The sequence below is a fragment of the Mycobacterium riyadhense genome (assembly GCF_963853645.1).
GTDB lineage: Bacteria > Actinomycetota > Actinomycetes > Mycobacteriales > Mycobacteriaceae > Mycobacterium > Mycobacterium riyadhense.
Window position 1 is genome coordinate 3,844,632 of record NZ_OY970456.1, and the last position, 115,343, is coordinate 3,959,974.

Annotated in this window: 82 protein-coding genes, 1 tRNA gene and 4 pseudogenes (2 of these 87 cut by a window edge); 38 read left to right on the plus strand and 49 right to left on the minus strand. The window is 64.2% G+C overall.

The window, feature by feature from the left end; all coding sequences use genetic code 11:
• The 4 genes from AADZ78_RS17060 to AADZ78_RS17075 form a co-directional block, all read right to left on the minus strand.
• Nucleotides 1-576: the beginning of a type II toxin-antitoxin system HipA family toxin gene (locus tag AADZ78_RS17060; protein WP_085249994.1), read on the minus strand. It extends 657 nt beyond the left edge of the window; 576 of the gene's 1,233 nt are visible here — the first part of the coding sequence; the start codon lies at nucleotides 574-576; its stop codon lies beyond the left edge, outside the window.
• Entirely contained in the window at nucleotides 573-863 is a 291-nt protein-coding gene (locus AADZ78_RS17065) for a helix-turn-helix domain-containing protein (RefSeq protein WP_308204504.1), read from the minus strand. The genes AADZ78_RS17060 and AADZ78_RS17065 overlap by 4 nt, the downstream gene beginning before the upstream one ends.
• A gap of 75 nt (nucleotides 864-938) precedes the next feature.
• Nucleotides 939-1,643 (minus strand): DsbA family protein, encoded by a 705-nt coding sequence (locus AADZ78_RS17070; RefSeq protein ID WP_085249993.1) that lies wholly within the window; start codon nucleotides 1,641-1,643, stop codon nucleotides 939-941.
• Between the two features lie 102 nt (nucleotides 1,644-1,745).
• Nucleotides 1,746-2,168, minus strand: coding sequence for a protease inhibitor I42 family protein (locus tag AADZ78_RS17075; RefSeq protein ID WP_085249992.1), 423 nt, complete (start codon nucleotides 2,166-2,168; stop codon nucleotides 1,746-1,748).
• Nucleotides 2,169-2,246: 78 nt separating this feature from the next.
• Between AADZ78_RS17075 and AADZ78_RS17080 the strand changes: the two genes are divergently transcribed.
• Genes AADZ78_RS17080 through AADZ78_RS17090 form a run of 3 tightly spaced genes read left to right on the plus strand, consistent with a single transcriptional unit; the run spans nucleotide 2,247 to nucleotide 6,433 of the window.
• Nucleotides 2,247-3,683, plus strand: coding sequence for a MauE/DoxX family redox-associated membrane protein (locus AADZ78_RS17080; protein WP_139828631.1), 1,437 nt, complete (start codon nucleotides 2,247-2,249; stop codon nucleotides 3,681-3,683).
• Nucleotides 3,684-3,703: 20 nt separating this feature from the next.
• Nucleotides 3,704-4,795, plus strand: coding sequence for a DUF5685 family protein (locus tag AADZ78_RS17085; protein WP_085249990.1), 1,092 nt, complete (start codon nucleotides 3,704-3,706; stop codon nucleotides 4,793-4,795).
• Nucleotides 4,796-4,822: 27 nt separating this feature from the next.
• Nucleotides 4,823-6,433, plus strand: a complete 1,611-nt coding sequence (locus AADZ78_RS17090; protein ID WP_085249989.1) for a Na+/H+ antiporter — start codon at nucleotides 4,823-4,825, stop codon at nucleotides 6,431-6,433.
• Here the strand turns inward: AADZ78_RS17090 and AADZ78_RS17095 are convergent.
• Both AADZ78_RS17095 and AADZ78_RS17100 read right to left on the minus strand, forming a co-directional pair.
• Complete coding sequence (locus AADZ78_RS17095) at nucleotides 6,430-7,680, minus strand: cytochrome P450 (protein WP_085249988.1); 1,251 nt, start codon at nucleotides 7,678-7,680, stop codon at nucleotides 6,430-6,432. The genes AADZ78_RS17090 and AADZ78_RS17095 overlap by 4 nt on opposite strands.
• Nucleotides 7,677-8,213, minus strand: a complete 537-nt coding sequence (locus AADZ78_RS17100) for a TetR/AcrR family transcriptional regulator (protein ID WP_085249987.1) — start codon at nucleotides 8,211-8,213, stop codon at nucleotides 7,677-7,679. The genes AADZ78_RS17095 and AADZ78_RS17100 overlap by 4 nt, the downstream gene beginning before the upstream one ends.
• An 84-nt stretch (nucleotides 8,214-8,297) precedes the next feature.
• Between AADZ78_RS17100 and AADZ78_RS17105 the strand changes: the two genes are divergently transcribed.
• A complete protein-coding gene (locus tag AADZ78_RS17105; protein WP_085249986.1) occupies nucleotides 8,298-9,011 on the plus strand; it encodes a hypothetical protein in 714 nt (237 codons plus the stop codon).
• A gap of 55 nt (nucleotides 9,012-9,066) precedes the next feature.
• On the opposite strand, the gene AADZ78_RS17110 is transcribed toward AADZ78_RS17105, so the two are convergent.
• Nucleotides 9,067-9,624, minus strand: a complete 558-nt coding sequence (locus AADZ78_RS17110) for an MPT63 family protein (RefSeq protein ID WP_085250040.1) — start codon at nucleotides 9,622-9,624, stop codon at nucleotides 9,067-9,069.
• Between the two features lie 275 nt (nucleotides 9,625-9,899).
• Nucleotides 9,900-10,304: a hypothetical protein gene (locus AADZ78_RS17115; protein ID WP_239656709.1), complete on the minus strand. Its 405-nt coding sequence runs from the start codon at nucleotides 10,302-10,304 to the stop codon at nucleotides 9,900-9,902.
• A gap of 117 nt (nucleotides 10,305-10,421) precedes the next feature.
• Between AADZ78_RS17115 and AADZ78_RS17120 the strand changes: the two genes are divergently transcribed.
• Nucleotides 10,422-11,276, plus strand: a complete 855-nt coding sequence (locus tag AADZ78_RS17120; protein ID WP_085249984.1) for a sulfurtransferase — start codon at nucleotides 10,422-10,424, stop codon at nucleotides 11,274-11,276.
• Between the two features lie 7 nt (nucleotides 11,277-11,283).
• Here AADZ78_RS17120 and AADZ78_RS17125 read toward each other — a convergent pair whose 3' ends face one another.
• Nucleotides 11,284-12,288 (minus strand): hypothetical protein, encoded by a 1,005-nt coding sequence (locus tag AADZ78_RS17125; protein WP_239656708.1) that lies wholly within the window; start codon nucleotides 12,286-12,288, stop codon nucleotides 11,284-11,286.
• A 179-nt stretch (nucleotides 12,289-12,467) separates the two neighbouring features.
• Entirely contained in the window at nucleotides 12,468-13,049 is a 582-nt protein-coding gene (locus AADZ78_RS17130; RefSeq protein ID WP_085249983.1) for a hypothetical protein, read from the minus strand.
• Between the two features lie 352 nt (nucleotides 13,050-13,401).
• Here AADZ78_RS17130 and AADZ78_RS17135 point away from each other — a divergent pair, with 352 nt between their 5' ends.
• The 4 genes and pseudogenes from AADZ78_RS17135 to AADZ78_RS29150 form a co-directional block, all read left to right on the plus strand.
• Nucleotides 13,402-14,394 carry an alpha/beta fold hydrolase gene (locus tag AADZ78_RS17135; protein WP_085249982.1) on the plus strand — a complete coding sequence of 331 codons (993 nt, stop codon included), beginning with the start codon at nucleotides 13,402-13,404 and terminating at the stop codon, nucleotides 14,392-14,394.
• 17 nt (nucleotides 14,395-14,411) lie between these two features.
• A pseudogene (locus AADZ78_RS17140) lies at nucleotides 14,412-14,603 on the plus strand (exodeoxyribonuclease V subunit alpha); the annotation flags it as partial.
• Between the two features lie 10 nt (nucleotides 14,604-14,613).
• Nucleotides 14,614-15,174 carry a TetR/AcrR family transcriptional regulator gene (locus tag AADZ78_RS17145; protein ID WP_085249981.1) on the plus strand — a complete coding sequence of 187 codons (561 nt, stop codon included), beginning with the start codon at nucleotides 14,614-14,616 and terminating at the stop codon, nucleotides 15,172-15,174.
• 55 nt (nucleotides 15,175-15,229) lie between these two features.
• Nucleotides 15,230-15,685: pseudogene (locus AADZ78_RS29150) on the plus strand (integrase core domain-containing protein); the annotation flags it as partial.
• Nucleotides 15,686-15,741: 56 nt separating this feature from the next.
• On the opposite strand, the gene AADZ78_RS17155 reads toward AADZ78_RS29150, so the two are convergent.
• The gene (locus AADZ78_RS17155) at nucleotides 15,742-16,938 is read right to left on the minus strand and encodes a cytochrome P450 (RefSeq protein ID WP_085249980.1); all 1,197 of its coding nucleotides are present in this window, start codon (nucleotides 16,936-16,938) and stop codon (nucleotides 15,742-15,744) included.
• Complete coding sequence (locus tag AADZ78_RS17160; protein WP_085249979.1) at nucleotides 16,935-17,930, minus strand: LLM class flavin-dependent oxidoreductase; 996 nt, start codon at nucleotides 17,928-17,930, stop codon at nucleotides 16,935-16,937. Before AADZ78_RS17160 ends, AADZ78_RS17155 begins: the two co-directional genes overlap by 4 nt.
• Nucleotides 17,931-18,082: 152 nt before the next feature.
• On the opposite strand from AADZ78_RS17160, the gene AADZ78_RS17165 reads away from it, so the two are divergent.
• From AADZ78_RS17165 to AADZ78_RS17180, 4 genes and pseudogenes are all read left to right on the plus strand, one after another.
• Nucleotides 18,083-18,928 carry an SDR family oxidoreductase gene (locus tag AADZ78_RS17165; RefSeq protein ID WP_085249978.1) on the plus strand — a complete coding sequence of 282 codons (846 nt, stop codon included), beginning with the start codon at nucleotides 18,083-18,085 and terminating at the stop codon, nucleotides 18,926-18,928.
• Nucleotides 18,929-19,168: 240 nt separating this feature from the next.
• A pseudogene (locus AADZ78_RS17170) lies at nucleotides 19,169-19,762 on the plus strand (dihydrodipicolinate reductase); the annotation flags it as partial.
• Nucleotides 19,763-19,847: 85 nt separating this feature from the next.
• Nucleotides 19,848-21,047, plus strand: coding sequence for a MalY/PatB family protein (locus AADZ78_RS17175; RefSeq protein WP_085249977.1), 1,200 nt, complete (start codon nucleotides 19,848-19,850; stop codon nucleotides 21,045-21,047).
• A 71-nt stretch (nucleotides 21,048-21,118) separates the two neighbouring features.
• Entirely contained in the window at nucleotides 21,119-21,931 is an 813-nt protein-coding gene (locus tag AADZ78_RS17180) for a hypothetical protein (protein ID WP_085249976.1), read from the plus strand.
• Here the strand turns inward: AADZ78_RS17180 and AADZ78_RS17185 are convergent.
• Nucleotides 21,928-22,668 carry a 3'(2'),5'-bisphosphate nucleotidase CysQ gene (locus AADZ78_RS17185; RefSeq protein WP_085249975.1) on the minus strand — a complete coding sequence of 247 codons (741 nt, stop codon included), beginning with the start codon at nucleotides 22,666-22,668 and terminating at the stop codon, nucleotides 21,928-21,930. The genes AADZ78_RS17180 and AADZ78_RS17185 overlap by 4 nt on opposite strands.
• Before the next feature lie 212 nt (nucleotides 22,669-22,880).
• On the opposite strand from AADZ78_RS17185, the gene AADZ78_RS17190 reads away from it, so the two are divergent.
• On the plus strand, nucleotides 22,881-23,009 hold the full coding sequence (locus AADZ78_RS17190) for a hypothetical protein (RefSeq protein WP_264033535.1): 129 nt from the start codon (nucleotides 22,881-22,883) through the stop codon (nucleotides 23,007-23,009).
• A gap of 34 nt (nucleotides 23,010-23,043) precedes the next feature.
• A pseudogene (locus tag AADZ78_RS29155) lies at nucleotides 23,044-23,118 on the plus strand (hypothetical protein); the annotation flags it as partial.
• Nucleotides 23,119-23,133: 15 nt separating this feature from the next.
• On the opposite strand, the gene AADZ78_RS17195 reads toward AADZ78_RS29155, so the two are convergent.
• The 8 genes from AADZ78_RS17195 to AADZ78_RS17230 all read right to left on the minus strand — a co-directional run bounded on the left by AADZ78_RS17195 (nucleotide 23,134) and on the right by AADZ78_RS17230 (nucleotide 55,850).
• Nucleotides 23,134-23,265: a hypothetical protein gene (locus AADZ78_RS17195; protein WP_264033536.1), complete on the minus strand. Its 132-nt coding sequence runs from the start codon at nucleotides 23,263-23,265 to the stop codon at nucleotides 23,134-23,136.
• Between the two features lie 139 nt (nucleotides 23,266-23,404).
• On the minus strand, nucleotides 23,405-24,571 hold the full coding sequence (locus AADZ78_RS17200; RefSeq protein WP_085249974.1) for an acyl-CoA dehydrogenase family protein: 1,167 nt from the start codon (nucleotides 24,569-24,571) through the stop codon (nucleotides 23,405-23,407).
• A complete protein-coding gene (locus AADZ78_RS17205; RefSeq protein ID WP_264033537.1) occupies nucleotides 24,568-25,353 on the minus strand; it encodes an SDR family NAD(P)-dependent oxidoreductase in 786 nt (261 codons plus the stop codon). The genes AADZ78_RS17200 and AADZ78_RS17205 overlap by 4 nt, the downstream gene beginning before the upstream one ends.
• 118 nt (nucleotides 25,354-25,471) lie before the next feature.
• Nucleotides 25,472-25,636 carry a hypothetical protein gene (locus AADZ78_RS17210; protein WP_204080451.1) on the minus strand — a complete coding sequence of 55 codons (165 nt, stop codon included), beginning with the start codon at nucleotides 25,634-25,636 and terminating at the stop codon, nucleotides 25,472-25,474.
• A 180-nt stretch (nucleotides 25,637-25,816) separates the two neighbouring features.
• Entirely contained in the window at nucleotides 25,817-41,347 is a 15,531-nt protein-coding gene (locus AADZ78_RS17215) for a type I polyketide synthase (RefSeq protein ID WP_239656706.1), read from the minus strand.
• An 11-nt stretch (nucleotides 41,348-41,358) separates the two neighbouring features.
• Entirely contained in the window at nucleotides 41,359-52,068 is a 10,710-nt protein-coding gene (locus tag AADZ78_RS17220) for a type I polyketide synthase (protein WP_085249971.1), read from the minus strand.
• A gap of 578 nt (nucleotides 52,069-52,646) precedes the next feature.
• The gene (locus AADZ78_RS17225) at nucleotides 52,647-54,890 is read right to left on the minus strand and encodes an MMPL family transporter (protein ID WP_085249969.1); all 2,244 of its coding nucleotides are present in this window, start codon (nucleotides 54,888-54,890) and stop codon (nucleotides 52,647-52,649) included.
• A 207-nt stretch (nucleotides 54,891-55,097) separates the two neighbouring features.
• A complete protein-coding gene (locus AADZ78_RS17230) occupies nucleotides 55,098-55,850 on the minus strand; it encodes a hypothetical protein (protein ID WP_085249967.1) in 753 nt (250 codons plus the stop codon).
• Between the two features lie 103 nt (nucleotides 55,851-55,953).
• Here AADZ78_RS17230 and AADZ78_RS17235 point away from each other — a divergent pair, with 103 nt between their 5' ends.
• Complete coding sequence (locus AADZ78_RS17235) at nucleotides 55,954-57,393, plus strand: ISNCY family transposase (RefSeq protein WP_085251832.1); 1,440 nt, start codon at nucleotides 55,954-55,956, stop codon at nucleotides 57,391-57,393.
• A gap of 84 nt (nucleotides 57,394-57,477) precedes the next feature.
• Here AADZ78_RS17235 and AADZ78_RS17240 read toward each other — a convergent pair whose 3' ends face one another.
• On the minus strand, nucleotides 57,478-59,907 hold the full coding sequence (locus AADZ78_RS17240; protein ID WP_085253432.1) for an adenylate/guanylate cyclase domain-containing protein: 2,430 nt from the start codon (nucleotides 59,905-59,907) through the stop codon (nucleotides 57,478-57,480).
• 125 nt (nucleotides 59,908-60,032) lie between these two features.
• Between AADZ78_RS17240 and AADZ78_RS17245 the strand changes: the two genes are divergently transcribed.
• Nucleotides 60,033-60,482: a hypothetical protein gene (locus AADZ78_RS17245; RefSeq protein ID WP_139829096.1), complete on the plus strand. Its 450-nt coding sequence runs from the start codon at nucleotides 60,033-60,035 to the stop codon at nucleotides 60,480-60,482.
• A 50-nt stretch (nucleotides 60,483-60,532) separates the two neighbouring features.
• Here AADZ78_RS17245 and AADZ78_RS17250 read toward each other — a convergent pair whose 3' ends face one another.
• From AADZ78_RS17250 to AADZ78_RS17290, 9 genes are all read right to left on the minus strand, one after another.
• The gene (locus AADZ78_RS17250; protein ID WP_204081800.1) at nucleotides 60,533-61,309 is read right to left on the minus strand and encodes an SDR family oxidoreductase; all 777 of its coding nucleotides are present in this window, start codon (nucleotides 61,307-61,309) and stop codon (nucleotides 60,533-60,535) included.
• A 108-nt stretch (nucleotides 61,310-61,417) separates the two neighbouring features.
• On the minus strand, nucleotides 61,418-61,978 hold the full coding sequence (locus tag AADZ78_RS17255; RefSeq protein WP_085253435.1) for a hemerythrin domain-containing protein: 561 nt from the start codon (nucleotides 61,976-61,978) through the stop codon (nucleotides 61,418-61,420).
• Nucleotides 61,979-62,134: 156 nt separating this feature from the next.
• A complete protein-coding gene (locus tag AADZ78_RS17260) occupies nucleotides 62,135-62,614 on the minus strand; it encodes an STAS domain-containing protein (RefSeq protein ID WP_085253436.1) in 480 nt (159 codons plus the stop codon).
• 168 nt (nucleotides 62,615-62,782) lie between these two features.
• A complete protein-coding gene (htpG, locus tag AADZ78_RS17265) occupies nucleotides 62,783-64,717 on the minus strand; it encodes a molecular chaperone HtpG (protein ID WP_085253437.1) in 1,935 nt (644 codons plus the stop codon).
• Between the two features lie 83 nt (nucleotides 64,718-64,800).
• Nucleotides 64,801-65,718, minus strand: a complete 918-nt coding sequence (locus AADZ78_RS17270) for an amidohydrolase family protein (RefSeq protein WP_085253438.1) — start codon at nucleotides 65,716-65,718, stop codon at nucleotides 64,801-64,803.
• Between the two features lie 521 nt (nucleotides 65,719-66,239).
• On the minus strand, nucleotides 66,240-66,875 hold the full coding sequence (locus AADZ78_RS17275; protein WP_085253439.1) for a class I SAM-dependent methyltransferase: 636 nt from the start codon (nucleotides 66,873-66,875) through the stop codon (nucleotides 66,240-66,242).
• Entirely contained in the window at nucleotides 66,872-67,804 is a 933-nt protein-coding gene (locus AADZ78_RS17280; RefSeq protein ID WP_085253440.1) for an SAM-dependent methyltransferase, read from the minus strand. The genes AADZ78_RS17275 and AADZ78_RS17280 overlap by 4 nt, the downstream gene beginning before the upstream one ends.
• 115 nt (nucleotides 67,805-67,919) lie before the next feature.
• Complete coding sequence (locus AADZ78_RS17285; RefSeq protein ID WP_085253441.1) at nucleotides 67,920-68,192, minus strand: hypothetical protein; 273 nt, start codon at nucleotides 68,190-68,192, stop codon at nucleotides 67,920-67,922.
• Nucleotides 68,193-68,378: 186 nt separating this feature from the next.
• On the minus strand, nucleotides 68,379-69,002 hold the full coding sequence (locus tag AADZ78_RS17290; RefSeq protein WP_204079436.1) for a TetR/AcrR family transcriptional regulator: 624 nt from the start codon (nucleotides 69,000-69,002) through the stop codon (nucleotides 68,379-68,381).
• 88 nt (nucleotides 69,003-69,090) lie between these two features.
• Here AADZ78_RS17290 and AADZ78_RS17295 point away from each other — a divergent pair, with 88 nt between their 5' ends.
• Complete coding sequence (locus AADZ78_RS17295; RefSeq protein WP_085253443.1) at nucleotides 69,091-70,809, plus strand: CocE/NonD family hydrolase; 1,719 nt, start codon at nucleotides 69,091-69,093, stop codon at nucleotides 70,807-70,809.
• A 93-nt stretch (nucleotides 70,810-70,902) separates the two neighbouring features.
• On the opposite strand, the gene AADZ78_RS17300 is transcribed toward AADZ78_RS17295, so the two are convergent.
• Nucleotides 70,903-73,158: a protein kinase domain-containing protein gene (locus AADZ78_RS17300; RefSeq protein ID WP_085253444.1), complete on the minus strand. Its 2,256-nt coding sequence runs from the start codon at nucleotides 73,156-73,158 to the stop codon at nucleotides 70,903-70,905.
• Between the two features lie 427 nt (nucleotides 73,159-73,585).
• Between AADZ78_RS17300 and AADZ78_RS17305 the strand changes: the two genes are divergently transcribed.
• From AADZ78_RS17305 to AADZ78_RS17320, 4 genes are all read left to right on the plus strand, one after another.
• Entirely contained in the window at nucleotides 73,586-74,563 is a 978-nt protein-coding gene (locus AADZ78_RS17305) for a LysR family transcriptional regulator (protein WP_085253445.1), read from the plus strand.
• Between the two features lie 156 nt (nucleotides 74,564-74,719).
• Nucleotides 74,720-75,838: a BTAD domain-containing putative transcriptional regulator gene (locus AADZ78_RS17310; RefSeq protein WP_085253446.1), complete on the plus strand. Its 1,119-nt coding sequence runs from the start codon at nucleotides 74,720-74,722 to the stop codon at nucleotides 75,836-75,838.
• 117 nt (nucleotides 75,839-75,955) lie between these two features.
• Nucleotides 75,956-78,943 carry a protein kinase domain-containing protein gene (locus AADZ78_RS17315; RefSeq protein WP_264033203.1) on the plus strand — a complete coding sequence of 996 codons (2,988 nt, stop codon included), beginning with the start codon at nucleotides 75,956-75,958 and terminating at the stop codon, nucleotides 78,941-78,943.
• A 74-nt stretch (nucleotides 78,944-79,017) separates the two neighbouring features.
• Nucleotides 79,018-79,230, plus strand: a complete 213-nt coding sequence (locus tag AADZ78_RS17320) for a hypothetical protein (RefSeq protein ID WP_139829098.1) — start codon at nucleotides 79,018-79,020, stop codon at nucleotides 79,228-79,230.
• 613 nt (nucleotides 79,231-79,843) lie between these two features.
• Here the strand turns inward: AADZ78_RS17320 and AADZ78_RS17330 are convergent.
• Entirely contained in the window at nucleotides 79,844-80,722 is an 879-nt protein-coding gene (locus tag AADZ78_RS17330; protein ID WP_085253465.1) for a L,D-transpeptidase, read from the minus strand.
• Between the two features lie 248 nt (nucleotides 80,723-80,970).
• Nucleotides 80,971-81,534: a TetR/AcrR family transcriptional regulator gene (locus AADZ78_RS17335; protein ID WP_085253466.1), complete on the minus strand. Its 564-nt coding sequence runs from the start codon at nucleotides 81,532-81,534 to the stop codon at nucleotides 80,971-80,973.
• Between the two features lie 109 nt (nucleotides 81,535-81,643).
• Between AADZ78_RS17335 and AADZ78_RS17340 the strand changes: the two genes are divergently transcribed.
• Both AADZ78_RS17340 and AADZ78_RS17345 read left to right on the plus strand, forming a co-directional pair.
• On the plus strand, nucleotides 81,644-82,507 hold the full coding sequence (locus AADZ78_RS17340; protein WP_085253449.1) for an oxidoreductase: 864 nt from the start codon (nucleotides 81,644-81,646) through the stop codon (nucleotides 82,505-82,507).
• Nucleotides 82,508-82,523: 16 nt separating this feature from the next.
• Complete coding sequence (locus tag AADZ78_RS17345; protein ID WP_085253467.1) at nucleotides 82,524-82,949, plus strand: nitroreductase/quinone reductase family protein; 426 nt, start codon at nucleotides 82,524-82,526, stop codon at nucleotides 82,947-82,949.
• A gap of 6 nt (nucleotides 82,950-82,955) precedes the next feature.
• Here the strand turns inward: AADZ78_RS17345 and AADZ78_RS17350 are convergent, their stop codons facing one another.
• From AADZ78_RS17350 to AADZ78_RS17360, 3 genes are all read right to left on the minus strand, one after another.
• Nucleotides 82,956-84,101, minus strand: coding sequence for a zinc-binding dehydrogenase (locus AADZ78_RS17350; protein WP_085253450.1), 1,146 nt, complete (start codon nucleotides 84,099-84,101; stop codon nucleotides 82,956-82,958).
• Between the two features lie 78 nt (nucleotides 84,102-84,179).
• On the minus strand, nucleotides 84,180-84,662 hold the full coding sequence (locus AADZ78_RS17355; RefSeq protein ID WP_085253451.1) for a DUF1772 domain-containing protein: 483 nt from the start codon (nucleotides 84,660-84,662) through the stop codon (nucleotides 84,180-84,182).
• A gap of 190 nt (nucleotides 84,663-84,852) precedes the next feature.
• Nucleotides 84,853-86,640: a hypothetical protein gene (locus AADZ78_RS17360; RefSeq protein WP_085253452.1), complete on the minus strand. Its 1,788-nt coding sequence runs from the start codon at nucleotides 86,638-86,640 to the stop codon at nucleotides 84,853-84,855.
• 300 nt (nucleotides 86,641-86,940) lie between these two features.
• Here AADZ78_RS17360 and AADZ78_RS17365 point away from each other — a divergent pair, with 300 nt between their 5' ends.
• Nucleotides 86,941-88,014, plus strand: coding sequence for a DUF732 domain-containing protein (locus AADZ78_RS17365; RefSeq protein ID WP_085253453.1), 1,074 nt, complete (start codon nucleotides 86,941-86,943; stop codon nucleotides 88,012-88,014).
• 49 nt (nucleotides 88,015-88,063) lie between these two features.
• Here the strand turns inward: AADZ78_RS17365 and AADZ78_RS17370 are convergent, their stop codons facing one another.
• Both AADZ78_RS17370 and AADZ78_RS17375 read right to left on the minus strand, forming a co-directional pair.
• The gene (locus AADZ78_RS17370) at nucleotides 88,064-88,978 is read right to left on the minus strand and encodes a TPM domain-containing protein (protein ID WP_085253454.1); all 915 of its coding nucleotides are present in this window, start codon (nucleotides 88,976-88,978) and stop codon (nucleotides 88,064-88,066) included.
• A gap of 73 nt (nucleotides 88,979-89,051) precedes the next feature.
• Nucleotides 89,052-90,611 (minus strand): phospholipase C, encoded by a 1,560-nt coding sequence (locus AADZ78_RS17375; protein ID WP_204081375.1) that lies wholly within the window; start codon nucleotides 90,609-90,611, stop codon nucleotides 89,052-89,054.
• 906 nt (nucleotides 90,612-91,517) lie between these two features.
• Between AADZ78_RS17375 and AADZ78_RS17380 the strand changes: the two genes are divergently transcribed.
• Complete coding sequence (locus AADZ78_RS17380) at nucleotides 91,518-91,778, plus strand: excalibur calcium-binding domain-containing protein (protein ID WP_085253468.1); 261 nt, start codon at nucleotides 91,518-91,520, stop codon at nucleotides 91,776-91,778.
• Nucleotides 91,779-92,241: 463 nt separating this feature from the next.
• Nucleotides 92,242-94,227 carry a PE domain-containing protein gene (locus tag AADZ78_RS17385; protein WP_085253469.1) on the plus strand — a complete coding sequence of 662 codons (1,986 nt, stop codon included), beginning with the start codon at nucleotides 92,242-92,244 and terminating at the stop codon, nucleotides 94,225-94,227.
• Between the two features lie 77 nt (nucleotides 94,228-94,304).
• Here AADZ78_RS17385 and AADZ78_RS17390 read toward each other — a convergent pair.
• The 3 genes from AADZ78_RS17390 to AADZ78_RS17400 form a co-directional block, all read right to left on the minus strand.
• Nucleotides 94,305-94,378: transfer RNA gene (locus tag AADZ78_RS17390), tRNA-Ile, on the minus strand.
• A gap of 65 nt (nucleotides 94,379-94,443) precedes the next feature.
• Entirely contained in the window at nucleotides 94,444-94,956 is a 513-nt protein-coding gene (locus AADZ78_RS17395) for a nitroreductase family deazaflavin-dependent oxidoreductase (protein WP_239655106.1), read from the minus strand.
• 27 nt (nucleotides 94,957-94,983) lie between these two features.
• Nucleotides 94,984-95,487 carry a hypothetical protein gene (locus AADZ78_RS17400; RefSeq protein ID WP_239656705.1) on the minus strand — a complete coding sequence of 168 codons (504 nt, stop codon included), beginning with the start codon at nucleotides 95,485-95,487 and terminating at the stop codon, nucleotides 94,984-94,986.
• On the opposite strand from AADZ78_RS17400, the gene AADZ78_RS17405 reads away from it, so the two are divergent.
• Nucleotides 95,474-95,596 (plus strand): hypothetical protein, encoded by a 123-nt coding sequence (locus AADZ78_RS17405; protein ID WP_275579476.1) that lies wholly within the window; start codon nucleotides 95,474-95,476, stop codon nucleotides 95,594-95,596. The two genes, AADZ78_RS17400 and AADZ78_RS17405, sit on opposite strands and share 14 nt — an antisense overlap.
• Before the next feature lie 143 nt (nucleotides 95,597-95,739).
• Here AADZ78_RS17405 and AADZ78_RS17410 read toward each other — a convergent pair whose 3' ends face one another.
• Genes AADZ78_RS17410 through AADZ78_RS17420 form a run of 3 tightly spaced genes read right to left on the minus strand, consistent with a single transcriptional unit; the run spans nucleotide 95,740 to nucleotide 99,468 of the window.
• On the minus strand, nucleotides 95,740-96,573 hold the full coding sequence (locus AADZ78_RS17410) for a carboxymuconolactone decarboxylase family protein (RefSeq protein ID WP_085253456.1): 834 nt from the start codon (nucleotides 96,571-96,573) through the stop codon (nucleotides 95,740-95,742).
• Nucleotides 96,574-96,580: 7 nt separating this feature from the next.
• Nucleotides 96,581-97,954 carry a metallopeptidase TldD-related protein gene (locus tag AADZ78_RS17415; RefSeq protein WP_085253457.1) on the minus strand — a complete coding sequence of 458 codons (1,374 nt, stop codon included), beginning with the start codon at nucleotides 97,952-97,954 and terminating at the stop codon, nucleotides 96,581-96,583.
• A complete protein-coding gene (locus tag AADZ78_RS17420; protein ID WP_085253458.1) occupies nucleotides 97,951-99,468 on the minus strand; it encodes a TldD/PmbA family protein in 1,518 nt (505 codons plus the stop codon). The genes AADZ78_RS17415 and AADZ78_RS17420 overlap by 4 nt, the downstream gene beginning before the upstream one ends.
• An 81-nt stretch (nucleotides 99,469-99,549) precedes the next feature.
• Here AADZ78_RS17420 and AADZ78_RS17425 point away from each other — a divergent pair, with 81 nt between their 5' ends.
• The 4 genes from AADZ78_RS17425 (at nucleotide 99,550) to AADZ78_RS17440 (ending at nucleotide 103,814) form a co-directional block, all read left to right on the plus strand.
• On the plus strand, nucleotides 99,550-100,422 hold the full coding sequence (locus AADZ78_RS17425; protein WP_139829101.1) for a carbohydrate ABC transporter permease: 873 nt from the start codon (nucleotides 99,550-99,552) through the stop codon (nucleotides 100,420-100,422).
• Complete coding sequence (locus tag AADZ78_RS17430; protein WP_085253460.1) at nucleotides 100,409-101,221, plus strand: carbohydrate ABC transporter permease; 813 nt, start codon at nucleotides 100,409-100,411, stop codon at nucleotides 101,219-101,221. The genes AADZ78_RS17425 and AADZ78_RS17430 overlap by 14 nt, the downstream gene beginning before the upstream one ends.
• A gap of 88 nt (nucleotides 101,222-101,309) precedes the next feature.
• Entirely contained in the window at nucleotides 101,310-102,626 is a 1,317-nt protein-coding gene (locus AADZ78_RS17435; RefSeq protein ID WP_085253461.1) for an ABC transporter substrate-binding protein, read from the plus strand.
• Between the two features lie 498 nt (nucleotides 102,627-103,124).
• A complete protein-coding gene (locus AADZ78_RS17440; protein WP_085253462.1) occupies nucleotides 103,125-103,814 on the plus strand; it encodes a class I SAM-dependent methyltransferase in 690 nt (229 codons plus the stop codon).
• Nucleotides 103,815-103,882: 68 nt separating this feature from the next.
• On the opposite strand, the gene AADZ78_RS17445 is transcribed toward AADZ78_RS17440, so the two are convergent.
• Nucleotides 103,883-104,761, minus strand: a complete 879-nt coding sequence (locus AADZ78_RS17445) for a universal stress protein (RefSeq protein WP_085253463.1) — start codon at nucleotides 104,759-104,761, stop codon at nucleotides 103,883-103,885.
• Complete coding sequence (locus tag AADZ78_RS17450) at nucleotides 104,758-106,200, minus strand: amino acid permease (protein ID WP_139829100.1); 1,443 nt, start codon at nucleotides 106,198-106,200, stop codon at nucleotides 104,758-104,760. Before AADZ78_RS17450 ends, AADZ78_RS17445 begins: the two co-directional genes overlap by 4 nt.
• 611 nt (nucleotides 106,201-106,811) lie before the next feature.
• On the opposite strand from AADZ78_RS17450, the gene AADZ78_RS17455 reads away from it, so the two are divergent.
• Nucleotides 106,812-108,035 (plus strand): IS110 family transposase, encoded by a 1,224-nt coding sequence (locus AADZ78_RS17455; protein ID WP_204903370.1) that lies wholly within the window; start codon nucleotides 106,812-106,814, stop codon nucleotides 108,033-108,035.
• Between the two features lie 588 nt (nucleotides 108,036-108,623).
• Here the strand turns inward: AADZ78_RS17455 and ddaH are convergent.
• The gene (gene ddaH / locus AADZ78_RS17460; protein WP_085250469.1) at nucleotides 108,624-109,481 is read right to left on the minus strand and encodes a dimethylargininase; all 858 of its coding nucleotides are present in this window, start codon (nucleotides 109,479-109,481) and stop codon (nucleotides 108,624-108,626) included.
• Nucleotides 109,482-109,604: 123 nt separating this feature from the next.
• Between ddaH and AADZ78_RS17465 the strand changes: the two genes are divergently transcribed.
• Nucleotides 109,605-110,051 (plus strand): Lrp/AsnC family transcriptional regulator, encoded by a 447-nt coding sequence (locus AADZ78_RS17465; protein WP_085250468.1) that lies wholly within the window; start codon nucleotides 109,605-109,607, stop codon nucleotides 110,049-110,051.
• 1 nt (nucleotide 110,052) lies between these two features.
• On the opposite strand, the gene AADZ78_RS17470 is transcribed toward AADZ78_RS17465, so the two are convergent.
• Nucleotides 110,053-111,168 (minus strand): nucleotidyltransferase family protein, encoded by a 1,116-nt coding sequence (locus tag AADZ78_RS17470; protein WP_085250467.1) that lies wholly within the window; start codon nucleotides 111,166-111,168, stop codon nucleotides 110,053-110,055.
• A 319-nt stretch (nucleotides 111,169-111,487) separates the two neighbouring features.
• Here AADZ78_RS17470 and AADZ78_RS17475 point away from each other — a divergent pair, with 319 nt between their 5' ends.
• The 4 genes from AADZ78_RS17475 to AADZ78_RS17490 all read left to right on the plus strand — a co-directional run.
• Nucleotides 111,488-112,933, plus strand: a complete 1,446-nt coding sequence (locus AADZ78_RS17475) for a hypothetical protein (protein WP_169726293.1) — start codon at nucleotides 111,488-111,490, stop codon at nucleotides 112,931-112,933.
• 76 nt (nucleotides 112,934-113,009) lie between these two features.
• On the plus strand, nucleotides 113,010-113,960 hold the full coding sequence (locus AADZ78_RS17480) for a phosphotransferase (RefSeq protein ID WP_169726292.1): 951 nt from the start codon (nucleotides 113,010-113,012) through the stop codon (nucleotides 113,958-113,960).
• A gap of 16 nt (nucleotides 113,961-113,976) precedes the next feature.
• Nucleotides 113,977-114,246 (plus strand): hypothetical protein, encoded by a 270-nt coding sequence (locus AADZ78_RS17485; protein WP_085250464.1) that lies wholly within the window; start codon nucleotides 113,977-113,979, stop codon nucleotides 114,244-114,246.
• Between the two features lies 1 nt (nucleotide 114,247).
• Nucleotides 114,248-115,343, plus strand: the 5' portion of a protein-coding gene (locus tag AADZ78_RS17490; RefSeq protein ID WP_085250463.1) for a nucleoside-diphosphate kinase. The gene runs 251 nt beyond the window's last position; the window shows 1,096 of its 1,347 coding nt (coding positions 1-1,096); it begins with the start codon at nucleotides 114,248-114,250; the stop codon falls past the right edge of the window.

Below are 115,343 nucleotides of genomic sequence, written 5' to 3' on the forward strand. Positions count from 1 at the left end.
TGGGTACTGTACGGGGTTGAGCTTGAGGATCGCCGGCCCTGATCGAGTCTGCGTGGGCACCGACAACATTGCGGCGCTGACCTTGGGCTGCACTCCCGCCATACCCACAGGGTCGGCGTCGACCGAACCGGTCAACTTCGTGAAGACCTCCCGAAAATCGGTGTGCTGGTTGGGTTCGAACATTGGCAGCGGTTGAGCCGGCTCGACTCCGGCTGGAACGACGCGAACGTTGCCAACGGTGTCAGCACCGATCGCGAGCAACAGCGTGAGGTGGTCGTCGGCTGACGTCTTTGTCGATGACGTCACCACACCGAGCCGGACTCCCTCCGGAAGCAGCCCGGCGAAGAACGGCGGAACGGCGCCACCGGTGCTGACGACGGGGTATTCACGGGAGCGCAGCAGCGACCATGACACGGATCGCTCACGGATATGAGCCCCGCTCGAGCGTTGAGTGGCGACATAGTCGAAGCTGATCGTGTCTCCGCGTTGGCGAACTAGATGCGCCGCGAGATCGTCATCGATATAGACGTCAGCCTCGGCGATGTTCCGTAGGTCGCGACGGCGAGATGCGGTCATTCAACCGTCGCGCTTACGTCGATATGCAGTCCCAAGACCCCGGCGATTTCGATGACGGATCCAAATTTGAGTGAGCCACTACCCTTTTCGAGCGACTGGACGCTGGAGCGAGACACACCGGCGAGGTCAGCCAGGGTTTGCTGGGTGAGCCGCAGGGCAATACGACGCTCTGCAAACTGCCGCCCTATGCGTGCTATTTCAGGCATAGAGCCATCGGGCTGGGGCTTTGTTCGCCTTGGACCGGCCACGCTGCTCCTTATGCCTGAAATTACATGCATAAACAGCATGCACCACGAAAACGGCCGTCGTCAACCTCTAATGCCTAGTTTTCCAAGCTTAAGTAGCTGGGGCGGGCCAATGAACTACCCTCCGCCGACCAACCGTTCGACATCGACCACTTCACCACGATTGATGCTGACCCAATCACGCCCATCGAGGTACGGGCGCAAACTCCGTCCGATGAGTTCGGCATCGGCCGCAGACTTCGGTCGCTGAAGTTCATAAACGTGCGGCAGCTCCGCCATGCCGGTGACGAGGCTCCACAGCTTCAGGGCGGCATCGCCACTAGGCGGATCCACCAGCACCGGCCCAAACAAGCATTGTCCGTCGATAAAGAGAGTTGGCACGCCGAAGCCGCCCGCATCGACAACGCGCTGGTGCTCAGCACGAACGTCGTCGTGAGTGGTCAGGTCATCAAGTGCCGCATCCAAAACGGCCGTGTCAACGCCGATCTCGCCCAGCAGCCGTCGCGCCACTTCAGGATCGTGCGGCTTGCCGCCAGCCATGTGCAGCTCATGACCGATCGCGGCATACCACCGGTCCAGCAGCGACATATCCGTGCGACGCAGCAGCGCACCGATACGCATCAATGACCAGCCGTACGACCAGTCGCGCTCCCACGGGTGCTTCTTGCCCTCGACGCGGTTGATCTCCTCCAGGCTGAAGAATCGCCAATTGACGGTGATCCCCAACTGCGCGCGGACATCGCGGATCCACACCGAAGTTTGGTAGGCGAACGGGCACATCGGGTCGAAATGAAAGTCCACAACGCTAAAGGGGGTGGTCATCAGGCTATTCTGCCCCCGCAGACCCGCCGAGCAGACGCAAAAGTCCCCGAAAACCGCGGTTTTCGGGGACTTTTGCGTCTGCTCGCGCCACGTTACCCAGCCCTATTTCACGGTGACGTTCGCGGTGAATGTGCATGTCGGCGCCGGATCGCTGCCCACAACGCTCGCGTAGTCGGCAACCACGGTCGTCGTCCCGGTCTTCAGCGCCGTGAATGTCCAAACCTCGGTGCCCGGGGCTCCGATAAGGTCGGTTTTTGCAGGCACATACTCGTGACTGGCCTGCTTCAAGATGGTGGAATCGCCGATCTTCGGGTCATCCGTCCAGCGGAACGGGGTGCTGTGATTCGACCCTAACGACACCTTGAGCGTGTCCCCAACCGAAAGGGTGACGTCTCGGGTGATGGCGCTCTGGTTCAACACGTCGTCCATGGCGACTTCGATGGTCTTGGTCGCCGCCTGACTCTTGCTGGAGCAACCCAGCACCGCCCCTGCTATCAGGGTGACGAGCACGGCACCGGTCACCATGAGCCTGGTCTTCACGAGAACCACCTCTCCATTCTTGGATCCGCAAGCCTAATATTCCACCTCAACGACGGTCCGGAGGTGAGCCACGTGATGATATGGGCAGCAAGACTCCTGCTGGGAGCGATGTTCGCTATCGCCGCAACGGCAAAGCTGGCGGATCGCCCCGGCACCAAGCGAGCCGCTGTGGCGTTCGGAGCGCCGAGCGTAGCCGCCGCATACGTCGGATCTGCAATAGTTGCAACGGAATTCGGTATCGCCGCGCTGCTGCTGACAGCACCGAGATACGGCGCATTGGCGGCGTTGGTCGCTTTGACGGGATTCAGTGCGGCGGTGTCGGTGCATCTCACCCGTGGGCAACGTCTGGAATGCCACTGCTTTGGCCGACTGTCGCAGGGACAGCTCGGCTGGCCAACGCTGGCCCGGAACGGGTGTTTCGCGACACTGGCCGTGTTCGTTGCGCTAAACGGTCAATTTGGTTTGCTCTTAACGTTTTTCGCGATCGTCTTGCTGGGCCTGTGGACCGGTCCCGCGGCGTACCGGCGCCTCAAATCACCCACGACACCCGGTTTGGCACTCGCGGACCGGGCGGGCCGCACCTGGACCTTCGACAGTCTGCTGGAAGCTCGCAAACCGCTGGTACTCATCTTCAGCCAACCGGGATGCGGCGCGTGCGATGCGCTGCTACCCGAGGTCGCCCAATGGCAACAAGACGGTCGCGTCGCTGTCGCACTCATCAGCGGCGGACCCGCGAACCACACTGTGCCGCTGGAACTTATCGACGAGCGGCGGGCCTGGTTCGCCGCGTACAACATCACCGCCACGCCCAGCGCCGTGCTCATCGACGGTGACCGCAAGTTGACCACAGCCCGCGGAACGACTGCCATCAGGGAGCTCGTGAACCGAGCGGAGCAGACCAGGTTCACCCGGCGCGGACTGCTGCGCAACGCGTCCGTCGGCCTGGTCTCCGCCGGCGCCGTCGCCGCGTGCGACTCCGGCAGCAAGCACGCCGACACCAAGGCGCTGGAAGTCGACGGCGCCTGGCTGTGCAACCAAACCTTTGCGCTGTGCACCACCGCGCCGTGCGTGCCATCAACCACCGATCCCAACATCTCGGTGTGCGACTGCGTCGTCGTCAACGGCTACTCGATCGGGTTCAAGCCCTGCCCCGAGCGAAATCAGTCGGGAAACAAGGTGCGGTCGGCATTCTCGACGGTGAACGTCAACGCCAGTTTCGGTGTGCTGCACTGTCCCCCGGGAGTGACATGGGCGAACTGTCTTGACGTCGAGTGCGAGATCGACCCCCACAACCCTGCCGTGGCCAAGTGCCAGTGCCTAACGGTGAAAACCGGCGAGTCGGTGACCTTCGGCGGCGGCTGCGACACCGCCACCTGCACCTCGACCATATGGTCGGCCGCCACTACGGACCTGCCGGCCGTCGCGCAGTACCGCAAAGGGATGGAGCAGCTGGGACAGCCCATAGTCGACTTGCCCAGAACCTGTCCCGCCCCGAAGTAGTTGTCCGGTAGCTTCGATGCGTGTTTGGCATCATCAGGCCCTGTCGTCATCGGCTCGGGGGCGAACTCACCGCGGCCTGGCGAGCGCAGTTGTGCGGCCTGTGCCTGGCACTGCGCGACGACTACGGCCAGGCGGCGCGGATCGCCACCAACTACGACGGGTTGGTGGTCTCCTTGTTGGTCGAAGCGCAATCGCAGGCGCAACCCGCACGGCGGACGGCCGGGCCGTGCCCGTTGCGCGGGATGAAGCGTGCCGACGTGGCAACCGGTGAGTGTGTCCGGCTGGCCGCCGTGGTGTCGTTGGCGCTGGCCGCCGCGCGGGTACATGATCACGTCGACGACCGCGATGGCTTGGTAGGTGCGATCGGGGTGCGGCCCGCGGCACGCCGCCTCGCCGAGCGATGGGTACGCCAGGGCACCGAAACCGGTCACAGCATGGGATTCGATACCCGCGTGCTGGTGGCTGCGATGGACCGGCAGGCCGAGCTGGAAGCGAGCGCAGGCCCGGGCAGCTCGCTGCTGTCGGTGACCGAGCCCACCGAGACGGCCGTCGCCGCGGCGTTCGCCCACACCGCCGTGTTGGCCGGCCGCCCGGCGAATGAGGCGCCGCTGCGTGAGGTCGGGCAACTGTTCGGGCGGGTGGCGCACCTGCTCGACGCGGTCGAGGATTACCGCGACGACGTCGCGCACGGGAAGTGGAATCCGTTGGCCGCCACCGACACATCTGTTGACGAGGTTCGGACCCTGTGTGACGACGCGATGCTGGGTATCGAGCTGGCACTGGCCGACGTGGACTTCACCGACGGACGGTTGCCCCGCCGCCTGCTGACCCGAGAGGTCCGCCGTGCGGTCTCGCGCACATTTCGCGCGCACAACGGAACGCCGCACGGCCGGCAAGAAGGGATCAACTTCGGCAACCAGGCGATGGGCGCTGGCTCCTACCCCGGCATACCGGGCGAGCTGCCACCTGAACCCGTGCCGCAGCGCAAACAGGGGTGCTGGGACATCTGCACCGATTCCTGCTGTTGCGACTGCGGGTGTGACTGCTGCTGCGACAGCTGTTGCGATGGCGATTGCTGCTGTGACTGCGGAGACTGCTGCGACTGCCACTAACCGGCCCGCGTACGGCAGGATGGTCGCGTGTTTGGGCTAGTCGTAATCGTCGCGCTGGTCGCCACCGTGGTCGTGGGCACGATCCTGGGTCGACGCTATCGCGTGGGTCCACCGGTCCTGCTCATCTTCTTGGGTGGGCTGCTCGGTCTGATCCCCCGCTTCGGCAGCGTTGAGATCGACGGTGAGATCGTGCTGCTGCTGTTCCTGCCGGCGATCCTCTATTGGGAGAGCATGAACACCAGCTTTCGCGAGATCCGCTGGAATCTGCGCGTCATCGTGTTGTTCAGCGTTGGCCTGGTGATCGCGACCGCGGTGGCGGTTTCGTGGACGGCGCGAGCGTTCGGCATGGAGTCGCACGCGGCGGCGGTCCTCGGTGCGGTGCTTTCCCCTACCGACGCGGCCGCCGTAGCGGGTCTGGCCAAGAAGTTGCCCCGCCGGGCCCTCACCGTGCTGCGCGGCGAGAGCCTGATCAACGACGGCACCGCGCTCGTGCTGTTCGCCGTGACCGTGTCGGTAGCGGTCGGCGGGCATGAGGTCAGCCCCGCCGCCCTCACCGGGCGGTTTGTCTATTCCTACGTCGGTGGAATCGCGGCCGGGCTGTTGGTCAGCACGCTGGTGACCCTGGTGCGCCGCCAAATTGACGCGCCGCTGGAGGAAGGTGCCCTGAGCCTGCTGACGCCGTTCGCGGCGTTTTTGCTCGCCGAGACTTTGGAGTGCAGCGGAGTGGTCGCGGTCCTGGTATCGGCACTGGTGCTCACCTATGTCGGACCGAAAGTAATCCGGGCACGTTCCCGCCTGGAGGCCTACGCATTCTGGGACATTTCGACGTTCCTGATCAACGGCTCGCTATGGGTGTTCGTCGGAGTCCAACTCCCGGGCGCGGTGCGTCACATCTCCGACGCCGACGGTGGCCTGCGCCGCGCAGCGGTTCTGGCCCTGGCCGTCACTGGCGTCGTCATCGCAACCCGGATCGCCTGGGTCGAGCTCACCACCGTGCTCGGTCGAGCCGCGGACAGGGTCCTCAAGAAGCCCACTCGTCATGTCGGATTCCGTCAGCGCTGCGTGACCAGCTGGGCGGGATTCCGAGGAGCCGTGTCGCTTGCCGCAGCATTAGCGGTGCCGTTGACCACGTCCAGTGGCGCCCCGTTCCCGGACCGCAACCGCATCATCTTCGTGGTTTCCGTGGTAATTCTGGTGAGCGTTTTGGTCGAGGGCAGCACGCTGCCAGCCGTCGTTCGATGGGCCCGGATGCCCGAAGACATTGCCCGCGCTGACGAACTGCAACTGGCCCGAACTCGAAGCGCCGAAGCCGCCCTCGAAATCCTGCCGGAGGTCGCCGCCGAGGTCGACGCCGGTCCGGACGTCCTGAAACGCTTGACAAAGGAATACGAGGAACGCGCCGCGCTCGTCCGCGAAATCGGCGACGACTCGGCGACAAACGATCTGGCCCAACGCAACGATCTGGTCCGACGGGTCCATCTGCGCGTGCTCGACCACCAGCGCCACGCCGTTACCACGTTGCGAAACCAAAACCTGATCGACGACATCGTGTTGCGCGAGTTGCAGCGCGAGATGGATCTAGAGGAAGTGCAACTACTCGACCCCGCCGATACCGAGGCATACGAAGGTAGCGGCTAGTTCGCGCTGCACGGTAGGCGCTTGATCCCATGGAAGAACGACGACCGCAGCCGATCGGGCGGCCCAGTTACCTTCAGAGCCGGCACATTTGGGTACAACTCCTCGAGCATCACCCGCAACTCCAGACGGGCTAGTTGAGCGCCAAGACAGAAGTGCACTCCCCCGCCGCCGAATGCGGCGTGATTGGCGTCGGTGCGCGTCACGTCGAACTCGTCGGCACGATCGAACACTTCCTCGTCACGGTTGGCCGACAGGTAATGCATCAGCACCCAGTCGCCGGCGGGAATCCGTTGTCCACGGATCTCGACGTCGCTGGTGACAGTGCGCCGGAAATGCATCACCGGCGTTGCCCAGCGCAGCAGCTCCTCGACGGCGGGCTTGATCGCGTCCGGGCTTTTGGCCAGCAGCGCCTGTTGCTCCGGGTGTTGTGACAGTGCCAAGATGCCGTGGCTGAGTGTGTTTCGGGTGGTCTCATTGCCCGCGATGGCCAGCAGCAGGAAGAACTCGTTGAGTTGATCGCGGTTGAGTTTTTCGCCGTCAACCTCCGCCGTGAGCAGCGCCGAAAAGATGTCGTCGGTGAGACCGTGCTTGCGCCGGTGGGCCACCAGTTCGCCGCAGTAGGCGAACATTTCAGCGGCCGCCTGTCCAAGCGCCTGGGGTGTGGGTGCATAATCGGGGTCCTCGATGCCCAGGCTGCCGATGGCGTTGCTCCACCGGAAAACCTCCATGCGGTCTTCGGCGGGAACCCCGAGCACGTCGGCGATCACTTGTAGTGACATCTCCGCGGAAATGTCTGTCACTGCGTCGAATTCGCCCTTGCCGGTGATGTTGGCGACGATGTCCCGCGCGACGTGGCGCATCCGCGGCTCCAGGCGCTGCACATTGCGGACGGTAAAGCCCTGGTTGATGAGCTTGCGGAAGTGCACGTGACGCGGCGGGTCAATTCCGGGCAGCATCGCGGAGTTCGGCCCGGCCTCGGCCTTCACCAGGGTGTTGCCGTTGCTGCTGGTGAAGGTTTCGGTGTCGCGGCTGACCAGCCGCACGTCGGCGTGCCGAGTCAACAGCCATGCCCGGGGCAGCTCGTGCAGCTGCACCGGATGAACAGGTGAGTTCAGCCGCAACCGGGTTAGCGCCGCGAACGGGGCGCCGACGACAAAGGTGTCGGGGTTCAGCACCGCGGCGGCGTCACGGTCGGCGGGACTGTCCTGGTTTTCGACGGTTATCGAGCCCAGCGTTGGCACGTTCATGAGGCCTTGACCCCGGCGATGATCACGTCAAGCCCGGCACGGAAACGCGAGGCGGGCTGGCGTTTGCCACGGGCCTCCTCCAGGCTGACCGAGCCCAGCAGATAGGTGTAGAGCACCGTATGTGCCGCGCTGACAACGGCTTTCGCGAGGCCAGCTTCGGCGAGAAGTGAACGGCTGAGCCGATCCAGGCGGCGGGCACGTTCGCCGCCGCCGCTGGTCTGCAGGACGCCGGCGATGCCGGGAACGCCGAGCATCACCTCGCGTGCGGCACAGTAGAGTTCGGTGAGCCGAGTGTCCCAGGGGCCGGCCTGGGGTACGGGGATGTCGGCCAGCACGGACTCGGCAAGCAGATCCAGCGCGGCTTGCTTTCCCGCGACGTGGTAGTAGACCGACGGTACCGCCGAGCCGAGTTCGGCGGCGAGCTCACGCATCGTCACTTGCTGTACGCCGACACGCCGCGCCAGGCTGTGTAGGGATGCCACCACCTGAGCCCGGTCCAGTTCGCCGTATGCCCGCCGCTCCGCGGAGGTCATTCGATCCTAGTCCGAATTAATTCGAGCACTGTTAGAATCTACCTCGATGAGCACGCTGTCGCTAGCCCAGCTGAATGCCTCGTAATGCGGGTCAAGGCGGGCATATTCAGCCTCACCGCTCCCGCGCCGCCCGATGACGACGGTAGTTATCTGCGGTGGCATCTGCTGGATCACATGCCGGAGCAATACCAGCTACCGGGCATCGTGCACGGACTGCGATGGATCGCCGACAGCGAATACCTCGATCACCGGCTGGTTTCCGATGGACCACTAGTTGGGAATGTCGTCCACTACCTCGTCGGTGAACCCGTGCATCAGACCTTCGACGACTTCGTGGCGCTGGGCCGTACGCTTCGCGATCAAGGTCGCTTACCGGTCTGGCGGCCATTGCTGCAAATAGCGGGGTTGCAACTGCTGCAATGGCATTCGACGTTGGTGTCCGCCGAAGTAGTGCCATTCCGTCCGCACCGCGGCGTCCTGCTGATCATCGAGGAGCCCCCCGAGAGGCGGCCTGATGGGTGGCTGGAATGGCTACGCACCGAGCACCATCCGGCGCTGCTTGCCACCTCTGGCGTGGCGGGCGTGTGGACCTTCGGTACCACGACCGCGTGGGACCCCGCGCCCCGGGGGTGGCGCACCGAACCGCAGTACATCACAGTCGTCTATCTCGACGACGATCCGCTTGCTACTGCCGACGCCCTGGCCCCAGTCGTCGAAGGGCGGTGGCGATCGGCATCGGTACGCCCCGTCTTCGCCGGACCGATGCGCACCATGATCAGCTGGGAAGCCTGGCCCTAATACGCAAAGCCCCCCGCGCCACTAGACGTGGCGCAGGGAGGTCTTTGCAACCGAATTAGGTGTGAGCCGGGCCAGGAAGCCCGCCGGGTGCCGGTCCTGAGTTCGGTAATTCACCAGGCCCCGCGGTCCCCGGCATGTTCGACGTCCAGATCAGAATGTCTTGCAGTCCGTCGTTATACACGACACCGTTGGGTGGCGCGCCCGTCACGTCGAAGTACAGGGTGCCCGTCGACTCGTTGCCTTGAGGGATAGGTGCCGGGTTAAGGCCATTCGGAGCCCCGGCCCTCTCGATCAGCCTGTATGTCTGACCGTTGGGCCCGCGGGCGCTGAAGTTTTTAACCATCGGGGTGACCATTCCGCCGTCCGACCTGGCGGTTATGTCTGCCTGGTAGAGCGTTCCCCTAGGGGTATAGCCGGGAATCGCCACGCTGCTGGGCTGCAGGTTGCTCACCGTGTATGCGGTAACCATTGGCCCGCTGATTAGCTGTTGAGTGGTACCGAATCCCTGGATGTTTGGCGCTATAGCGGATGCAGTTGCTGCCGCGAAAGCGCTTACTGCAGCTATTCCCGCGGCACCGATGGCCGTCTTGACGGTGGTGGTTGTGAACTTCACGATGCGCTCCTTCATTTTCGCCGTAGTCGTCGGCGCGGTTGGACAGTGTGGGGTCTCAAACCGCAATACATTGGCATTGCCAAACGATGGCAACCTCAAACGTGACTGCATTGCCCAATACCGTTGTCCGGCCTCGCTACCTGCGCAAAGCGGGCTAGATCATTTTGCGCCGCAACATGGTTCGAGCAACGTCTTTAACATTGGTATCATTTGCCACCACTTTCGGAACGGTGACGGCGCCACAATTGACCAATTGTCGCGGCTGACACAAGCGATTAGTACGACGAAACTTCCCAGGTGCCTTGCGGATACGGCGGGATCTGCCCGGTAAACACGCCATCGGTAAAGCTGCACAGCGTGTCGGAGACAGTTCCCGCGTTCGCCAACACCTTGGCGTCGCTCCCGGGCATAACGCGCGCAACGACGGCCTGCCAGAAATATCCGATGCCGCCGCGCTCATACCATACGAACCAAACGGTGCCGCGCGAGCCCGCCCGAATCAGGCGCCGGAAAGGCAGGTTTGGGTCGTCGACCGAGTCCGTCTTGTTGAACGGTGCGTCGCTATCGGCGATGGGCGGGAGCAGCTCGAGAAGCTCCTGCGGCAATTGAGACACACTCTGGACTTCCTGAACTGTCGTCGTCAGTGTGCACTTCGTGTTGGGAGCCGCCTCCGCGGACACGGCAGTCACCAGAGCTAACGCGACGCCGAGCGCTATCCCCGTCGTGAAGGTCCGTCCGCCACGATGTCGCGTCACAATTAAGAGATTATCGTCGCAGACAAACGAGGAGGCGCATCGGTGAATGCACGCGATCAGGTACTGATCAGCAGCGCCGGACTGGCTGAACTCATCCGGGCTGACGCCCCGATAGCCATATTGGATGTGCGATGGCGGCTCGATGAACCCGACGGCCGTCCGGCGTACGAACAAGGACACATCCCGGGTGCGGTGTATGTATCCCTCGAGGACGAACTCAGCGACCACACGATCGTCGGCCGCGGGCGCCACCCACTGCCGTCGGGGCGCAACCTGGAATCCGCCGCGCGCCAATGGGGCGTCCAACAGGACGCGCCAGTGGTGGTCTACGACGATTGGAATCGGGCGGCTTCTGCGCGAGCGTGGTGGGTGCTCACCGCTGCCGGGATCCCCAATGTGCGCATCCTGGACGGCGGCTTGGCCGCATGGCGATCGGCCGGCAGGAGCCTGGAGACCGGTCCGGTCACGCCGCGACCGGGGAATGTGGCTGTGCTGCACGATGATTTGTACGCCGGAGGCCGACCAACCTTGACAGCGGAGCAGGCCGGCGCGGGGATCGTGACGCTGCTCGATGCGCGCGCACCCGATCGCTTCCGCGGCGACGATGAGCCTATCGACGCGGTCGCAGGTCATATCCCCGGCGCGAAGAATCTGCCAATCGGCGCCGTGCTGACGGGCGACGGAACGTTTGTCGACGACGGCTCGCTCACACAGCTGTTGTCCGAACGCGGGATTGAGCGCGACGCTCCGCTGGGTGCCTACTGCGGCTCGGGCGTCACCGCTAGCGTCGTCGTCGCGGCGCTCGCGGCCCTGGGTTCCGATGCCGCGCTGTTTCCCGGGTCATGGTCGCAGTGGAGTTCGGATCCAACCCATCCCGTTGCCCGCGGCCCCGCTTAGCCGCAACTCACGGGCCCGGCCAGTTCCGCAGGAATGCCTCGGTGACGAGAGCGGCGTTCTCCGCCGCGATCTGCTTGTAAAAGAAGAACTGGAACGGGAAGTCGGGCAGGCGCAGTGGGTCACCCGGCCCGTCCGACATGCCGCGGATTCCCAGGAACGGGACGCCATGCGCACTAGCGACCGCCTGCGCCGCGGCCGTCTCCTGGTCCACCGCATCGAATGCCGGGTTTTGGCCCGTGTCGATCCTCAAGTTGCTGAGCAGACCTTTGGTCAACCACGGTCCGATCGCCTGGAAAAAGTTGCCGCTGTAGAAGATTGAGCGATCCGGTACGGTGCAGGGCTGACAGCCAAAGACGTTGCCGCTGTTGGGGACACAGGGGAACGCCTGGCCATTGTTGTTGTCGCGGCTCATGCCGTCGCCGCCGACGATAAGCTGCGGCTGGCGGTGCAGATCGAGCAGCACGAACTTGCCGAGGCGGTGGCACAGACACAAGGGATCGCCAAGGCGGTTGATGCCGCTCAGGCCGACAGCGAGTGTCTGGGCCGTAGCCAGCATCCCGGGATCGACTGCCATCCATGTCGCGCCGTTGTCGAGAGTCCACCGAGCGGGGACCGCGACATCTCCAATGCTGGTGCGCCCAGCGCCTCCTGCGACTCCCGAAAACACCACGGCACCAACGGCAATGCCGGACGCACACGTGAAGCGTGCCAATGCCGTCTCGGTCGCCTGGGTGGCGTTGACCATGCCGATGTAAGTCATCGCCACGATCACCTTCTTGCCGGCGATCGAGCCGAGGTAAAAATGCCGGCGGTTGGCGATCACGACAGGGTTCGGATCGAGTGCGGTGCGGGCAAGAACGGCGTCAGCTTCGGCCGGAAAGGCGGTCAGTACCAATGTGCGCTGTTCGCACGAGCTCATGGTGACAAAGTCCCCGGACTCGGCAACGGCCACGCCGCCTCCCGCCGCGAAAGCCGCGAGCATGATGAGGACAGCCCGGAACCGCTTGAGCACGATCCCCCTATCTCTGGCGCACTTTCGTCAGTCATGGGATGCCAGAACTCGCTGTCGGATGGGCGTGGCTGAAGCTATTTGGCCATGATTTTGCGCGACACGGCGAGTGCGTGGAGATTCGTTATCGTTCTTTTTGACTAGCGATGTCTCGACGTTATCTACTTGCGATGTCGAAGCCGTTACAGCCGCTCGATGACCAGCTGCGCAAACGCGTGATTGGTTGAGATAGTGCCATCGGGCTTTTTGATGTTTGGGTCATAGAGCTGCAGGCTTATCCCGTCGACCTTGTCGCCGTTCTGGTGGCCGAAGTAATACCGCGTCTTCTTCGCGACCTTCAGGACGCCATTGATGTTGCTCGGCAGCGAATACAGCGGATCTTGAAGGGAAGCCAGGATCTCCATGTCGTTCTTTTCGACATTCCACAGGAATGCATAGCCGGGAGCCGAATACGCCGCGGCCCGCTGCTCGGGGGTCAGCTTCCACCCGAAGGTCGTCAGCGACCACCCATCGATTCGGTAGGTGCCCGGCTCCAGGGTGAAATAGCCGGTGGTCTTGTCGTACTTGATGTACTGCTGCTCATCCAGGGTGAAGTCGTTGAACACGCGAACGTTGAGGCCCGGCTTCATCGGGATATTGCTCAAACCTCGCTCCATGAACGCACCCCACACGCGCGGCTGGCTTACGCTGCTGCCGCCACTGCTGGCGCAGGCCGTCAAAGCCAGCCCCAAAACGAAGACGAGTGGCAACAGTCGGTATCTCATTGATTCCTCCGGTGTTGTGCAGCAGAGCTTTTTCTGTCATCCAATGCGCAAGAGCCATAGCTCGTTCGCCGGTCGGGAAGGATGCCTTGGAAGACGGCTTCGCCAGCTAATGCGGGAAGCCTGGCATTCTGGCGACGGTGTCACCAGGTCAGCCGATAACACTCTCCGACCGTTTGAATCTGCAAGTCGAGGTCACCGGTCAATCTGATACTCACCGAGCCCCATAACCCGCGTGTTGATCATGACCAGCATGGTAAACCGTAGACCGCCGCTAGCTCGCGGCATTAGGCAGTTTGCCAAAGACGCGTGCGTCGAGCTTCCCTTAGAGCTCGACCCCTGAAAGGCTTGCACCGTGGACATCTTCACCGAGTGGCAGAGCGGCGGGAGCACATTGCGCTGGCGGTCGACAACAGCTGCCAATGACGGACAAGAAGTCACGGTGTTCAGCCGCCGTTGCGGCACACCGGGAGCGCCAGCACTGGTGCTGGTGCACGGCTTCCCGACCTCAAGCATCGACTATTTCGGCTTGGCTCGTGAACTGAGCGCGGAGTTCGACATCTTTCTATTGGACTTTCCCGGCTACGGACTGTCCGACAAGCCGCCCGAGCCGTACGTCTATTCGTTGTTCGACGACGCGCGCTTGCTCGTCCACGCGATCACGCAGGTGTGGAAGCTGACCGAATACCGGATGCTTACCCATGATCGCGGCAGCAGTGTCGGCATGATCGCGCTGGACATGTTGGCCGCCGAAGCGGCCCTACCCGTTGACGCGATTGTGACCAACGCCAATATCTATCTACCGCTGTCGAATCTCACCACGTTCCAGACCGCGCTGCTCGACCCGGCAACGGGACGCACCACGGCGGCGGCGACGACGCCGGAGCTGCTGGCGGCAGGCCTGGGAATCAGCACCTTTATGCCGCGGCGGACACTTGAGGACCCGGAGATCGCCGCATTGGCGAAGTGCTTTGCCCACAACGACGGAATCCGCGTGTTGCCCGATACCATTCAGTACCTTAAAGAGCGCTCAGCAGGTGAAACCGGTTGGCTGGAAACGCTTTCAAAAATCCCGCTCAACGTGACGCTGGTCTGGGGCTTGCACGACAATGTCGCACCGCTGCGCGTGGCGAACCACGTCTGGCAAGCGTACCTTCGGGACATGCCCGGTCGAAGCCGCTATTGGGTGGTGCCCAACGCCGATCACTATCTGCAGTGCGATGCCCCTGGGCAATTGGCACAGATCGTCCGCCTTACGGCCACAGGCGAAGACATCTCGCTGCAGACGCTCGGGGACCAGCCCGACGGCGCGGTCCTGGTGGATCAGCTAGGGCCTACTCCGCGCTGATCGCATTAGAGCGCACCGCTAGCCAGGCCGACGAAGTGACGATGCCGACGCCGCCGCGGGATTCGCGGCTAGATGGGCGTTGTTCTATACAGCGGTCACGCGCGCGAAGAACAAGGTACGGGTCGTCGGACGAAGCCGAAGTGGGTGGTGCGGTCGAGCGACACGCGGCGCGGGCGATCGGGCTGCGGATGCGATTGCAGCACCCGTAAACTGCTGTCCATGGCGACCCGTCGCAAGTCGAGCTGGCTGACGGTCGACGACTGGCTGCAAGCCGGATACGCCCTGCTGTCCGAAGAGGGTCTCAACGCGCTCAAGCTCGATCGTCTGACAGCCCGACTCGACGTGACGAAGGGCAGCTTCTACTGGCATTTTGCCAACATGGCGGCCTACCGGCGCGCACTGATCGACACCTGGGCGCAGTTGCGCGATGAAGACCGCCGCGATGTCGAGCGGATGGGCGAGATTCCACCGCGAGAGCGCCTGTTACGAATGGCGGAGATGCTGCTCAGATCACGCCTTTGGAAGCTCGAACTGGCGATGCGCGAATGGGCCCGCTCCGATAAGACTGTGGCGGCGGCGGTGCGATCGGCGGACCGCCGATTGCTGAATGCGATGAAACAAGCGTACCGCGACTACGGTTTTGAGGACGAAGAGGCCGACGTGCGGGCCACCACCGCGTTCGCCGCCGGCATCGGCATGCTGAACCTGGCCGGCCCCACGCCAACCAAACAGGCTGCATTGCAGCTCGAACAATTCATCAACTTCACGCTGCGACCGTAGGTGAATCGCCCTGGAAATGCCTGAGGCTCCTGACCTTGGAACCGAGGATGCAGGCTCCATCCGCTACGGTGAACGGCTCGCCGAGATCGGCGCGGTCCCTTCAATCGGGTCGATCGGCGACAGCTTCGACAACGCCGTGGCCGAGACGGTGAACGGCTACTACAAGGCCGAGTTGATCTACGGGCCCGCCCGCAGCGGGCCGTGGAAGACCGTCGAGGATGTCGAACTCGCCACCCTGGGCTGGGTGTATTGGCACAACAACGCCCGCCTCCACGGTTACCTCAACGATGTTCCACCGGCCGAATCGAAGCCGCGTTCTACGATGCATAACGGACCGACCGAACCCTGGTCGGAATCCAATAACCCGAGTCTCCGGCAGAACCAGGGCGATTCATTGCGGGTTGCTGGGGCCTGCTGCGTTGGCGCGCCCGAAGGTTGCTGTGGCAGGAGACGTGCACGAATTGTGTTGTTGTGTTCCCGTCCGGTGGGCCGGATTTCTCGTGATGGGTGAGGTAGTCGAGCAGCCAACGTTGCGGATGTGATGAGACGCCGAGGGCCGTCGTTTCGTCAGCCGGTGATCACCGGCAGCTTCGCCCACCCCCGCACACTGCTGGTGTGCGCCATGCTGGCGTTGGCGTAGTCGACTTCCCACGCCGGCCAGCGTTTGAGGACTTCCTCCAACGCCACTCGCGCCTGCATCCGCGCCAAGGCCGAGCCCAAACAGAAGTGCAGTCCGTGCCCGAAGCTGAGATGGCTGGCACCGCGGTGGATATCGAATCGCTCTCCGTCAGGAAACTTGCGCTCGTCACGGTTGGCTGACCCGTTGAGCAACAACATGATCGAGCCCTCCGAAATCGAGGTGCCGTGGCATTCAACGCCGCGAGCGGCGTACCGCGCCTGCACCGGTGAGGGAGCTTCGTAGCGCAAGACCTCCTCGATTGCCCTGGGAATCAGCGAGGGGTTATCGACAAGCTGGCGACGCTGATCGGGGTGCTCGGCGAGGAGCTGACCGATGAAACCGATCAGCCGTGTTGTGGTCTCGTTGCCCGCGCCGGCGATCATGCTGGTGTACATCAACACCTCGGTCCGCGTCAGCCGCCGCGTAACCCCGTCATCTTCGACCTCAGCGTTGAGCAGTTGCGTCATCAAATCATCGGAGGGGTGCTCTGTCCGCCAATCGATGTAGTCGGAGAACACCTGATAGCTCTTCTCGAATAAGTCTTCGGCAACGGCCGTAAATGTCCCTTCTTTGAGATTGATCGCACGGCCGCCGCGGTCGCGGATGGCTGCCTGCCCTTCTTCGGGAATGCCCAGCAGGTAGCCGATCGTGCGCATCGGGATCATCGAGCCGAGGTTCTCGATGAAGTCGAACCTGCCCGAGCCGACCAACGGGTCGAGCGCACGCACACAGAAGTCACGCGTCAGCGGCTCGATCGCCTCCATCCGCCGTGGCGTGAAAACCCTTGAAAGCAACCGACGATGAAGATCATGAAGCGGCGGATCTTCAAAGAGAACGACTCCGGGCGGAATGTCGACACCGCTCATGATGATGTCCATGGTGGTGCCGCGACCCGACCGGTAGGTCTCCCAATTCGTCAGCTCCGGGGCGACATCCTCGTAGCGGCTCAACGCGTAGAAGTTGTACCTTTCGTTGTAGTACAAAGGCGCCTCGTCACGCATCCGCTTCCAGATCGGGTAGGGATCCTTGTCGATGTCGAAATCGAACGGGTCGTAATAGATCTCGGTCTTACTTGCCCCCGTCATGTGGTCTCCGCCGGCACCCGGCGGGCGGCCTCGGGCAGCACGACCTCGCCCACCCGCTTGAGGTAGGGCCACGCGACATCGGGCGACAAGCCACCGCACAAGGGTGACAGATTGAGTACCTTACCCGCACGAACCCTCGAAACCGCTTCCGGGACAGAGAAAATGACGTGCGACGCTGCCGTCTCGCGCAACTCGGCGACGGTGGACACGTGCGAGAAACCCGCCGATACCTCATTGCCGGGGTTCCACGCAGCGTAAGTCCGCGCGTCATGCAGCAGATGCTCGCCAAGCTCCGACCACGCCTGGTCCACGTCATCGGCGACGAAGCAGACCGACGGGGTCTTGCGGTCGGGAAAGAATGTCGCGCCCGGCGAGTGTCCATGCTGGCGGCAGGCGTCCTGGTAGGCCTCCTGCATGCCTTCCACGTTGGCGTTCGCCAACATGCCCAAGCCATAGCGGCCGGCCCGCCGGGCCGCCGCCACACTACCGCCGCCCCACATCATTCCCGGTCCGCCGGCGGTCAGCGGATGCGGCGTCACCTTGATGCGGCGGCCGTCGTGCATGACCTCTTCACCTGCGAGCAATCGGCGCAGCAGTGCGAGCTTCTCGTCGGCGAGCCGGCCACGTTCACCCAATTCCACGCCGAAATGTTGGTATTCCTCCGGTCGATACCCAAGCGCCATGATGTACGAAGTCCGCCCACCGCTGAGGATGTCGAGCACCGCCATGTCCTCGGCCAGACGTACCGGGTCGTAGAACGGAAGAATCAGGATCAGGCTCAACGCCAGACGCTCGGTGCGCGCCGCAACCGCCGACGCCAGCATCAGCGGCGCCGGCAGATAACCATCCTCGGACCCATGGTGCTCACAAAACACGGCCGCGAGGCCGCCATGGTCCTCCGCCCATGCACACATCTTGGGCACCGCGGCATACAAGGCCGCTGGATTGGCGCCCCATGCGGGTGCCCGCATGTCGAAGCGCAGGGTGAACACAGCGACTCCTAGACAACCAAATATTTGTGCCACGTACGCTACGTGCGGCGCGCGATCGAGGTCAACCACTCAACCCGAACCAACATTGAAACTAACATCTGGCCCGGATATTGTAACGTCTATCGCTCACCGACCAGGGAAAAGAGAAAAGAATGACGACAGCTGCGGAGCTATTGGGCTACCAGGGCAAGCGGGTCCTGGTCGTCGGTGGCGCGACCGGGATGGGCGCCGCTGCGGCGCAGATTGCGAAGTCCCTCGGCGCTCACGTCACCGTGATGGACTTCGCGCCGGTCGACTACGTCACCGACAAAGTGATCTCACTGGACCTCAGCGATCAGGATTCGATCGACCGGGCAGTCGACGAACTCGACGGTCCGGTGGACTCGCTGTTTTCGGCCGCCGGCGTCGCCGACGGGCCGAAGTTGATGCGGGTCAACTTCATCGGACACCGCCATCTGATCGAGCGGTTGTTTGCCAACAACCTGCTCAATCGGGGCGCGGCAATATGTTTCATCTCTTCGGTGGCCGGGATGGGTTGGGAGAACGACCTGGAACTGGTTCAGGACTTTCTGGCCACCCCCGACTACAAGGCGGCTCACGACTGGTGCCAGGAGCGCGAGCCGCAGGGCATCATCCACTACGGATTTTCCAAGAAGGCGATCAACGGCTATGTCGCCTGGCAGGGCTACCACTTCCTAAAGAAGGGCGTGCGGATCAACGCGGTCTGCCCCGGTCCCACCGACACTCCCCTGGCTCGTGCGAACGCCGATCTGTGGCTGACGTTCGCCCAGGATTATCGCGATGACACCGGGAGCTCGGTGCTGACACCTGAGGAGATCGCCAAGGCGATGATCATGCTCAACAGCGCCGCCGCGGGAGCCGTCAACGGGATCACGTTGAATGTCGACAACGGGCACGCGATGGCCTCGATCACCGGATCGTTTGCACCGGGCAAGCCGATCATGGACCTCATCACCGGTCGGGTCCAATTGGCTTAAGCGCCATGCTTAAGCGAATACATGCCGCGTTCGCATCGACTACATACGGGACTTCCGGATCAAATATTCGGTATGAAATCTGCGCGCACCCGCTTGTCTGGATCGGATGGGCAACGGCCGCTTCGCCTTTCAGGAGGAAACGATGGCGCATCGCGTAGTGGTGTTGGCGACGGGAGGCATCGGGTCGATCGCCATCCGCCCCATCCAGCAGCGCGCCGACCTGGATCTGGTCGGTGTGTGGCACTGTACGCGTCGGGAATCGAGCCAGGCTTCGCCGCCGACTATCCACCGTTGGTGCTGTCCACCCAGTCGTCGTCCATCGAAAAGATCCACGCGTTCGAGATCGGCCTCTACGACGACTACGGGGTTGCTGACTTCATGAGCAACGCGTTGGGCTTCGGCCGACCGCTGGACTACCGGCCATGGATGGGCTTTCCCGGCGCGATAGCCGGCGACTGGCAGGGTCAGCTACGACTGCTCGCTGACGCACTCGGAATCCAATTGCGAGAAATCCGTGAGACGTTCGACCGCGCGGTGACCAACCGGACACTCAACGTTGCGATGGGCACCATCGAGGCCGGGACCTGTGCAGGAATACGGATGCAGGCGATTGGCCTGTCCGAGGACGGACGCGAAGTAATCGTCATCGAGCACGTCACTCGCCTCGCACACGACGTCGCGCCCCACTGGCCGAGCGGCATCGGTGACTTGTCCTACCGCATCGTGATCACCGGCGACCCCGACATCGAGTGCACCATGGCGGCCACGCTCAGGGATCCTCGTCGAGCCGGAATCCCTGGCATGACCTCCGGGGCCGGCGCCATGGTCGCCACGCGTTCGCCCGCCGAGCAGACGTAAAATCGCCCAAAACGCGCGCGTTTTGGGCGATTTTACGTCTGCTCGCGGTAAAAAGGGCCGGGTGACGCCTAATCCACTCGAAGAGCTGACCCTCGATCAACTGCGCCGCCGCACGAGCATGAAGTGGCGTGCGCAGCCAGCCGACGTGTTGCCGTTGTGGGTCGCGGAAATGGACGTGAAGCTTGCGCCGACGGTGGCGGAGTCCATCCACCAGGCTGTCGACAACGGCGACACCGGATACCCCTACGGCAGAGCGTATGCCAAAGCAGTCAGCGAATTCGCTTCGCAGCGTTGGCAATGGCACGATCTGGATGTCGGTCGCACCGCCATCGTTCCGGACGTCATGTTGGGCATCGTTGAGATGCTGCGTCTGATCACCGATCGCGGCGATGCGGTGATCGTCAACTCGCCGGTGTACGCGCCGTTTTACGCGTTCGTATCGCACGACGGCCGCCGCGTGGTCGAAGCCCCGCTGGGCGCCAACGGCCGGATCGACCTGGATGCTTTGGAGGAAGCGTTCGCGCTTGCCTGCAAGTCAGGCGGCCGGGTGGCGTATCTGCTGTGCAATCCCCACAATCCGACGGGCGCGGTGCACACCGCCGACGAATTGCGCGGGGTTGCCGAACGTGCGCGCCGATTTGGTGTCCGGGTGGTGTCCGACGAGATCCATGCCCCGCTCGTGCTATCCGGGTCACGATTCACCCCCTACCTAAGCGTGCCCGGCGCCGAGAACGCGTTGGCCCTGACGTCGGCCACCAAGGCATGGAACCTCGGGGGACTCAAGGCGGCGCTGGCGATGGCCGGTCCCGAGGCGGCTGCCGACCTGCGCCGGATGCCCGAGGAGGTCGGCCATGGTCCAAGCCACCTTGGCATCATCGCGCACACCGAAGCGTTCAAGACCGGCGGCGAGTGGCTCGACGCGTTGCTCGACGGCCTGGACGCAAACCGAGCGTTGCTGGGTGATCTGGTCGCCGAACACCTTCCCGGGGTGCGACTTCTACGGCCGCAGGGCACCTATCTTGCGTGGCTGGATTGCCGCGAACTCGGCTTCACCGAGGAGCCGACCGAAGGCCTCGCGGTGGTATCGGACGTGTCCGGGCCCGCTCGCTGGTTCCTTGAGAACGCCCGGGTCGCGCTCAGCTCCGGCCACGTCTTCGGAACTGGCGGCGCCGGGCACGTGCGGATGAACTTCGCGACCTCGAGGGCCATTCTGACCGAGGCCGTGTGGCGCATGGGTAGCGCATTAACCGTCCACTATTGACATGTCATTATCGACATGCCACTATCTTCCTGTCAAAGACGGAACATCGGTTAAAGAGCCAGGAGCTTCAAATGACCCAGACCGCCCAGCGTCGCAGCCCCGGAACCGTGATCGACGGGTTTCTCAAGTCGCCGTTCGCCGGAATCGCGCCATGGGTGCTGCTGTCAATCCTGTCCGGACCAGGGCGTTTCCAAGTGGCGGTGACGGCCGCGCTAGGCCTTTCGCTGCTCGTGATGCTCGTCGGCCTCGGCCGCGGGATCAAGGTGCACTTGCTGGAGGTCTTCGGTGCGGTGTTCTTCGCGACGGTGGCCCTTGTTGGCTTGTACGCCACCGACAACGTGATCCGGTTTCTGGAACTGTGGGCCGGCGAGCTGACCAATATTTCGTTGGCCGCGTTCGCCTGGCTCACACTGCTGGTCCGCAAACCGTTCACCATGGCCTACGCCAAAGACACTACGCCGCAGGAGTATTGGACCAGTCCCCTGTTCAGGCGGATCAATGATGTCATCACCGTCGCCTGGGCAAGCGCTTTCACGTTCGCCGCAGTCGCCGGCTTCATCGGCGACTTCGTGTTGCACGACGCCGGCAACTTCTGGACGGGTTGGATCCTGCAGTTGGCGGCCCTCTTCTGCGCGGTCTCGTTCACCGAGTTCTACCCCGACTACGCCACCGCTAAGTTCGACCTGGCCAATGGTGAGCCGGCGCAGGTGCCCTCGATCGTGCGGATTCTCGACTGGCTGCCCACCTTCGTTATCGTCACCGGGATCGTGGGTATGGTCACCGATTCCATTGACTCGGGCCTGGGTGTCGCACTGATAGTGGTCGGCAGCGTCGCCGCGGGCGTCCTGGCCAAGCTCTCCCCCACGCCCACGCCGTCGGCCTAGCTCTCTCGATCAGAGGTGACGGCGAGCACGGCTTCGGCTAGTTCGGGCCGGCAGACCACCAGATCCGGCAGTTTGGGATCGGGCTGGTTGTAGGCCAGTGCAGAGCCGTCGATCCGCGAGGCGTGCAAACCCGCAGCTCGGGCCACCGCGACCGGCGCGGCGGAGTCCCATTCGAACTGGCCTCCGGCGTGCACGTACACGTCGGACAAGCCCTGGACGATCGATGCGACCTTGGCTCCTGCGGAACCCATCTCCACCAGTGTTCCGTCTAGCGCGTCGCGGACGGCCAGCGCGACAGCGGGGGGACGGGTGCGTGACACCACGATGCGCGGCTTGGCGGCCGCGACGGGAGGGGGCGCTACGTGCGGCGTCGCCAGGGTGATTCCCTGAGCGGGCAGCACCACGGCGCCGGCGATGAGCTCTCCGGACTGCCAGAGTGCGACGTGCACCGCCCAGTCGTCGCGGCCGAGCTCGGAGAACTCGCGGGTGCCGTCGAGCGGGTCGACGATCCATACCCGCTCGGAGCGCAGACGGACCGGGTCGTCGGCGCCCTCCTCGGACAGCACCGCGTCACCGGGTCGCTCGCTAGCCAGCGCTTCGATCAGAAAATCATGGGACCGCTTGTCCCCCATCGCTTTCCGTTCGCTCGCGTCGGCATCGGCGAATTCCTCGCGGACGCCGACCAGCAGCCGGCCCGCCTCAGTGGCCAACCTTGCGGCCAGTACGTGGTCATTCACAAGAAGTCCCTGACGCCTCGTGCGTCACCCGAGTAAGTGGCGGGTCGGTGGTGAGTTTTTGCACGGCTCGCCGCGACAGTTTCAGTCGCTCTGAGGTGGGCAATAACGACACTCCGAATATCCTGTGACATCTGGGGTTCATTGGTCGCATGGTCACATGGGCAGGCTGCACGCCAACCGAACTTACCGCACCGCACGATAGATTCGGATCCGTGAGATCCAATGCCGGCCGGGTCACCGACATCTACCAACGCCACGCGCAAGCGTGGTCTCGGGACCGTGGCGACAACATGCTTGAAACGGCTTGGCTGGACCGGTTTCTGGCGCTGCTTGGCGAATAGCCCCGCCGTGCTTGACCTGGGATGTGGAACCGGCATGCCGATAGTCCAATACCTCGCCGAACGCGGCTGTCGCATCACTGGTGTGGACGCGTCCACCGCGATGATCACCATGAGCGCGCGGCGCCTACCCGAACACCATTGGCACGTCGCCGACATGCGATCCGTGTCCCATGTTCGCGGTCTTCACCAACCACGCTTCGCCCGGGGCGGCATTGATGTTGACCACCGGGCCGTCGGCCGGCGAGCGAATCGGCACCTACCAGGGCGAACCGCTCTATCACGCGAGTCTCGACACCGATGAGTATCGGGAGCTTCTGCACGACAACGGATTCGACGTGGTAGCCCACGTCATGGAGGATCCTCTTGCGCCCACCACACCATCTGGCTGGCCCGACTCAGAGTCCGAACTGGTCCTCGACGATGCCCAGCCAGATCTGCGCCGAGTCGATGGCGACCTTCTCACTGATGAAGGCGTGCTGGGTTCCGGTGTACATGTCGCGGAAGGCGCGTTCGAGGCGGCTGCCCTCGCGGATCGAGCTGGTGCCCGCAACAAGATGCGCCCATTCCGCGCAGCTTCTGGCGGTATCGGTGGCGTAGACGGCGGCCGCACGCATGTCTGCCCGCAAGGTCGGGGTCAGGTCTGCACCGGAGCCAACGGCAGCTTCGGCGGTGGTGAACGCGTCGAGCACCAACAACCGAGCCGCCCGCCACGCGGCGACGTGATGCGCGAGCCCCTTCTGGAAGGTCGGACGACTCGCCAGTGCCGCCATATCGCTCATCCGGTATTTCGTCGCGGCCAGCTCGGCGACGTCGTCGAGCATGCTCTTGGCGACCCCGAGTGCCCACGACGCGTGACCGGCGGCGGTCACTGGCATCAGTCCCATCCGGGTGGCCGGCGAGCTACCCCGGCGCGGCTCGCGGACAAACAATCCGAACGTCCGGCTCTCGGGCACGAACACGTCCTGCGCGCTGTAGTCATAGGATCCAGTTCCCTTGAGACCTTGCACGTACCAGCCGTCGTTGAAGCTGATCTCTTCCCGCGGAACCACGGCCACCTGCATGTCGGGGACACCCTCACTGACCCAACGCATCTCGCCGTTGTCCAGTGGAAAAAACCCCGCCGCGATGTACTGCGAATGACCGATGCCCGAGCCAAAGCTCCACGATCCGCTCAACCTGTAACCGCCGTCCACCGCGGTCCCCTGTCCGTTGGGAAAGAACTGGCCGCCCATCGTGATGCGGTTGTCGTGAGCGGTGAACACCTCTGCAAAACCTTCGTCGGAAAGATACGTCGCGGCCGCGAAAGTCGACGGCAGGTTCGCAATGCCGATCCAGCCGAACGAGCCATCCTGCCAAGCCATTTCGATCAAAGTCTCAATCATTTCGGCGAATGACGGTTCCACGCCGCCGGCGGCGACGGGATTGAACGCAGACATCAGCCCGGTGGCCCACATTTCGTCGATGATCGCGCTGGTGAGCGTGCGTATCCGCTCGGACTCGGCGGCCTCGGCGCGGACCAGCTCGCGCATCCCGCGGGCCAGGGCAACGACCTGGCCACTCATTTCGGGAACCCGAAGAGCTCAACGACGCCGTGATCACGTCCCGCGGTGTAACCGCCGTCGACGGCAATGGCCTGACCGGTCACGAAGGATGCGTCGGGTGACACCAGAAACGCAGCCATGGCCGCGACCTCCTCCGGCCGGCCCAGGCGTTGCAGGGCATGTTCTTTGGTGATCGAGGCGAGCGGGCCCGCCATGCCCGTCAGGCTGAAAACACTCTGGGCCATCGGCGTGTCAATGAAGCCGGGACAGATCGCGTTGGCCCGGATGCCACTCGGCCCGTAGTCGAGCGCAATGTTCTTGGTCAGCAGCACGACACCACCCTTGGCCGCGTTGTACGAGCTGCCGCCGGCCGTGCCTTCCAGGCCCTCGACGCTGGCGAGCGTCACGATCGAACCGCGCTCGCCGGCGACTCGGGGTTGCTCGATCATCTTGGCCAACGCGGCCTTGGCCACCAGGAAGGTGCCGGTGAGGTTGATCCCGATGACCCGGTCCCATTCGGAGCGGTCGAGCAGATGGACCGGGCCGCCACCGGCGACGCCAGCGGCGTGGACGACTCCGTCGAGGCGGTCGGGAACCGCGGCCATGACGGCGGCAACCGCGGCTTCGTCGGCCACGTCGGCGGGGACGAACCGGAATTGCGGGCCGAGTTCCGGGCCGGAGGCTAGGTCGGCGCCGACGACCGTGCCGCCTTCGGCGAGCAGCCGCTGAGCGGTGGCCAGGCCGATCCCCGATGCCGCTCCCGTTACCACGAACGTGCGTGAGCGGGCACGGTCGACGCTCACCGGCGCTGGCCCTCGATTGCCCAACCAGTGCGGCCGACCCCGCGCCGGCCGCATTGGGCGGACATAGTCAGTCTTACACCGCTGTCGTATGGGCGATGGTGTTTTCGACGACTCACAGCTACCTTTCAAGAGCCTTTGCGCAGGCGGCCAGAACCGCCAGGAAACTCGAGCGCAGCACCGGACGGCCGACCGCCTCCCACAGTTTGCCACCCGCACGTGCCGGGTGGGTGTAGTCGGTCAACCAGTCGACGCGGGTGCCATCACCCGACGCAGTAAACGTCAAGTTCCTTAGCTGTGAGGTCGATCGTAGGCCGTGATCTCCTCACGGGATCGCATGCCAACACCGACCACCTCGCGCACCGCACCCGCGGCCGCCGAGATCACAAGCACTGCCATGGCGAACTACACGTTCGACCAAATCGAGTAATCCCGAACAGAACTCGAACAAGCCCGGCTAGCCTTCTCAATCTGATGACAGACTGGCCGCCAACCACGCGTCCCAGCGTTTCATCACCGTGTTGAGCAGTGCCGGACTAACGGTGTCTATGGCCTGCGTGATCAGCGCGACGCGGGGTGCGATCCGGACAGGTCGTAGCCGCGCTGCCGCCAGCATCCACTCCGCAGCCTCATCCGACGTCAGACCCGGTACGTTCTCGAACTCCTTCGTCGGGTCGATCATGGGCGTCTTGACCAATGGGTAGTACAGCGTGGTTTGACGCACGCCGCTGTTGGCCCACTCGGTGTCAATCACCCGGCTCACTGCGGTAAGGGCGGCTTTCGAGGCGTTGTAAGCCGAATAGTTCGGCAGCGCTTCGTTTAACACGACCCACGTGGACACATTGATGATGTGCCCGTCGCCGCGCTCCACCATCCCGGGTGCGAAAGCGCGGATAAGTCGCAGCGGCGCATAGTAATTCAGCCGCATCAGACGCTCCACATCGTGCCAGTTCTGCAACGAGTCCAGCATCGGCCGCCGAATCGAAAGGGCAGCGTTGTTGATGAGGATGTCGACACCGCCGAACCGCTCCCCCACCGTCTTGATCAACTGATCGACCGCGTCGGTGTTGGACAGATCGCACGCCAGCGCGGACGCCTCGCCTCCTGCCGCGATGATCCGACCCACCAAGTCATCGAGCCTTTCCTGACGCCGCGCCACTGCGATAACGGCCGCCCCCGCGCGGGCGAACTGCTCGGCAGCGGATTCGCCGATGCCGGAGGACGCGCCGGTGATCAGGATTCGCTTGCCGCGCAGGTCGACTCGATCTCGCGTGTCCCGTTTCATTCGGCGGCCCCGGGGAGGCCGCATGCCTGCCAGGAGCATGGCACTCGACAGCCGCCGCAAGGGCTTCGCAAGCGATCGTCCTGGTGTCTGCGCCGGCCGGTCAACGTTCTGCCGATCCAAGCCGCCAAGCGTGCGCTTGGCTTTGTCGATCATCGCCGTCAGCTCGTCATCGGTCTCGTCGACCCGCGCTGTGGCGGCCGCGGTTCCTTCGACTTGGGTGCGCAGGTATTTGGCGATTGCGGCAGCGCTGGGGTGGTCGAAGATCAGGGTGGTCGGTAGCTGCAGCCCGGTGGCGTGGCTCAGGCGGTTGCGTAATTCGATCGCACCGAGGGAGTCCAGACCGATTTCGTTGAAGGCGCGCTCGGGGTCGACCGCCTCCGGGGTGGGGTGGTCCAACACGGCGGCGACCTGGCCACGCACCTCAGCCAAAAGCAAATCGTCCCATTCGGTTTCGGAGAAACCGGCCAGGCGCTGGGCGAGATTGCCAGTTACTGCCTGACGCTTGGCCGGCACTCGGACCAGTGTGCGTAGCACCGGGGGCAGCATGCCGATTCGAGCCTGAGCACGCAACGCGGAAAGGTCCAGCTGTGCGGGCACCAGGATTGGTTCGGGGCGTACGCACGCCTGGTCAAACAGTCCCAAGCCGTACTCAGTAGGCATGGCGACAAACCCGGTGCGCTGGATACGCGCTTGATCAGTGCCATCAAGCTCGCCGGCCATGCCGCTGGTCTGAGCCCAAAGCCCCCAGGCCAGCGAGGTCGCTGCCAGACCGAGCGCCCGGCGATGCTGAGCCAACCCGTCCAGGAACGCGTTCGCCGCAACATAATTGGCCTGACCCGGACTACCCAACACCGAAGCCGTCGAAGAGAACAACACAAATGCGGATAAATCCAGCTCCGCGGTGAGCTCATGCAGATGTAGCGCGGCATCTAGCTTCGGACGCAACACCTGTTCGACTTTGACGCGGTCCAGCGATTCGATCACCCCGTCAGCCAGCACTCCGGCGGCATGAACGACGGCGCCCAGCGGATGCTCGGCCGGGATCGCGGCCAGCGCTGTGGCCAGCTGGTCGCGATCAGCCACATCAACAGCGGCGAATGTCACCTGGCAGCCGTGTTCTTGTAGTTCGGCGCGCAATTGTCCGGCGCCCTCGGCGTCGGCACCGCGGCGACTGGCCAACACCAAATGCCCGCAGTGATGCGCGGTGGCCAGATGGCGGGCCAACGCCGCGCCCAACGCCCCGGTGCCACCGGTGATCAACACCGTACGGCGCGGATCAAACACCGGGGCGGCCGTCGGCTGATCCATCGCGGAGACACGCGTTAGCCTCGGTGCCAGCACAATTCCCTCGCGAACGGCCAACCGCGGCTCCTCGCGCAGCGCAAGCGCTGCGGCCACGGCTCGCCGGGAGGCCTCGCTGACTTGGCCTTTCTGGAGGTCGACCACCATCAACCCGCCCGGACGCTCAGACGCCGCGCTGCGCAACAGTCCATCGGCGGCCACGGCGGCCATATCCGGTGCCTCCCCCTCACCCACAGCGACCGCCCCTTGGGTGACAAACACCAGCCGCGACTGCGCCAGCTCCGGCACACCCAGCCAGGCCTGCACCAAGCCCAGGGTGCGGTACAAGCCAGTGCGGGCGCTGTCAGCCAGCGCACCCGCACCGGTGATCGGTGCCGCGGTCAGCACCACCTCCGGAGCACTCCCACCGGCGCGCACCGCCTCGATCAGCGTCACCAAATCCGGGACGTGCTCTGCCGTCTCGCCGGCAATGTCGGTCAGGTCCAACGGCCCACCCTCGAGAATCACCACGCGCTGGGCAAGCGGGTCACCGGTGTGGACCGGGGTCCATTCCAGCGTGTGCAGCGATTCCACCCCCCGGCTGCTGAGGCTGGCCAGTGCGGCGGCATCGATCGGGCGCACATCAAGGGAATCCACCGCAAGCACCGGGCTGCCGGACTCATCAACGGCGGCGATGCGCAGACCACCGCTGCGCTGGGGGCTCAACATCACCCGCAACACCGAAGCACCGCGCGCCAGCACGGACACCCCGGCCCACGCAAACGGCAACGGCAGCGCGTTGGGTTCCTGCCCCTCGGTCAGCTCCGCGGCGGCCGGGTGCAATGCCGCGTCGAACAACGCCGGATGCACACCAAAGCTCTCGCCGGCATGTTCGGCATCGAGGGCGACCTCGGCGAACAACTGCTCACCGCGACGCCACATCGCCCGTACTCCCTGGAATGCCGGACCATACTGAAAACCCCTGTCGGCCAACCGGTCATACAACGGCTCGGCCTCCACCGGCTGCGCGTCGGCCGGCGGCCAGGTCACCAACTCCGCGCACCCCGCGCCATCGTGTGCATCGGGGCTCAACACACCACTGGCATGGCGCACCCACGCAGTCACCTCGGATTCGTGATCCGTTGAGCGTGAATAGATGTCGAGCCGGCAGCGACCGTCGTCATCGGGGCTGCTGATCAGCACTTGCACCTGCAGCTCGCCGTCATCGGGGATGAGCAAGGGTGCTTCGAGGATCAGTTCGTCGAGTCGGTGGAGATCGGCGTGGGCACCCGCGGTCAGCGCCATCTCCACCAACCCGGTCCCGGGCAGCAACACTGCATCGAAAACCGCGTGATCGACAAGCCACGGATGAGTCCGCGCTGAGATCCGTCCGCTGAACAGCCAACCCCGTTCCCCGCCCAGGCTTGCTCCCGCGGCCAGGAACGGATGGCCCAGACCCGCCAGTCCCGCCGATGCCAAGTTCCCCACACCGGCCGACGGGGTCAACCAATACCGCTGTCGCTGGAACGCATACGACGGCAAGCCCACCCGCCGCGGACGGTACCGGGCAAACACCGAGGGCCAATCCAGCTCCACCCCATGCACATAGGCCTGCGCCACGCACTGCATCGCGGCCCGCGTCTCGGGCTGATCGGCCCGCAGCACCGGAGTGCACAACGCCGGGCTCGCATCACCCAAACACTGGCGGACCATCGCGCTCAACGGTCCAGTGGGACCCACCTCCAGGTACTTGGTAACACCGGCGCCGGCCAGGAAACCCACACCATCGGCAAACCGCACCGCGTCACGCACATGCCGGACCCAATACTCCGGCGAGCTCAATTCGGATCCGGTGACGGCTGTGCCGGTGAGATTGGACACGACAGCAATCCGCGGTGCGTTGAAGGTCAGCTTGGCCACGACGGCGCCGAACTCTTTCAGCATCGGCTCCATGCGCGCGGAATGAAACGCATGACTAACCTTCAACCGCGTTGTCTTACGCCCAGACCACAGCCCCAACCACTGCTCAAGCGCATCTTCGTCCCCGGAGACTACCGTCGAGCCCGGACCATTGAGCGCAGCCACCGACAGCCGCCCGCCATAAGCCTCCAACGTGGGAACGACCTCGTCTTCGGTGGCCGCGACGGCCGCCATCGCCCCTCCGGCAGGCAATCCACCCATCAACCGCCCGCGCGCGGCCACCAACACACAGGCGTCGGCCAACGAAAACACCCCGGCCACATACGCGGCGACCAACTCACCGATCGAATGACCAATCAGGTAATCCGCACGCACCCCCCACGATTGCACCAGCCGACACAGCGCCACCTCGACGGCAAACAACGCCGGCTGGGTAAACGCCGATTGGTCTAACAACTCCGCGTCGGCCGAACCCGCGGGGGCAAACACCAATTCCTGCAACGACCGACCCAAGAGGGGATCGAACTCGGTGCACACCTCATCGAGCGCCTGCGCGAACACCGGAAAGGCCCCATACAACTGCGCACCCATCCCCGCCCGCTGCGCCCCCTGACCCGGGAACACCAACGCGGTCTTCCCGCCCAATGCCCGTCCGGTCACCACCCCGGCACCAGGCTGCCCGGCCGCCAACACCGAGAGCCCCGCCGTCAACTCTTCGCGCGAGGCACCCACCACCGCCGCCCGATAATCCAACCCAGGCCGAGTTGTGACCAACGAAAAAGCCACATCGGCGGCATGCAGCTGCGGCCGATCTTCCACATAGGCGGCTAACCGTGCGGCCTGACCCGCAAGAGCCGCTTGCGTTTTCGCCGATATCACCCACGGCATCGAGGTGGTTTCGTCGGTAGCGGGCCCATCACACGGTGCAGTGTCTTGCTCGTAAACTGCGGGCTCCTCGGGAGCTTCTTCTACGATGACGTGGGCGTTGGTGCCTGAAATCCCGTACGAGGACACCCCGGCCCGACGCACCCGGTCCCCACCATCCCAGGGTTGGGCCTCGGTGAGCAGCCGCACCTGACCGGCACTCCAATCCACGTGCGGCGTCGGCTCATCGACATGCAGCGTCGCCGGCAACACACCGTGGCGCATGGCCTGGATCATCTTGATCACCCCGGCCACACCGGCGGCCGCCTGGGTGTGACCCATGTTGGACTTGATCGAGCCCAACCACACCGGCCGCTCCGCATCACGATCCTGCCCATAGGTGGCCACAATGGCTTGCGCCTCAATGGGATCGCCCAACACCGTGCCGGTGCCATGGGCCTCCACCACGTCCACGTCCTCGGTGTTCAGCCCGGCGGTGGCCAGGGCCGAACGAATCACCCGCTCCTGTGATGGGCCGTTGGGTGCGGTCAACCCGTTGGAAGCACCGTCCTGATTGACCGCGCTGCCCCGAATCACCGCCAACACCTGATGCCCGTGGCGGCGGGCATCAGAAAGCCGCTCCAACAACACCAACCCGACACCCTCGGAGAACCCGGTCCCGTCCGAAGCGGCGGCAAACGACTTGCACCGCCCATCCGGAGACAGCGCCCGCTGCCGGGAAAACCCAATAAGGGTGCCCGGGGTGGGCATCGCAGTGACCCCGCCGGCCAGGGCCATCGAACACTCGCCGGCACGCAATGCCTGGCAGGCCTGATGCATCGCCACCAGCGACGATGAACACGCCGTATCGATCGTCACCGCCGGACCTTCTAGACCGAACACATAGGCCACTCGACCCGACGCCACACTGCCGGCCGTACCCGTGCCGAAATGGCCCTCCATTTCTCCCAGCGAGGTGATGGCATCGACCCCGTACAGTGACGCCATCATTCCGGCGAAGACACCGGTTTGGCTGCCCCGCAATGTCTTTGGATCGATACCGGCAGATTCGAAGGTCTCCCAGGCGGTCTCCAGCAACAGTCGCTGCTGGGGATCCATGGTCAACGCCTCACGAGGCGAGATCCCGAAAAAGTCCGCATCAAAATCGGTGATCCCAGCCAAGAAGCCGCCGAAACGGCTGTACGAGGTCCCCGCGTGATCGGGGTCGGGATCATAAAGCCGCTCCAGGTCCCAGCCTCGGTCGGACGGGAACTCCGAGATCACATCGCGGCCCTGGAAGACCATGTCCCACAAGGCATCCGCGGAGTCGATTCCACCCGGATACCGACATGCCATCCCCACCACCGCGACCGGCTCATCCAAGCGCACCGCCGTGGGTGCGGCCGACATCGAACCGCTGCCCACAGTCCCGTCGACTTGCGTGCGCAGATACTTGGCGATTGCGGCGGCGTTCGGGTAGTCGAAGATGAGCGTGGTGGGCAGCTTCAGGCCGGTGGTATGGGTCAAGCGGTTGCGCAGTTCGATAGCCCCCAGTGAGTCCAAACCGATCTCATTGAACGCCCGGGCGGGATCCACCGCCTCCGCCGAGGGGTGATTGAGCACGGCCGCGACCTGGCCCCGCACCTCGGCTAAAAGTGCGCCATCCCAGTCGCTTTCGGGGACAACGGCAAGGCGTTGCGCAAGGGTGCCGGCCGATTGCTGACGGTTGACCGGCACCCGCACCAGACCCCGCAGCAGCGCCGGCAGCATCCCGATACGGGCCTGGACACGCAGCGCCGCAAGGTCCAGTTGAGCGGGCACCAGCAGCGCGTCGCTCCGCGCGCAGCCCTGGTCGAACAGTGTCAGGCCATACGCGGTCGACATCGCTGCCACCCCGTTGCGCCGCATGCGGGCCTGATCGGTCTCGTCGAGTTGACCGGTCATCCCACTGGCCTCACCCCACAGCCCCCATGCCAACGACGTCGCCGGCAAACCCACGCTCTGGCGATGCTGGGCCAACGCATCGAGGAAAGCGTTCGCAGCCGCGTAACCGCCCTGACCTGGGCTACCCATCACCGCCGCGGCGGAAGAGAACAGCACAAACGCCGACAAGCGAAGGCCCGCGGTCAGTTCGTGCAGATGCAGGGCAGCATCCAATTTCGGCCGCAGTACCCGCTCAACCCGCTCGCGATCCAACGATTCGATCACCCCATCGGCCAACACCCCCGCGGCGTGGATCACCGCGCCCAGCGGATGCTCAGCCGGGATCGCGGCCAGTGCTGCGGCCAGCTGATTTCGGTCGGCCACATCCACAGCCGCGAACGTGACACGGCAGCCCAGATCTTCCAGTTCGCTGCGCAACTGCTCGGCGCCCTCGGCGCCGGCACCGCGGCGACTGACCAACAACAAATGCCCGCAGTGGTGCACGGAGGCCAAATGGCGCGCCAACGCCATACCCAACACACCCGTGCCCCCAGTGATCAGCACCGTGCGGCTGGGGTCAAACACCGAAGTAGCTGATTCGGGTTGAGAGCTGACTCGAGAAAGCCGCGGCGCCAACACAACTCCGTCGCGAATCGCCACACGCGATTCCTCAGAAAGCCCGAGCGCCGACGAAACCACATGCCGGGAGCTTCCAGCGTCGTCAACGTCAACCAGCATGAACTTGCCCGGATATTCCGACGCCGCGCTGCGCAACAGTCCATCCGCGGCCGCGGCAGCCACATCCGGTGTCTGCCCCTCGGCTACGGCCATTGCTGCCTGGGTGACAAACACCAGCCGGGACTGCACCAATTCGGGGTAACCGAGCCAGGACTGCAGCATCCCCAGCGTGCCATGCAACCCACTTCGCGCCCGATCGGCAAGCGATCCCGCACCGGAGATCGGCGCGGCGGTCAGCACCACCTCCGGGGCGCTGGCACCGGCACGGATCGCCTCGACCAGAGCCACCAGGTCCGGGAAACGCTCAACATCCTCGGCGAAGATATCGGCTAGGTCCAGTGGCCCGCCGTCCAGGACCACCAACCGTTGTGGAGCCACGTCACCGGTTTCGATCGGGGCCCAGTCGAGCGCGTGCAGCGACTCCACCCGCGGACTGCCGATTCGGGTCAGATGAGTGACATCGACGGGGCGCGCTTCAAGCGAACCCACCGCAAGCACTGGAGTCCCCGACTCATCAACGGCACTCAACCGCAGAGCGCCAGTTTCGTTGGAACCCAGGGCGACCCGCAACACCGTAGCGCCCCGTGACAGCAATGAAACGCTTCGCCAGGCAAACGGCAACGGCAACTGGTTGGACGCTTGACCCGCGGTCAGCTCACCCGCCGCCGAATGTAGTGCCGCGTCGAACAACGCCGGATGCAAACCGAACCCCTGCCCCTTATTGTCGCCATCGAGGGCGATCTCGGCGAACAGCTCCTCACCCCGACGCCAGATTGCCCGCGCGCCTTGGAATGCAGGCCCATATTGATAGCCCGCGCCTGCCAGCCGGTCATACAGCGACTCGACGTCTACGGCCTGGGCACCGGCGGGGGGCCACTCCGTCAACGATTCGAATCCTGCGCTTTCCTGGGTGCCTGCGCTAAGCAGTCCCGTGGCATGCCGCACCCATGCGTGAGTGGGCTCGTCGGGACCGCTCTCCGCCCGGGAATGGACAGCCACTGGGCAACGACCGTCCTCGTCGGGGCCGCTGACTCGCACCTGGAGTTGCACCGCGCCGTCATCGGGGATCAGCAGCGGCGCTTCCAGAATCAGCTCGTCGAGTCGCTGCACACCGGCCTGGGCACCGGCGGCCAACGCCATCTCCACAAACGCGGTGCCCGGCAACAACACCACGTCATAAACCGCGTGATCAACCAGCCACGGATGCGACTGCAATGACAGCCGCCCGCTCAACAACCAGCCTTCGTCATCACCCAGGGACACCTCCGCTCCCAAGAAAGGATGGCCCAGACGGGCGAGTCCCACCGACGCCAAGTTCCCCGCACCGGCCGAAGGAGTCAACCAATACCGCTGCCGCTGAAACGCGTACGACGGTAATGGCACCCGTCGCGGGTGATACGGGGCAAACACCGACGCCCAGTCCACCCTCACCCCGTGCACATAAGCCTCGGCCAGGGCGGTGACAAAGCGTCGCCAGTCGCCCTCACCGCGGCGCAACGACCCCAGCACCGCCGCCGCTGCATCACCGGCTGCTTCCGCGGTTTCGGCCATGGCCGCCGCCAAGACCGGGTGCGGGCCCATCTCAATAAGGGTGCGACACCCCTGGTCCAGCAACAACCGGGTAGTGTCGGCGAATCGCACCGGCTCGCGCAAATTGCGATACCAGTAGCGAGCGTCAAGCGTGTCGGTCTGCAGCAGCGTACCGGTCACCGTCGAATAGAACGGAATATGGCCGGTGCGCGGCGTGATGGTCGCGAGCTCGGCGATCAACCGATCTTTGACCGCTTCGACGTGCAGCGAATGCGAAGCGTAATCGACCGCGATCAACCGCGCGAAAATCCCTGCCGTCTCACACTCGGCGACGAATTTTTCCAATACCGTTCGCTGACCGGAGATTACCGTTGCAGCCGGGCTGTTGACCGCAGCCACCGAAAGCTGTCCGTCCCACGGAACCAGGCGCTGGAGCACCGCTTCGGCCGGCAACCCCACCGTTGCCATGCCGCCGGAGTCACCCATTTCCGCGATCGCCCGGCTGCGTAGCGCCACTACGCGGGCGGCGTCTTGCAGGCTCAAGGCGCCGGCCACATAGGCCGCGGCGATCTCGCCCTGGGAGTGACCCATCACCATTGCCGGTTCCACACCGCAAGACCGCCACAAAGCCGCCAGCGACACCATCACCGCGAATAGCGCAGGTTGGACGACATCGACCCGGCGCAGTGACGATTCGGCCGCGGCACCGCTCAGCACCTCTTTTAGTGACCAATCCACGTACGGAGCAAGAGCATTGGCACAGGCCTCCATCTCCGCGGCGAACACCGGTGCCGAGTCCAGCAGCTGGACAGCCATGGCCTCCCATTGGCCACCCTGCCCGCCGAACACAAACGCGGTCTTGCCGCCGATCGGGCGGCCAGTCACCACGCCCGCTGCGGGTTGGCCGGTGGCCAGCGCCGAGAGCCCGGCCATCAACTCCTGGCGATCGACACCCACGACAGCGGCGCGATGAGCCAACCCCGCGCGCCCGGTCGCCAGCGAGAACCCCATATCGGCCACATCGAGTTCTGGGTTGTCGGCCAAATGCGCACTCAACCGCCCCGCTTGCGCCCGCAACGCCGCCTCGGACTTGGCTGACACGACCAGCGGTACCGCGGTCGAGTCGTCGCGAACATCCCCGTGCGCGGATGGCGGGGACGCGTGCTCAAACGCAGGCGCTTCCTCCAAGATGAGATGGGCGTTGGTGCCCGAAATCCCAAACGACGATACGCCGGCCCGACGTATGCGGGTGCCGGGCTGCCAGGGCTGCGCCTCGGTGAGCAGTCGCACCTGACCCGCGCTCCAATCCACGTGCGGCGTCGGCTCATCCACGTGCAGCGTCGCCGGCAGCACGCCGTGGCGCATCGCCTGGATCATCTTGATCACTCCGGCCGCACCGGCGGCCGCCTGGGGATGGCCCATATTGGATTTGACCGACCCCAACCACAACGGCCGATCCGCATCACGATCCTGGCCGTACGTCGACAAAATCGCTTGCGCCTCAATGGGATCACCCAACACCGTGCCGGTGCCATGAGCCTCAACCACATCCACGTCGGCGGCCCCCAACCCGGCCGCGGCCAACGCCAAACGAATCACTCGCTCTTGGGATGGACCGTTGGGAGCGGTCAACCCGTTGGAAGCACCGTCCTGATTGACCGCGCTGCCCCGAATCACCGCCAACACCTGATGCCCATTGCGGCGGGCATCAGAAAGCCGCTCCAACAACACCAGACCCGCGCCCTCGGAGAATCCGGTCCCGTCGGCGGCGGCGGCGAACGACTTGCACCGCCCATCCACCGACAAACCGCGCTGACGAGAGAACATCACCAACATGGCCGGGGTAGCCATCACGGTGACGCCACCGGCCAGGGCCATCGAACACTCAGCAGCACGCAATGCCTGACAGGCCTGGTGCATCGCCACCAAGGACGACGAACACGCGGTATCAATCGTCACCGCCGGCCCTTCTAGGCCAAGCACATAAGCGATCCGGCCCGACAAGACGCTGCCCGCCATCCCCGTGCCCAGGTAGCCCTCCACGCCTTCGTCGCCCGCGGACCCGAGCCCGTAATAGCTGTCGATGGCACCGGTGAACACACCGGTTTGGCTGCGCCGCAACGACTGCGGGTCAATTCCGGCCGATTCGAAGGTCTCCCAAGCGGTTTCCAACAGGAGGCGCTGCTGCGGATCCATCGCCAACGCTTCCCGTGGCGAGATCCCGAAGAAGTCCGCATCGAAATCAGCGACCCCGTCGAGGAAACCTCCTGAGCGGGTATACGAAGTGCCCGGGCGGTCTGGATCGGGATCAAACAGAGCCTCGATATCCCAACCCCGATCGCTCGGCAACGCCGAAACCACATCGCGGCCCGAAGCGACCATGTCCCACAGGCCATCCGGGGAACTCGCTCCGCCGGGATACCGACACGCCATTCCAACGATCGCGATCGGCTCATCCAATCGCGTCGGGGCGGAGAGGGCGATCACCGCCCCGCTGGTGGTTCCGTCGATTTCGGCGCGCAGGTACTCCGCTACAGCGGCCGGGTTGGGGTAGTCGAAAATCAACGTGGTGGGAAGCGGGAGCTCGGTTGCGCTCTTGAGACGGTTGCGCAGTTCGACGGCCCTGGCGGAATCGAGTCCGAGGTCTTGGAACGTGCTGATGGGGTCGATGGGTGTGGTGTCGGCGTGTCCGAGAACGGTGGCCGTGTGGGTGCGTACCAGGTCCAACAACAGGGCGTCTTGTTGGTCGTTGGACAAGTCGTGCAGTTGTTGTCTCAGGGCTGAAACTTGTTGAGCGGCATTGGTGTGCACCGGAAGTGGGCCTCGGGTCAAGCCGCTGAAAATCGCCTCGAGTTGTTCGTCGAGGACGGGTCGGACCGTCATCGAACGCACAGACAGAACCGGCGCACCGGTGCTGTCAGCCAGTTCTACCGATACCGAATTCGGTCCCACCGAGCTGATGCGCGCTCGCGCGGTCACCGCTCCGGCGGCGTGTAGCGCCACTCCCTCCCATGAAAAGGGCAGCGACCTTTGACCACCATCGGCGGCCAGCATTAGGGCCTGAAGCGCCGAATCCAGCAGCGTTGGATGTAAACCGAAGGTCGCGCCCTCTTCCCACGCGGCCTCGGGCACAGAGACTTCGGCGAATAGCTCGTCACCGCGGCGCCATGCACCGGTCAACCCGCGGAACCCTGGACCGTACTCATAACCGTGCTGGGCGAACCCCTCATAGAGATCATCTGTCGAAAGCCGGTTAGCATCCGCGGGCGGCCACACCGACAGTCCCGCGATATGCGGGCCGGCCCCACCGGGGATCAACCAGCCCTCCGCATGCAGTAACCAACCCGAATCATCCTGATTGATACGGGAATACACCGACACCGAACGTTGCCCTGACGCGCCGCCAGCCCCCACCGAAACGTGGACCTGCACCGCGGCGTCGGCCGGCAACACCAAGGGCGCACGCATGATCAGCTCATCAATGACCGCGCAACCCAGTCCCCCTCCGGCGCGAATTACCAACTCGACGAACCCCGCCCCCGGAAAAAGGACCATCCCATCCACCACATGATCAGCCAGCCAAGGATGAGTCTGAATCGATAGCCGTCCGGTTAACACCAGCCCGCCGGCCTCCGGCTGCTGAGTCACCTCAGTGAGCAGTTCCTGCTGTGACACCGCAACTGAGGTCGGAGTTACCCAATAGCGCTGGTGTTCAAAGGCATACGTGGGTATATTCACTCGCTTTGGATGGTGCGGGGCGAGCACCGCCGCCCAATCCACCGCCACCCCGTGCACGTGGGCCTCGGCCAGAGCGGTGACAAAGCGTCTTAAGTCCCCTTCGTCGCGACGCAACGTCGCCAGCACCGCTACCGTGGCGGCGTCGGCGGTGTGAGCCTCCACGGTTTCTTGTATCGCCATACCTAGCACCGGGTGTGGACCCATCTCGATGAAGGTCCGACAGCCGCGCTCGAGCATCAGCCGCGTGGCCCCCGCGAACTGCACCGGTTGACGCAGATTCTGGAACCAGTACGCGGCATCGAGGGCCTCGGTGTCTACCTGCGCGCCGGTCACCGTGGAGTAGAAGGGAATATCCCCGGCGCGCGGCGTGATGGTTGTCAATTCGCTTATTACACGGTCCTCCAACGCCTGCACCTGAGCCGAATGTGAGGCATAATCCACCGCGACACGCCGGGCGAACACACCCTCGGCCACGCAGGCGGCGACGAATTCATCCAACGCTGCCGGCTCACCGGAGATCACAGTGGACGACGGACTATTCAGCGCGGCCACCGAAATCCGGCCATCCCAGCGTTGCAATCGGTCCTCGACCCGTGCTCCGGGCAGCCCGATCGATGCCATACCGCCGGCGCCGACCAACTCGGCGATCGCTCGACTGCGCAGCGCCACCACCCGGGCCGCGTCCTGCAAGCTCAACGCCCCGGCAACGTAGGCGGCGGCAATCTCACCTTGGGAATGGCCCACCACCATCGCCGGCACCACCCCGCACGCGCGCCACAATGTCGCCAACGACACCATCACCGCGAACAGCACCGGCTGCACTACATCCACCCGGGTCAACGTCGATTCGGGCGCCCCGCCCCGCAAGACTTCCTCCAACGACCAATCCACGTGGGGGGCAAGAGCATCGGCGCAAGCCTTGATCTGGGCCGCGAACACCGGTGAGGAATCCAGCAATCCAGCGGCCATCGCCTGCCATTGCCCGCCTTGACCACCGAAGACGAAGGCGACCTCGCCATCAGCCGCGCGGCCTGTGACCAGCCAGGGGGCTGGTTGACCATTGGCCAACGCGGACAACGCGGTTGTCAGCTCCTCGCGAGTGGCACCCACCACCGCGGCCCGATACGGCAAACCGGCACGGCCGGTTGCCAGCGACAGCCCCACATCGGCGGTGTCCAGCTGCGGGTGGACGGCCAAATGCGCCACTAATCGCTTCGCCTGATCCGCAAGAGCCCGCTCAGTTTTCGCGGATATCACCAGCGGCACCGGCGCGGACTCGTCGACGACGTCGCCGTCGGACGGTGGTGTGGCGGCTTGTTCGAGAGAAGGCGCATCTTCGGGAGCTTCTTCCAAGATGACGTGTGCGTTGGTGCCCGAGATCCCAAACGAGGAGACTCCAGCCCGGCGTACCCGTGATCCTGGCTGCCACGGTTGGGCTTCGGTCAGCAACCGCACCTCGCCCGACGCCCAATCCACGTGCGGTGTCGGGGTATCCACGTGCAGCGTCGCCGGCAACACGCCGTGGCGCATGGCCTGGATCACTTTGATCACCCCGGCCACACCGGCGGCTGCCTGCGTGTGGCCCATATTGGATTTGATCGATCCCAACCACAACGGACGATTCGCGTCACGATCCTGGCCATAAGTGGCCAAGATGGCGTTGGCCTCAATCGGATCACCCAACACCGTGCCGGTACCGTGCGCCTCCACCACATCCACATCGGCGGTGCTGAGCCCGGCGTTGGCCAGTGCGGCGCGGATCACCCGTTCCTGCGACGGCCCATTCGGGGCGGTGAACCCGTTGCTGGCCCCATCCTGATTCACCGCGCTGCCCCGAACCACCGCCAATACTTCATGGCCGTTGCGGCGGGCATCAGAAAGCCGCTCCAACAACACCAACCCGACACCCTCTGCGAAGCCCGTGCCGTCAGCTGCGGCCGCAAACGACCTGCACCGCCCATCCACCGACAATGCCCGCTGATGGGAAAAATCGATAAACGTGCCGGGGCCGGCAAGCACCGTGACTCCACCGGCCAGCGCCATCGAGCAATCACCCAGGCGCAAGGCCTGACACGCCTGATGCATCGCCACCAACGACGACGAGCACGCGGTGTCGATCGTCGCCGCCGGGCCCTCCAAGCCAAATACGTACGCCAGCCGACCCGAGGCCGCGCTCGCGGACATACCGGTGGCCAGATAACCAAACACCTCAGTTCCGCCCTGGTCGACCGCGTATTCCGACCTCATTGCACCGGCGAATACACCGGTTTGGCTGCCGCGCAACGATTGTGGATCGATGCCTGCGGATTCGAAGGTCTCCCAGGCAGTTTCCAGCAGCAGCCGCTGCTGGGGGGCCATCGCCAGCGCCTCACGAGGCGGAATCCCGAAGAACTCTGCGTCGAAACTAGTTGCGCGCTTCATAAAGCCGCCGGAACGGCAGTACGACGTGCCCGCATGATCGGGGTCAGGGTTGTATAGGCCCTCGACATCCCATCCACGGTCGGTCGGAAAGGTTGATATCACATCGCGGCGCTGACAAACCATGTCCCACAAGTCGTCCGGAGATTCGACTCCACCGGGATACCGACACGCCATCCCGACGACGGCGATCGGCTCGGTCAGGGCGGTGACAAGCGAATGATTTTCTTGTTTCAGGCGATCAACCTGCCCTAGCGCGGCACGCAACGCCTCCGTCGCCTGCTGAAGCTTGGTAGCCATAGCGGAATCGTTCATTTGCGGACTTCCTGTTCGTTCATGGCCAGCTTGACGAGATCGTCGAGATCCAGTTCGGTGAGGTCAGCTGTCGCGGAGGTGAGTCCACCGGCTTGCCGCAGACGTCTGACGGGATGGGTCTCCTGGGCCTCAGCGCCTTCGCTAGAGCCACTGAGGACTGGCTTCGCTAGGCGGATGCGCAGGTATTTCGCAATTGCGCCGGCGTTGGGGTGGTCAAAAATCAACGTGGTGGGCAGTTGTAAACCAGTGGTGAGGGCCAAGCGATTACGGAGTTCGATCGTGCCGAGGGAGTCCAGACCGATCTCGTTGAAGGCGCGGGCGGGGTCGACCGCCTCGGGGCCCGCATGGTTGAGCACAGCGGCGATTTGACTGCGCACCTCAGCCAAAAGCAGACCGTCCCATTGAGATTCGGGGACACCGTCAAGACGCTGGGCCAGGGTGGCAGCCGCTGCTTCGCGTTTTGCCGGCGCCCGGACCAGCCCGCGCAGCAGCGGAGGCAGCATCCCGATGCGGGCCTGGGCACGCAACGCGGCAAGATCCAACTGGACCGGCACTAGGAGCGGCTCGGGGCGAGTGCACGCCTGGTCAAACAAACCCAAGCCGTACGCGGTGGACATCGCGGCCAACCCGGCGCGCTGGATACGGACTTTATCGGCTGCGTTGAGCTGACCGGCAATTCCGCTGGCTTGTCCCCACAGCCCCCATGCCAGCGAGGTCGCCGGCAAACCAAGGCCGTTGCGGTACTGGGCCAGCCCATCCAGGAAGGCGTTGGCCGCAACATAATTGGCTTGCCCGGGACTACCCAACACCGAAGCGATCGAGGAGAACAAGACAAACGCCGACAGATCCAGCTCCGCGGTGAGCTCATGCAAGTGCACCGCGGCGTCCAGTTTCGGACGCAACACCTGTTCGATCTTGTCCCGATCCAGCGATTCGATCACGCCGTCGGCCAGCACTCCGGCTGCGTGGATGACCGCCCCCAACGGATGCTGGGCCGGGATCCCGGCCAGTACCGTGGCGAGCTGGTCGCGGTCAGCGACATCGGCGGCGGCGAATGTCACTTGGCAGCCTTGTTGTTCGAGTTCGGCGCGCAACTGCTCGGCGCCCTCGGCGGCGGCACCGCGGCGACTGACCAACAAGAGCCGACCGCAGTGGTATCGGCTCGCCAGATGGCGGGCCACCGCCATACCCAAACTGCCCGTGCCCCCGGTGATCAGCACCGTGCGCTGCGGGTCGAACACCGCGGTTTCAGGTTCGGGTCGAGCCGTGACGCGGGTTAGCCGTGGCGCGCACACAGTTCCCTCACGCAGCACCACACGCGGTTCCCCGGTTACCGTCAGCGCGCCGGCAACAGCCCGTGAAGCCTCGCTGGCGTGGCTGTCCTGCAGATCAATCCACATGAACCGGCCCGGATGCTCGGAAGCCGCGCTGCGCAACAATCCTTCCGCGGCCGCACCAGCGACCCCCGCCGAGCGGGCGACTAACACCAGCCGCGATTGTGCCAACTCCGGGACACCCAGCCACGCCCGCACGAGGTCCAGCGTGCGATACAACCCAGCGCGCACGCTGTCACTCCGGACACCTTCGCCTGCGATCGGTGCGGCGGTCAGCACCACCTCTGGGGCGCTGGCACCGGCCCGGATCGCCTCGCTCAGAAGTGCTAAATCCGCGAACCGCTCGATGTTTTCGCCAACAATGTCAACCAGGTTCAGTGGCCCGCCCTCGAGAATCACCATCCGCTGCGGGGCCGCGCCATCGGTTGGGATCGGGGTCCATTCCAGCGCGTGCAGCGACTCCACCCCCGGGCTGCTCATGGCGGCCAGTGCGGCGGCATCGATCGGGCGCACATCAAGGGAATCCACCGCAAGCACCGGGGCTCCTGACTCGTCAACCGCGGCGATGCTCAAGCTGCCGGACTCGTTGGGGCTCAACATCACTCGGAGCACCGCGGCACCTCGCGACCACAACGACACCCCGGCCCAGACAAACGGCAATGGCAACGCGTTGGCCACCTGCCCGGGGCCCAGCTCCCCCGCCGCCGGATGCAACGCCGCGTCGAACAACGCCGGATGCACACCAAAACTCTCGCCGGCATGTTCGGCATCCAAAGCGATCTCGGCGAACAACTGCTCACCGCGACGCCACATCGCCCGCACCCCGTGAAATGCCGGACCGTACTGAAAACCCGCGTCGGCCAACCGGTCATACAGCGACTCAGCCTGCACCGCTTGCGCATCCGCCGGCGGCCAGGTCACCAACTCAGCAAATCCCGCACCGTCCTGCGCCTCAGCGCTCAACACACCGCTGGCATGCCGGACCCATGCGTTGCCGTGCTTGTTGGTTGGGCTTTCCGGGCGCGAATGGATGGTCACTCGACAGCGGCCTTGCTCACTGGCAGCACCAATTCGCAACTGCAGTTGCAGGCCGCCGTCCTCGGGGATGAGCACGGGTGCCTCGAGGATGAGTTCGTCGAGTCGGTGGAAGTCGGCTTGGGCGCCGGCCGTCAACGCCATCTCCACCAATGCCGCGGCCGGTAATAACGCCGCATCAAGAACGGCGTGATCGGCTAGCCACGGGTGACTCTCCACAGACAGCCGTCCGCTGAACAACCAGCCATCGTCATCGCCCAGGCTGACTCCTGCGGCCAGGAACGGATGGCCCACACCCGCCAGCCCAGCCGACGCCAAGTTCCCCACGCCTGCCGACGGGGTCAACCAATACCGCTGCCGCTGGAACGCATACGGCGGCAACCCAACACGCCGTCGCTGCGGCCCGAACACTGCGCGCCAATCCACGCCCACCCCATGCACATAGGCCTTGGCCACACACCCCATCACCGCCTGCGTCTCAGGCCGATTCGCGTCCAGCACCGGAACAGACAACGCCGGGCTCGCATCGCCCACACACTGGCGCACCATCGCACTCAACGGCCCCGTGGGACCCACTTCCAGATACTTGGTGACCCCGGCGTCGGCAAGAAAGCCCACACCATCGGCGAACCGCACCGTCTCACGCACCTGACGCACCCAATAGTCCGCCGAACCCAACTCGCTCGCCGTAGCCGGCCGTCCAGTCAGGTTGGACACCAACGCAATCCGCGGCTCGCCGAATGACAACTTCGCAACGATAGCGCCGAACTCGGCCAGCATGGGCTCCATGCGCGCCGAATGAAACGCATGACTAACCTTGAGCCGCGTGGTCTTACGATCCGACCACAACCCCACCCACTCCTCGATGGCATCCGCGTCACCAGAAACCACCGTGGACTCGGGACTGTTCAGCGCGGCCACCGACAAACGCCCGCCAAAGCCCTCCAGCGTCGGCCGCACCTCGTCTTCGGAGGCCGCTACCGCCACCATCGCCCCACCCGCCGGCAGGCCGCCCATTAATCGGCCCCGCGCGGCCACCAACACGCAGGCATCGGCCAACGAGAACACCCCCGCCACATGCGCGGCGACCAACTCACCAATCGAATGACCAATCAGATAATCCGCCCGCACCCCCCAGGACTCGATCAGGCGATACAGCGCCACCTCGATCGCGAACAACGCGGGCTGCGTAAACGCCGACTGGTCCAGCAATTCCGCCTCCGGTGAACCCGCAGGGGCAAACAACAACTCCTTCAAGGACCGACCCAAATGCGGATCAAACTGCGTGCATATCTCATCGAGCGCCGCAGTGAACACCGGATAGGCCTCATACAGCTGCGCGCCCATCCCCACCCGCTGGGCTCCCTGCCCCGGGAACACCAACGCGACCTTGCCTCCCACCACACGACCGGTCACTACACCAGCATCCGGACGTCCAGCCGCCAACGCCGACAACCCTGCTATCAACTCGTGGCGATCAGTGCCCACCACCGCGGCACGGTGATCGAGCGCGGATCGACTTGTGGCAAGCGAGAATCCGACATCGACAACAGCGAGTTCGGGGTGGTCGGCCAGGTATTCACACAACCGCGCCGCTTGACCACGCAGCGCCACTTCACTTTTAGCCGAAACCAGGAACGGCATCGGGCTGGAATCGTCAGAAACATTCCCATCGGAGGGTGACGAGGGCGCCGGCTCGGAAGCCGGTGGTTCTTCCAGGATCACGTGGGCGTTGGTGCCCGAAATCCCGAATGAGGACACCCCGGCCCGACGCACCCGATCCCCACCATCCCAGGGTTGGGCCTCGGTGAGCAGCCGCACCTGACCGGCACTCCAATCCACGTGCGGCGTCGGCTCATCGACATGCAGCGTCGCCGGCAACACACCGTGGCGCATGGCCTGGATCATCTTGATCACCCCGGCCACACCGGCAGCCGCCTGGGTGTGACCCATGTTGGACTTGATCGAGCCCAACCACACCGGCCGCTCCGCATCACGATCCTGCCCATAGGTGGCCACAATGGCTTGCGCCTCAATGGGATCGCCCAACACCGTGCCGGTGCCATGGGCCTCCACCACGTCCACGTCCTCGGTGTTCAGCCCGGCGGTGGCCAGGGCCGAACGAATCACCCGCTCCTGTGATGGGCCGTTGGGTGCGGTCAACCCGTTGGAAGCACCGTCCTGATTGACCGCGCTGCCCCGAATCACCGCCAACACCTGATGCCCGTGGCGGCGGGCATCAGAAAGCCGCTCCAACAGCACCAACCCGACACCCTCGGAGAACCCGGTCCCGTCCGAAGCGGCGGCAAACGACTTGCACCGCCCATCCGGAGACAGCGCACGCTGCCGGGAAAACTCGACGAAGAAACCCGGATGGGCAATCACCGTGGCACCGCCGGCCAGGGCCATCGAACACTCGCCGGCACGCAATGCCTGGCAGGCCTGATGCATCGCCACCAGCGACGATGAACACGCCGTATCGATCGTCACCGCCGGACCTTCTAGACCGAACACATAGGCGACACGTCCCGAGGCCACGCTCGCGGAAAGCCCCGTAGTCAGATAACCTTCCACCTCCCGCGCGGCATGCACGCCGTACTGCGACGCCAGGAGCCCGGCGAAGACACCGGTTTGGCTGCCCCGCAACGACTTCGGATCGATGCCGGCCGATTCGAAGGTCTCCCAGGCGGTCTCCAGCAACAACCGCTGCTGGGGATCCATCGCCAACGCCTCACGAGGCGAGATCCCAAAAAAGTCCGCGTCGAAATCAGCGGCATCCTGCACGAACCCACCGTCACGGGCATAAGAAGTACCGGCATGATCGGGGTCAGGATGGTAAAGCCCCGCTACGTCCCAACCCCGATCGGTTGGGAATCCAGACATCACATCGCGGCCCTGGAAGACCATGTCCCACAAGGCATCCGCGGAGTCGACCCCACCCGGATACCGGCACGCCATCCCCACCACCGCAACCGCATCATCCAAACGCCCTGGCGCGGCAGGTGCGGCCGGAACCGCGGCGCCGACGATAGTTCCCTCGACGCGAGTACGCAGGAACTTGGCGATCGCGCCGGGGCTTGGGTGATCAAAGATCAGCGTCGTGGGCAGTTGTAGCCCGGTGCTCTGGGCCAAGCGGTTTCGCAGCTCGACCGCGCCCAACGAGTCCAAGCCGATCTCATTGAGCGCTTGCTCGGCATCCACCGCGTCTGCAGACCGGCGATTGAGCACCGCCGCGACCTGACCCTGCACCTCGGCCAAAAGCACATTGTCCCAGTCGCCTTCGGGGACACCGGCCAGTCGCTGCGCGAGCGGACCACCAGCACGTCGACGTTTGGCAGCCACCCGCACCAACCCGCTGAGCAGCCCGGGCAGCATCCCCGCTTCGGCTTGGGCACGCAACCCAGCAGGGTCCAGCTGTACGGGCACCAGCAGCGCCTCGCTCCGTGCGCAGGCCCGATCAAACAATTCCAGGCCGTACTCAGTCGACATCGCCGCCACCCCGCTGCGTCGCAGCCGGGCCTGATCGGCGTCATCAAGCTCACCAGTCATCCCACTGGCCTCGCCCCACAAGCCCCATGCCAACGACGTCGCCGGCAAACCGAGGCTCTGCCGATACTGGGCCAACCCATCCAGGAAGGCGTTGGCCGCAGCGTAATTGGCCTGCCCCGGACTGCCCAGCACCGCGGCGGCCGAAGAGAACAGCACAAACGCCGACAAGTCCAAACCCGCCGTCAGCTCGTGCAAATGCAGCGCGGCATCCAGTTTCGGACGCAAGACCTGCTCTACCTTGGCGCGATGCAGCGATTCGATCACCCCATCGGCGAGCACCCCAGCGGCGTGGATCACCGCACCCAGCGGATATTCGGCCGGGATCGCAGCCAGTGCCGTGGCCAACTGATCGCGATCGGCTACATCGACGGCGGCGAATGTCACCTGGCAGCCTTGTTTTTCCAGTTCGCCGCGCAGCTGCTCGGCACCGTCAGCCTCGGCGCCTCGGCGGCTGACCAGCAACAAATGCCCGCATTGATGCACGGCGGCCAAATGACGCGCCAACGCCACACCCAACACACCCGTACCCCCGGTGATCAACACCGTGCGGCCAGGATCAAATACCGGCGTATCGGTTTCGGGTTCAGAGCTGACGCGAGCAAGCCGCGGCGCCAACACGATTCCCTCGCGAACAGCCACCCGCGGCTCTCCGGACAGCGCCACCGCTGCCGCCACACCCCGCCGAGAGGCCTCACTGTCGTCGAGGTCAACCCACATGAACCCACCCGGCTTCTCAGAAGCCGCGCTGCGCAACAACCCTTCCGCCGCTGCCGCTGCGACATCCGGGCATTCCCCCGCACCCACGGCCACCGCCGCGCGGGTGACAAACACCAACCGCGCCTGCGCCAACTCCGGAACGCCCAACCAGGCCTGCAGCACGCCCAGCGTGCGATACAACCCACTACGCGCAGCCGCAGCAAGCCCATCGTCGCCGCCCACCGCCGCCGCCGTCAGCACCACCTCCGGAGCACTGACACCGCCACGAACCGCCTCGGTCAGCGCGACCAGATCCGGGTAACACTGCACATCCTCACCGAGAACCGCTTCCACATCCGACAGCCCACCGCCAAGGATCGCCATACGCGGACGACCTTCCACCGCGTCGACTGTTGTCCAATCCACCACATGCAGCGACTCGGTTCGCCGGCTGCCGATGCGGGCCAGCTGGGCGGCTTCAATCGGCCGCACGTCCAATGAGTCGACACGAATCACGGGCTCGCCGTTGAGATTCCAAGCGGTGAGGCGCAGTCCACCAGCGCCCGTGGGGACGAGGGCGACCCGCAGCGCCGAATCCGCAAGACCCGCCAACGACACTCCGCCCCAGGCGAAGGGCAACTGCACCTGACCGGGCTGACCGTCCATTAGGCCGGGAGCCGCGTGCAGCGCCGCGTCGAATAACGCCGGATGCACGCCGAATCCTTCGGTCGATTGTTCCCCGTCGAAGCTGACTTCAGCGAACAGTTCATCGCCGCGGCGCCAGATTGCTTGCACCCCTTGGAATACCGGGCCATATTGGAACCCAATCTCCGCCAACCGGCCATACAGTGAGTCGGCATGCACTGACATCGCGCCGGCCGGCGGCCAGGACACCAATTGCTGGAAATCCGAGCGGTCATCCGCGTCGGCGCTCAGCGCGCCGGTCGCGTGGCGAACCCACTGCTCGGCTCCCTCAGTGAGCGCCTTTTCCGGGCGCGAAAAGATCGTCACTCGGCAGCGACCGTCCTCATCGGGACCGCCGATAAGCAGTTGTAGTTGCACCGCACCGTCTTCGGGGATCAGCAATGGCGCTTCGAGGACGAGTTCGTCGAGTCGCCGGAGCTCGGCGCGGGCACCGGCAGCCAACGCCATCTCCACAAACGCGGTGCCCGGCATTAACACCACATCAAAAACGGCGTGATCCATCAGCCACGCCTGGTCCTTAACCGAGAGCTGCCCGCTAAAGAGCCATCCCTGATCATCGCCGAGGTTCACGCCCGCGGTCAGGAAAGGGTGATCTAGCGTCGACAGTCCCGCTGACGCCAGATCGCCACCCGTACCCGCCGTGTTGTAGCTTCTCAGCCAATACCGTTCCCGCTGAAATGCATAGGTGGGCAGCGAGACTCGTTGCGGGCCGTGCGGGGCAAAGACGGCTGTCCAGTCCACCGTTACGCCGCGCACCTGGGCTTCAGCGAGTGATGTGGCAAAGCGTCTCCAGCCGCCGTCACCCCGGCGCATCGAGCCCAGCACCGCCATGTCGGCCAGGTCTTGCCCGGCTGCCTCCGCGGTTTCGTTAATGGCCACCCCCAGTACCGGGTGCGGACCCATCTCGATGAACGTGCTACAGCCCTGCTCCAGCAACAGCCGGATGGTGTCGGCGAACCGCACCGGCTGGCGCACGTTGCGATACCAATAAGCGGCGTCAAGGGTGTCGGTGTCCAACTGCGCACCGACGACTGTTGAGAAGAACGGAACATCCCCGGCGCGTGACGTGATGGTCGCCAGCTCGGCCATCAGGCGCTCTTTCACCGGCTCCATTTGCGGGCAGTGCGAGGCAAAGTCCGCGGCAAGCACCTTGGCGAACACGCCTTCGGCCGTGCACTCAGCCACCAACTCTGCCAGCGCCGCGGGATCCCCGGCGACTCCGGTCGAGGTTGGGCTGTTAAGCGCCGACACCCAGATCCGCCCCTCCCAACGCGATAACCGCGCGTTGACCTGCTCAGCGGGCAGACCCACCGACGCCATGCCGCCACCGCTGGCAAGCTCCGCGATGGCGCGGCCGCGCAGCGCGACGAGTCTGGCGGCGTCCTGCAGGCTCAGGGCGCCAGCTATGTAGGCGGCGGCGATCTCACCCTGGGAGTGGCCGATCACCATCGCCGGTTCCACACCGCAGGAACGCCACAACTCGGCCAATGACACCATCACCGCAAACAACGCAGGCTGGACCACATCCACCCGGGTCAACGAGGATTCGGCCACTCCGCCGCGCAGCACCTCCTCCAGCGACCAATCCACATGGGGCGCAAGCGCATCGGCGCACGCCCGCAGCTGCGCAGCGAACACCGGCGAGCTATCCAGCAGCTCTACCGCCATGGCCTCCCACTGCGGGCCGTGTCCCGGGAAAACGAACGCGACCTTGCCGCCGATTGGATGACCCGTCACCACCCCGGCGGCGGGCTGCCCAGTGGCCAGCGCCGACAAGCCCGCCATCAACTCATGGCGATCCGCACCCACCACCGCGGCGCGGTAATCGAACGCGGATCGACCCGTGGCAAGCGAGAACCCAATATCGGCAACATCGAGTTCCGGGTGATCGGCCAGGTGAGCGCTCAGTCGCGCCGCTTGCCCACGCAGCGCCGCTTCGCTTTTGGCCGAGACCACTAACGGAACCACCGCCTGGCCCGCAGACACGGCCAGGGGCGCACCACTACTCGACGTAGCCTGATTGGAAGCTGCGGGGGGCGCTTCCTCGACGATCAGATGCGCGTTGGTGCCCGAGATACCAAATGACGACACCCCGGCCCGACGGATCCGGGCCCCACGCTTCCAGGGCTGGGCCTCGGTGAGCAGCTGCACGTGACCCGCACTCCAGTCCACCTGCGGTGTGGGAGCATCGACATGCAAGGTCGGCGGCAACACACCGTGGCGCATGGCCTGGATCATCTTGATCACCCCGGCCACACCGGCGGCGGCCTGAGGATGACCCATGTTGGACTTGATGGAACCCAACCACAGCGGCCGATCCGGATCGCGTTCTTGGCCGTAGGTCGCCAAGATCGCCTGGGCCTCAACGGGATCGCCTCGCCTGGTACCGGTGGCATGGGCCTCCACCACATCCACATCCGCCCCGCCCAATCCCGCTGCGGCCAACGCCAAACGGATCACCTGCTCCTGGGCGGGCTCGCTGGGAGCGACAAGCCCGTTGCTGGCCCCGTCCTGGTTGATCGCGCTGCCGCGGATCACCGCCAACACCTCATGGCCGTTGCGGCGAGCTTCGGAAAGGCGCTCAAGCAACACCACCCCCGCGCCCTCGGAGAAGCCGGCCCCATCCGCGGCAGCCGCGAATGATCTGCATCTCCCATCCGGGGACAGCGCCCGCATGCGGGAAAACTCGATAAGCGTCTTCGGGGTGGCCATCACCATGACCCCACCGGCCAGTGCCATCGAGCACTCACCGCTACGCAGTGCCTGACAGGCCTGATGCATCGCCACCAATGATGACGAGCACGCGGTGTCCACACTTACCGCCGGACCGTTGAAGCCAAGCACATAGGCGACACGACCGGATATCACACTCGCCTGCGTACCGACGCCTATGTGTCCCTCGGCGTCATCCCAGCCGGCCTCACCGTACCCCGAATCCATGATCCCGGCGAAGACACCGGTTAGGCTGCCGCGCAACGCTTGTGGGTCGATGCCCGCTGATTCAAACGCCTCCCACGCGGTTTCCAGGAGGATTCGCTGTTGGGGGTCCATCGCCCAGGCCTCGCGCGGCGAAATCCCGAAGAACCCCGCATCGAAATCTGCGACCTCTTCGATAAATCCCATCGCACGCGTATAGCAAGTTCTCATGCGATCGGGGTCGGGACTATACAGTCGCTCCAGATCCCAACCACGATCTGTCGGAAACCCCGAGATCACGTCGCGGCCTTGAGCCACCATGTTCCACAAGCCCTCCGGAGAGTCCACTCCACCCGGATAACGGCACGCCATGCCCACCACCGCAATCGGATCGTCGAGCCGTGATTGAGGGGGTGTGTTTGGCACACGGCTGCCGACGGGTCCAACGGCAGCGCCAACACGGTACTTCATCGGGAACTCCTATCCATCCCACGTACTAGGAAAGCCCCGTGGGGTTAGCGGCCTGATTTTGTGACTGAGCAATGCCTTGCTCATAGAACGGTCTTGTTCTGCATGCCGTCAGCTCCTGGCGGGGAACGCGGGAGCTGACCTCGGGGTCCACATCCGGGCTGTTGCCAGCCACATCGGCGTTAACGTGAACAAACTGATCGATCAGGACCTGATTACGAAGGGTTTCAGGCCCAATCGGCAAAGTAGCGCGAGCGCATTACCAACATCGGTCGACGGCCGCGTTCGCGAGCGAGCCTATCTGCTTCGCACCCGACCAGCGGCGCGCTCGGAGCGGCATCGGAGCTAGATTGCAGGCTGTTTGCCAAACAGCGATCGTGTTCTCGCTTTCTTCGATGGGACGCGATAACAGTGTGAGCGTGCCGTGATCGCACGGATATCCGCCGCTCGGGCCGAATTCGTGTCCCCCAATCGGAGGACCGGCCGTCCCCTTAACGGTTGCTCCGTATTCGAATCGCATTGGTAGTCACCAATTTTGCGCTCAGCGATCGAAATCACACCAGTGGACGGTGTTTCGATCGTTATTGGCCGAGGGTGCGGGGGGCCACGTCTACTCCCTCGTTGATGCCGATGCGCTGATGAAGCCGGGCCAGTGGCAAGGGCGCCCACCAATTGGCCCGGCCCATGACGCGCATGAACGCTGGGAGCAGCACCATGCGCACCAGCGTGGCGTCCACAACCACCGCCAGCGTAAGTCCCAAACCGAACATTCTCATGAACGCGACCTGTGCGGCTATCAACGCGGCGAAGGAGATTGACATGAGCAGCGCCGCGGCGGTCACTACGCGACCGGAGCGCGCCAGACCAAGCGCGACGGCCTCGTCGTTGTCCGCCGCGGTTCGGTTGGAGGCCAACCAGTACTCGCGGATGCGCGACACCAAGAACACCTCGTAGTCCATTGACAGCCCAAAGGCGATGCAGAACAACAGCACCGGTGTGTGGACCACCAGAGCGCCGTTGGCCGTGGTACCCAACGCGCCAAGGTGGCCGTCCTGGAATATCCAGACCAGCGCGCCGAATGCTGCGGTTAGCGATAAGACATTGAGCACCAAGGCTTTCAGCGGCAACACCACGCTACCGGTCAACAAGAACAACAACGCGAACGTGATGACCGCGATAATCGACAAGACCATCGGCAGCCGCGATGTGACCGCATGAACACTATCGCGGTTAACCGCCGCCCTCCCAGCTATTTGCACCGCGCGGCCACCAGGACCGCCGACGGCGTCGAGACGGTCCAATTGCCTTTCCGATGCGCCGGAGAACGACGGTGCCGCGCTGACCACAGTCAGGAACGCACTGCCGTCTTTGACCTCGGTGGGCGCTGACGGCGGTCCGATCAGCGACCCACCCACGAAGGTCCCGCCTGGTGCCGACACCGACAGGACGTCGGGCACCTGCGACAGGTGCGCGGCATAGCGATTCACGTCATCGGGCGTAACGCCGGCCGTATCAGGAATCACGACGATCACGTTCGTGGCCGTGTTGACCGCAACATTGGAGCGCAGCTCGTCGCCGACCTGTCGCGCCGAGGCCGACTTCGGCAACACCCGGTCGTCGGAGAAGCCCCAATTAGCCCCGAGGAAAGGTGCGCCCAATAGCAGCAGCACTGCGACGACCGCAAGGCCGATCGGAATTGGCCGTCGCATCACCGCTTTCGTGGAGCGGTACAACAGGCTCTCCTCGATTGCGCGCGGCTCCGGCTCGGGGCGTCCGCGAAGCCGGCGCATCAGCCGGCGCACATCCAGCGAGTCCAGCCGATCGCCGAGCAGCACGATCACGGCCGGGGTGATCACCACCGCGGCGACCGCTGCCAGTGCGACCACGGCGACGCCCGCGTAGGCGAATGACTTGAGAAAGTACATCGGAAATAGCACCAGCGTGGCCATCGACAGGGCGACGGTCATCGCCGAGAAGAGCACGGTCCGCCCGGCCGTGGACATCGTGCGGATCAATGCCTCATCGCTGTCGCGGCCGTCGGCGAGCTCGTCACGATATCGGCTCACGATCAGCAGCGTGTAGTCGATGGCCAGAGCCAGACCCATGGCCATGGTGAGGTTGAGAGCGAAGATTGAGACGTTGGCGGCGAACGTGATCGCTCGCAATACCGCTAACGTGGCGACGATCGCGAAGCCGCCGACCGCCATCGGTAGCGCCGCTGCCAGCAGGCCGCCGAACACCCACACCAACGCAATGAAGCTCACGGGCATCGCGATGGATTCCATGATCAGTAGGTCTTTTTCGGTTTGGTCATTGATCTGCACGTAGGTCATGGCCTCGCCGCCGGCCTTCACCGTGACGCCGTCGCGGTCGTGGACGAGCCGATTCGCCAGCGCTTCGGCGTTCTTCTGAGCGCCCGTCTCGCCACCGTTAACGCCGGCAACGATCAGCCCGGTCTTACCGTCCTTGGTTGTCAAGCTCGACGCAGATTGAGGCGGAACGGTCCATGCCGAGCTCACCCGGGTAACCGCTGGCGACGCCTTCAGCTGCGCGACTATCTCGGTGCCGACGGCCCGGGCGGCGTCGCTTTGTGCCCCGGCATCAGAGGTGACCGTGACAATCATCTCCATGTCGCCGTGGTCGAACTTTTGCGCCAGCAGCCGCTGAGCTTGCGACGACTCCGATGACGGATCCTCAAAGCCGCCTGCCGACAACGCTTCGATGACGGGGAAGCCGAAAACCCCGGCGCCGACCATAACGAGGACACCCGCGGCGACGATTCTGCGCGGCGCGGAAATGGCGAGTCGAGCGAATGCCTGTAGCATCTGGTGGCCTCCCGTTGCACGGAGTCGAATCAGACTACTTCCTTACCCCGGATTGCGACAGGAGCTGCTGGGCGGTCGAGATCCTGTGTCGGTCTATCTTCCAAATCGGCTATGCCGAGACAACATTCGGATTGGTTACCGTCCATGGCGATCGGATCACCGAGGCGCAGTCTGCGACGGTGGCCGCTATGCCTGACTGCGCCCAAGCTAGGTGACTCGAGCGGCGAGCGGTTCGAAGCCGACCGCAACGGCTTTGGCGCGGAACCGCGCCATGAACTCGTCGTGGCCGGCCGTGTCGCCCCGCGCGCCTGCGACCAACCCGCGCAGGCGCAACAGGGGCAGTTCGTGGAGTAGGAAGCCTTCGTCGGTCGGCACCGCCGCCAGCCGGTCGATCGCGGCTTGGGCTTCTTGCACGTCGGCGTCGTTACCGCGAGCCAGCAGTACTTCCACTAAGACCGTGACGGCCGACCAGCGCCACAGCATCTCACCCGACGAATAGCTTCGATCGACGACTGCGCGAGCTAGGTCGATGGCGCCGTCAACATCTCCGTTTCTAGCCTTCTCCCTGGCTAATTCGGGATCCACGATTGACATCGCTATACCAACAAAGCGCTGCCTCGCCGCGGAATCACGGGCTTGGGTCAGGAGTTGGATGCCCTTTTCCCGGTGGGCGCCGCCATGATGGAGTTGCGTGAACCCGTGCGCCAGCAGGGCGAATCCCAGGACGAGTTGGTCACCTGTCTGCTCGGCGATCCACAATGCGTCTGCGGTGGTCTGCAACGCTGTCGCATCGGCAGCAACGGCACCGAAGGGGATGGTCAATGCGTACTTCCACATGATTGTCATGACGTGGATCGTGGAGTCGACCGGGGCGGCCATGGCGATCGCGGCGTCCGCATCGGCTTGCCAGCCCGGCATGCCCAGGCACATCTTGGTGACCCCCGTTATGCCCGTTGCCATAGCTACTTCGACCTGAAAAAGTCGGCGCGTTGATCCGCGGGTTGATGGTGCTGAACAGGAAAGATGGCCTCAAGCCCTTGTTGCGGAAGGGATTGAGGCCATCGTGTTTCGTACTGTAGGCGATCAGGTGTCGCTTTGGGAGGCAGTGCTTCCCGCGGAGTTGTTGAAGTTGCCCGATGAGTTGGCGCGGGTCGATGGGCTGCTCGATGATCCGGTGTTCTTCGCCCCGTTCGAGCCGTTCTTCGATACACGGATCGGGCGTCCGTCCACGCCGATGGAGACCTATCTGCGGTTGATGTTCTTGAAGTTCCGTTACCGGCTGGGCTATGAGTCGCTGTGCCGAGAAGTCGCGGATTCGATCACTTGGCGCCGGTTCTGCCGGATCGGACTGGATGGGTCGGTGCCGCATCCGACCACGTTGATGAAGCTGACCACCCGGTGTGGCAGTGCGGCGGTCGACGGGCTCAATGAGGTGCTGTTGGCCAAGGCGGCTGAGGCGAAGTTGTTGCGTACTAATCGGATTCGGGTGGATACCACGGTGGTGCCGGCTAATGTGGCCTATCCGACCGATTCGAGTCTGCTGGCCAAGGCGACGCGCCGGATCGCCGGGATCGGCAAGCGGATCCAGGCCGCTGGGGGCGCGGTGCGCACCCAGCTGCGGGACCGCTCCCGCGCGGCGGGCAAGCGCGCGCACGCGATCGCGTCGAAACTGCGCTCTCGCGCCGCGCTGGGCCGCGACGAGGCCAAGGCCGCGGTGCTGACCAGCACCGGGGAGCTGGCTGTGCTGGCCAAAACCGCGGCGCGCGAGGCCGAGCGGCTACTGGTCAACGCCAAGCGGGCGGTGCGCCGGGCCCAGGTCAAAGCTGCCGACCTGCGCGCCCGCGGCGAGCATGATGCAGCAGCCGGCCGGCGACGTGGCCGGCTGGTGCGTGCGGTCAACGACCTGGCCAAACTGCTGGAAGCGACGCGGCAGATCGTGGCGCAGACCCAGCAGCGCGTCGCCGGGCACATCCCGGACGGGGCGAGTCGGCGGGTCAGCCTTCACGACGGCGATGCCCGCCCGATCGCCAAGGGCAGGCTGGGCCGGCCGGTCGAGTTCGGGCACAAGGCCCAGATCGTCGACAACGACGACGGCATCGTCCTGGACCACCGTGTGGAGCAAGGCAATCCACCCGACGCGCCGCAACTAGCGCCCGCGGTCAAACGGGTCACCAAACGCGCCCGGCGTACCCCGGGCACCGTCACCGCCGACCGCGGCTACGGCGAGGAACGCGTCGAAAACGACCTGCACGACCTCGGTGTACGTACGGTCGTGATACCGCGAAAAGGCAAACCCGGCAAGGCTCGGCAAGCCGAGGAACACCGGCCAGCCTTCCGACGAACAATCAAGTGGCGCACCGGCAGCGAAGGCCGCATCAGCACTCTCAAACGAAACTACGGTTGGAGCCGCTCCTCCATCGATGGCACCGAAGGAACCCGAATCTGGACCGGACACGGCGTCCTCGCCCACAACCTAGTCAAGATCAGCGGCCTCGCAGCATGACCCGACGCCCCAAAGCACGGATCTCTGCCTCCACAGTCACGCGGTATTCGCGCACCAACAGCAGACTCAGGGGCCGTCACTTTTTCAGGTCGAAGTAGCTAGTGGTGAACCAAAGACCAGGTTTCCTTTCCTGGGGTCCCCTGCCGCCAGCTCGATGGCTCGCTGCGCCAAGCTCAGCGCTTCCCTGACCTCGCCGGCCTCAATCTTGGCGTAGGTACCCGTGTAGAACAGAGCGACCGTGAGCGTCGGGTCTCCGATTGAATCAACGAGTTCGATGAATTCGCCGGCCAGTTTTGCCGCGTCGCGAGCGCGTCCACTTGATGCGAGCGCCATGACGACACCGGACATGCCGATGGCGAGCGAAACCCGGTCGTCAGCCAGCGCACACAGCTCACGCAGTTCGTCAAAGCCGGTTTCGCTGGCGCCACGTCCGGCAAGGAATGCGGTTGCGCACAATAGGGTTTGGGCCTGGACTTGCATTCGGACCCGTGCCGGATGGTCGCCGGGAAGCCGGTCGGCGACCTGGCGGGCACGCTGCCAGCTCGTCCGGGCCGACATGAGGTCGCGGTGCTTGGACCACACCCCAGCGCGCATGTGCCAGCCGAAGGCCGCGTCCAGATCTCCGGCGGCTTCGCGGTGCTCGGCGATCAAGGCGGCGTTCTGGTCCGCGCCTCCAGGATCGCGATCTTCGATGACGGTGGCCAATCGCCGATGCTTTTCGGCCCGCTCAGCCTTCAGTTGCGACTCGTAAGCCACGGTGCGGACCAGCGGATGCCGAAACGCGAATTCAGGGTGTGGGATGAACCGCACCTGATCGATGAGTTCGGCCCGCAGCAGCCTAGCTACAGCGGGCGCCAAACTGTTGCTGCCGCCCAGTACGGCGTTGAGCACGTCGAGGGTGAACTGGGCCCCGATGATCGCCGCGGCATACAACACCTGTTTGGCGTCGCTTTCCAGGCGGTCGATGCGGGCAGCGATGGTGGCCTGCAGCGTGCTCGGCAGGGTGATGGCAGCTGTTGCCTCGCGGCACTCATACCGGCCCGGTTCGCCGTCGAGTACGCCCCGCCCGGCCAGGTCCCGAGTGATCTCTTCGGCGAAAAACGGGTTCCCGACGGCTTGTTCGGTAACCTGTGCGATCAATCCGGCCACCGATGGGTGTGCACCCAGTAGCTCACCGACGAGTGCGTGGGTGTGTGCTGCGCTCAGCGGAGCCAGGGCGATGGTCTGGCCACCCGGCGAGCGTGACAGCAGGCCCTGGTATTCGGGCCGATAGGTAATCATGACCAGCGAATGGGTTTGGGGAACAACGGCGACGAATTCGCCGAACATGGCTTCGCTGGCCTCGTCGATCCAGTGCGCGTCCTCGATCACATACACCGCCGGGCTGGTGCGAGCCAAGACCGCAGCGTTGAGCAGCGCCGCCAGCCGCCGCCGCCGCGCATCTGGGGTGATGGAAGGCAAAGCAACCGCTGGGTCACCTATTGCAAGGAGATCGTCGAGCAGCAGCAGATCCTCCGGGTTGGCGCCGGGGATGCGGGCACGAACCATCGTCCGGGCCTCATCGGGCGCGACATCGTTGATTTCAAACACCGTTCGCAATAGCCGGGCCACCACGTGAAAAGGAACGTCGCGGGTATGGGATTCGCAGTAGGTGGTAAATACCTCGACGCTGCGCTCGGCTGCCAGCCGCACCGCCTCGGCGACCGTGCGGCTCTTGCCGATGCCGGGCGGCCCGACCACCCCGGCCACGCAACCGACGCCGCAGATGGATTGCTCAAGAAGCCCGCCCAGGCTGTTGAGCTCCCACGTGCGGCCGACCAGCGTCGACTCCCGTCGCCTGGGTTCTGGGCGCGCACCGCGCACCGCCAGCAGCTGGCGCACCGGAACCGGAGCTTTTGCGCCTTTGATCTGCACTAGCTCGGGCTCGCCGAGATCAGCGGCATGTTCGACGAGGACCGCGGTGGATTCGCTGACCATTACGCCACCCGGCGGAGCTGCCGCTTCCATGCGTTGAGCCATTCCGACCTGCTCGCCGATCGCGGTGTAACCCGCGGAGCCAGAACCGATTTCACCGACGATTACCTGACCCGAGCTGAGTCCGATCCGCAAGCGCAGCGCGCTACCCTCGTTGCGCGCAAACTCAGTTGCCAAGCTGCGCATTTCGTCTTGAATGTGCAACGCCGAAAGACAAGCGCGCAACGCATGGTCTTCGAGCGCGACCGGCGCTCCGAACACCGCCATGATCCCGTCGCCGGTGAACTTGTCGACCGTACCGCCGTAACGCCGCACCTCGGTTGCCGAGCGGTTGAAGACCTCAGTCATGAGCTCGCGCAGCCGCTCCGGCCCCAGCTGAGCAGCAAGGTGCATAGAACCCACCACATCAGCGAACAGCACGGTCACCTGTTTGTATTCGGCCGATTGCCGGGTGCGCGGCCTACCACACTGGCTGCAGAACCTCGCTGTTGCCGACACCGGACTGCCGCAGGACGAACAGGACAGTTCTGTCGTCGTCATTGCGTCAACACCGCTGTCCACGTTCGTATCGTGGCATTGGTCCAACGCTCGGTCTATACATTGATGCCGCGGATCGGGCAAAAGCTACGCTGACGCACGTCGACCGAGGCGGTGGGAGGACTCGAATGTTAAAGGCGATGGGGTTTGCGGCCAGCATCGCGATGGGCTGCCTGGGTATTGCGGCGCCGCAGCAGCCGTCCCCCGGCACGAATGTTTCGCCATCGACTACTCCTACCACCACGCCGCCGTGTGTCGGATTGTCGATCTGTCCACCACCGCCCCCGGACGCCGGCGGTAATCCGCCGTGTTTCTACTCCGACGGCTGGCAGGCTACGGCATCGGGCACCGGGATCGAGGTGTGGTATTTCCATGAGCCGCAAAACATGTCGAAGGCCGAAAAGGTTACGGCCGTGGTCCTCAAGAAGGACGACACCACCGAGTCTCAGGAAGCCAGCATCGAAGCCGGCCAACAGGTCCACCGCTTCGAGTTTCCGGCCGTCGATAAGTCCGCGGTGTCAGAGGTGTTTCTCGACACAAGCAGCGGCCGCTGCTTCGTGATCGGGCCGGGCAGCTAACCTCGTCGAAAGTGCACTCAGCGCGAAAATCCGGCGAGTTTCGACAGTGGTTACACGCTCGGCGAAGGGCTGGCAGCGTCGAAGACTTCCGCGGTGGACGGCGCGCCTCTGGCAATCACGACCGGCATCGACGTCGCCGCGTCGGTGCGAAGGATGGTGTGCACCACTTCGACGAGGTCCGCGACGGGCATCAGTTTGCCCGGCATGCAGCCTCGCGACACCCAAAGCGGGTAGGTCTTCATGGCCAGCTCGCGGTCCCACCCGATGTTCATTCCCGTTCGCGCGTCCCCTTCGCCGCCCGCGCACTCCCCGACGATGAGGCAGGTAAAGCCAATGTCGGGGTGTTCGGCACGCCAGGCTTCCACAAGCCTCTCCAACGCTGCTTTGCTGACGCCGTAAGCGCCTAGGCCCGGCCACGGCGGCCCGAAGGTGCCGGCGTCGGACGAAAGGTAAACCACCTTTCCCCCGGAGGCTCTCAGGTGCGGCACTGACGCCGCGGTCGCCAGGGCAGCGCCTATCACGTTGGTGTCGAAGACGCGCCGCCAGGTTTCCGCATCGGTGTCGACCATGGGGATAAGTGGACTTATGGCAGGTGCGTATATCACGTTGTCGATGCCGCCGAGCGCGTCGGCTGCGGAATTGATGGCCGATCGACACGATGCCTCGTCAGTGACATCGCATTCGATGGCGACCGCGCTCGGCCCCGCATCCTTTGCCGCCGTCTCGATGCGTTCCCGCCGACGCGCCAGGAGCGCGACCTGGGCCCCCCGCTGCGCAAGGCCGACACCAATACAGCGCCCTAGTCCACTTGAGGCACCGATGACCACCGTTCTCGACATATCCGCCCTCCAGCCGAACGCGACACGTCACGCTCTTTCAATCCGCCCGGCTTGAGGCTACGCGGTGCTCGGGTCGCCGCTCCAGGGTTGCCGGACTCAGCCTTTGCCGATGATGGCGTCGCGAGCCCGATCCATCATCGCCGCGAACGGACCAGCGATCAGATTTGCCGCCTGGGATTCGACCCCGGCGTGCGGCCGGGTCGGCGCGATTGCTTCGGCAAGCTTGGCAGCGCGACCCATCGTTTCGAGTTCGCTAGTGCTCAAATGCTCTGCCAGCTTTGTGAATTCGTCGCTTTCCTCATGTTCAGCGTGATAGAGAACGGCATCGCGAAGCGCCTTGAGCTGTTGGGTGAAAGCCGCGCTATCGGCGTCGAGCGTTTCTAGATCTTTGAGAACCGTCTTGGCTTCATGCTCTTCTTCGAGCCGTTTCTCGACAACCGCTTTGCCGTCAGCGACCTTTCGCTTGACGCGAGGGTGCACGATTTCCTCTTCAACTGTTTCGTGGATGGCGAGCAGTCGTCGAAGTTCGACGAACGCCTGCTCTCGTTGCTGGCCAGACGTCGACAGCGTCTTCGCGAAAAGCGACTTGATCTGCTCGTGCTGGCTTATCAGAAAGTCGACCACGTCATTGGGCGACTGGATGGCGGTCTGGGCCATGTTGTCCTCCCTTGATCGTCACATATCAGCGCGCCGGACTAGGTTTTTGGCGCGCGCCATGGAGCGGGCTACCCGACCGGCCCTGATGCCAAACGTGTTCGCAGAATTGCGTTGGCACGACCCGCATTCCGATCGGTCCGCAGCCCCGCGAAACGGCTAGTCACGCCGGCCGGGTCTGGTCCTGCGGTGCTCGCTGTCGGGGAGTGTCTGAGGAAGACGACGCCCTGCCTGGAGAGCCTCTTCGATGAGCCGAACGGCCTCGGGAACCGAATGGACGATAGGTAGGCCGGCGTCGCTGATGACACGTGTCAGGCGTTGCAGCGCGGGACCGGTGATCACGAAGAGCTGCGGCTGATTTTCGTCCTCGAGTTCGAGCAGTCCTCGTAAGCCCGCAATGCCTAGAAAATCCAGAGTGCCAAGATCGACGATCAGCGGGGTGTCCAGTCGCCAAATCCGCCCGATTTCTCGGGTAACCAGGTTCGCGTTGGACGCGTCTATCTCGCCATCGACACGCAGGACGGTGGCTAGGCTGCCGTCGTGCACCTGCACCCGGGCCCCAGCGCAGTCAATCGCATCGTGGGAACGCGGATGTTCAAATTGCCCCAGTGGGGGTGTGTCGTCGTGAGAAGCAGTCATCGATTGCAACCTGCGCAAAGCTTACGCCTACAGCTGCGCCTGCTGGCCGCGACGAATGCCACCGAACGCGCGCGAAAATCTCGGAATGGTAAGCGGCTTCGTTAATTGGCGAAACGCGCTCAGCGCTTCCGCACGGCGACCGCTGAGCAGCGCCCATCCGACCGACTGTTACAGGGTTCGCGCCAGGCGGTCGGCGAGCAGTTCGGCGAACCTTGCCGGATCTTCCAGTACCCCGCCTTCAGCCAGAAGCGCTGTACCGTAAAGCAATTCGGCGGTCTCAGCGAGCCGGGATTTTTGGGTATCGTCAGCGCTATCCTGGTGCGCTTGGCGCAAGCCGGCAACGAGCCGATGATTGGGATTGATTTCCAGGATCCGCTTGGCGACCGGAACCTCCTGCCCAGAAGCCCGGTAGATGCGGGCCAGCGCTGGTGTCATCCCAAAGGCGTCGGTGATCAGACACGCCGGCGACTCGGTCAGCCGGGTGGACAACCGCACTTCCTTGACGTGATCACTCAGCGTCTCCTTTAGCCAGGTCAGCAGGTCGGCAAACTCCTTCTGCTGCTCCTCGCGCTCGGCCTCGGATGTGTCCTCCTCGGATTCCAGGTCCACCTCGCCCTTGGCGACGGACTGCAGCGGTTTGCCGTCGAACTCGGTCACCGAGCCCACCCAGATCTCGTCGATTGGGTCGGTGAGCAGCACGACCTCGTAACCCTTGGCTTTGAATGCCTCCAGGTGCGGCGACTTCAAGATTTGCTGTCGCGTCTCGCCGGTGGCATAGAAAATCTGGGTCTGGCCCGCTTTCATGCGCTCGACGTACTCGGCCAGCGTGGTGGCCTCCTCCTCGCTGTGGGTGGAGGCGAACGAGGAAATCTGCAGCAGGGTCTCCTGGTTATCGAAGTCGGACATCAGGCCCTCTTTGACGACCTTGCCGAACTGGGTCCAGAAGGTGCGGTAGTCCTCGGGGCGCGCGGACTGCAGATCCTTGATCGTGGTCAGAACCTTCTTCGTCAACCGCCGACGGATCGCCTTGATCTGACGATCTTGCTGCAGGATTTCGCGAGAAACGTTGAGCGACAGGTCTTGTGCGTCGACGACGCCCTTGACGAAGCGCAGATACTCCGGCATAAGCTGGTCGCAGTCGCCCATGATGAACACCCGCTTGACGTACAGCTGCACCCCGATCTTGGCGTCCCGGTTGAAAAGGTCGAACGGGGCGTGCGACGGGATGAACAGCAGGGCCTGGTACTCGAAGGTGCCCTCGGCCTTCATCGAGATCACCTCTAGCGGGTCATCCCAGGCATGACCGATGTGCTTGTAGAACTCCTTGTACTCCTCCTCGGACACCTCCTCCTTGGGCCGCGCCCACAGCGCCTTCATCGAGTTCAACGTCTCGGTTTCGAGGGTGATGACCTCCTCCCCGCCCTCTTCGGCCGGCGGGGTACGCCGCTCCACCTGCATCCGAATCGGGAAGGCAATGAAGTCGGAGTACTGCTTGACCAGGCTCTTGATCTTCCACTGCGCGGTGTAGTCGTGCAGGTCGTCCTCGGCGTCCTCGGGCTTGAGGTGCAAGGTGACCGACGTTCCCTGCGGAGCGTCCTCGACCGATTCGATCGTGTAGGTGCCCTCGCCGCTGGATTCCCACCTTGTGGCTTCGCTCTCGCCGGCCTTGCGGGTCAGCAGCTCGACCTTGTCGGCCACCATGAAACTCGAGTAGAAACCGATACCGAACTGGCCGATCAGTTCCTCGGAGGCGGCGGCGTTCTTGGCCTCACGCAACTGCTGACGCAGCTCGGCGGTACCCGACTTGGCCAACGTGCCGATCAGATCGACAACCTCGGCGCGGGTCATACCGATGCCGTTGTCGCGAATGGTCAGCGTGCGGGCATCTTTGTCCACCTCAATCTCGATGTGCAAATCGGAGGTATCGACGTCTAGATCCTTATTCCGCAGCGCCTCCAGCCTGACCTTGTCCAGGGCATCGGAAGCGTTGGAGATCAACTCCCGCAAGAACGAATCCTTGTTGGAGTAGACCGAGTGAACCATCAGATCCAGCAGTTGACGCGCCTCTGCCTGAAACTCCAGCTGCTCCACACCAGCACTCATGAGATTCCTTCCGACGATTTAAGCGTCTCGAATTTAGCGAAACGCAGGTCGCCAGTCAGCAAGGGGTCCGCCACCCCACCGCCTCACTTGTCAAGCTGAAGCACACGAGTCGCGTTTCCCCATAACCAGTCCTCCAGGACTTCGCGCTCCACCGGCAGCGCGCGCATCTCGTCGCACAGGTGGGCGTAGGGCCGGTTGATGAGAAACCCGCCGGTGCCGTAAATGATCTTGTTGCGGATTGTCGTCGGCCCGAAGCGCATCAGCGGTTCCCACCCGGCGCCCGGGGACGCGAAGTACTTGGGACGATGCGCGGCCAATTCAAGGTAGACGTTCGGGTGTTTCCACGCGATCAGGCATGCCTCGAGCACCCACGGGTAGCCGCCGTGACTCATCAGGATCGTCAGCTCAGGGAAGCGACAAGCTACGTCGTCGATGTGTCGGGGATGGCCGAGATCACTGGTTCGTGTCCGAGTCCAGTTGGCGGAGGTGTGGATGGAAAGGGGTACACCGAGTTCGACGCACTTGGCGTAGAAGGGGTCGTAGGCGGGGTCGGTTGCGGGCCGTCCAATCATGAACGGTCGCAGGCTCAGCCCCCGGAAACCGTGCTCAACAATCCAACGCTCGAACTCGTCGAGCGCTGAACTGCCGGCCATGACGTCGGCGCCGGCGAAAGGTAGAAACCGGTCGGGATGGCGGGCCGCGAGGGCGGCCACCGGGGCGTTATTAACGAAAGTGACACCGCACGTGGACTTTTCATCAAATCCAGTGATCAGACTGCGGGTAATGCCGGCGGCATCGAGGGAGTCCAGAATTTGATCGTCGGTGCAGCGCCGCGACGCCAGGTAGTCGCTTAACTGCTCGGCCGTGAGGCTTGTCCTGGTAAAGACCTCGAAGTAGGACAGCAGCTCGGGGGGAAAGCCGGCCTGCAAGTCGTCGATGATCTCGGCGGACGGTACGAACGGTGCCCACATGTCGATGACGGGCACCCGGGGTTCGCTCATCGCTTCTCCAAAGTCGCGCTGTGCCGATGCATTGATCCTTCACCGAGCCTGCCGGAAAGCATAAGCTGGATCGCAGCCACGGTCGGGATCGTCCCGTTGGGAGAGGCCTGCCATGAGGTCTGTTCGCCGTATGGCCGCCGTCGTCGCGGTCATGTTTGCGTCGATGGCTGCGACGGTTGCGACGGCGGGAGTCAGTTCGGCGCAATGCGACCCAACATGTCATGGAATCCGGTGACCAACGAGTGCAAACTGCCGCCGCCACCGCCAGCATGGTACACACCGCGGCCGGTATACGCGCCGCAGTATGCGCCGCAGGATGTACCGCCGCCCCCGCCACAGCCGACCTGGGCACCGCAGCCCCCCATGTGGGACAACGGTTTTCAGCATTGGGGCGTTTGGATCGGCGGGATCTGGGTGCCGGTCTAACAGATCCTCGACACACACACACACACACACACCGATCTCGAACGTGACTACCTGGTCGCAGCCGCGTCAGGACCGTCTACCTGCGCTAGGAATCATCAGCTCTTGGTCCCGATGGTTATCAAATCGGAAATGAGCCAAGTCCACGCCGGTCGTCGGATTCGGTGCTGATCGGTCACGGTAAATCCGGCGCCTTCGAACAACTCCCGCATCTCGGTCGGTGACGCGTTGTGCTGAGGTTTCCACCGATTGGCCGCGGGTATCTGAAGCCGCGGCTGCCGCGTGCTCAGGGCTGAGACAGCCACCAGCCCACCGGATGCCAGCACGCGATGGAACTCGCGCAATGCCGCCGGCTGGTCGAAAAAGTGAAATGCCGAGGTCGTTACGACTGCGTCGAGCGCCCCATCGTCAAAGGGCAGCTGCTCGGCCGGGCCTCGTATCCACTGCACCCGAGTGGACCTGGCGCGAGCCTGGTTGAGCATGCCATCGGACATGTCGACGCCATAGATCGCTTCAGGTTGCAGCTCCTGTCCGATCCGATCGCTGAGAATTCCTGTGCCGCAACCAATATCGGCGATCCTGCTGGATTTGTGGTCACGCAACTGCGCGATCACCTCGTCGTGCGGCGGACGATAAACCCAGTGCTGCAAGAGCGGCAGATTGTATGCCGGGGATAGCAAGCTCCACAGCCGTGTGACCGTGTTGTTGAGCCCACGGCGTTGCGGTGCGTTCATCTACCCAATGTCGACGTGTAGTAGATCGTGTCGGCCATCGACACCGAGTCGTGAGCTTGCGGAATCGACCCGAGACCGAAGTCGGCCAATAGCTGACTCATTGGCATACCGAATGACCGCCAACCCAAGCCTTCCAGATAGGCGGCAACGTCGCTGCGCTCACCGTCGAACCCGAGTTCCTCCCAATCCAACTCGAAGCCGTGCTCGCGCCACTTGGCGGTGGATCTGCGCATCGCCTCCCGTGCTCGCTCGGTGTCCTGCTGCGGCCTGTCTGGGATAGCTTCGACCGCCAGTCGGCTGCCGTCGGCGCTGAGCGCGGTGATGTTGTCCATCAACCGGTCCTGAGCATCTGGTGGCAGATAACCCAAGAGGCCCTCGGCGATCCATGCGGTAGGCCGGCTCTTGTCGAAACCGGTGTCGATTAAGGCTTGCGGCCAGTTCTGCCGCAGATCGATGGCGACCGTGCGCAGTTCGGCTTTCGGAGCGACGCCTAGCTTTTGCAGTGTGGTGGTCTTGAACGCGATCACCTGCGGCTGGTCAATCTCGAACACCGTCATATCCGATGGCCACACCAAACGGTAGGCGCGGGCATCCAGACCGGATGCCAGGATCACGGCCTGACGGATGCCGGCGCGCGTCGCGCCTTCAAAGAACGAGTCGAAAAAGCGGGTGCGGGCGGCCATCGCGTCGGGCATGTGCGCGAGCTTCCAGCCAGATTCGTCGTCGTCGACGTCAGCGGCGACCAGGTCGCCGGTGACCCATCGGGTGAAGAAGTCCACCCCGACGGCACGAACCAGTGGCTCGGCGAATTGGTCTTTGATCAAAGGGTTCTCGGCGTTGGTCGCGATCGCCCGGGCGGCGGCCACCATGGTTGCCGTGGCTCCCACGCTGGTGGCTAAATCCCAGGTGTCGTTGTCTCTGCGAGGCACGCATGTCCTCCAATGTTGAACCGAAAGGAATACTTAGTCAGTTTAACAAATGGACGGTCGGGCGTAGTTGTGAAGCGCATCACCGAGAGGCCGGCAAATCCTGGGACTCAGACGCCTAGTGGCGGCCCGGCCCACCCGGCCCACCAGGCCCACCGGGTCCCCCAGGGCCGCCCGGTCCCCCAGGGCCACCGGGCCCGCCGGGTCCGCCGGGTCCATTTGCGGCAGGAAGCAAGAAGACGCATTCGTTCAAGTCTGGGCTCCAGACCCAGCCCGGGGCGCAGTCATCGTCGGCCCGGCTGATCGCCGACGTTGCCAGACCCGTCACCGGTAGCCCCGCCAGCACCACAGCGACCGCGGCGATTGCGCAACGCCGTAGGGAATGGTTCATTCCCACCTCCCAGGTGTCATCTGGCCAGCGACCGACCCATCAGACTTCTTGTCTAGCAGGTCACCGCGAACCCGGCGCAAGAATCGCCCGAGCCGACCACCGCACGCGCTACGTAACCGGAACCAACACCTGCGTCTTCAACCTGGCGCCGACGGGTTGCAAGTGGGTTGTTCAACCCAGGCTGTTCTAGAGGATCGCCGCCCGAAGCGTTCTCGCGATCCAGGCCTCGAAGCGCTCGAGTGTGTAGTTGGCGCCCGACACCATGAGTTCGTAGGATTCCGGGCTGGCGATGGCCCATGCGGTATCGACGGCATCGCGTCGGGGAATCCGTATCGCATCGTCTGGAATCGTGGCGAGCATCGCCTCAAATGTCGTCCGCCGCAGGGCCTGGAGCTGTTGCCATTCTTCTGCGATGGCGCCGTCGATGGCGGCTCCATCGCGGTAAGCCCGCCACGCAATCGCTGAGCGTTGCGCCACGCCACAAAACAGTTTGGCAATCTGTGCGAGCGTTTCCGCCGGGGTATCTGGACGCAGCTGGGAAGTGAAGTGCTCTCCCGACGGCGATGCGCCGGGCGCCAGCGTGCTCTCCAGGTACGCACGCAACAACGCCCGTTTGCTACCCCACGCCAGGTAAAGCGTTTGTACGGTGACCCCGGCACCCTCCGCGATCCGATTCACCGTCGCGGGGACATACCCGACGCGAGCGAACTCGTCAGCGGCAGCCGCCAACAGCAGCCGTCGGGTCTCCGCACGCGAAGCCGCCCCCGCTTCGCGTAACCGGGTCGTGTTCCGTGGTGGCTTAGCTCCCACGAGCGGCAGTTTACCCTATCGCAATTGAATACTACTCTAATACAATTTAGTATCACTCAAGTGCGGGTATCCAGGAGGAATCGTGACAATGCAATACCCCATGCACGACCGTCCCTGGAAGCGAGCCGGAGCCGCACGGTACGCGGTCGCCAGACTTCGCCACGCCCTTCGCCCACCCGTGCGCGTGTCGACAGCCCCAGGCGACCTCCTGGTTGATCGAAATGTCGTCGTGCGCGTGCGCGACGGTGCAGTGCTGCGGGTCAACGTCTATCGCCCGCCGGGCGCGGGCCCGTTTCCCGTCATCCTTTCGGCGCACCCGTACGGCAAAGACAGGCTGCCCAAGCGCCGGCGCGGACGGTGGAGCATCAGCCCGCAATTTCGCATTTTCCGCCAGCCCGGTCCGCTCGGATTCTCGAGCGAAACCAGCTGGGAAGCGCCCGACCCGGTCTGGTGGCTGGCGCACGGATACGTTGTCATCAACGCCGATCTACGTGGCGCCGGTACCTCGGACGGTGCCGGCGCATTGATGTCCGATCAAGAGGGCCGGGATGTCTACGACCTCATCGAGTGGGCCGGTGCGCAGCCGTGGTCCAACGGCAGCGTCGGAATGCTGGGGGTGTCCTATCTGGCGATGTCACAGTTCAAGGCCGCCGCGCTGCACCCACCCAGCCTCAAGGCGATCTGTCCTTGGGAGGGCTTCACCGATGCCTACCGGGACCTGTTCAACCCGGGCGGAATCGTCGAGAACGGCTTCTCGCGGATCTGGCAGGCCGGCGTCAAACGGGGCATGCGTACCACCGAAGACATTGGTGTTAAACGCAAAGCGCACCCGTTGCGAGATCATTGGTGGCGATCCCTGGTGCCAGATCTTGCCAGCATCGAAGTCCCTATGCTCGTCTGCGGGAGTTTCTCGGATAACAACCTGCACAGCCGCGGCTCCTTCCGCGCCTTTGAAAAGGTCGGCTCGACAGACAAATTCATCTACACCCACCGCGGCGGGAAATGGGCGACGTTCTACAGCGACGACGCCCGCCGGGCTCAGCTCGCGTTCTTTGATCGCTACGTCAAACACCTGGACGTGCCCAAACCCCCACCGGTCCGGCTCGAGGTGCGCGAGCGGCGCGACGTCATCGCCGAGGTCCGTACCGAGCAGCAATGGCCACCCAAAGACATCCGTTGGCGCAATCTCTACCTGGCCGACAACGGGATGCTCGGAACCGCGCCAGCGATAGTCGACGGATCAGTCACCTTCCACACCCGTCGGCGAGCCGCGGCGTTCACCTTTCCCGTGCCCCGTGACCTCGAACTCACCGGCCCGATGAGCGTATCGCTCTGGGTGTCGGTCGACGGCGCCGACGATGTCGAACTGTTCGTGGGCGTGGAGAAATGGGTTGGTAAGCAATGGGTTTCGTTCGAGGGCTCCTACGGCTTTGGCCGGGACCGGGTCACGACGGGATGGCAACGCGCGTCGCTACGCGAAATCGATACCGAGCAATCCACGGCGTACGAACCGGTACATACTTTCCAGCGGCGCCAACCCCTATCACCCGGTGAAATCGTCCAGGTGGAGGTTGCCCTAGGCCCGTCGGCCACCGCCTTTCATGCTGGCGACCGCATCCGCCTCCTCATCGCGGGCCGATGGCTTGCACCCCGCAACCCGCTATACGGCTCCTTTCCCGCCTCGTATGTGAAGTCGCCGCGCGCACGATGCACCTTGCGCTGGGGACCCGACCGGCCCGCACGGCTGCGGGTGCCCGAGATCCCGCCATCGCGGCCGGCTCGATCGGGTGTGAATCCTGGGCTTTAAGCGTTAATGCTGGGCGCCAAAAGCGGCGAGATCCCGCCAAGACCGGTGGCCTGGCCGCCACCGCCAGCACCACCGGCGGCACCTGCGTTGGCCTCAGCAATAGCAGCCTTCGCTGAGCATTGCGTCGTAGATCCCGAACTGGCGCAGAAAGGATTCCATCTCCATCGCCATTGCCGGGCAGTCGACCGAGCTGAATCGCAGCGCTTCCCGGATGTTGGGACGTTCGCGTGTGAGGCGCTGCACCCACTGATCCTGTCGGGGGCCAAGCCGGTGGATCGCGGCTTCCGTGAGCAGTTGGTGATACCAATTTGCGTGGCGGCGGCCCAATCGCACGCGCTCGGCTTCGCTGGTGCAACCGCGTCCGTAGGCCCGCAGCGTCTGAAGGAGGTGAAAGCACACTACGCCGTCGTGGTCGGCGCGGATCAAGATCGACTTGTCGACCAATGCGCACAGCAGGTCCAGGAATTCGCTAGCGGGTAGATCCTCGCCGCTGACGTAATGCGCTGCCGACGGGTCGAAGCTGCCTCCGAATACCGATAGCCGCGCCCATAGTTGTTGTTCGGATTCACTGCACAGGTCGTAGCTCCACTCGATGCAGCGCTTGAGGGATTGCTTGCGGGTGTCGGGATTGCCGTGGCCGTGACTCAGCAACGCGTACTGGTCGGGGAGTTCGTCGCCGATTTGCTCAAGTGACATGGTCCGAAGCCGCACAGCCGCCAGCTCGATCGCCAGCGGGAGACCGTCTAGGCGCGCGCAGATGCGTGCCACGGTGGCAGCGTTGTCGTCGGTGAGCTCAAACTCCGGCACCTCAGCGCGGGCCAACTGAACAAATAAGGTCACCGCGTCAGACGCAGCCAGGCCCTCCAGCCCGGAATCACTACTCGAGCTGGCCGCAGCCAATGGTGAGAGCGCCAGCACGGCTTCACCGCCGACTGCGACAACTTCGCGGCTGGTCGCCACGATGTGTAGTCGTGGGCAGCGCGGCAACAACGTCTCAACCAAGTTGGCTGCATCGTCGATGACGTGTTCACAGTTATCCAATACGATCAGCGCCCGTCGCTGGCCCAGAAATTCGACCAGCAACTCGATCGGCGGTCGCGCCGACTGATCACCCGTGCCCAACGTTGCGACTACTTGCTCGACCACCCGCGACCCGTCGCGCAAGTCGCCCAACTGCACTAGCCACACCCCATCGGGGTAGTCGACTCTTTCCCGCCGTGCGGCATGGATCGCCAGGGCGGTCTTGCCAACCCCACCGGTACCCGTAACCGTCACCAAACGTGAGCACCTCAGCAGCTCATGCAGCCGCCCAAGCTCGGCCTCACGACCCACCAAGCTGTTCGAAAGCGAGGGCAGCCCGCCCCCCGCGGTCGGTCCCCGCCCTAACGTCGATCCGGGTGAGTGCGCTAAGTGCGATCGAGACCTGTCGACGGCTTCACCGTCATGTAGCACCATCTCGTCGACGGCCAAGCCATGACAGGCCTGGACCTGCTGGAGGCGTTGACCCAATTCGAGTGCCGACGGCCGCTGACCGGGATCACGGGCCATCGCTTGCTCGATGATTGCCGCGAGGTTGGCGGGGATGCCGTGTTCACGAAGATCCGGCAGGGGTTGGGTGGTAATGCGTACGAACTGCGCTAGCAAATCTTCTCCGTGCCGTCGTTCAAAGGCAGCACGACCGGTTAAGCCTGTGAATAGGCTCGCACCCAGCCCGTACACGTCCGACGCTGCATTGGGTGGCGCACCTGCGAATAGCTCAGGGGCGGTAAATGCCGGAGACCCATGGAATACCCCTGGGGCGGTCTTGAACCCCCCCTCGGTGCGCGCAATTCCGAAATCAGACAAGGCCGGCTCACCGTAATCAGTGGTGAGGATGTTGCCTGGCTTGACATCACGATGTACGACCCCCGCCCGGTGCGCGCACTCCAACGCACCGGCGATTTTGACCCCTAGTCGCAACACGTCAGCGACACCCACGGTCCCCGCACTGGCAATCCGCTCTCGCCAAGACCCAAACCCGCAAAATGGCATCACCAGGAATGGAAAGCCGGTGGCGGTTTGGCCTACCTGCAACACCGCCACAATGTTGGGATGAGCAGTTAGTTTCGCCATCGCCTGCTGTTCTCGTACAAACCGCGCTTGATCCTCGAGGCGCTCGACGGTCACCACCTTGACCGCTACGACCCGATCCAATGCCTTCTGCAAGCAGCGATACACCGTGCCGAACCCGCCGCGCCCAACTTCAATCGCCCCGTCGAACCCCAGCGCGGCCAATTCGGCAGGGATGCCACCGTGGACACCGTCACCTGCGGCGGTTTCGGCCTCCGTGTCAGCCGGGTCATACTCCATCGCGTAGCCCCGGGAACCATCGAATTGGCCTGGCGAACTGTACCTGCGCGCATTGCCTGGTACGACGACCAGCGGACCAGCTCAACGGAGGTTTTGGCATGAGCATCGGGCTACATTTTGTCACTGATGAGACCGCCTTGCGAGCAATACAGGTTGGTCGGCGGCAGCTGCATTGTTCAACTGCGTGCCCCGGCTATCGGGACATGTAGGCGCAGCCATTAAGGATTTATAAAGGTCGCCGCCCGATGGTGATGCCATGCACGTCGGACCCAAAACGCACGATGGCTTTACCGACCCACGTTCTTGGCGCGGTTGTCGGGCGGGTGCCCGGCCGTATCGTCCTCATCGCTTGGCGAGCCATACAGCGGCATCTCGAATCAGGGCGAAAACAAGCTTCTGCGTTTTCGCGAAAGTGCGGTGATTTGCAATGGAGCTCTACCAATTGCGTTACTTCCAAGCGGTTGCCGAGCTGGGCACGCTCCGCGATGCCGCAGAGAAACTTGTGGTGTCCCAATCAGCAGTCAGCCGGGCCATCGCCATTATCGAGTCCGAGATTGGCGTTGAACTGTTCACCCGGTGTGGCCGGTCCAATGAACTTAACCGTTTCGGGCAGGTCTTTTTGCGGGCGAGTCTTAAGGCTCAGCGCAGCCTCGACGCCGCCGTCGACGCCGTACGCCAACTCGCAGGCGTCGACCACGGGACCGTAACCCTGGGATTCCTTACTTCGTTGGGCGTGGCCACCGTGCCCCGGCTGATCCGCCGTCATCGTGACCGCCATCCGGCCGCGCGTTTCGAACTGCGCCAGCGCACCGGGCCCGAGCTGATGGTTGATCTGGCTAATGGCGTCGTTGACGTATGCCTCAGCTACCCAATGGCATCCGACGAGTCGGCGGCCGTCAAGTGGCACAAGCTGTTCAGCCAACCGTTGTGCGCAGTTGTCGACCGCGAGCATCCGCTGGCCAACCGGAAGCTGCTCGGCTTTGACGAACTCGCCGACCAACCCTTCGTGGTCCCGGATCGTGATCACGCCCTGCGCAGGATTTTTGACGACGCCTGCACACGTTATGGCTTCACGCCCACGATCGCCTTCGAGGGCAGCGATGTCGCGACATTGCGTGGGCTGGTCTCGGCGCAGTTGGGAATAGGCGTGCTGCCCCGGGCAGCCACGCCATCGCCCGACATCGTCGAGATCGCCGTCGACGACCACGAACTGGTCAGAGTCATCGCAGTCGGGTGGATGAGCAATAGGTATCTACCTCCCTCCGCCGCCGCCTTCCGTGACACCGCGATCGCATCCGCCGGACTGCCAGGATTTGGCTTGGACCATGCCCGATTCGACGTGAGCAGGCACTTGTGGAGGAAGCAGGAGTGTGTTCATAGGGTTCTGCAAGATGTCGATCTGTAGGGACGCATAGGATCTCGCGTTTTGACCGCGAAAAGCCTGCGGCGCTCTCACAATTGAGCCCCACAATAGGGAGGTGCGAACACTCCTCCAAAACGTCGGGCTACCGGATTGACGACGCGAGAAAATCTCCGGTTCGGTGTTCTCGGACCGTTGGAGATGAGCGTCAACGGCGCGGTTGTACCGGTCGGAACTCCTAAGCAACGTGCGGTGCTGGCCACGCTGCTGATTAATCGCAACCGGCCGGTCGCGGTCGATACATTGATCGACGCGGTATGGGAGCAGAAAACTCCCTCCGGGGCGCGAGCCACGCTTTACGCATATGTGTCAAATTTGCGCCATCTCATGGCCGGCGCGGACCTGGAACCCCGCGCCGTCTTAGCCAACGCCCCGCCGGGGTATCGGCTGGCGGTTCTTGACAGCCACTATGACCTCGGCCGATTTGTGACCGAAAAGAACGCCGGTATACGAGCCGCCGCGGATGGGCGGTTCGAGCAGGCTAGCGGCCACTTCTCGGCCGCGCTTGCTGAGTGGCGCGGTCCAGTGCTCGATGACTTGCGCGACTTCACCTTCGTCGACGCCTTTGCCAAGGGACTGGCCGAGGAAAAGGTCGTGACGCAGACCGCTCGCGCCGAAGTTGAAATCGCCTGCGGCCGGCACTATTCCGTGATAAGCGATCTCGAGACACTCACCACTGACAACCCATACCGGGAACCGCTATGGGTACAGCTGATGACCGCGTACTATCTGGCCGATCGTCAATCCGATGCGCTTGACGCCTATAACAGACTGAGGGACATGCTCGCCGATGACCTCGGCGTCTACCCCGGTCCGATGGTGCGTGCGCTACACGAGCGAATTCTTCGCCAGCAGTCGCTTGACGTCCGGTTTGCCGCCCAATCGAGCGCTGATGACACCATCGGCACGCTCTCGCAGCACTCGGCGGCGCCGGCGGGCGCCGCTCACGGCCCCTCGCTACGTGACGCAGACCAGCGAAGGTATGCACTGGTCGCCACCACTACCCGCATCGGGCGCAGCCCCGACAATGACATCGTCCTGTCTGGTCCCAAAGTCAGCCGTCACCACGCTGCGGTCGTCGATACCGGTTCGAGTTTCGTCGTCGTGGATTTGCGATCGGTCAACGGCGTTTACGTTTCCGGCCGGCGTATCCGCACCAGCGCCGTCCTGATTGACGGCGACCGGATTCGCATTAGCGAACACCAATTGGTATTCGAAACCGATGCCCGAGATCCCGTCGCCAATGACGCCAATGAGTAGTGCCGCGGTCTGAGGCAAGCGCCCACGCCATAGGGACACGATTAGACCGAAAATCAGGTAGTGCCGCGGAACGGTGTTTGCGGTTTATCATTCTGTGCCTGACGCAAGGGGCTGATGATGGTTGACCGCGATCGCGCGCCGGCCGTCGATGTGGTGGCGGAGTTGGCCACGGCGGGGTTCGTTGATGCCATAGAAATCGGCCGGGGCGGGTTTGGGGTGGTTTATCGCTGTGCGCAGGCGGGGTTGGGTCGGGTGGTGGCGGTTAAGGTGCTGACCGCGCTCTCTGACGAGGATCGGGCTCGGTTTGCCGCTGAACAGCAGGCGATGGCGCGCCTAACCGGGCATCCCCACATTGTGGCGGTGTTGCAGGCGGGTCAGACGGTCAGCGGGCGCCCGTTTTTAGTGATGCCGCTGTGTGCACAGGGGTCGTGGCAAGACCGCATCGCCGAGCAAGCCACCTTGGGACTCGACGAGGTGTTGGCCGTGGGAGCCAAGATGGCCGGTGCGTTGGCCGCCGCGCATCGGGCCGGGGTGGTGCACCGCGATGTGAAGCCGGCCAACATTTTGTTCACCGAATACGGTGAGCCGGCGTTGACGGACTTCGGGGTCGCCCATACCAGTGGGGGGTTCCAGACCACCAGGGAGGCGTCTGCCGGCACGCCGGCTTTCACTGCCCCAGAGCTAGTCGACGGTGCCCAACCCCACGAAGCCTCCGACGTCTACGGGCTGGGCGCCACGCTGTTCGCCGCCCTGACCGGCCATGCCGCCGTTCAGCGCCGCCACGATGAGCAAGTCGTAGCCCAGTTCGTGCCGATCACCGGTGACCCGGTGCCCGATCTCGGCGAGCACAACGTCCCCACCGAGGTCGCCGCCATCATCGCCGCCGCGATGGCCCCCGACGCCACCGAGCGACCATCGGCGGCCGAACTGGGCGAACAACTACACCAAGCCCAACTGCGCCACCCCGACGGCGCCGGCGGGTCGGCGCGACCCGCCACCTCGTCGGCCACCGCAGCACACCCAACGATGGGTCATCTGCCCGCGTTACCCGGCGAGGTGGTAGGCCGCGAGACCGAGGTGGCCCACCTACAGAAGCTATTGGCAGGGTCGCGGCTGGTCACCCTGACCGGTGTCGGCGGCGTCGGCAAAACCACCCTGGCCATCCACGCCGCAACCCAACTGCGCACCGACTACCCCGACGGGGTATGGCTGATCGAACTGGCCGGGCTACATAACGGCGCGCTACTGACCGAAACTGTGGCCGCCGCGCTAGGAGTACGTGATCAACCCGGCCGAGCACTCAACGACGTGCTGATGGGAATCCTGACCCAGCGCCACACACTGCTCATACTCGACAACTGCGAACACCTCATCGACGACGCAGCCAAATTCGTCGACACGGCGCTCCGCCACTGCCCACGCGTACACGTCCTCGCGACCAGCCGCGGGATCCTCGACAACGCCGCCGAAACCATCATGACGGTCTCCCCGCTGGCCGTCCCCGACCCCAACACCGACCCCAACCTCGCCAACCTGGCCGCCTACCCTGGGGTCGCACTATTCCTGCAACGCACCCGCGCCGCGGTCCCCGACTTCACGTTGGCCACCCACAACGCCGCCGCCGTGGCCCGCATCTGTACCCGCGTCGAGGGACTACCACTGGCCATCGAGCTGGCCGCCGCCCGCATGCGCGCCATGTCGGCCCAACAAATCGCCGACGGACTCACCGACCGTTACACCCTGCTCACCCGAGGCCACCGCGGCGCCCCCACCCGACACAAAACCCTCGCCGACTGCATCGACTGGAGCTACCAACTCTGCACCCACACCGAACAACAACTCTGGGCTGCGTTTGCAGTATTCGCCGAAAGCTTCGATTTGCCCGCCGCGCAATATCTGTGTGCCGGCGACTTACCCGCCGAAGACTTCCTCCCCGACCTGCTGGGCGCGCTGGTCGAGAAATCCATCCTTATTCGCACCCAACAGCGCGACCAGGTGCGCTTTCGACTTTTGGAAACCCTGCGCGACTACGCCAAAACGCACCTCACCCAAAGCGAACAACACCGGCTACGCGCCCGACATACCCGCTGGTACCACCAACTCGTCACACAAGCCCGACCACAATGGTTCGGCCACGGTCAGCTGTACTGGTCGGAGCGGCTGATACGGGAGATGGCGAATATCCGGGAAGCGCTGCAATTCGCCCTCGACCATGACTCAGTTACCGCGTTAGACATGGCAGTGGCCATGCGCCCAATCTGGCTCAATACCGGGATGCTCGGCGAAGCACGCCGCTGGCTCAAGTCAGCGTTGGACGCGACATCGGATCAACCGAGCCCCCTCCGCATCCACGCCCTGGGTGACGTCGCGTTCATCGCCTTTGTACAAGGCGATCTCGCGGAGTCCTGCGCTCGAGTCGCGGAGGCCCGCGATCACCTGGAGACGATGGACGACGCAGAACTAAACGCCACGATTGACTGCATGGAGGGCTACATTGCCGTGCAAATGGGTGAGATCGAGCGAGCGGCGGAGTGCATCCGGGGGGCTTTGGCGGGAGTCGTCGAACCCGAGGTGCGGTGGGCGTCGTTGTACTACCTGGGCTGGGTCTTGGCGGCGTCGGGCGATGTGGCCCAAGCGGTGAGTTGCTTTGAAACGGCATTGGAGTTCTCCAGATCTCACGGGGAGTCGATCTACCAGTCACGGGCACTGGTGTCGGTGGGTATGGGGCACTGGCTACGCGGAGATCCCCAGCGCGCAGAACCCGTCCTTATTGAGGGACTTCGCCTCTCGCAGTTTGTCGGCGATCCTTTCAACGGGGCGCAGTGCCTGGAATCCTTGGCGTGGACGGCCAGCTCGCGTCACGACTGGCGGCATGCCGCCGTCTTGATGGCGGCCGCCGACGCGCAGAGCCGAGCTATTGGGAGCCCACTGCTGTACGTTCCCGATCTGATCAACTGTCATGTCCAGTGCGACAAGCAGGCTCGCCAAGAGCTAGGCGCGGAGGGGTTCGCAGCCGCTTGGGCTGAGGGGGCCGCGCTGAATTTCGACGAGGCGGTCGCCTTGGTCCTGGACTCGTATGGCGTAGCGCCGCAGCCGCATAGCTGAAACTGGTCTGGTGCAAGCGCATCGGCACGGTGCGGCGGCAAATTCGTTGGGGTCAACGCAGCGAGGTGGTTTCGGTGAACCGCCAGAACGTCAAAACCATCCTCAGTTCATCGTTTTGGAAAAGACATGGTTACGACGCGCCCGTGGTCGGTATCGGTTCTGCAACCAATTCAGTCCCTCTTCTAGAGAAAGCCTTCCGGACAGCGATACAGTTCCGCCGCGCCCGTTTGAATGCCGAAGTGCTTCATGAGCACGGATACCAGGGAGTGCCGCTTGAACATGTTTGATCGCTGCAACATGACCGTACTTGCCAGTGCTGGGCTGTGCGGAGCCGCGTTGGCGCTGAGCCCGGGCGCGACAGCCGCCCCCCTGCCAACGGGCGGCCCCGCGTGCATCGAGCAAATGAGTGCGCTTGGCCCCACGTGCATCGAGCAGATGGCGGGGGTTGCGGCGCCCGTGGTCGCAGCGCCATTAGCGCCGATGGTCCTGCCTGGTCCGCCGGTTGTGGCTCCAGCCCCAGCCGCAGTACCGGCTGGCGCATCGGTACCGGCGGGCGCTCCAGTGCCGGCGGGTGCCCCAGTGCCGGCTGGTGCCCCAGTGCCGGCGGGTGCCCCAGTGCCGGCTGGTGCCCCAGTGCCGGCTGGCGCTCCAGTGCCGGCTGGCGCTCCAGTCCCGGCTGTTGCTCCAGTGCCGGCTGGTGCGCCGGTGGTCGCGGGTGCGCCGGATGGTGCGGCACCAGCCGGAGCGCCTCTGCTGCAGCAGGCGGGGACGGGCAAGGGTGTGCCAACGAATCCGGGACCGGCCCTGACCGCTGGCCCGGTGGTTCTGCCCGGTCCACCGGCTACGGCGCCTCCTTCCACCGGTAACCCCTAAGCGGAAGTCACGCCATATTCACCATTTTCAGACAGCTGGCGATTCGCCGACTTTAGATGCAGGGTGCGGATCAGCCGATTTTTCTTCTCTCGCAACCCCTTCCTGCACGATGACCGGGTCGCCAATGTTGACCGTGTTGAAGTACCACTCGGCGTCAGCGGGGCTCAAGCTGATGCAGCCGTGGCTGACATTCTCGACCCCCATTGATCGGACGGCCCACGGAGCTGAATGCACGTACAGGCCGCGGCTGGTGATACGGACGGCGTAATCCACCGTGAGCCGGTAACCCTCCGGGTCGTCGATGGGGATGCCGACGCTGCTCGAATCCATAGTCACCGAACGGTCTTTGGAGATCACCCGATAAGCGCCAACGGGTGTCGCGAATTCCGGCTTGCCCATCGTGGCGGGCATGACGCCTGCTTCTCCAAAGTGCGGCCGGTGATGCGGCGCTGGCAATGAAGGCGGCGATTCCGCTTCGACTCCGTCGACACTCACGGTGAAGGTGTGGTTTGCGATATCGGCAACACCGATGACGGCTGGACCCGTTTTGAAGTCCGTGCGCAGACGGCCCACCGAAAGGGCCACCGTGCGATGCGCGGGCCAGAATCGGTCGGGAATCCATTGCACCACGTTGTCGTCGAGCCACTGGAACTTGCCGGTCATGGCGGGCGCCGACTTCACTTCTATGGCACGCTCAGCCCGGTGGCGGTCGGCGACGCGCGTGCTCAACGTCACCACCACGGGATGCGCGACACCCACTACCTCCCCCCGCGTGGGTAGCACGGATGCGATGGCGATGTCGTTGTGCGACGGGCTCAGCGCCACGAGGCGCACGCCAGCCGGTTCGGCGACCACCGTCGCAGCGATCCCGATCATCACCAGAACAGACCGAACGGCTGCCCGCATCGATTCCAAACCCTTTGAGATGATTAGCTTGTCGTTGTCGTTGACGATGTTAGGGGTGCTATGGCGGGCGGCTGTGCAAGCACGCGCTCGCAGCGCGGTCAAGTCTTGGCCACGATTTGGTTACGGCTAGCGCCCAAGTGTGATGGCTGACCATCGACAATCTTTGCGCCGCAGGGCAATTGCAGGCGAGCGCCCGGATCGCTGCCCAGCGGACCTGCTTGCCGCAGAAGGGAATTCACCGCAAACTCTCATCGTCGGACGTGCTGAGCGATGAGTCGATCAAGCACCTTCACGGTCCGTTCCAAGGGATCGGTGGATTGCGTTGCTAGGCAGAGTATGACGGCTCCCTCGACGCCGGCCACGATTGTGGTGGCCAGCGATTCCGCCTCGTCGATGCTGGCGCCCTCGGTCCTCAGGCGTTCGGCAAGCAGCGCCTGCCACGCGGTAAATACCTCACCGGCGGCATCTGCGGCCGAGGGCGACTCCGTGCGTCCGAGCGCGGCGGCGACGATCGGGCATCCGGCGGCGTAGTCACTGGAGCGCAGCGTCTCCTTCCATGACTCGACGAACGCCACCAACGACGCGCGGCCATCACCGTCCGGCGCGGTGCCCGCCAGCGTCGAATCGATGCGTCGGCCCGCTGTCCGAGTGGCCTCGGTCATGAGTTCCGACTTCCCGCCGGGAAAGTTCACATAGACCGACCGGCGCGCTGTGCCGCTGTGTTGGAGCAGTTCAGCCAGGCCGGTACCGGCCACCCCGTTGCGGCGTAGCAGTTCAATGGCGCTTTCGATCAGACGCTCGCGCGCGGTCATCGTCTCGCCCTCCCCCGGGTCCGTGGTCAAGATCAGGCCAGTTGCAGTATATCGATTGGTCTACTAATGTCAGATAGACCAATCGGTATAACACACGGAGAGGTCGTCGATGACATCCACACCGCCCGTCGCGTTGATCACCGGAGTGTCCTCCGGCATCGGCGCAGCCATTGCAGTGAAACTGGCGAACGGGGGATTCCGCGTATTCGGCACGTCGCGCGCACCCCAGAACCTCGCCCCGATCCGCGGCGTCGAGACCTTGGCGCTCGACGTAACCGACGCCACCGCAGTCCACGCGGCGGTCTCCGAGGTCATCGACCGAGCCGGCCGCATCGACGTCCTAGTCAACAACGCCGGCTTGGGAATCTTGGGTGCCGCCGAGGAGAGTTCGATCGCACAGGCCCGGGCGTTGTTCGATACCAACTTCTTCGGCGTCATCCGGCTTACCAACGAGGTGCTGCCGCACATGCGCCGTCGTAGCAGCGGGCGAATCATCAACATCAGCTCCGTGCTCGGCTACCTTCCCGCGCCGTACGCGGCCCTCTACTCGGCGTCAAAGCATGCCCTGGAGGGTTACACCGAATCGTTGGACCACGAACTTCGCGAGTACGGCGTGCGCGCGGTGCTGATCGAACCCGGTTACACCCGAACCGCTTTCGAGGCGAACATGTGGGAGGCCGACACGCCACAGGCGGTCTACGCCGATCATCGCGCGACGGCCCGCGCGATGTTCATCGAGAAAATTCGCAGCGCCGAGCTGCCCGACGTCGTCGCCGACGCCACCTACGCCGCGGCCACCGACAAGCGAATCAAACTGCGCTACCCCGCGGGCCGCCAGGCGCGACAGCTGACCCTGTTGAAACGCATCGCGCCGGCCGCCCTGCTGGACACGGGCATCCGCAAGCAAAGCCGCCTGAGCAAACCGCGATCGACACCGGTAACTGTTGACCGCCGACCGCTCAAACACGTTTGAAAATGTGGACATTGCCATGACGAACACCACTGACAAGACGCTGCAAAAGTTCCGCAGGGAACGTGCATTCGGACGCTATGTACTCAACCCGGTAGTGAAGGGCTTGAGCAAACTGGGAGTGCGAACCGCGATGGCCACCGAGCTGGAAACCATCGGGCGAAAAACCGGCCAGGTGCGCCGTGTTCCCGTGTCCGCGCAGTTCGATCACAAAGGGGCGTGGGTGATCAGTCAGCACGGCACCCGCTCCGGATGGGGCCGCAACATCGTTGACAACCCGAATGTCCGCCTGCGACAGGGGAATCGGTGGCGCGCCGGAACTGCGACGTTGAGGCCGGATGACGACGTCGTCGCGCGCGGTCGCAAGTTCGGGCGAGTAGGAGCCACGGTGGTAAGGGCGCTGGAAACGACACCCGTGTCGGTGCGAATCGAGTTCACCGACTAAGGGGGGCTAGGCGGGGACGTTTGGAGTCACGAGAAACTTCTCTCCAGTCGCTCGCTTGACGTAGTGGATGAACGCATCGGGCTTGAGCATGCCGGCGAGTGACACCTCACGCGTATAGCTACTGGCGAAAGTCGTGGTGAGCTCGGCGGCCACCCGAGCCCGCAGCCGACCAAAGGCCTCCACCCCTGCGCGCTGAAGAAACGAGGTGAGCAGCCATCCGCCCACGCCCCAAGCCATCCCGAAATTTCTGGTGAGCACCGTGGGACTGGTGTCGAGCGAGCCGTAGATGTACACCTGCTTGTGGACGGTCGACCCGTAACGGGAGTACTCCGCAGCGGTCGAATTCGCCGCCTGCTCCATGCCATTGAGGATCTGGCTTGCCAGCGTTCCGCCACCCGTGGCGTCGAAAGCAAGCGTCGCAGACGTGGCTTTGAGAGCCTCGACGAGATCGGTCGAGAAAGAGGGCAATGCAGAGTTGCACACATAATCTGCGCCAAGCGATCTCAGCAGCCGCTCTTGCTCCGGTTTGCGGACGATATTGACCAGCGGTATGCCGTCGGTCTGGCAGAGCTTGACTAGCATCTGACCGAGATTCGACGCCGCGGCGGTGTGCACAAGGCCCGAATGACCTTCGCGGCGCATGGTTTCCGTCATTCCGAGTGCCGTCATCGGATTGACGAAGGACGATGCTCCGTCCCTTGCTGTCGCCCCCTCGGGCAGGACCAGACATGCGGAAGCGTCGATCGCTCGGTATTGCGAGTACATCGCGCCGCCCACAATCGCCACGGTTTGGCCGATGAGTGCCTGGGCCGCTGCGGACGACCCCGCGGCCACCACCGTACCCGCGCCCTCATTTCCCACCGGAAGCGACTTGTCGACTCGCGCGGAAAGCGCTCCTAACGCGGCCTCTTCGATCGAGGCGGTGACGACGGGACGCTCGCGTGTGCCCGATACCGTCGCGGTAGCCATGTCCGCGCTTGCGACGAGAAGGCCCAAGTCTGACGGGTTGATCGGCGACGCTTCCACACGTACCAACACCTCGTTGGGGCCGGGGACTGGAACTGGAACCTCGTGCAGTGAAAGTTCGAGCGCGCCACCAGATGTCACCAACGAGCGCAGCTCTAGTGCAGTATCAGGCAAATCTCCGGTCATGGGTAGCGCCTCGTTCCTGTTTTCGTGACGGATGCTCAGACCATACGAACTCGCGGCGCATTCACAATCTTCCCGGGTCTACCGACGTCGCGCGCCGACAATGAGCAGCGCGGCGCCGAGCAGCGGACAGACGGTGCGGACATGGTTCCACAACGTCCACGGGTCCGAGTAGTCACGCCACACCCGCGCCGGATCCGCTGTGAGAGCCGCCCTGTCCAGGTGGTTGTTGAGCGGCACATTGAAGGCGGCCGTGACGAGCACCGCCACAACCGCCAGGATTGCACCGACCAGTAGGTATCCGCTGCCGGGTTTGCGTAGCTGGATGGCCGCGACGACGCCGACCGCCAACGCGGCGAGCGCCGAACCAAAGAACAACAGCAAGAATGGCGGGTTCGATTGCGCCTCAGCGTTGATTCCGCGCATCGCGGTGATCGCGTCCAGCGGGTTGATGCGGTTCAAACCACGCATCACAAAGCTGGAAAAAGCAAAGAACAGGCCGCCGACGGCGGCGCTGCCGATCGCGGCGCCGGAGGCCAGAACGCTGATAGGGCTGATGCGCATGTCCGCAGTTAAATCGAAATTTGCGAGACGATCCAGTGTTTAGCGCTCGTGTCCGTACTTCAAACGCATGCGTGCCGCCACGCCCCGACATCCTCAACGAGACCGTGCATCGAGAGGTTGCGGCAGCGTCTTCGAATTCGTGGACGCGCAGGTATCCTCACAGCTCAGTCGTGAGTGAAATCAGCGACGCCTACGTGGGCGGCGCGACGACGCCCCGGACGTTGACGTCCCGCCAGATTGCAATCTCGCCCACCCTCTCGGGCGCCCGGCCGAAAAGGTCGGTGAAGAACGCGAGCATCGTCTCCCACGCCTGCATCGGCCCGACGATCACGTGGCGCACCTCCGCGAACCGGAGGGTGGCGGCCACCTGCGCACGAACTTCCCCTCGCGCCACGAGCGAGGTCTCGCCGTCCTGGATCGCCAGCATAATCTTGGAGAGCCGCGTTGCCGGTGGTCCCGAATTCGTCCCACCGCCCGGCTGCGGCATGTAGGCGTAGGCCTCGGGCATCCGGAGCCCATAGTTGGCCTCCGCCGCCCACAACATTGGCGCGGCCTGTCCCCCGTTGATGAAATACGGTGCGACCAAGACTGTTTCGGTGGGGCCGATGTTGTGGCTGGCCCACGTGCGGAAGAAGGCCGGCGTGTAGAACGGCTGCCGTTGGAGCGGGGCAGGGAGAATCAGGACGAGCGCCGCGACCACGGGAAGCAGCCATCGCGCTGCCGGTCGCGGAGCCAGGCGGGTCGCCCGGGCGATGACGATCGCGACGATCACCGCGACCCCCAGCCAGATAAACATCGTAAAGCGGCCCGGCAGAACATGTTTGAGCAGCGGCAGCTTCCCGAAGGGCAGCCACGGAAGCGGCACGGGCAAAGCCTTTTTGCCGATGTGGAGCCAAGGCCCGAGCGAGAGCACAAAGAGCAGCGCCCCAGTAATGCTCGCGACGCGGATCCGGAGGTCGTCCCACTGACGAACGGCCACGACGACCAGCAGGACAAGGAGCGGCAAGCCGAGATATCCGGTCGCCTCGTGATAGAGGCCGCTGAACTCACGGGACACACGTGTCGCCGCGTCGGGCGCGAGAAGCTGGTATGACGTCGGAAGGACCAAGTTCAGGAGGTCGGTCGAGTACGTCTTGGAATCCTGGACAAGCCCACTGATCCGTTGCGGTCCGAAGAACTGGACGGCCAGCGGCCAGGCCGCGAGCGTGAGGAACGTCAGCGTGGCGACCGCGAGCGCCGGGACGACCCGGGCCACTCCTCGTTGGCATCGCGCTCGAACCCGCCCGTCGTGGCGCGCGACGGCCATGACGCAGACCAGTACTACGGCCGCTATGACGCTGGTGGCAAGCGTCTCCTCGTTGATCAAAAGCTGTGCGGCGCCGAGGACTCCGAGCGTTACCCCTGCTTGCCACGGCGGTCGACGCCGGGTCACGAGGAGCTCGTCGATGACGAGCAGGAAGAGCGGCGGAACCCAGGCCGTGGCGAGGTTCAGGTGCAGGGCCGCGTGGGAGGCGACGTAGGGCGAGAAGGCGTAGACCGCGCCCCCGACCATGGGGCCGAGGCCGTCACCCGTCCAGCGGCGGATCGCGAGCCAAGCGGTGAATCCGCTGGCGGCGATGCCGGCGACCATGAGGACGTTGAACCCAAAGATTGGGCCCCCGATCTTCGCCGGGAGCCAGCCCAGGAGCCCGAGGAGCGTCATCGGCGTGTTCCACATGAGGTTCACGCCGTCGGGCGCACCGATCTGCGTAGTGAAGAACGGATCGAGGCCATGCGCGAGCGCGTGGGGCGTCCACCCGAGATACCAGATCGCCTGCTGCTGGTCGCAACAGTTCCCGGCCCAGCCGGTCGTTGGGTCGCTCCAGGCGCCGATCGTGAGGACGACGGCCCCGAGGAGGTAGGCGAGGAACGTCGTGAGCCCCCCGCCGCAACCCTGGGTCCACCGCTCGAGCCTGGTGGGCGCCGAACTCGCGCCCACGCGCTCGACCTCGACGGCACGCGTTCGCCCGATCGCCGAGCGGGGTCGCGATCTTTGCGGCCGTGTCGGCACTGGGCCTCCTTTCCGGAGAGCGCGATGTGCCTGCAGTCAACGGTTGCCGAGCGTGCGCATGACGGTACTGACGAAACCTTCCGTCGCTTCGGTATGGCCATTGACAGCGGCCCGGCCGAATGTTACAGCAAGGTAAAACACCGAAAAGCGGAGGAGTCTACCAGGCGGCCACAGAGTGCCATCGATCACCACGCAAACCCAACGGCCTAGAGAACGGAAACCACCGCCATGATCACCGGCACCGCAAGCCACGCGGGCGCCGTGGCTACCGCCACCGTGATACTCATCGGCGCCGCAATCCTGCGCAGCAGCGCAGCAGCGGCCGACCCGAACCAGGACGACCAGTTTCTGGCATCGCTTGATCAACATGGCATCCCCGCGCTCGAGAACGCGCCAAGCCTGATTGCGATAGCCCATCAAGTTTGTCGCGAACTCGACCGCGGCAAGCCTGCGGATGGAGTCGTTGAGGCGATGACCACCTTTGCGTACAACAATGACCCGAGCATGACGCAATACCCTCGCGACCGCCTCACGCGCACTTTCTCCCGGTTCGTCAGCGCGTCCGTGCAGGTCTATTGCCCGTTCCACCAGGACAAATTGGCTTCCTTCAGCGCTACTGCCGCGCCCGGATCAAATCAACCCACCCACCGGGGCGCTGGCTACACGCACAATGCAATCACTTCGGAATGCGATTTGCAGGATCGGCCGCCGGCCGCGGATATGACCAACACGCCGGCATCGCAGGAATGGACACCCATCGGTGTGGTGCGGCTGCCGCACTCGATCGTCGGCGGCGTCTCGGTAGCGAGCCACTATCGGCACGGCCCGTCGGACTGCACCGCGCATCGCGATGTTCTCGCTCCGCTGATCGAAACCATTCCCGCAGGCGAGACCATCGCGCCGAAGCCGCCGCAGATTCCGACACCACTGCCTCCGCCGGCGAACATCCTCATCCCACCACGGGCGCCTGCGCCGTCCCAGCCGCCGCGCCAACCGCCGCCAGCGCCTCAGCAGCCGCCACCTCCACCCCAAGAGCCGCCGCCACCACCCCAAGAGCCGCCACCTCCACCTCAGCAGCCGCCGCCACCCCAAGAGCCTCCGCCTCCACCCCAGGAGCCGCCCCCACCGCAACAGCTAGAGCCTCCCGCAGCTGCTCCTCAGCCGGGCGGTGCTGCTGGTGGTGGCGGAATCGGTGATGGCGGCGCTGGTAGCGGCGGCGCCGGCAGCGGCGGTGGCCGTGGCAGCGGCCCGACGGAGCCGCCGCGACCCATGCCGCCAGGCATCATCCAGATCGCACCGTGAGACGAGAACCGAGCCGCCGCTCAGCGATCGGCGATGATGATCTCACCGATCATCGTGTAGATGCGGTGCCTCGACGTCGTCGCGTGCGGTGCGCTGCCAACACGTCGGCGTTTGCCAGCGTTTGCGCCTGAGCGGCCAACGTCGAAGCCGCGTTGGCATGCGCAATGGCCTGGTGGTCGTTGCTTGCTCCCTTGTCGTGCGCCGCTACCAAATGGCGTTTCGCCTCTTCGAATCGGGCCCGAGCCTCGGCACCGACGGTCTCGCGATGCTTGGCGACATAGTCGGAGATTTGGCGCAATCTGGCATCCGCGGTGGACAACGCCTGCCCCAGCGAATGATCGCGCGCTTCAATGTTCACCTGCCTATCACTAGGGTCGAGCCGCCGCGCGGCGCGCCTGCGCCGGCGCGTGCGATAGAGGACGAAAACCACGCCTCCCACGACCACCGCGACGACGACCGCGATCGCGATCAGCAGCCAGATCCGCGATGACGGGCTTGCCGACTTGTTCAACCCGTCAGCCGCAGCAACCGCAGCACGGCTCCAGTCTTTGGCGTTCACCGCTGGCTCAATCTTGTTGCTGCGCAGACTGTTTAACTCGTCTGCCGTGAGGCCCTGGACGTTCGGGGGCACGGTGAACGTGTATGACTTGGTGTTCGTGGCCACGGCCAGCAGCGCGTCGTGATCGCCCATCGCGCTGGCGCTGCGGGTTCGGTCGGCCCAGTTGTCGGGTTTGAACCTGGAGAAGTTATCGACATAGACCACCCACAGTTGAATGTGCCGATCGTGATAAAGCCGGTCGATTGCCGAACGGACCGCCACCCGAGCGGAATCCGTCAACACCCCGTTGCTGTCAGTGATGTGATCGGTGAGCTTGAACGGCGGTTGCGCAATCGCGGGGGTTGCCAGCAGCAACCCCGCTGTAACGATCGTCAGGACGACACCGAACAAGCGAACAATGCGCATACGGGCAATTTAGCCCGCAGCCGGCCGCGATCCGGGGTTGCGCACGCCAAACCGCGTTTTGTGGATGCAGCCGCTAGCAGGGACCACTGGGAATCCCGCGGGCGGGTGTGGTCTCCTGCGTGGGCATTATCTGCGGGAAGGGCACCCGATAAGGAGGAGTTACCTTCGCAAGAGTTGCGACCGTGTCAGGAACGCATTGCACCTGTTGCGGCACGGCCTTTAATGCCGGGTGGTCCAGGAACGGTGCCGATGCGTCGGGAGGGACGGCGAAATTGAAGGTTGACGTCATATCGCCGGTCACACTTCGTCGCCAGGCAGTCAGGTTGGGAACTGGCACACCGAACCGTTTCTCGAGCAGCCGCAGTTGCGAGGTGTGGTCGAAGGTGTCATGCACGATCAACGGCCCACGGCTGTAGGGAGAGATGACCAAACACGGGACGCGATAGCCCAGACCGATCGGTCCACGGATGCCGCCGGAGCCCGTGACCGCGTCGATGTCGGGCACCGTCACATATTCGCCGGGAGTTCCCGGCGGTGCGGTAGTCGGTGTGACGTGGTCAAAGAAACCCCCGTTTTCGTCAAAGCTGACGATCAATGCCGTCTTTTCCCACACCGCGGGATTGGACAGCAAAATCCGGAGGATGTTGACGATCGCGGTGCCGCCGACCGCCGGCGCAACCGGAAGTGCGGGATGTTCGGATAACTGAAACCCGGGCAGCACCCATGAAACCTGTGGCAGCCTGTTGGCTGCGACGTCGGCAACAAAGTCCAAGGGATAGGTCGGGGCGATGCCGTTGCGGGCGATGTTCGAGCGCGGATCCTGGGCCTGTTTGAAGTCAACGAGCATCCCGTTGTAGCCAATGACGGTGTTGTTGAGCGCCCCGAGAAGCTTGTTTTGGTAAACCTTCCAACTGATGCCGGCATCGCTGAGGTTGTCCGGCATGGTGCGCCAACTAAATCGGCCTTGCGGCTGGATATTGGGGTCGATCAGCAGCGGACCACCTTGCACGCCATCAGGATCGATCCAGGCGCTTATCCAGTACAGCCGGTTGGGCGAAGTTCCGCCTAGCAGCGAACAGTGATAGCCATCGCAGATGGTGAAGGTATCGGCCAGCAGATAATGGATCGGTTGGTCTTGGCGGGTGTAGTAACCCATCGTCACCGGGACGTTGCCCTGCAGCGTTTGTTGTTGGGCCTGCGCGGGCAGCCAATTGTCGTTGGCGCCGTTGTTCCATGCCTGGTGGATCGTGATCCATTGGTGGGCGGGGTCGTTGACGCACGCGCCGTTGAGGACAGGGCCCCTGGTGGTGTCGAAACGATACGGGATGGTGACGCCGGCGGGGTCAATCGACTGTGTCTGAGGGTTCCACCCCTTTTGTTGGAATGCCGGCGAGGGCGTGTTGAAGCCATTGACGCCCGACAGTGTGCCGAAGTAGTGATCGAATGACCGGTTCTCCTGGAGCATGAACACGAAGTGCTCGATGTCGGTCAAATGGCCGGAGCACGGGCCGGCGCCGTAAGCCTTTTCGATCACCGGCCCAGCCAAGGACATCACTGCGCCGGCGCTGCTTGCCGCGGCGAGCCTAGCCATAAACTCTCGGCGCGACATTCCGTCGACTGGATGTTTGCTCACCACAATGTCCTTCCCGCCGCACACTGCGGTTCAGAGTAGATTTGCGGTGGTCATGAGGCGCAAAAGGCGCGCGGTGTGTCGTGACTGAATTCGGCGGCGTTCGCTAACAACAGCGCATCGTAGTCCGAACGGCGAGTATTTCCGGAGCCGGAGCAAACACTTCCCCGGTTTCCGCTTGAGCCGGCTATCCGCTTAACCCGACTTGGCTCACTGACCCGTGAGTTAGCATCGCGACGCGTCCGCACCCGGGGCCCCGAAGATAGCCCATCGGACTACACCGAACTACGTTGGCGCGCACCATGACTCAGTTGACCCGAGTGTTACGTCAGGCGTCTGTGTTGCTCTTTAGTCACATCGGCAACACAGGCCCGTTCCAGAGGCGATGGTCGCCGTGCCCGCCTACCCGCGACAACTCGGTTTGTGCAGGTCAACGCCACCGCGAACCCCGCACGGCTGCGACCGACTTGGGCACCACATCGCAGGTCAGGCAGTTGTCGCTGATAGCTGGGCACATCGGGTGTCGCCCGGTGCAGCCACATGTGACTGTTGTGACGTGCTGATTCCGCGCAGATGTTTCGAATCGTTGTGCCGTGGTGGACGAACGGCTGTAGGCGACTTCCGTAGACAATGTCGACCGCCCGCGATGCCTGCGCTGACTAATGGCGATACTGATGCGTCCGGCATCTCGTCATCGAGGATGATCGTGGCGTCGAGGAAATTGGCCGGCCTTCTTTAGCCGCCCAATTCGGATCGCCTCACTGCTGGTCCTTATTCCGTTCAATGTCATCAATCGCCTCTCCATTTCAGCAGCCGGAAAAGCATTGGTAAGAAGTTTCTCCAACATTGACACAGCCAACGGTGCGGACGCCTAAGCTGCGGTGTGGTCATTCCAACAAGGAGGTTGTGATGTTCTATCGTGTTGCAACCCTCATTGCCGCAGCCACAGCAACGGCCGGATTTATCGTCGTTAGCGTCATCGGCACGCCTACGGCGCCAATTGCGGAGCCAGCGGATATCAACTGCACGCAGTTCAACGAGGACGGCAGTTGTTATTGGGCAAACTGCACCCAGGCAAAGGCCAACGGCGAGTGCAACATTCCACAGGGAAGCTCGCACTACTGCTCGAAGCAGGACCGCGACGGCGACGGCTACGCCTGCGATTGCTGATCCCCGACGATCATGCGAAAACAACTGCGCTCCTTGGCGCAATAGCACCTAAAGATGTCGTTAGCACCTGCACCCAATCCGGCCCTAGATGCGTGCTTCCTTGATGGCAGGCAACCAACCGATCCGACGTGCGGGCAACTCATGGGCCGCCTTGACCCTAGCTGTGCGACTCGGCGAATCGGCCGCGACCAATGGATCTAGCCAGCGTCTTCGCGACCAGGGGGTGCGGTTAGCTCACGCTCCCCAAAGTGACTGTAAGACAACGCTTGTGGCTGTTGACAGTACGGAGCCCGATATACCTTCCGTTACTTCCATCGTCCTCGAACGCCGGGGCAACGTGGGCAGGAGGTCAAGCGATAGCCAGATGCCTCGGTATACCGCTGCCGAAAGGTGCCCAAATCTTGCGATTTGGGCGTCATCGCATCTTCCGATGGTGAAGAATTCGCGGGGTGAGAGGACCACGATGTCGTATCTAGTCGCCACACCGGACATGTTGACGACAGCGGCGGCAAATGCGGCCGCTATCGGCTCCTCGATCAGGGCGGCGAACGTGGCGGCGTTGGCTCCGACCAGCACGCTGATGGCTGCCGCCGGTGACGAGATATCGGCGGCGCTCGCGTCGCTGTTCTCCGGCCATGCGCAGGAATATCAGGCGCTCAGTGCACAGGCGGCAGCCTTTCATGAGCAGTTCGTCAAGGCACTGAGTAACGCCAGCGGGGCGTATGCGGCCGCGGAGGCGGCCAATGCCACCCCGCTGCAAATCCTCGTCGACAACGTTCTGGGTGTGATCAATGCGCCCACGAACTTCCTGCTGGGGCGTCCGTTGATCGGCAACGGGACTAACGGCATTCCCGGCACCGGACAAGCCGGTGGGGACGGCGGGATTCTGTGGGGCAACGGCGGCACGGGTGGGTCGGGTGGATTCGGTCAGCGGGGAGGGCCCGGCGGCAACGCCGGGTTGATCGGTAATGGTGGGGTCGGCGGCGCCGGCGGTATCCGAGGCGGGGCGGGCGGCCCCGGCGGCACGGGCGGGTTGTTGTGGGGCAATGGGGGGGCCGGCGGCACTGGCGGTGTCGGCGGAGCAAGCATCGCGGCAGGAACCATCCCCGCTGGGGCTGGTGGGATCGGCGGCAGAGCATTGTCCTTGTTCGGCGCCCCAGGCGCGACCGGCGCGGCCGGGACTTTCTACTCAGACGTGACGTTCGCGACTCCAGAAGAGGCCCTTGCTCTGCTCCTGGCGACACCAGACGCGAATTTCCTATTGATCGGCACGGACGGCACGAATCTGGCTGCAATCCTGGCCGACCCGGCTGGCACACCGAACTTCCACACGTTCATGCAGCAAAGCGTCACCTCTGCGTCGACGATCGTCGGGCACACCACCATCTCCAACCCCTCGTGGACCACCATGCAGACGGGTGTGTGGAGCGAGACGGCTGGCGTGAGCAACAACGTCTTTACCCCTTGGACGTACGACAACTGGCCGACCATCTACAACCAACTCGAGAACACCTATGGCGACCAGGTCAACACCACGGTCATCGCTAACTGGTTACCCATAACCCAAATCGCCGGCGCCGGCTCGAACCCCGCCGACCACATCGAATTCGTCCCGCAGGTCGCGGGCGACACGGATTGGATAGCGACACAGAACCTGGTCGCCCAGAAGACCCAGACCGCGATTTCGGCCGCCCGTCCGGATAGAGGCAATCTCATTTTTTCCTACTTCGTAGGTGTCGATAACAACGCGCATCAATACGGCGGCGATTCGCCGCAGTACCGGCTGGCCATTCAGAACATGGACTACAACCTCGGTAAACAGGAAATAGGCGGTGGTGGGCTGTTGGGAACGGTAGCCCAATGGGAGTTCGACCACCCCGGCGAGGAATTTTCCACGCTCATCGTCACCGACCATGGCGAAATAGGGCCCAACGAGTTCGGCCGCGGTCACGGCTTCCAATCACCGCGTGAGACAGCGACATTCCTCATGTTCGATCAGGCCGGCAATGATCTGCGAGATGGGTACATCAACAACTCATGGCAGATCGTGAGCGTGACGCCAACGATCTTGGATCAATTCGACTTGCCGACGCCCACGCATATGCAGGGTGCACCCCTGACAGACCCCAGTTTCGAGGGCACCTACGTTGACCCCGGCGCCAACCTGTTCACTGTGCTCAGCGCCGATTTCGCCGCACAGGGTTATCCCGATATCGCGACCAACGTAAGTCTGGTCTCCCGCTCGATCGTGGCCACGATCCCCTCCGTCGTGTATGACCAGGTACACAACATCGTCAATTCGGTGCCGGGCTTCCTACAGGTGCCGGTCTCATGGCTCGGCGCCGGCGTCTACCAGACGATTAATATCCCCGCACAGATCTGGGTCCGGCTCACCGGCGTGACCGGCAACCAAATCATCCCGCCGATACTCAACCCATTCCTGCCCTAGGGCGCGCCAACCCCGTTCTCACCTTGCCAAACTTCGGCGGCGGCCTGGGAGACCTGCTGGTCTTGAGAAGCGTTAGGTGGGGCGGGCGGGGCTCGAACCCGCGACCAACGGATTATGAGTCCGCGGCTCTAACCAACTGAGCTACCGCCCCGCGGCGCTACACGACCATGACCCTAGCGCGGCGGCACCGACCCCAAGCGATCCGGTGGCATACCCTCACCCCTCAACCGGCCGCAGCCGAAACACCCGAATCTCTCGAGGCGCGCAGCTGGCCCGGTAACTCTCGTAACCCTGGTAGAAGTCGACGGCGGTGGCCCACGCCGCGGCGCGCGCCTCGCCGGTGAGCAACTCCGCAAGATATTTTCGCCGCGGCCCCTTGAACTGGACCATGCATTCCGGATGTGCCAGCAGGTTGGCACTCCACGCCGGATGCTGCGGGCGCCCATAGTTGGAGCCGATCGCCAGGAGCCCGTCGGAGTCTTCGATCAACGTCAGCGGATTCGTGCGCCGCTGTCCGGATTTGGCGCCGGTCGACGTGACCAGACCTACTTTGTCGAATCCCACGGCACTCAGTCGGCCGTTGGTCCGAGGGATCAGCACCTTGTCGATGCGCGGTGCCACATGCAACGCGAACAGGTACCCGGCCCGGCTCATCGCGAAACGCTCGCCTAAAGCCTCATAGAGCCGCAGCCGACGCCCCCGCAGCGGACTTTCGCGCCGAATAGACACAGACCGACGGTACCCGCCGGCGGACGACTAGTACACGTACACGACGGCGCCGTTGCCGCCGTTGCACACGACCAACGACCCGTTGGCAGCGCACGTCATCGCGTAGTGCTGGCCGGTCACCGGACTGACGGCGTCGATCTGTCGGGGTGTCACGCTGGCGGGCCCGCTGGCCGCGTACGCCAGCCGTACCTGTTCGGCGAAAGGACACGACGTGTCCGGCGACCCGACCGCGGACTTACTGAAGCTACCGGCAGGCCCCGCGGAGGGAGGACACGCCCGGGCGCCTGGCGGGAGCGTCACCGGCGCACCGGAAGACGTCGTAGTGGTAGCCGAAGATTGCCGGGTCCAGGGGGCGCACTGTTGCGTTTTGAACGCAGCGTCCGTCGGCGCGATCGTCACCACCTGCGGCCCGTACCCGGCACCGTTCGCAATGATGTCGGCAACGTTGCCGCTGAGTCCGCGCAGCCGCTCCCAATAGCAGGAATCGCCGCCTTCCGAGCGATAGGTGCCGGGCTGGATGTCGACTCCCATCCGGAACGTTCCGTTGCCCGGAATGGTGCTCGGGACCCCGGACGGCGAAGCCGACGACGAAGTAGTAGAAGACGACGACGGCGGAATAGACACCGTGGTCCCCGGGTAGATCGGCGGCAGCCGCGACGCAACGTCGTCATGACCCGTCACCGTTGGCCGGGCCGATTTGCCACCGCCCCCAAAACAGCCGGCGACACTGCAAGCAAGCGCACCCACCGCGATCAATTGAGCCGCTCTACCCGCCATAACTCGTCAGCCAAACGCCGTCTGACCGTCGACGCCGATCAAATACCGCTCGGTGCCCTGCTCAACCCGCGGCGCATCGGCACCCAGTGACACCGCAATCTTGTTGCTGGCGTTACGCATGATGTCGAAAGTCAGCTCGATGGCCTCTGCCTCGCTAAACCGGGCGCGCACCTCGGCGGCAACGTCGACGACGAGGTGCGCAGGGCTCCAAATTAACGCATCCGTATATCGCAGGGCGGCTTTTGCGCGAACGTCGAACAACTCCGAGGTCTCGAAGCGCTCGATATCGCTGTACAACGTCTCCGAACCGCCGGCATCGAGCGCGGTGCTCTCCCGCAGCGACTTGCACAATCGGCAGTTATGTTGAGCGGCGCCGCGCAGCCGAACCAGCTCGGACGTGATCGGGTCGAGTGCGCGCATCCGGGCCACCGCGGGCAGAAAGCCGTTGAACAACGCATCCGACGGGTCGGTGGTGTGGTCCCACGAGATCGGCTCCCGCATCCACCCCAAGTACTTCGAGCCAACACCCAACGCTTCCAGCCCGGCGCGCACCCGCGGCACGAAGTCGGCAATATACATCGACACGACAGCGCTAAAGGTGCTGTCGCCCAACTGCTTCCACAATCGAGACCGCTGCTCGTCGGTGATCAAAGAGACGTCGACACTGAACTGCGCGGCAAACTCGGCGACCACGACCTCGGCCTCCGACTCCGGCTGGTCCACCGCAACCTCACATGGCAGAGCCGGCAACGACAACGCCGCAGCGCACACCCGCCGAACCAGCCCCGCAATGCGGCCGTCAGACAACGCCACCAACCTGGTCAGCGCGTCGTGCTGCATCACAGCATTATTGCGCCTGGCTCACCGACGACATATGAAAGTCCGGTATCCGCAGCGACGGCATCGCCGTCCGGGTGGCCCACTCGCTCCATTCCCGCGGCAAGGTCTTCTCGCTGACACCGGCCTCGGTGGCCCGACGAAGCAAATCCAGTGGGCTCTCATTGAAACGGAAGTTGTTGACCGCCGCGGTCACCTCCCCGTCTTCGACGAGATAGACGCCGTCGCGGGTCAGCCCGGTGAGCAACAGCGTGGTCGGGTCGACCTCACGGATGTACCACAGCGTCGTCAGCAGCAGGCCGTGCTCGGTGGCCGCGATCATGTCGGCCAGATCGGCCGACCCGCCGGTCATCACCAGGTTGTCGGCGGCCACCGCGACCGGAGCATCGAACTTGGCGGCCGTGGCCCGCGGATAGGCCAGCGCGTTGATCACCCCGTCGTGGATCCAGTCGACCTGGGCGATGTCCATTCCGTTGTCGAACACCGACACCGTCTCCGAGGAGTTGCTCACCGCGACGAACGGCGTGCACGCCAGGCCCGGCGCCGCCGGGTCGGTAAACATGGTCAACGGCAGGTCGGTGAGCCGCTCCCCCACCCGAGTTCCACCCCCGGGCGCCGAGAATGCGGTCCGCCCCTCCTGGGCACCGCGCCCAGCCATCGACCACCCCAAGAAAATCATCATGTCGGCCACCGTCGACGGCGGCATGATCGTTTCGTACCGCCCCGCGGGCAACTCGACGGTGCGCTGCGCCCACCCCAACTTCATCGACAGCTCCTCGAGCAGCGAATCGGTTGGCAGGTCAACGAAATCGGCGGTGCCCATGCCCGTCCAGACGCTGGCTTCGCCGCGTTTGGCGTTGATCTCAATCGCACCACCGGGCTGGGTATACCGCCGGCGCAGCCCCGTCGACGACGCCAGGAACGTCGTCGCCACGCTGTGGTGCGCATAACCGTACAACCGGTCGGTACCCCGGAAGCCACGGTTCAGCCGGCCGACGACGCTGGCGAAAACCTCGGCTCCGGTGCCGGGTATTGGCGCGTCCCAATCGACCGGCTCCCCGAAATTGCCGAGCAGTGGCGCGGCATCCACGGCCTCCGGCGCGGAACGGGCCGCCTCCTGCGACGCCGCCACCAGCCCCGGAATCCCCGACGGGTCCACTTCGGCGGACACCACCGTGCCGATTCGGGCTTTATCATCTTGGCGCACAATCGAAATCACGGTCAGGTTGCGGCTCACCGCGATCCCGTTGGTGGTCATCGAATTGCCCGCCCAGCGCAGCGTCGCCTGCATCCGGTCGGTAACCAGCACCATGGTCTCGTCGGCCCGGCCCGCCGTGGCCGCCTCCTCCAGCACGACGTTGACCAGGTGCTGTGGTGTGATCATCGGCCGGCCTCGGTGCGGGTGTTGAGCACATTGACGTTTCGGAACAACGCCGACGGACAGCCGTGGCTGACGGCGGCCACCTGGCCGGGCTGGGCCTTGCCGCAGTTGAAAGCCCCGCCCAGCCGCCAGGTCGACGGGCCGCCCACGGCCTCCATCGAATTCCAGAAATCGGTGGTGGTCGCCTGATAGGCGACATCGCGCAACTGCCCGTAAAGGGCCCCGTCTCGGATGCGGAAGAACCGTTGGCCAGTGAACTGAAAGTTGTAGCGCTGCATGTCGATCGACCATGACTTGTCGCCGACGATGTAGATGCCGTCATCGACACGGCCAATCAGATCCTCGGTGGCGAGGCCGTCGGTCCCCGGCTGCAGCGAGACGTTGGGCATCCGCTGAATGGGGACGTGGTGCGGCGAGTCGGCATACGAGCACCCGTTGGAGCGCGGCTGCCCAAGCCGCGGGGCGAACACACGGTCGAGCTGATAGCCCACAAACACGCCGTCACGCACCAGATCCCAGCTTTGCGCGGCCACTCCCTCGTCGTCGTAACCGATAGTGGCCAAGCCGCATTCGACGGTGCGGTCGGCGGTCACGTTCATCACCGGCGAGCCGTAGCGCATGGTGCCGAGTTTGTCCGGCGTTGCAAACGAAGTTCCGGCGTATGCGGCTTCATAGCCGATCGCCCGGTCGTATTCGGTTGCATGGCCAATGGATTCGTGAATGGTCAACCATAGGTTGGTCGGATCGATCACCAAATCGGTGGGTCCTGGCATCACGCTGGGCGCCCTGACCTTCTCGGCCAGCTGCGACGGCAACTCGTCGAGCTCCTCGGACCAGTTCCACACTTCGTCGCCCGCCACCGCTTCCCAGCCTCGAGCCGTCGGCGGTGCCAGCGTGCGCATCGAGTCGAAGCTGCCGGCAGCGGCGTCGACGGACACCGCCTCCAGAGACGGCATCACCCGCACCCGCTGCTGGGTGATCGACGATCCGAAGGTGTCGGCATAAAACGTCTGCTCCTTGACCGCGGTCAGACCTGCCGACACATGGTCGACGCCGTCGGCGTCTAGCAACCGCCCGGAGTAGTCCTCCAGGACCGTGATCTTGTCCGCCGCGGGGACGCTGAATGGGTCGATCTGGTAGTTCGAAACCCAGGCGGCATCGGCGTATACCGGTTCGGGCGCCAGCCGGACGCGCTCTTTGTTCAGCGGCGCGAGCACGGTCGCGACGTGTACGGCACGGCGCGCGGTGGCCGCCGCGACGTACGGCGACAATTCGGCGTGGGACGCGAACCCCCAGGTACCCGCGACGATGACGCGGACTGCCAAGCCGACCTCCCTGCTGACGACGGCGGTCTCCAGCTCCCCGTCGCGCAACTGGATGATCTCGGTGCTGATGCGGTGAATTCGCAGATCGGCGTGACTAGCGCCAGCCGCAACGGCGGCCGACAACGCGGCGTCGGCCAACTCGTGGCGCGGCAGGCCCAGGAAGTCGTCATCGATCCCCCGATTCGGTGTCACGGCTACACCGTAACGACCGGCTTTAATACATCTATGAGCCACGCCGGCGACGATGCAGAGCGCAGCGATGAGGAGCGGCGCATATGCCCGGCGCCACGCCGAACCACTGCGGTGGCGTACGCCCTGATCGCACCCAGCCTGTTCGGCGTGATCGCGTTTTTGCTGCTTCCCATCCTCGTGGTGGTCTGGCTGAGCCTGTATCGGTGGGACCTGCTGGGTCCGCTGCACTACGTCGGCCTGGCCAACTGGCGGTCGGTGCTCTCCGACGCCGGCTTCGGCGATTCGCTGGTGGTCACCGCCGTCTTCGTGGCGATTGTCGTGCCAGCGCAGACGGTGCTCGGCCTGCTGGCCGCGATGATGCTGGCCCGCGGGCTTCCGGGCACCAATTTCTTCCGGACCTTGTACGTGCTGCCGTGGATCTGCGCGCCGCTGGCGATCGCGGTGATGTGGCGCTGGATCCTGGCGCCCACCAATGGCGCGGTCAGCACCGTCCTGGGACGCCGCATCGAATGGCTCACCAATCCCGACCTAGCCCTGCCGTTGGTTGCGGCCGTCGTCGTCTGGACCAACGTCGGCTATGTGTCGTTGTCGTTCTTGGCGGGCCTGTTGGCTATCCCTGAGGACATCCACAACGCCGCGCGCACCGACGGGGCCAACACCTGGCAGCGATTCTGGCGCATCACGCTGCCGATGCTGCGGCCGACGACGTTCTTCGTTCTGGTCACCGGAATCGTCAGCGCCGCACAGATTTTCGATATCGTGTACGCGCTGACCGGGGGCGGACCGGAGGGCAGTACCGATCTGGTTGCCCACCGCATCTACGCCGAGGCATTCGGCTCGGCGGCCATCGGGCGGGCCTCGGTGATGGCGGTGGTGCTGTTCGTGATCCTCATCGGCGTCACGTTCGTTCAGCATCTGTACTTCCGGCGGCGGATCAGCTATGACCTCACGTAACATCGCCATCTACGCCGGCCTGCTGATCGGCGCGGTGATCACGTTGCTGCCGTTCGTACTTGGGTTATTGACGTCCTTCACGTCCGCCCACCAGTTCGCGACGGGGACGCCGCTGCAATTGCCGCGCCCGCCCACGCTGGCCAACTACACCGACCTGGCCGGCGCCGGCTTCGGCCGGGCGGCGGCGGTGACCGCACTCATGACGGCCGTGATTCTGCTGGGCCAGTTGACTTTCTCCGTGCTGGGTGCATATGCGTTCGCGCGGCTGCAATTTCCCGGACGAGACGTACTCTTCTGGGTTTACATCGCGACGCTGATGGTGCCGGCGACGGTCACCGTGGTGCCGCTGTATCTGATGATGGCCCAGCTGGGTTTGCGTAACACGTTCTGGGCTTTGGTGCTGCCCTTCATGTTTGGCTCCCCGTACGCGATCTTCTTGCTACGCGAGCACTTTCGCCTGATCCCGGACGACTTGATCAACGCCGCACGCATCGACGGCGCCAACACGTTGGACGTGCTCGTACATGTGGTGATTCCCTCCAGCCGTCCGGTCCTGGCCGCCATGACGCTGATCACCGTGGTCTCACAGTGGAACAACTTCATGTGGCCATTGGTGATCACCAGCGGTCGCAAGTGGCGGGTGCTGACGGTGGCCACCGCCGACCTGCAGTCCCGGTTCAACTCGCAGTGGACACTCGTGATGGCCGCGACCACGGTCGCGATCGTGCCACTGATCGTGCTTTTCGTCGCTTCCCAGCGCCACATCGTCTCGTCGATCGTCGTTTCGGGGCTCAAGTGACCCGTCATCGCATCGAGACTGCGCTCAGCGCTACGGTTTTCGCCGATCTGCCACTCTCACCGCAGTCTCGGCGCACGAGGTGAACCCCATGAGGCCCCGCTACTCCACGCTGGCTGCTGGAGCGCTCATGCTGGTCGCGGTGCTGCTGGGCGCCGCGGCGATGCTATTGAATGGCTGGGGCGCACCCACGGGCGGCAAGATCGTCGTGACGGTGCGGCTGTGGGCCGAACCAATCGCGTTGGCCTACCGGGAATCCTTCGCCGCGTTCACCCGCATGCATCCCAACATTGAGGTGCGCACCAATCTGGTTTCCTATTCCACATACTTCGACACCCTGCGCACCGATGTGGCCGGCGGCAGCGCCGACGACATCTTCTGGCTGTCCAATGCCTATCTCGCCGGCTACGCAGATAGCGGCCGGTTGATGCAAATCACTCCAAACTCAGACTGGGAGCCCGCAGTCGTCGAGCAGTTCACCCGCTCCGGCGTGCTGTGGGGCGTGCCGCAGCTGACCGATGCCGGGATTGCGCTGTTCTACAACGCAGACCTGCTGGCCGCGGCCGGCATCGACCCCGCCCAGCTGGATAACCTGCGGTGGCGCCCCGGCGGCGACGACACATTGCGGCCCCTGCTGGCCCGGCTCACCGTCGACGCGGACGGACATCGAGCGGGCACAACGGGTTTCGAATCCAGACGGGTCCGCCAGTGGGGGTACAATGCCGCCAACGATCCCCAGGGCATCTACCTCAATTACATCGGCTCGGCCGGCGGCGTATTTCAGCGCGACAACAAGTTCGCCTTCGACAACCCCGAGGCCGTGGACGCCTTCCGCTATCTCGTCCGCCTGATCAACTACGACCACGTCGCACCGCCGGCCTCCGACACCAACGACAACGGCGATTTCTCCCGCAACCAGTTCCTCGCCGGCAAAATGGCCTTGTTCCAATCGGGCACCTACAGCCTGGCGGCCGTGGTCCGCGACGCCACCTTCCGCTGGGGTGTGGCGATGATGCCTGCTGGCCCCAAAGGCAGGGTCAGCGTTACCAATGGCATTGCCGCAGCCGGCAACTCGGCATCCAAACACCCGGACGCGGTGCGCCAGGTATTGGCATGGATGGGCAGCAGCGAGGGTAACGCGTATCTAGGCCGCGAGGGCGCGGCCATTCCCGCGGTGCTCTCCGCCCAGCCCGGCTACTTCGCCTACTGGAAGGCCAAGGGCGTCGACGTCACGCCGTTCTTCGCCGTGCTGAACGGGCCGCGCATTCCAGCCCCTGGTGGCGCTGGCTTCGCTGCCGGAAACGAAGCATTGCAACCCTATTTCGATGAAATGTTCCTCGGCCGCGGCGATGTCGTGACGATTTTGCGGCAGGCACAGGCGGCCGCCAACGCCGCCGCGCAGCGCTAGTCGCGGGCTCCGGACTGCCACGCTGGCGTGACGCGCGGCGACGAATCCGCCAAACTGTGAGCCACGTCTCGGTGATCGCCAGGTTCCGGTTGATGACCTGGCTCGATAGTTTGCGACTATCAAGCCTTCGCGGATGGCTATTGGACGCCCGACGTTGCTTGCCGACATTCTGCTGCATGGCGGCGCTGGATGAGTGCCTAACGGAATCCCAGCGCTGTAGGCAGCAGTAGCGGAAGGAGGTGATCACATGCCCCACGAGCTCCTGTTCCGCGAGGATGAGGCTACCTACGGAACTTTCAATTTCGTCGTTGACGACGTTGCCGAGTGACTGCCGGCTACTTAGCCAACGACGGTGACTAGCGATACCGGCGGGGATTCAGAAAGGGACGCCTGGTCTCCGCCGGCATCGGACCAGCCGGCGCGCATTGTTGGCGTACTCGGAGTGAGCAACGACGATGCGAGGTAGGGGCGAGAATTCTGGAGGTAAGAGGAAGTGTTGTGCCCCATAGCGATGTGATAGCCGATGCCAGACTGCTGGCAAACGACGGCAGTGTGCTCGAGATTTTGCGTCGACAGCCCGCCACGGGTGAGGTCGACGTAATCCGGGACTTGCTCAGACCCAACTGCTCGGTGCTCGATCTCGGGGCGGGCGTGGGCCGCATCGCCAACCCTTTGGTCGAACACGGCTATCAGGTTACTGCCGTGGACGACTGCGCAGACCTACTCGCTGAGGTTCGCGGCGCCCGAACGATATGCGCCCGCATCGAGGAACTGCGGCTACCCGAGAAGTACGACGGTGTACTGCTGGCGACCAACCTGATCAACTACCCAGGGATTGACCTTCGAAGGGGCGTATTGGCCACGGTGGCGCATCACCTCAAACCGACAGGCAAGGCCATCATCCAGTGGAGACCACCGCTTTGGTTCGCTTCATCTCGGCTAGGCCGGACTTACCGACGGGTTGAGGGCCCGCGGGTGCTTACCAGGACCTTCCACACCGATCGCGGAGGAATTGTCGAAGGCGAGCTCACTTGGGAGTGCGACGGTCAAATGTGGAAACAGCCGTTTCGCTTCGAGCGCATAGCGGGCGACGACCTCCGGCGCGAACTCGATTGTGCGGGCTTGAAATCGGACACCAGTGATCTTGAGTCGACGGAATGGCTTGAGGTAAGTCACCGTCGGCCATAACCCGGGATCGCGAGCGGGGAGCAGGAGCGCCTGCTGGCCTGACGCTCGGCGAGGCGCAGGCCCGGACCTTACCCGGGCAGCACCATCACCGGCACGGGACTGTGGCGGATGATCTTGCCACTGTGAGACCCCAGGAAAACCCTGGCGATATCGCCTCGCGGTGAGGTGCCCAACGCCAGCATCTCGCCGTCCTCCCAGTCCGCCGCGTCGAGCGCCTGCTGCCAGCCGTTCCCGGTAACCACCTGCAGCACAACGTCTTCGCCGACGATACCGTCAATTCTTAGCTTTTCCATCATTTCCCGCGCTTGGGCCGCCCACGCTTCCAAGACCAATGCCTCGGCATGCAGCCCCACCTCCGGTGGATACATGGTTCGGCCGCGGGCCGCGAAAGTGATCACCCGTAACGGAAGCCCGTAGCGCCCGGCCAGCCCCGAGCATCGCCGCACCACGTCCGCCGACTCCGCCGTTGTCGAGTAGCCACATGTGATCCGTGTCAACCGGCTTGTGCGGGAACGGTATTGACGCGGGCTGATCACAACCGGTACCGGCGACGAATGCAACAGCCAGTTGGCGGTCGAACCGATCAACACTCGGGCGCGTCGCCCGTCAGGAAACGACCCCAGCACCACAAGCTCGGCGTTGAGCTCATCGACCAGCTCGATCAACCCACCCGACACCGACCGATGCGCAAGATGGAGACAGCTGACCTCGAGCCCTTCGGCCAATGTGTGCAAGTAACGCTGGGCCTCCCGCGCCGAGTCCGCGGCAAGCCGTTCCGCCCAGTCCTCGTACTCGGCGTCAACACGTGCAAGCGATGGTGTCGGCCAGGGTTTCGGCACCACGGTCGCCACGGTGAGCGAAGTGCTCAGTGTGCGCGCGGCACGGACCGCCAGCTGCAGCGCCGACGGACCGACTCTGCCGGCCCGATACCCGACAAGGACCGTCACGGAGTTTCCTCATTGAGCGCACTGTGGTGGCGCCCCCACACCAGGTAGTAGGTCAGGGCCACCGCAAGCCATCCACCGAACGCGATCCAGGTGTACCAATGCAGGCTGTAGAGCAGATATCCGCACGCCAGCACCGAAAGAACGGGCGTGACGGGATAACCCGGCACCCGGAACGCGCGCGGCAGATCGGGCTGGCGCACGCGCAGGATGATCACCCCGACAGACACCACGATGAACGCGGTCAAAGTGCCGATGGACACCATGTCCGCCAGGTGGTTCAGGGGTATTAGGGCGGCCAGGATAGCTGCCACCACCGCGACGATCACGGTGTTGTTCACCGGAGTCATGGTGCGCGGGTTCACCGACGCGAACCGCGTCGGCAGCAGGCCGTCGCGGCCCATCGCGAACAGGATGCGGGTTTGGCCGTACATGGTGACCAGCGTGACCGTGAAGATCGAGATGACCGCGCCCGCAGCCAAAATGGTGCTGGCCCAGGTGGCGCGCGTGACGTTGTCGAGAATGGTGGCCAGCCCGGCCTCTTCCTGGCCGCCGAACGCCTGCCAGGGCTGGGTGCCCAGGGCGGCGAACGCGACGAGCACATAGACACCGGTGACGATGAAGAGGGCCGCGATCAGCGCGCGTGGCACGGTCTGCTGCGGATTGATCACCTCCTCGCCGGCCGTCGACACCGAGTCCAGGCCAATGAACGAGAAGAAAATCGTGCCCGCCGCCGCACCGACGCCGGCGACACCGAAAGGGGCGAAGTCGTTGAAGTGATCGCTGCTGTACGCGGTCAGCGCGATCATCACGAACATGCCCAGCACCCCGAGCTTGATCAACACCATGACCGCATTGACCTTTGCCGACTCGCTGGCGCCCCGGATCAACAGCAGCGCACACAATCCGATCAGGAAGATCGCCGGCAGGTTCACATAGCCTTGTCGCAGGCCGGGCTCTGAGTCCCACGGAGCCACCGACAATGCGCGGGGCAATTGCAATCCCAACACATTGGCCAGCAGCTTGTTGACGTAACCGCTCCAGCCGACCGCGACCGCGGCGGTGGCCACCCCATATTCCAGTAGCAGGCACGCTGCCACACAGATCGCGACCGCCTCACCCAGCGTGGCGTATGCATACGAGTACGACGAGCCCGAAACGGGTACCGCCGACGCCAATTCGGCATAGCACATCGCCGCGAGCCCGGCCGCGATGCCGGCAAGGACGAACGAAACGATCACGCTGGGGCCGGCTTCGGGCACCGCCTCGGACAACACGAAAAAGATCCCGGTGCCAATCGTCGAACCGACCCCAAACATGGTCAACTGAAACGCGCCGAAGCTTCGTTTGAGACTGCCTACCGCCCCAGGCGCCACGGGAGCGCCGCCCACTGGGCGGCGGCGCAACATCTGCTCTCGCAGGCTGATCGAAGTAGCCGGCAAATACGCCTCCCGTCGCCAGATCGGCTAATTATGACCCGACTTTGGCTCGTGGTTCGCAGTTCGGCATCGCTGGAGCCCGCTGACCTGTGAGTTTGCTTCGGGACGCGTCGAGCGTTGCGCACTAAATCCAGACCTGCGGCGCGTCGCCGGAGTCTTCCTGGTGGGCCGGTCACTCAGGAGCACCTGGAGGCGACGATAGCGAATCGGGGCTACTCCGAACTGCGGTGGCGCGCACCATGACTCAAATTCGACGCGAGGTTCTGCTCTGGCTGTCTGTATTGCTCTGTAGTCACATCTGAAACTCTGGCCTGTGCCGGAGGCTATGGTCTTCCTGCCCACCTAATGGGAATGGATCGGCTGTAGTCGTTGACCGTGCTTTATGGATGGTCATCGGCGAGGCTGATTGGTGAGCCGCCGGCCGGTGAGCACTATTGCCCACCAGGAACGATTGATTCCTTCGGCGTAGACCGTTGCCCCGGTCCGGTCGTGGGTCAGTTGTAGCGCTACTGGGATGTTGTGCCATGCGAGCACTGGACCATTAGGCCGCAGCCGGGTGGCTTCAGGCTCGAACAAAGAGTAGTTCGATCCAGTGAGGAGAAGGTGGTGAGGTGATGTTGTTTGTTGGCGATGACTGGGCCCAAGACCATCACGACGTGTATCTGATGGACGAGGCTGGCGCACGTTTGGCCGCAACGCGATTACCTGAGGGGTTGACCGGGATCGGGCAGTTCCACGAGTTGCTCGCCGAGCATGCCGACGATCCCGGCGAGGTGATCATCGGGATCGAGACCGACCGCGGCATGTGGGTGGGTGCGCTGGTCGCGGCCGGTTATCAGGTGTACGCGGTCAATCCGAGGTCGGTGGCCCGGTACCGGGACCGCCATGGGGTTTCGGGCGCGAAATCCGATGCCGCTGATGCGAAGTTACTGGCCGATCTGGTCCGCACCGACCGCCACAACCACCGCCCACTCAGCGCCGATAGTTCGCAGGGCGACGCGATCCAGGTGCTGGCCCGTGCCCATCAGGGCCTGATCTGGACGCGGGCGCGCCAGTCGGCCACACTGCGCGCCAACTTGTTGCAGTACTACCCGGCGGCCCTAGAAGCGTTGCCCAGTCTGGGCGACCGGGATCGCGACCGCGACGCGCTGGCAGTGCTGGGCCGAGCTCCCACCCCCACACAAGGTGCCCGGTTGAGTCTTAGCAAAATCGGATCGGCGCTTAAAGCCGGTGGGCGCCAACGCAACATCGACGAACGCGCTCGCCAGATCCAAGCGGCCCTGCGCACCGAGCAACTGGCCGCCCCCGAGGCCGTCACACAGGCCTGCGGCGCCATCACCAGCGCCACCGTCAACGTGCTGATCGAACTCACCGATCAGATCAGCCAGTTGGAAACCACGCTGGCTGAGCATTTTGAAAAGCACCCGGACGCCGACATCTACCGCTCCCTGCCAGGACTTGGTGTCATCCTCAGCGCCCGGGTGCTCGGTGAGTTCGGGGACGCCCCGAACCGCTACACCACCGCCAAGTCTCGCAAAAACTACGCCGGCACATCACCGTTGACCGTCGCGTCGGGAAGACAAAAACTCGTGCGGGCCCGCTACGTCCGCAACGACCGCCTCTACGACGCCATCGACCGCTGGGCGTTCGCCGCCCTGCAATGCAGTCCCGGTGTGCGCGCCTACTACGACCAACACCGCGCCGCCGGCGACACCCACCACCAAGCCCTACGGGCCTTGGGTAACCGCCTCGTGGGCATCCTGCACGGTTGCCTACGTCACCAAACCCTCTACAACGAAGACACCGCCTGGGCCCACCGACAACTCACCGCCGCTTGACTCTTCCAACGTACCCGCGACAACTGGGGTTTCTGCAGGTCATTCCCGAAGCAGAGGGCCGCGCGGTCAAGACCCCACGGCTGCGTTTGTTTTTGCTTGTTTTGAAGCTTCCTGGTCCTGGCTGGGCGGGCGTCGAAGTCGGCGTCGGGGTCAAGGTTCGGGCGCAGCCCGACCGCGTAGCGGCCGTAGGGCCTTGACGGCGGCGCCGTTCGGCGCATGCTGTTCAGGGCAAGGGAGATCGAGATCGCTTGTGCTGCTTTCGGCTTTTGGGGTTGACGATATTGGTCGTTGACGCTCTTCAGTGCCCGGTTTGCCGGGTTGCGGCCCAAACCGACAACCCACCGCCGCTTGACTCTTCCAACGCTGGGATGTCTACCCGCGACAACTCGGCTTCTGCAGGTCAACGCCACCGCGAAACCCGCACGGCCACCACCAACATGGGCACAACACCGCAGCTCAGGCGATTGTCGCTAGGAGCCGGGCGCATCGGGTGGTCCACCGGGCGCAGCGACACATGTGACTGTTGTGACGCCGCGATCTGCCCGATCTATGGTGCGCACCAATTTGAGCCAAGACAGGGCCGAGCCGTCATGGGTGTAGCTCCAACGTGCAGCACTTGACCGACCCGCCGCCCTTGAGCAGCTCGGAGAGATCCACGCCGACCGGGTCGAAGCCGGCTTCGGCCAGCTGTATCGCGAAACCCGTTGCGGCAGTGGGAAGCACGACGTTGCGTCCGTCGGACACCGCGTTGAGCCCAAACGCGTACGCTTCGGCGCTGCTCACCAGTATCGCGTTGGGAAACAGCCCGTGCAGTTGTCGCCGGGCTACCGCGCTGAACGCCGGCGGATAGTACGCAATCGTGTGGTCGTCGAGAACGGCCAGCGCGGTGTCGAGGTGATAGAAGCGGGGATCCACCAGCTCTAGGGAGATCACCGGCTTTCCCAATGCCCTGCCGATTTCGGCGTGTGCCCGCAGATCGGTGCGAAAGCCGTAGCCTCCCAACACCATTTCGCCGACCATCAGCAGATCGCCCTGACCCTCGTTGACGTGCCGGGTGCACACCGGCCGATATCCAACGGACGACATCCATTTCGCATAGGCCTTCGCCTCACCGGCGCGCTCGGCGAAGCGGAATTTGGCGACTACGGCAACGTCGTTGGCGATGAATCCGCCATTGGCGGCATAAACCATGTCCGGCAGCCCGGCGACCGGCTCGACCACGTCCACTGCATGGCCCAACCGCAAATAGGTCTGCCGGAGCCGCTCCCACTGCGCGGTTGCGACGTCGACGTCGACCCGCGTGCCGGTGTCCATCCAGGGGTTGATCGCGTACTCGACAGCGAAGAAAGTCGGTGGGGTCATGGCGTAGCGCCGGGTCCGGGACGTGCGACGTTGCTTCCAGGCGCCGTGCGATGACGCGGTTGCGGCAACATAGTAGTCCGTCATGAATCAAAGATATTTGCCTCGTGATTCACAATCAAACGCCGACTATTGCGTGTTTATACTCGATATGTTGCGCCGAACCACCAATAGCAGCGATTTATTGCGTAGACAGCGGAGGAGCGAGCGATGGACCGCCTGGATGACACCGACGAGCGCATCCTCGTCGAGCTGGCCGAGCATGCCCGGGCCACCTTCGCCGAGATCGGGCAGAAGGTGAACTTGTCCGCTCCCGCGGTCAAACGCCGCGTCGACCGGATGCTGGACAACGGCGTCATCAGGGGCTTCACTACTGTCGTCGACCGAACCGCGCTCGGCTGGAACACCGAGGCGTATGTGCAGGTGTTCTGCCACGGCACCATTACGCCGGATCGGCTGCGGGCGGCCTGGGTGGACATCCCCGAAGTTGTCAGCGCAGCGACGGTGACCGGCACGTCGGACGCGATGCTGCACGTGCTCGCCCGCGACATGCGGCACTTGGAGACCGCCTTGGAACGCATCCGCTCGAGTGCCGACATCGAGCGCAGCGAAAGCATCGTCGTGCTATCGAACCTCATCGACCGGATGCGGCCTTAGGCTAGGTGATCTTGGGACCCGAGAAATCGAGCCAGCCGCCGCGTTGGCCTTCGAAGTTGAGTCCGGTTGACCAGACCTCGTCCGTCATTTCGGCAACGTCTAATCCCAGTTCCGTCTTGGCTGCGCACCGATCCGCCAATTCTGCGCTTATCGCAGACGGCAGGAAGATATTGGTCGACGCGGCAGCAAACCCCAACTCTTCCGCGAAACCGAACTCGCATGCCCGGCGATAGACGTCGTCGGCGAAGTCGGATCCCCGCGAGTTCAGCACGCGATCAAAGTCGCAGAACTTGATGAGGTTCACGTGATGGTTCAGCTGCCGGTGCTCGTGCTCGTGCGCCTCCCGATAGATATGCAACCCCATCTGAAGGCCCAAGTCGCACCAGTTGACGACCCTGATCTGATCCCTGGTTTCTGAGGCGTCAATCAGTGGATCGGCCGAGACCCAATATTCCGTACGCGAATTGGCGCCAACCCGGAAGCGGACTTGTGCGATCAGATAGTCGATCACGCCACCCTCGGCGCGCATAAAGTTGGGTAAACCCCGCCCCTGCAACAGATGCCGTCGCAGTTCACCGGGCCGCTGCGGATAGAGCTTCTGTTCGGAGTGGTTGTATGCGCCATAGCGAAACCCACATTCGCCGAACACCTGCTCTATCAACCGGGTTTGTCCCGGGCGGGCAAGAAAGTCGACGTCATAGGTCTTGCGTTCATATTTCGTATAGATGGTGCCGAACATGGCGATCCCGCCTTTGGCGACAACCAGGTCAACCCCATGCGCCGTCGCGGCCGCACACAGCTCCGCGGCCGCGGATGCATAGAGTTCGCTACGAATTTCGTTGACCTTGGTGAGCTGCTTCCAGTGATTGAGTAGCAGTAGCGGGAGGTTGCCGTTGGCCATCGCGATGTCCAGCGCGCCCGTTTCGCGCAGGCGGGCGTAGACGAGAAAGGCGACCTTATGCCACAGCGAAGACATGAAAATGGCGTTCCAGTCGCATTGCATCCGTGCCAAATCGACGATGTCATGGTCCCGTTCACGATCACGGCCGATGCACAGCAGAATCAGAGAACGTTCGCGTTCGCCAAGCCCCCACCACTTTGCGTGTGATTCGGACACAGCCGCAGCCTACACAGGGCGGCCCAGCTGAGTCCGGTCGCAGGGTCATGGAATTGCTGGGGGCCTGGTAAACGATCCAGGAATTGGCGCTGCCCGGGAGACTGCCCACGGCGTTTCCAGGCCGAATATCGGTTTGCGCCTTCCCTGAAGGACGAGAATAGGGCCCAATGCGCGCGACACTATTGGCGGCGCCAGCAGCTAGTAATGAGTTAGCTAACAGCATTCTTCAGCTAATTGCCTGGTACCCTATCGACAAACGTGTACCAAGAGAGTGGATCTGTTTGACGTGTCCCCAATGCAAACCGGCGCGGCAGATCCGATGAGTGGTCCGACCCAGCATCAGTGGCCCGCGGCGAACATGTTCGTGCGAGACCTGGGTATGCGGTTCGCGGCGAATTCCGCGGATTTGCTCGCCGAAACACAGAGGCTACTCAACGCGCTGGGCTGGCAGTGGGCCGGCGGCTGGCACACCATACGAGCTAACACCGGCGACGAACGCAGACTTCGGGCGTATCGGCCCGACGACGTAATCGAGCTGCGACTGGTCGACGTCACCGCAGCGGACCAGCTGCGGCAACATCCCATGTTCGCTGGCATGGCGGCGACATCGGCGTCCCTTTACTCATCGGCGATGGACCTGTCGCCATCCGCCGCCGAATTCGTCGAGCGATGGCGTGCATTCAGTCCACCAGAACTCGCGCGCATCGAATCGCTGGCCCCCAAGACAATTCAACGTGCGGCGTTTCCCCCGACAAAGACTCTGGTGGCGATACGAGAGCATCCACTCATCGAAAAGCTGGCAGTCGTCCAGACGGTGTTGCGCGCCGTTGACGAGGTCTGGTTCGTTCCCAAGCCGGACAGCACAAAATATCGGGCCCGGACGCTAGCCACCATGAGCGCGCTGGGCGTCCGAGTCATCACCGGCATGACCACCCTGGAGGTCGCCCAGCACCTTGCCGCCGAATTGGATTCGCGGCATCTGGTCATCGTCGACGACGGCGGCGCGCTGATCGCGGCCGTGGCCGCCGATGAGGTCCTCGCGGCGCGCGCCACCTGCATCGAGACAACGGCTCGCGGACGCAGCTTGCTCCGCGAAGCCGGCCTCAATAGCCAGTTCGTCGACCTGTCGTCAACCAAGACGAAACTCGATCTGAGCAAGGCGATCGCGGTGAGCTGCCTGCGCGAATTTCTGCACCACGCAAGCCATTACCAGCTCACCGACGCGCTCGCCCACGTTGTCGGTTTCGGCGCGATTGGCCGTGAACTGGCGCTGCTGTTGCGGGCCGTCGGGCTGACCGTGACCATCTCGGATATCAGCCCGCAACGGCGTAGCCTGGCGGCAAGCGATGGGTTTGCAGTATTCGATCGTGTTGACACCGCTCTCGCCGCCCGCGCCCACCACTATCTAATTGGTTGTTCCGGACGCCAAACCGTGGACCTGCGCGTCGGCGCCCTGCTCGCCGACGGTGCGATGGCTTGGGCCGCGTCCTCTCAAGACCTGGCCAAACTCGTCGCCGAAGCGCGCCAGGCACGCATTTCCCGCAGCATCGCCGGAACGGGGGTTGAAGTGCGGATCCCGTCGGGTCCATCGCTCACCGTCCTGGCCGAAGGCAACGCGCTAAATCTCTTCCACGCCGAAGGCGTCCCCGACCCCGACTTCCATTGCTTCGAGAATGAAGTGGTCTCCAACATCTTCGCGGCGATCGAGGCACAGCCCCACGCAGGACCGGGCGCCGCGGTCACCGTCACCGCGACCGACGGCTAACCGGGAGATGAGCGGCGCACGCGAAAGCACAAGCCAGACGTTCGCTTGTGAGTCTGCCTGGGTCACTCGAGAAAAGGTGACCGCCGCCGTCGCGGCCGCCGAGTCAGTACTGCACCTCGGCGTGTTGGAAGTCCTGGATCCCGCACCGCACCCGTGGGGCTCCCGGCGGGTGTGGCGCGTGCGGGCGAACACCGGCGGGATCATCGTCAAATTCTGGCGCGGCAGCCAGGTCGAGCGGCTGCGTGGCGAGGCACTGCTCGCGGTGGGTGCGGTAGGCGAATCTTCGATTGTCACCGCGGCCGCTGCCATCGGCTGGAACCGGGGCAACCCGCGAACACTGCTGCACTCCCCATCGGCTTACCTGGAGGATGACACAGATGTGTGGCGGGAATGCACTCATGCCGCGTCGTTTTATCGACTGGTCGAAGGAACCGAGGCCAGCACTTCTGACGCACACGCAGTCGGTCAAGCACTGGCCGCGCTACACCAGGCATTCCCTGACACGATGTTGCCCGATGGCCCACGCTGGCCCGTCATGTGCCAGGTGGGCACGACGGACCCTGAGCTCGGCGGCCCGATCGTTGTTGCGCAACAACGGATCCGACAGCGGGCCGAAGACTTGGCAGCGATGTCCACCACGGTTGTACACGGCGATGCCCGGTATGACAACGCAATCCGGCTTGGTCGCGACGACGTCGTGCTGATCGACCTGGAATTCTGTCGTCGCGACTCTCCGTTATTCGATCTCGCCTCGTTGGTAGCCCCGGCGCGGGCCTCCGATGGCAGTTTCGAGATGGCCACCGCCGCCCAATTGTCCCAAGCCATCCAAGGATACGAGTTGAAAGCCGGCGACCTCAGTCGAGCTTGGTGGGCATTGTTGCCCACTGTCGTTCTGGCGCACTACGCAACCGTTGCGCTGGACCTGCGCGCGCACACCACCGAGAATCAACGTGTGCTGCAGCTCGTTTCTGACCTGGTGGAGCAAGTCGACGACCTGATTGCCGACGTCCGACGGTTAGTGTCCTGACGATGCGGAGGTGGCCATGACCGAACCGGAGGCTAGGCAACTTCTCGAACGTGCGCTCACCAGCCTGCTGGGAACAGAGACAACGGTTTCCACCGCTCGTCGCGGGCCGGTACCGCTGCGCGACCTGGGCGCTGATTCGGTTCGTTTGTTGTTCGAGTTGGCCACCAAGCTCGAAACGATGGGCGGATTCATCTTGGATGACTACGACGTCACCGCCGAAAACTTCGCCACCGTCGAGAGTCTGGTGGCCACGCTCCGCCGCTATGAGTTGAGCTCGGCACCGTAGCATGCTCGAAACGCTCGCCGATCTCGACGTGCTGGACGGCGTCGTACTGGTCACCGGCAGACCGTCGGCGGGAAAGACGACGCTGGCGCGCGCTCTTGCCGAATGCACGGCAGGCAAGCACGTGAGCGTCGGTGACCAGCTTCGGCTACTGCGCACGTCGAGCACCTGGACCGACGTGGACGCGCAGGCATACAACGGGCACCGGCCGTTTCCTCTCGCGACCCTCACCGAGGCACTGAGCCGCGGCATCGGGCCGGCACCGTCGCGAACTCTGGTAGTCGACGGTTCGGTCGGACTCCGTGAAGCTGTCATCGCGGTCACCGGTCGTCCCCCCATCGTCGAACTACAACTAACGCTCGATGACGCCGTGGCCATGAATCGGCTTGCGGCACGAGCGATCTCAGGTCAGCGTCCCTGCGACACCGCCGCAATTGCCCGCCGGCGCGCGGTCCTGTGGCGCGCGTACAACGACGGGTCCGCGCCGCGCTGGCCCGTCATAGCGCTCGACGCCAACGCGACGGCACCGGCGCTGGTTGGCCGCGCCCTGAGGTCACTGTTGGTCATTGGGACCGCCGACGCGACCGAACAGCTTGCCCGCGTTAACCCAATCGCCGGGCAGCCGCTGGGGCGGCGACTCATCGAGCTTGCGGATCGCGCGCGCTCAACCGCACAACCCCACGCGGCCGAGATCAACCCAACTGCCGCAGACCGCACCGGCATCCTGCTGATCAAGCCCGGATTGGGACAGAGCGCGGCAACCTTCGAGCGGTTCGCCGAGTGGATCCAGCACGCCGGCTACCACATCTCCGCAGCGACAGCGTGGCCGCTGACGGCGCGCGATGTGGCCCGGCGAATTGCCGTACACCACGGCGATCACTACGTGAATTGTCGATGGGGTGATCACGTCGTGGACCCCATCGCCGGCGACCCACGACCCGTTGTCGGATACCTGCAGACAAGACCATCCCCGGCGGAATGGTTGTCGGACATGATGATACGAACACGCGAACCTCGCGGTCCAAGCCTCTGGATTGACGTCGATGGCGACCGCGCGGTGGTCAACTCACATGTGCCCGGGGTCATCTCCGTATGGTTCT

What these genes read in the sequence shown, in the direction of transcription:
- AADZ78_RS17065 (WP_308204504.1), bottom strand. Translation starts at nt 863, where the DNA reads ATGCTGTTTATGCATGTAATTTCAGGCATAAGGAGCAGCGTGGCCGGT.
- AADZ78_RS17070 (WP_085249993.1), bottom strand. Translation starts at nt 1,643, where the DNA reads ATGACCACCCCCTTTAGCGTTGTGGACTTTCATTTCGACCCGATGTGC.
- AADZ78_RS17075 (WP_085249992.1), bottom strand. Translation starts at nt 2,168, where the DNA reads ATGGTGACCGGTGCCGTGCTCGTCACCCTGATAGCAGGGGCGGTGCTG.
- AADZ78_RS17095 (WP_085249988.1), bottom strand. Translation starts at nt 7,680, where the DNA reads ATGAACGTGCCAACGCTGGGCTCGATAACCGTCGAAAACCAGGACAGT.
- AADZ78_RS17100 (WP_085249987.1), bottom strand. Translation starts at nt 8,213, where the DNA reads ATGACCTCCGCGGAGCGGCGGGCATACGGCGAACTGGACCGGGCTCAG.
- AADZ78_RS17105 (WP_085249986.1), top strand. Translation starts at nt 8,298, where the DNA reads ATGCGGGTCAAGGCGGGCATATTCAGCCTCACCGCTCCCGCGCCGCCC.
- AADZ78_RS17130 (WP_085249983.1), bottom strand. Translation starts at nt 13,049, where the DNA reads ATGAGATACCGACTGTTGCCACTCGTCTTCGTTTTGGGGCTGGCTTTG.
- AADZ78_RS17145 (WP_085249981.1), top strand. Translation starts at nt 14,614, where the DNA reads ATGGCGACCCGTCGCAAGTCGAGCTGGCTGACGGTCGACGACTGGCTG.
- AADZ78_RS17155 (WP_085249980.1), bottom strand. Translation starts at nt 16,938, where the DNA reads ATGACGGGGGCAAGTAAGACCGAGATCTATTACGACCCGTTCGATTTC.
- AADZ78_RS17165 (WP_085249978.1), top strand. Translation starts at nt 18,083, where the DNA reads ATGACGACAGCTGCGGAGCTATTGGGCTACCAGGGCAAGCGGGTCCTG.
- AADZ78_RS17180 (WP_085249976.1), top strand. Translation starts at nt 21,119, where the DNA reads ATGACCCAGACCGCCCAGCGTCGCAGCCCCGGAACCGTGATCGACGGG.
- AADZ78_RS17200 (WP_085249974.1), bottom strand. Translation starts at nt 24,571, where the DNA reads ATGAGTGGCCAGGTCGTTGCCCTGGCCCGCGGGATGCGCGAGCTGGTC.
- AADZ78_RS17215 (WP_239656706.1), bottom strand. Translation starts at nt 41,347, where the DNA reads ATGGCTACCAAGCTTCAGCAGGCGACGGAGGCGTTGCGTGCCGCGCTA.
- AADZ78_RS17220 (WP_085249971.1), bottom strand. Translation starts at nt 52,068, where the DNA reads ATGAAGTACCGTGTTGGCGCTGCCGTTGGACCCGTCGGCAGCCGTGTG.
- AADZ78_RS17225 (WP_085249969.1), bottom strand. Translation starts at nt 54,890, where the DNA reads ATGCTACAGGCATTCGCTCGACTCGCCATTTCCGCGCCGCGCAGAATC.
- AADZ78_RS17230 (WP_085249967.1), bottom strand. Translation starts at nt 55,850, where the DNA reads ATGGCAACGGGCATAACGGGGGTCACCAAGATGTGCCTGGGCATGCCG.
- AADZ78_RS17240 (WP_085253432.1), bottom strand. Translation starts at nt 59,907, where the DNA reads ATGACGACGACAGAACTGTCCTGTTCGTCCTGCGGCAGTCCGGTGTCG.
- AADZ78_RS17245 (WP_139829096.1), top strand. Translation starts at nt 60,033, where the DNA reads ATGTTAAAGGCGATGGGGTTTGCGGCCAGCATCGCGATGGGCTGCCTG.
- AADZ78_RS17255 (WP_085253435.1), bottom strand. Translation starts at nt 61,978, where the DNA reads ATGGCCCAGACCGCCATCCAGTCGCCCAATGACGTGGTCGACTTTCTG.
- AADZ78_RS17260 (WP_085253436.1), bottom strand. Translation starts at nt 62,614, where the DNA reads ATGACTGCTTCTCACGACGACACACCCCCACTGGGGCAATTTGAACAT.
- htpG (WP_085253437.1), bottom strand. Translation starts at nt 64,717, where the DNA reads ATGAGTGCTGGTGTGGAGCAGCTGGAGTTTCAGGCAGAGGCGCGTCAA.
- AADZ78_RS17270 (WP_085253438.1), bottom strand. Translation starts at nt 65,718, where the DNA reads ATGAGCGAACCCCGGGTGCCCGTCATCGACATGTGGGCACCGTTCGTA.
- AADZ78_RS17275 (WP_085253439.1), bottom strand. Translation starts at nt 66,875, where the DNA reads ATGAACGCACCGCAACGCCGTGGGCTCAACAACACGGTCACACGGCTG.
- AADZ78_RS17285 (WP_085253441.1), bottom strand. Translation starts at nt 68,192, where the DNA reads ATGAACCATTCCCTACGGCGTTGCGCAATCGCCGCGGTCGCTGTGGTG.
- AADZ78_RS17295 (WP_085253443.1), top strand. Translation starts at nt 69,091, where the DNA reads ATGCAATACCCCATGCACGACCGTCCCTGGAAGCGAGCCGGAGCCGCA.
- AADZ78_RS17300 (WP_085253444.1), bottom strand. Translation starts at nt 73,158, where the DNA reads ATGGAGTATGACCCGGCTGACACGGAGGCCGAAACCGCCGCAGGTGAC.
- AADZ78_RS17305 (WP_085253445.1), top strand. Translation starts at nt 73,586, where the DNA reads ATGGAGCTCTACCAATTGCGTTACTTCCAAGCGGTTGCCGAGCTGGGC.
- AADZ78_RS17310 (WP_085253446.1), top strand. Translation starts at nt 74,720, where the DNA reads ATGAGCGTCAACGGCGCGGTTGTACCGGTCGGAACTCCTAAGCAACGT.
- AADZ78_RS17315 (WP_264033203.1), top strand. Translation starts at nt 75,956, where the DNA reads ATGGTTGACCGCGATCGCGCGCCGGCCGTCGATGTGGTGGCGGAGTTG.
- AADZ78_RS17330 (WP_085253465.1), bottom strand. Translation starts at nt 80,722, where the DNA reads ATGCGGGCAGCCGTTCGGTCTGTTCTGGTGATGATCGGGATCGCTGCG.
- AADZ78_RS17335 (WP_085253466.1), bottom strand. Translation starts at nt 81,534, where the DNA reads ATGACCGCGCGCGAGCGTCTGATCGAAAGCGCCATTGAACTGCTACGC.
- AADZ78_RS17340 (WP_085253449.1), top strand. Translation starts at nt 81,644, where the DNA reads ATGACATCCACACCGCCCGTCGCGTTGATCACCGGAGTGTCCTCCGGC.
- AADZ78_RS17345 (WP_085253467.1), top strand. Translation starts at nt 82,524, where the DNA reads ATGACGAACACCACTGACAAGACGCTGCAAAAGTTCCGCAGGGAACGT.
- AADZ78_RS17350 (WP_085253450.1), bottom strand. Translation starts at nt 84,101, where the DNA reads ATGACCGGAGATTTGCCTGATACTGCACTAGAGCTGCGCTCGTTGGTG.
- AADZ78_RS17355 (WP_085253451.1), bottom strand. Translation starts at nt 84,662, where the DNA reads ATGCGCATCAGCCCTATCAGCGTTCTGGCCTCCGGCGCCGCGATCGGC.
- AADZ78_RS17365 (WP_085253453.1), top strand. Translation starts at nt 86,941, where the DNA reads ATGATCACCGGCACCGCAAGCCACGCGGGCGCCGTGGCTACCGCCACC.
- AADZ78_RS17370 (WP_085253454.1), bottom strand. Translation starts at nt 88,978, where the DNA reads ATGCGCATTGTTCGCTTGTTCGGTGTCGTCCTGACGATCGTTACAGCG.
- AADZ78_RS17380 (WP_085253468.1), top strand. Translation starts at nt 91,518, where the DNA reads ATGTTCTATCGTGTTGCAACCCTCATTGCCGCAGCCACAGCAACGGCC.
- AADZ78_RS17385 (WP_085253469.1), top strand. Translation starts at nt 92,242, where the DNA reads ATGTCGTATCTAGTCGCCACACCGGACATGTTGACGACAGCGGCGGCA.
- AADZ78_RS17405 (WP_275579476.1), top strand. Translation starts at nt 95,474, where the DNA reads ATGTCGACTCCCATCCGGAACGTTCCGTTGCCCGGAATGGTGCTCGGG.
- AADZ78_RS17400 (WP_239656705.1), bottom strand. Translation starts at nt 95,487, where the DNA reads ATGGGAGTCGACATCCAGCCCGGCACCTATCGCTCGGAAGGCGGCGAT.
- AADZ78_RS17410 (WP_085253456.1), bottom strand. Translation starts at nt 96,573, where the DNA reads ATGCAGCACGACGCGCTGACCAGGTTGGTGGCGTTGTCTGACGGCCGC.
- AADZ78_RS17415 (WP_085253457.1), bottom strand. Translation starts at nt 97,954, where the DNA reads ATGATCACACCACAGCACCTGGTCAACGTCGTGCTGGAGGAGGCGGCC.
- AADZ78_RS17430 (WP_085253460.1), top strand. Translation starts at nt 100,409, where the DNA reads ATGACCTCACGTAACATCGCCATCTACGCCGGCCTGCTGATCGGCGCG.
- AADZ78_RS17435 (WP_085253461.1), top strand. Translation starts at nt 101,310, where the DNA reads ATGAGGCCCCGCTACTCCACGCTGGCTGCTGGAGCGCTCATGCTGGTC.
- AADZ78_RS17455 (WP_204903370.1), top strand. Translation starts at nt 106,812, where the DNA reads ATGTTGTTTGTTGGCGATGACTGGGCCCAAGACCATCACGACGTGTAT.
- ddaH (WP_085250469.1), bottom strand. Translation starts at nt 109,481, where the DNA reads ATGACGGACTACTATGTTGCCGCAACCGCGTCATCGCACGGCGCCTGG.
- AADZ78_RS17465 (WP_085250468.1), top strand. Translation starts at nt 109,605, where the DNA reads ATGGACCGCCTGGATGACACCGACGAGCGCATCCTCGTCGAGCTGGCC.
- AADZ78_RS17475 (WP_169726293.1), top strand. Translation starts at nt 111,488, where the DNA reads ATGAGTGGTCCGACCCAGCATCAGTGGCCCGCGGCGAACATGTTCGTG.
- AADZ78_RS17485 (WP_085250464.1), top strand. Translation starts at nt 113,977, where the DNA reads ATGACCGAACCGGAGGCTAGGCAACTTCTCGAACGTGCGCTCACCAGC.